The 105,891-nt window shown below is 58.2% G+C and carries 89 protein-coding genes and 1 pseudogene; 44 read left to right on the plus strand and 46 right to left on the minus strand.

What is annotated here, in order from left to right:
• From QQF40_RS14875 to QQF40_RS14910, 9 genes are all read right to left on the minus strand, one after another.
• On the minus strand, nucleotides 1-636 hold a 636-nt coding region (locus tag QQF40_RS14875), incomplete at its 3' end, for a dTDP-glucose 4,6-dehydratase (protein ID WP_285461761.1).
• 1 nt (nucleotide 637) lies between these two features.
• Entirely contained in the window at nucleotides 638-1,708 is a 1,071-nt protein-coding gene (locus QQF40_RS14880) for a DUF1972 domain-containing protein (RefSeq protein ID WP_285461762.1), read from the minus strand.
• 14 nt (nucleotides 1,709-1,722) lie between these two features.
• Nucleotides 1,723-2,841 (minus strand): glycosyltransferase family protein, encoded by a 1,119-nt coding sequence (locus QQF40_RS14885; protein ID WP_285461763.1) that lies wholly within the window; start codon nucleotides 2,839-2,841, stop codon nucleotides 1,723-1,725.
• Between the two features lie 16 nt (nucleotides 2,842-2,857).
• A complete protein-coding gene (locus tag QQF40_RS17110) occupies nucleotides 2,858-3,931 on the minus strand; it encodes an EpsG family protein (protein ID WP_352230742.1) in 1,074 nt (357 codons plus the stop codon).
• A 473-nt stretch (nucleotides 3,932-4,404) separates the two neighbouring features.
• Nucleotides 4,405-5,280 (minus strand): ATP-grasp fold amidoligase family protein, encoded by an 876-nt coding sequence (locus QQF40_RS14890; RefSeq protein WP_285461764.1) that lies wholly within the window; start codon nucleotides 5,278-5,280, stop codon nucleotides 4,405-4,407.
• 116 nt (nucleotides 5,281-5,396) lie between these two features.
• Entirely contained in the window at nucleotides 5,397-6,665 is a 1,269-nt protein-coding gene (locus QQF40_RS14895; RefSeq protein WP_285461765.1) for a lipopolysaccharide biosynthesis protein, read from the minus strand.
• 61 nt (nucleotides 6,666-6,726) lie between these two features.
• Nucleotides 6,727-8,022 carry a sugar transferase gene (locus QQF40_RS14900; RefSeq protein ID WP_285461766.1) on the minus strand — a complete coding sequence of 432 codons (1,296 nt, stop codon included), beginning with the start codon at nucleotides 8,020-8,022 and terminating at the stop codon, nucleotides 6,727-6,729.
• A gap of 49 nt (nucleotides 8,023-8,071) precedes the next feature.
• The gene (locus tag QQF40_RS14905; protein ID WP_285461767.1) at nucleotides 8,072-10,300 is read right to left on the minus strand and encodes a polysaccharide biosynthesis tyrosine autokinase; all 2,229 of its coding nucleotides are present in this window, start codon (nucleotides 10,298-10,300) and stop codon (nucleotides 8,072-8,074) included.
• Between the two features lie 81 nt (nucleotides 10,301-10,381).
• Nucleotides 10,382-11,485 (minus strand): polysaccharide export protein, encoded by a 1,104-nt coding sequence (locus tag QQF40_RS14910; RefSeq protein ID WP_502871438.1) that lies wholly within the window; start codon nucleotides 11,483-11,485, stop codon nucleotides 10,382-10,384.
• A gap of 1,690 nt (nucleotides 11,486-13,175) precedes the next feature.
• Between QQF40_RS14910 and QQF40_RS14915 the strand changes: the two genes are divergently transcribed.
• From QQF40_RS14915 to QQF40_RS14930, 4 genes are all read left to right on the plus strand, one after another.
• Nucleotides 13,176-13,958 carry a hypothetical protein gene (locus QQF40_RS14915; protein WP_285461769.1) on the plus strand — a complete coding sequence of 261 codons (783 nt, stop codon included), beginning with the start codon at nucleotides 13,176-13,178 and terminating at the stop codon, nucleotides 13,956-13,958.
• A 5-nt stretch (nucleotides 13,959-13,963) separates the two neighbouring features.
• Complete coding sequence (locus QQF40_RS14920; protein ID WP_285461770.1) at nucleotides 13,964-14,800, plus strand: hypothetical protein; 837 nt, start codon at nucleotides 13,964-13,966, stop codon at nucleotides 14,798-14,800.
• A 157-nt stretch (nucleotides 14,801-14,957) separates the two neighbouring features.
• On the plus strand, nucleotides 14,958-15,842 hold the full coding sequence (locus tag QQF40_RS14925; RefSeq protein ID WP_285461771.1) for a capsule biosynthesis GfcC family protein: 885 nt from the start codon (nucleotides 14,958-14,960) through the stop codon (nucleotides 15,840-15,842).
• A gap of 65 nt (nucleotides 15,843-15,907) precedes the next feature.
• Entirely contained in the window at nucleotides 15,908-18,136 is a 2,229-nt protein-coding gene (locus tag QQF40_RS14930; RefSeq protein WP_285461772.1) for a YjbH domain-containing protein, read from the plus strand.
• A 210-nt stretch (nucleotides 18,137-18,346) separates the two neighbouring features.
• On the opposite strand, the gene QQF40_RS14935 is transcribed toward QQF40_RS14930, so the two are convergent.
• Nucleotides 18,347-20,077: a thiamine pyrophosphate-dependent enzyme gene (locus QQF40_RS14935; protein ID WP_285461773.1), complete on the minus strand. Its 1,731-nt coding sequence runs from the start codon at nucleotides 20,075-20,077 to the stop codon at nucleotides 18,347-18,349.
• Between the two features lie 294 nt (nucleotides 20,078-20,371).
• Between QQF40_RS14935 and QQF40_RS14940 the strand changes: the two genes are divergently transcribed.
• The 5 genes from QQF40_RS14940 (at nucleotide 20,372) to QQF40_RS14960 (ending at nucleotide 26,642) form a co-directional block, all read left to right on the plus strand.
• The gene (locus QQF40_RS14940; RefSeq protein ID WP_285461774.1) at nucleotides 20,372-21,460 is read left to right on the plus strand and encodes an NAD(P)H-dependent flavin oxidoreductase; all 1,089 of its coding nucleotides are present in this window, start codon (nucleotides 20,372-20,374) and stop codon (nucleotides 21,458-21,460) included.
• A 475-nt stretch (nucleotides 21,461-21,935) separates the two neighbouring features.
• Entirely contained in the window at nucleotides 21,936-23,699 is a 1,764-nt protein-coding gene (locus QQF40_RS14945) for a BCCT family transporter (protein ID WP_285461775.1), read from the plus strand.
• A gap of 155 nt (nucleotides 23,700-23,854) precedes the next feature.
• Nucleotides 23,855-25,231, plus strand: a complete 1,377-nt coding sequence (locus tag QQF40_RS14950; protein WP_285461776.1) for an NAD(P)/FAD-dependent oxidoreductase — start codon at nucleotides 23,855-23,857, stop codon at nucleotides 25,229-25,231.
• A gap of 145 nt (nucleotides 25,232-25,376) precedes the next feature.
• Nucleotides 25,377-25,757: a nuclear transport factor 2 family protein gene (locus QQF40_RS14955; RefSeq protein ID WP_285461777.1), complete on the plus strand. Its 381-nt coding sequence runs from the start codon at nucleotides 25,377-25,379 to the stop codon at nucleotides 25,755-25,757.
• Between the two features lie 258 nt (nucleotides 25,758-26,015).
• The gene (locus QQF40_RS14960) at nucleotides 26,016-26,642 is read left to right on the plus strand and encodes a helix-turn-helix domain-containing protein (protein ID WP_285461778.1); all 627 of its coding nucleotides are present in this window, start codon (nucleotides 26,016-26,018) and stop codon (nucleotides 26,640-26,642) included.
• A 79-nt stretch (nucleotides 26,643-26,721) separates the two neighbouring features.
• Here QQF40_RS14960 and QQF40_RS14965 read toward each other — a convergent pair whose 3' ends face one another.
• Nucleotides 26,722-27,450, minus strand: coding sequence for a FadR/GntR family transcriptional regulator (locus tag QQF40_RS14965; RefSeq protein WP_285461779.1), 729 nt, complete (start codon nucleotides 27,448-27,450; stop codon nucleotides 26,722-26,724).
• 224 nt (nucleotides 27,451-27,674) lie between these two features.
• On the opposite strand from QQF40_RS14965, the gene QQF40_RS14970 reads away from it, so the two are divergent.
• The 12 genes from QQF40_RS14970 (at nucleotide 27,675) to QQF40_RS15025 (ending at nucleotide 41,348) form a co-directional block, all read left to right on the plus strand.
• A complete protein-coding gene (locus tag QQF40_RS14970) occupies nucleotides 27,675-28,703 on the plus strand; it encodes a 4-hydroxythreonine-4-phosphate dehydrogenase PdxA (protein ID WP_153636114.1) in 1,029 nt (342 codons plus the stop codon).
• Nucleotides 28,704-28,762: 59 nt separating this feature from the next.
• Nucleotides 28,763-29,935, plus strand: coding sequence for an L-rhamnonate dehydratase (locus QQF40_RS14975; protein ID WP_153636115.1), 1,173 nt, complete (start codon nucleotides 28,763-28,765; stop codon nucleotides 29,933-29,935).
• 10 nt (nucleotides 29,936-29,945) lie between these two features.
• Nucleotides 29,946-30,953, plus strand: a complete 1,008-nt coding sequence (gene araD1 / locus QQF40_RS14980) for an AraD1 family protein (RefSeq protein ID WP_285461780.1) — start codon at nucleotides 29,946-29,948, stop codon at nucleotides 30,951-30,953.
• Nucleotides 30,954-31,117: 164 nt separating this feature from the next.
• Nucleotides 31,118-32,116 (plus strand): TRAP transporter substrate-binding protein, encoded by a 999-nt coding sequence (locus QQF40_RS14985; protein ID WP_285461781.1) that lies wholly within the window; start codon nucleotides 31,118-31,120, stop codon nucleotides 32,114-32,116.
• A gap of 37 nt (nucleotides 32,117-32,153) precedes the next feature.
• Nucleotides 32,154-33,164: an amidohydrolase family protein gene (locus tag QQF40_RS14990; RefSeq protein ID WP_285461782.1), complete on the plus strand. Its 1,011-nt coding sequence runs from the start codon at nucleotides 32,154-32,156 to the stop codon at nucleotides 33,162-33,164.
• Nucleotides 33,165-33,276: 112 nt separating this feature from the next.
• A complete protein-coding gene (locus QQF40_RS14995) occupies nucleotides 33,277-34,320 on the plus strand; it encodes a TRAP transporter substrate-binding protein (RefSeq protein ID WP_285461783.1) in 1,044 nt (347 codons plus the stop codon).
• A 170-nt stretch (nucleotides 34,321-34,490) separates the two neighbouring features.
• Complete coding sequence (locus QQF40_RS15000) at nucleotides 34,491-35,171, plus strand: TRAP transporter small permease (RefSeq protein WP_285461784.1); 681 nt, start codon at nucleotides 34,491-34,493, stop codon at nucleotides 35,169-35,171.
• The gene (locus QQF40_RS15005) at nucleotides 35,168-36,448 is read left to right on the plus strand and encodes a TRAP transporter large permease subunit (RefSeq protein WP_285461785.1); all 1,281 of its coding nucleotides are present in this window, start codon (nucleotides 35,168-35,170) and stop codon (nucleotides 36,446-36,448) included. The genes QQF40_RS15000 and QQF40_RS15005 overlap by 4 nt, the downstream gene beginning before the upstream one ends.
• Nucleotides 36,449-36,610: 162 nt before the next feature.
• Nucleotides 36,611-37,657: a TRAP transporter substrate-binding protein gene (locus QQF40_RS15010; protein ID WP_285461787.1), complete on the plus strand. Its 1,047-nt coding sequence runs from the start codon at nucleotides 36,611-36,613 to the stop codon at nucleotides 37,655-37,657.
• A 100-nt stretch (nucleotides 37,658-37,757) separates the two neighbouring features.
• On the plus strand, nucleotides 37,758-38,693 hold the full coding sequence (locus QQF40_RS15015) for a YncE family protein (RefSeq protein WP_285461788.1): 936 nt from the start codon (nucleotides 37,758-37,760) through the stop codon (nucleotides 38,691-38,693).
• A 43-nt stretch (nucleotides 38,694-38,736) separates the two neighbouring features.
• Nucleotides 38,737-39,771 (plus strand): amidohydrolase family protein, encoded by a 1,035-nt coding sequence (locus QQF40_RS15020; RefSeq protein ID WP_285461789.1) that lies wholly within the window; start codon nucleotides 38,737-38,739, stop codon nucleotides 39,769-39,771.
• Nucleotides 39,768-41,348: an aldehyde dehydrogenase (NADP(+)) gene (locus QQF40_RS15025; protein ID WP_285461790.1), complete on the plus strand. Its 1,581-nt coding sequence runs from the start codon at nucleotides 39,768-39,770 to the stop codon at nucleotides 41,346-41,348. The genes QQF40_RS15020 and QQF40_RS15025 overlap by 4 nt, the downstream gene beginning before the upstream one ends.
• A gap of 412 nt (nucleotides 41,349-41,760) precedes the next feature.
• Here QQF40_RS15025 and QQF40_RS15030 read toward each other — a convergent pair whose 3' ends face one another.
• The gene (locus QQF40_RS15030; protein ID WP_285461791.1) at nucleotides 41,761-43,095 is read right to left on the minus strand and encodes an O-antigen ligase family protein; all 1,335 of its coding nucleotides are present in this window, start codon (nucleotides 43,093-43,095) and stop codon (nucleotides 41,761-41,763) included.
• Nucleotides 43,096-43,223: 128 nt separating this feature from the next.
• On the opposite strand from QQF40_RS15030, the gene QQF40_RS15035 reads away from it, so the two are divergent.
• Nucleotides 43,224-44,225, plus strand: a complete 1,002-nt coding sequence (locus QQF40_RS15035) for an IS30 family transposase (protein WP_285461792.1) — start codon at nucleotides 43,224-43,226, stop codon at nucleotides 44,223-44,225.
• Between the two features lie 247 nt (nucleotides 44,226-44,472).
• Here QQF40_RS15035 and QQF40_RS15040 read toward each other — a convergent pair whose 3' ends face one another.
• Nucleotides 44,473-45,393, minus strand: a complete 921-nt coding sequence (locus QQF40_RS15040; RefSeq protein ID WP_285461793.1) for a LysR substrate-binding domain-containing protein — start codon at nucleotides 45,391-45,393, stop codon at nucleotides 44,473-44,475.
• 163 nt (nucleotides 45,394-45,556) lie between these two features.
• On the opposite strand from QQF40_RS15040, the gene QQF40_RS15045 reads away from it, so the two are divergent.
• The gene (locus QQF40_RS15045) at nucleotides 45,557-46,525 is read left to right on the plus strand and encodes a DMT family transporter (protein ID WP_285461794.1); all 969 of its coding nucleotides are present in this window, start codon (nucleotides 45,557-45,559) and stop codon (nucleotides 46,523-46,525) included.
• Between the two features lie 174 nt (nucleotides 46,526-46,699).
• On the opposite strand, the gene QQF40_RS15050 is transcribed toward QQF40_RS15045, so the two are convergent.
• The 6 genes from QQF40_RS15050 to QQF40_RS15075 all read right to left on the minus strand — a co-directional run bounded on the left by QQF40_RS15050 (nucleotide 46,700) and on the right by QQF40_RS15075 (nucleotide 52,656).
• The gene (locus QQF40_RS15050) at nucleotides 46,700-47,983 is read right to left on the minus strand and encodes a TRAP transporter large permease (protein WP_024952532.1); all 1,284 of its coding nucleotides are present in this window, start codon (nucleotides 47,981-47,983) and stop codon (nucleotides 46,700-46,702) included.
• On the minus strand, nucleotides 47,980-48,609 hold the full coding sequence (locus QQF40_RS15055) for a TRAP transporter small permease (RefSeq protein ID WP_285461795.1): 630 nt from the start codon (nucleotides 48,607-48,609) through the stop codon (nucleotides 47,980-47,982). The genes QQF40_RS15050 and QQF40_RS15055 overlap by 4 nt, the downstream gene beginning before the upstream one ends.
• 3 nt (nucleotides 48,610-48,612) lie before the next feature.
• The gene (locus tag QQF40_RS15060) at nucleotides 48,613-49,575 is read right to left on the minus strand and encodes a TRAP transporter substrate-binding protein (RefSeq protein WP_285461796.1); all 963 of its coding nucleotides are present in this window, start codon (nucleotides 49,573-49,575) and stop codon (nucleotides 48,613-48,615) included.
• Between the two features lie 447 nt (nucleotides 49,576-50,022).
• Nucleotides 50,023-50,922 (minus strand): GTP cyclohydrolase FolE2, encoded by a 900-nt coding sequence (folE2, locus tag QQF40_RS15065; protein WP_285461797.1) that lies wholly within the window; start codon nucleotides 50,920-50,922, stop codon nucleotides 50,023-50,025.
• Nucleotides 50,923-51,061: 139 nt separating this feature from the next.
• Nucleotides 51,062-51,490, minus strand: a complete 429-nt coding sequence (locus QQF40_RS15070) for a DUF4440 domain-containing protein (protein WP_285461798.1) — start codon at nucleotides 51,488-51,490, stop codon at nucleotides 51,062-51,064.
• A gap of 92 nt (nucleotides 51,491-51,582) precedes the next feature.
• Nucleotides 51,583-52,656 (minus strand): zinc ABC transporter substrate-binding protein, encoded by a 1,074-nt coding sequence (locus QQF40_RS15075; protein ID WP_285461799.1) that lies wholly within the window; start codon nucleotides 52,654-52,656, stop codon nucleotides 51,583-51,585.
• 126 nt (nucleotides 52,657-52,782) lie between these two features.
• On the opposite strand from QQF40_RS15075, the gene QQF40_RS15080 reads away from it, so the two are divergent.
• Together QQF40_RS15080 and QQF40_RS15085 are read left to right on the plus strand one after the other, a co-directional pair.
• The gene (locus QQF40_RS15080) at nucleotides 52,783-53,571 is read left to right on the plus strand and encodes a metal ABC transporter ATP-binding protein (protein ID WP_285461800.1); all 789 of its coding nucleotides are present in this window, start codon (nucleotides 52,783-52,785) and stop codon (nucleotides 53,569-53,571) included.
• On the plus strand, nucleotides 53,571-54,413 hold the full coding sequence (locus QQF40_RS15085) for a metal ABC transporter permease (RefSeq protein WP_285461801.1): 843 nt from the start codon (nucleotides 53,571-53,573) through the stop codon (nucleotides 54,411-54,413). The genes QQF40_RS15080 and QQF40_RS15085 overlap by 1 nt, the downstream gene beginning before the upstream one ends.
• 154 nt (nucleotides 54,414-54,567) lie before the next feature.
• On the opposite strand, the gene zigA is transcribed toward QQF40_RS15085, so the two are convergent.
• The 14 genes from zigA to urtA all read right to left on the minus strand — a co-directional run bounded on the left by zigA (nucleotide 54,568) and on the right by urtA (nucleotide 68,159).
• Entirely contained in the window at nucleotides 54,568-55,812 is a 1,245-nt protein-coding gene (gene zigA / locus QQF40_RS15090) for a zinc metallochaperone GTPase ZigA (protein WP_285461802.1), read from the minus strand.
• Nucleotides 55,813-56,120: 308 nt separating this feature from the next.
• Nucleotides 56,121-56,705 (minus strand): HupE/UreJ family protein, encoded by a 585-nt coding sequence (locus tag QQF40_RS15095; RefSeq protein ID WP_285461803.1) that lies wholly within the window; start codon nucleotides 56,703-56,705, stop codon nucleotides 56,121-56,123.
• Nucleotides 56,706-56,809: 104 nt separating this feature from the next.
• The gene (gene ureG / locus QQF40_RS15100) at nucleotides 56,810-57,448 is read right to left on the minus strand and encodes an urease accessory protein UreG (RefSeq protein WP_285461804.1); all 639 of its coding nucleotides are present in this window, start codon (nucleotides 57,446-57,448) and stop codon (nucleotides 56,810-56,812) included.
• Nucleotides 57,449-57,529: 81 nt separating this feature from the next.
• A complete protein-coding gene (locus tag QQF40_RS15105; protein ID WP_285461805.1) occupies nucleotides 57,530-58,231 on the minus strand; it encodes an urease accessory protein UreF in 702 nt (233 codons plus the stop codon).
• On the minus strand, nucleotides 58,221-58,853 hold the full coding sequence (locus tag QQF40_RS15110) for an urease accessory protein UreE (protein ID WP_285461806.1): 633 nt from the start codon (nucleotides 58,851-58,853) through the stop codon (nucleotides 58,221-58,223). The genes QQF40_RS15105 and QQF40_RS15110 overlap by 11 nt, the downstream gene beginning before the upstream one ends.
• A gap of 61 nt (nucleotides 58,854-58,914) precedes the next feature.
• Complete coding sequence (ureC, locus tag QQF40_RS15115) at nucleotides 58,915-60,618, minus strand: urease subunit alpha (RefSeq protein ID WP_285461807.1); 1,704 nt, start codon at nucleotides 60,616-60,618, stop codon at nucleotides 58,915-58,917.
• 102 nt (nucleotides 60,619-60,720) lie between these two features.
• Complete coding sequence (locus tag QQF40_RS15120) at nucleotides 60,721-61,050, minus strand: urease subunit beta (RefSeq protein WP_285461839.1); 330 nt, start codon at nucleotides 61,048-61,050, stop codon at nucleotides 60,721-60,723.
• An 11-nt stretch (nucleotides 61,051-61,061) separates the two neighbouring features.
• Nucleotides 61,062-61,364, minus strand: coding sequence for an urease subunit gamma (gene ureA, locus QQF40_RS15125; protein WP_024952521.1), 303 nt, complete (start codon nucleotides 61,362-61,364; stop codon nucleotides 61,062-61,064).
• A gap of 42 nt (nucleotides 61,365-61,406) precedes the next feature.
• A complete protein-coding gene (locus QQF40_RS15130; protein ID WP_285461808.1) occupies nucleotides 61,407-62,303 on the minus strand; it encodes an urease accessory protein UreD in 897 nt (298 codons plus the stop codon).
• Between the two features lie 11 nt (nucleotides 62,304-62,314).
• Complete coding sequence (urtE, locus tag QQF40_RS15135) at nucleotides 62,315-63,052, minus strand: urea ABC transporter ATP-binding subunit UrtE (protein ID WP_285461840.1); 738 nt, start codon at nucleotides 63,050-63,052, stop codon at nucleotides 62,315-62,317.
• 47 nt (nucleotides 63,053-63,099) lie between these two features.
• The gene (gene urtD / locus QQF40_RS15140; RefSeq protein WP_285461809.1) at nucleotides 63,100-63,927 is read right to left on the minus strand and encodes an urea ABC transporter ATP-binding protein UrtD; all 828 of its coding nucleotides are present in this window, start codon (nucleotides 63,925-63,927) and stop codon (nucleotides 63,100-63,102) included.
• The gene (gene urtC / locus QQF40_RS15145) at nucleotides 63,924-65,093 is read right to left on the minus strand and encodes an urea ABC transporter permease subunit UrtC (RefSeq protein WP_285461810.1); all 1,170 of its coding nucleotides are present in this window, start codon (nucleotides 65,091-65,093) and stop codon (nucleotides 63,924-63,926) included. The genes urtD and urtC overlap by 4 nt, the downstream gene beginning before the upstream one ends.
• Nucleotides 65,094-65,096: 3 nt before the next feature.
• Nucleotides 65,097-66,749, minus strand: a complete 1,653-nt coding sequence (urtB, locus tag QQF40_RS15150) for an urea ABC transporter permease subunit UrtB (protein WP_285461811.1) — start codon at nucleotides 66,747-66,749, stop codon at nucleotides 65,097-65,099.
• A gap of 135 nt (nucleotides 66,750-66,884) precedes the next feature.
• The gene (gene urtA / locus QQF40_RS15155) at nucleotides 66,885-68,159 is read right to left on the minus strand and encodes an urea ABC transporter substrate-binding protein (RefSeq protein WP_285461841.1); all 1,275 of its coding nucleotides are present in this window, start codon (nucleotides 68,157-68,159) and stop codon (nucleotides 66,885-66,887) included.
• Between the two features lie 662 nt (nucleotides 68,160-68,821).
• On the opposite strand from urtA, the gene QQF40_RS15160 reads away from it, so the two are divergent.
• The 8 genes from QQF40_RS15160 (at nucleotide 68,822) to QQF40_RS15195 (ending at nucleotide 80,695) form a co-directional block, all read left to right on the plus strand.
• The gene (locus tag QQF40_RS15160) at nucleotides 68,822-69,814 is read left to right on the plus strand and encodes a site-specific integrase (RefSeq protein ID WP_285461812.1); all 993 of its coding nucleotides are present in this window, start codon (nucleotides 68,822-68,824) and stop codon (nucleotides 69,812-69,814) included.
• A gap of 115 nt (nucleotides 69,815-69,929) precedes the next feature.
• Entirely contained in the window at nucleotides 69,930-70,745 is an 816-nt protein-coding gene (locus tag QQF40_RS15165; RefSeq protein ID WP_285461813.1) for a hypothetical protein, read from the plus strand.
• A 179-nt stretch (nucleotides 70,746-70,924) separates the two neighbouring features.
• Complete coding sequence (locus tag QQF40_RS15170; protein ID WP_285461814.1) at nucleotides 70,925-73,189, plus strand: hypothetical protein; 2,265 nt, start codon at nucleotides 70,925-70,927, stop codon at nucleotides 73,187-73,189.
• Nucleotides 73,186-75,885, plus strand: coding sequence for a site-specific integrase (locus tag QQF40_RS15175; RefSeq protein WP_285461815.1), 2,700 nt, complete (start codon nucleotides 73,186-73,188; stop codon nucleotides 75,883-75,885). The genes QQF40_RS15170 and QQF40_RS15175 overlap by 4 nt, the downstream gene beginning before the upstream one ends.
• A gap of 184 nt (nucleotides 75,886-76,069) precedes the next feature.
• Nucleotides 76,070-77,491 (plus strand): aminotransferase-like domain-containing protein, encoded by a 1,422-nt coding sequence (locus tag QQF40_RS15180; RefSeq protein WP_285461816.1) that lies wholly within the window; start codon nucleotides 76,070-76,072, stop codon nucleotides 77,489-77,491.
• Nucleotides 77,492-78,030: 539 nt separating this feature from the next.
• Nucleotides 78,031-79,446, plus strand: coding sequence for a cytochrome ubiquinol oxidase subunit I (locus tag QQF40_RS15185; RefSeq protein WP_136938566.1), 1,416 nt, complete (start codon nucleotides 78,031-78,033; stop codon nucleotides 79,444-79,446).
• 17 nt (nucleotides 79,447-79,463) lie between these two features.
• Nucleotides 79,464-80,471, plus strand: a complete 1,008-nt coding sequence (cydB, locus tag QQF40_RS15190; RefSeq protein WP_285461842.1) for a cytochrome d ubiquinol oxidase subunit II — start codon at nucleotides 79,464-79,466, stop codon at nucleotides 80,469-80,471.
• An 11-nt stretch (nucleotides 80,472-80,482) separates the two neighbouring features.
• Nucleotides 80,483-80,695: a DUF2474 domain-containing protein gene (locus tag QQF40_RS15195; RefSeq protein WP_285461817.1), complete on the plus strand. Its 213-nt coding sequence runs from the start codon at nucleotides 80,483-80,485 to the stop codon at nucleotides 80,693-80,695.
• A 168-nt stretch (nucleotides 80,696-80,863) separates the two neighbouring features.
• Here QQF40_RS15195 and QQF40_RS15200 read toward each other — a convergent pair whose 3' ends face one another.
• From QQF40_RS15200 to QQF40_RS15225, 6 genes are all read right to left on the minus strand, one after another.
• Nucleotides 80,864-81,247 (minus strand): RidA family protein, encoded by a 384-nt coding sequence (locus QQF40_RS15200; protein WP_136938568.1) that lies wholly within the window; start codon nucleotides 81,245-81,247, stop codon nucleotides 80,864-80,866.
• Nucleotides 81,248-81,346: 99 nt separating this feature from the next.
• The gene (locus tag QQF40_RS15205) at nucleotides 81,347-82,135 is read right to left on the minus strand and encodes a DUF3726 domain-containing protein (RefSeq protein ID WP_077373930.1); all 789 of its coding nucleotides are present in this window, start codon (nucleotides 82,133-82,135) and stop codon (nucleotides 81,347-81,349) included.
• Nucleotides 82,132-83,931: a hypothetical protein gene (locus QQF40_RS15210; protein ID WP_285461818.1), complete on the minus strand. Its 1,800-nt coding sequence runs from the start codon at nucleotides 83,929-83,931 to the stop codon at nucleotides 82,132-82,134. The genes QQF40_RS15205 and QQF40_RS15210 overlap by 4 nt, the downstream gene beginning before the upstream one ends.
• 1 nt (nucleotide 83,932) lies before the next feature.
• The gene (locus QQF40_RS15215; protein WP_285461819.1) at nucleotides 83,933-85,549 is read right to left on the minus strand and encodes a BCCT family transporter; all 1,617 of its coding nucleotides are present in this window, start codon (nucleotides 85,547-85,549) and stop codon (nucleotides 83,933-83,935) included.
• A gap of 119 nt (nucleotides 85,550-85,668) precedes the next feature.
• Nucleotides 85,669-86,670, minus strand: coding sequence for a dipeptidase (locus QQF40_RS15220; protein WP_285461820.1), 1,002 nt, complete (start codon nucleotides 86,668-86,670; stop codon nucleotides 85,669-85,671).
• 9 nt (nucleotides 86,671-86,679) lie between these two features.
• The gene (locus QQF40_RS15225) at nucleotides 86,680-88,146 is read right to left on the minus strand and encodes an aldehyde dehydrogenase family protein (protein WP_285461821.1); all 1,467 of its coding nucleotides are present in this window, start codon (nucleotides 88,144-88,146) and stop codon (nucleotides 86,680-86,682) included.
• A 114-nt stretch (nucleotides 88,147-88,260) separates the two neighbouring features.
• Between QQF40_RS15225 and QQF40_RS15230 the strand changes: the two genes are divergently transcribed.
• The 3 genes from QQF40_RS15230 to QQF40_RS15240 all read left to right on the plus strand — a co-directional run bounded on the left by QQF40_RS15230 (nucleotide 88,261) and on the right by QQF40_RS15240 (nucleotide 90,729).
• The gene (locus tag QQF40_RS15230) at nucleotides 88,261-89,142 is read left to right on the plus strand and encodes a LysR family transcriptional regulator (RefSeq protein ID WP_285461822.1); all 882 of its coding nucleotides are present in this window, start codon (nucleotides 88,261-88,263) and stop codon (nucleotides 89,140-89,142) included.
• 154 nt (nucleotides 89,143-89,296) lie between these two features.
• Entirely contained in the window at nucleotides 89,297-89,761 is a 465-nt protein-coding gene (locus QQF40_RS15235) for a methylenetetrahydrofolate reductase C-terminal domain-containing protein (RefSeq protein ID WP_285461823.1), read from the plus strand.
• Nucleotides 89,758-90,729 carry a methylenetetrahydrofolate reductase gene (locus QQF40_RS15240; RefSeq protein ID WP_285461824.1) on the plus strand — a complete coding sequence of 324 codons (972 nt, stop codon included), beginning with the start codon at nucleotides 89,758-89,760 and terminating at the stop codon, nucleotides 90,727-90,729. Before QQF40_RS15235 ends, QQF40_RS15240 begins: the two co-directional genes overlap by 4 nt.
• 37 nt (nucleotides 90,730-90,766) lie before the next feature.
• Here the strand turns inward: QQF40_RS15240 and QQF40_RS15245 are convergent, their stop codons facing one another.
• From QQF40_RS15245 to dctP, 5 genes are all read right to left on the minus strand, one after another.
• Nucleotides 90,767-91,600 (minus strand): XRE family transcriptional regulator, encoded by an 834-nt coding sequence (locus QQF40_RS15245; protein WP_285461825.1) that lies wholly within the window; start codon nucleotides 91,598-91,600, stop codon nucleotides 90,767-90,769.
• A gap of 128 nt (nucleotides 91,601-91,728) precedes the next feature.
• Nucleotides 91,729-93,129 (minus strand): amidase, encoded by a 1,401-nt coding sequence (locus QQF40_RS15250; protein WP_285461826.1) that lies wholly within the window; start codon nucleotides 93,127-93,129, stop codon nucleotides 91,729-91,731.
• A 163-nt stretch (nucleotides 93,130-93,292) separates the two neighbouring features.
• The gene (locus QQF40_RS15255) at nucleotides 93,293-94,582 is read right to left on the minus strand and encodes a TRAP transporter large permease (protein ID WP_285461827.1); all 1,290 of its coding nucleotides are present in this window, start codon (nucleotides 94,580-94,582) and stop codon (nucleotides 93,293-93,295) included.
• 4 nt (nucleotides 94,583-94,586) lie between these two features.
• Complete coding sequence (locus QQF40_RS15260) at nucleotides 94,587-95,078, minus strand: TRAP transporter small permease (RefSeq protein WP_285461828.1); 492 nt, start codon at nucleotides 95,076-95,078, stop codon at nucleotides 94,587-94,589.
• Between the two features lie 152 nt (nucleotides 95,079-95,230).
• Nucleotides 95,231-96,259, minus strand: coding sequence for a TRAP transporter substrate-binding protein DctP (dctP, locus tag QQF40_RS15265; RefSeq protein ID WP_285461829.1), 1,029 nt, complete (start codon nucleotides 96,257-96,259; stop codon nucleotides 95,231-95,233).
• Nucleotides 96,260-96,646: 387 nt separating this feature from the next.
• Here dctP and QQF40_RS15270 point away from each other — a divergent pair, with 387 nt between their 5' ends.
• On the plus strand, nucleotides 96,647-97,054 hold the full coding sequence (locus QQF40_RS15270) for a hypothetical protein (RefSeq protein ID WP_285461830.1): 408 nt from the start codon (nucleotides 96,647-96,649) through the stop codon (nucleotides 97,052-97,054).
• Nucleotides 97,055-97,367: 313 nt separating this feature from the next.
• Here QQF40_RS15270 and QQF40_RS15275 read toward each other — a convergent pair.
• Nucleotides 97,368-97,823, minus strand: a pseudogene (locus tag QQF40_RS15275) (IS3 family transposase); the annotation flags it as partial.
• Between the two features lie 221 nt (nucleotides 97,824-98,044).
• Between QQF40_RS15275 and QQF40_RS15280 the strand changes: the two are divergent.
• The 6 genes from QQF40_RS15280 to QQF40_RS15305 all read left to right on the plus strand — a co-directional run bounded on the left by QQF40_RS15280 (nucleotide 98,045) and on the right by QQF40_RS15305 (nucleotide 104,265).
• A complete protein-coding gene (locus tag QQF40_RS15280) occupies nucleotides 98,045-98,869 on the plus strand; it encodes a heme/hemin ABC transporter substrate-binding protein (RefSeq protein WP_285461831.1) in 825 nt (274 codons plus the stop codon).
• Complete coding sequence (locus QQF40_RS15285; RefSeq protein ID WP_285461832.1) at nucleotides 98,866-99,918, plus strand: FecCD family ABC transporter permease; 1,053 nt, start codon at nucleotides 98,866-98,868, stop codon at nucleotides 99,916-99,918. The genes QQF40_RS15280 and QQF40_RS15285 overlap by 4 nt, the downstream gene beginning before the upstream one ends.
• 1 nt (nucleotide 99,919) lies before the next feature.
• Nucleotides 99,920-100,738 carry a heme ABC transporter ATP-binding protein gene (locus QQF40_RS15290; RefSeq protein WP_285461833.1) on the plus strand — a complete coding sequence of 273 codons (819 nt, stop codon included), beginning with the start codon at nucleotides 99,920-99,922 and terminating at the stop codon, nucleotides 100,736-100,738.
• Nucleotides 100,739-100,767: 29 nt separating this feature from the next.
• Entirely contained in the window at nucleotides 100,768-101,451 is a 684-nt protein-coding gene (locus tag QQF40_RS15295) for an O-methyltransferase (RefSeq protein WP_285461834.1), read from the plus strand.
• A 216-nt stretch (nucleotides 101,452-101,667) separates the two neighbouring features.
• Nucleotides 101,668-103,545 carry a TonB-dependent receptor domain-containing protein gene (locus tag QQF40_RS15300; RefSeq protein ID WP_285461835.1) on the plus strand — a complete coding sequence of 626 codons (1,878 nt, stop codon included), beginning with the start codon at nucleotides 101,668-101,670 and terminating at the stop codon, nucleotides 103,543-103,545.
• Between the two features lie 132 nt (nucleotides 103,546-103,677).
• Nucleotides 103,678-104,265: a PadR family transcriptional regulator gene (locus tag QQF40_RS15305; RefSeq protein WP_285461836.1), complete on the plus strand. Its 588-nt coding sequence runs from the start codon at nucleotides 103,678-103,680 to the stop codon at nucleotides 104,263-104,265.
• Here the strand turns inward: QQF40_RS15305 and QQF40_RS15310 are convergent.
• The gene (locus QQF40_RS15310; protein WP_285461837.1) at nucleotides 104,231-104,428 is read right to left on the minus strand and encodes a transposase; all 198 of its coding nucleotides are present in this window, start codon (nucleotides 104,426-104,428) and stop codon (nucleotides 104,231-104,233) included. The genes QQF40_RS15305 and QQF40_RS15310 overlap by 35 nt on opposite strands.
• Nucleotides 104,429-105,207: 779 nt before the next feature.
• On the opposite strand from QQF40_RS15310, the gene QQF40_RS15315 reads away from it, so the two are divergent.
• On the plus strand, nucleotides 105,208-105,891 hold a 684-nt coding region (locus QQF40_RS15315; RefSeq protein ID WP_285461838.1), incomplete at its 3' end, for an IS481 family transposase.

The raw sequence follows: 105,891 nt of genomic DNA on the forward strand, positions 1-105,891 counted from the left end.
CAGAGCATTCAGGATCATCAGCGGGATGAGCTTCTCAGGGAAATGGTACGGGCCGTAGTTGTTGGAGCAGTTGGTCACCAATGTCGGCAGGCCATAGGTACGCTGCCAGGCACGCACTAGGTGGTCCGAACTCGCCTTGCTGGCAGAGTAGGGTGAACTAGGCGCATAGGGTGTCGTCTCGGTGAAGAGATCTTCCGGTCCTTCCAGATCGCCATACACCTCATCGGTGGAGATGTGATGGAAGCGGAAGTCAGCGGCCTTCTCTGCATCAGATTCCTTCAAGTCCTTCCAATACTGACGTGCCGCTTCCAACAGCTGATAGGTACCGACAATATTGGTCTCGATGAAATCTGCAGGGCCATCGATGGAGCGATCCACGTGGCTCTCGGCCGCCAGATGCATCACGATGTCCGGCTGGAACTCCGCGAAGACCGCCTTCATCTTCTCGCCATCGCAGATGTCCGCCTGCACGAAGTGATAGCGATCCGAATCCGCCACCTCGGCCAATGACTCGAGGTTCCCCGCGTAGGTTAATGCATCCAGATTGATGACGGTATGTTGAGTTGAGCAAATCAGCTCACGGACGACCGCAGAACCAATGAAACCAGCTCCACCAGTAATTAAGTAGATAGACATTTTAATTCAACCCAAGAGCAGAAAAGTACTTCTTAGCAATAACTTCCCAAGTATAAAATCGATTAGCGATTGATTTTACTTCAAGAATAGACTTAGTGCATTTTTCTTGGTTCGAATTTATAATTTCTTTCAAAGAATCAGGATTTGAGAAAAATGTACCTTGCCCTTTTAGAGTTTCACGATTATAACAGCAATCAAAGGCTAAGATAGGGACAGAAAAGTGCATCATTTCAACTAAAGACGGATTCGTGCCACCAGCGGTGTGACCATGCACATATGCACTAGCGTTAGATCTATACGCATATAAAAGCCCTACATCGTAAATAGGGTCGAGCATATGAATATTGTTAAACCCTGAATACTTCTCTCTTAAATTTTGTCCGTACTCACTATTCTGCCAGTTACCTATAAAGATAATATTCTTATTTGATAGAGCGTAGGCTTCCAATATGAGCCCAACACTATTTTCTGGCTCTATGCGGCAAACTGAAAGTGCATACTCAAAATTCACTGGTGATTCAACACAATCAGGCATATCAAAAACAGCATGATCACCCCCATAAGCGATAGTAAGGGATGGTTTATCATACTCACTATTTACATAATCAGTAATCGCTTGATTATCAGTAATAATTACATGAGAAAATTTTACGGCTAGTCTTTCAGAAAACTTCAGGAAACATTTAGCTAATTTTGACCATTTAGCGCGCTTCCATTCGAGGCCATCGATATTAGTAACAATCCTGATTTTTGGCTTTATTATTCTAACAAAAGGTATAATCAGGGTGCCAGAAACACCAAGAATTAATATACAATCCGATTTTTTTTTAATTGCCGAAAGTATTGATGCAATATCATAAAATATACTAGATACCCCATTAGCATTCAAATTAATATATTCTAACTTGGCACTTTTATAGTAATCTTTTTTTAGTGCATATGATTTACCCGAACAGTAAACGGTAACTTGACTTTTTTCAGCCATGCCATTAGATAATAAGTTTTCTACTAGAGTTTCGAACCCTCCATAATTAGCAGGAACTCCTACGGTACCGACAATTGAAACTTTCATATTATAACACCAATTTATGTTTCTAGGATTTCGTTAACAATTTTTATCAAAGAGCTCTTTAAAAAATGTTCTTTATCTAAAGAAGAAAAAATTTCGGGACTGCCGCTTTTACTAAGAAGGCAATTAATTCTTGTATAATCGAAATTATTAGAGTTATAGTTAACCACGTATTTATTGTCACTAAACTCAAAATCTAAAGAACTTAAGCAAGGCTTATTGTTTTTTAAATATTCATATATTTTTAGAGGAGACTCATCGTGCGATTTTTGTAAAATATAAGGCACTAAACCTACACGAAATGTATTCATAATCTTTGGTAATTCAGTGTAAGCAAACTCACCCATAATCTTAATATTAGAAATGTTTTCTAAATCCCCTCTTATCTTATCATTAAAGAACTTGCCATATAAAACTATAGAATATTGAGCTGCTAATTTTTTTAAAAAAGGTACATCAAGCTTGTCAGTGATAAAACCTACAAAACCTAAGTCGTACACATTTTCATGTAGATCCAATCTAACAACGTTTTCTTTATCTGCCTCTGAAATAAAGATTTTATTTGTTAGGACACTAGAATTTTTAGGTTTATCCGCATAATAATTACTACAAGCATCTGATACAAATGTAATATAATTGTAGCAACTACGAACATTTACATACTTCTCAGCGACTGCTGCTTTTTCTTGAGGGGTAAACCTATTATGCTTAGTAAAATTATCTATAAAATCATACCAGAGTAACCATGGACCTACATTATCTCTCTCAGGAATAATACCAGTTGGCATAAAGTCAATAAACACATTGTTACATTGGTCGTCTACTAGTTGCCCGAGCAAATCCCGACAGTATTTTGAATGCACATTACCAGCCCATACCCTAGGACTAATTATTGGTCCAAATAGGTTGTAGGACGTTTTATCATATACTTTTATTTTTTTATTACCAGCTAGCTTATTGAAATTTTTTTTAGTCGTTACCCTTTCATAAACACTTACAGGCCTATTAATAACATGTATTTTTTTTACTATATCGAGACTCGCCAATGTATCTATTATTTGTAAATCACGAACCGCAGGACCGTATTTCTCATAAAAATAGGCATCTCTATACGGCGCTACTACAATATTTAGCATACAACCCTCTTCTAATTTATAACAAATATAGCAGTTTATAGGATTCAAACGTACTGGTAGTGAATGTTATTAAAGTGAGTAAGAGTGTAAAGGAATAAAAGACAATGTGGCTTAAAGTGCTTTTGAAATATTTTTCGTAACAATAAACAGAAGTTATTACTAATAAAGGGTAAGATAAATACATAAACCTATATGAGAATTCTGCAAGTGAAAAAGCCGCATAAAACAAAACAAGTAACATAGCGACGAACATAAGACGATGTATAAGTTCATCGTATCTAAAGTTACGGGATACAATAACACAATATACATATGGTAGTGCTAAAATTAAACTGATAGCTTTAAAATACATTTCGACAGATTTATCTAGTAAATCTTTATCTAAAATAATATAACGTACTAGTTTGGATAACAAATCACTACCAGTGTTATACTTAGTAGCAAAGGAGTAAATATCAATATTAATAAAGGAAAACGCTAGAAATAAGAGAGAACTCAAGAAAAATAAAAAAATATTAACCCTATGCAGTTTGTGCTTAACTGATAATGCGCTAATCAAGGCGGTTAAAACCGTAGAATTATGTATTATGGCTGGTAATAACGTCAATATTTTGAATTTCCTTATATGTAAGGATAGTATAATTATTAAAGCAGATATATTTAAAGCTAACCCATTCCGTATAGTGTTAGTGAGCATATCTAAACCTGGCAATAAACCAGAGTAAATCAATACTACTAAGCTAATATTTTTAATTTTAAAACTAAAGGCTGCGAGCGCTAAAAAAATAGTGCTTAATACAGCTATTACATATAAATATCCAGCTGCGTCGAGAAAATACGATAAAAACTTACTGAAGTAATAAAACCCGAATTCAAAATTAAAATTTTTGAAGCCATCAGTGAAGTATTTAACGTAGCCATGAGTATCTTTACCACTATCTAGACTCCTGAATCCTAAAAAGACTGACACTACTATCACGCTTGAGCATGCTAAATATATAGTAAAAAAATTTTTTATTCTATTGAAAAGAAATGAAAGCAATAATAAACAGTAAAATGCAAATATATATACAATATTACCTAAATACATAATGATCCCTAGAGCCAAGGTATAGCTTCAGTCAATTCATAGCAAAAAATTAAACAATTGAAATATACAGCGCGGAATAATAAGCATGGTAGAAACTTATCTTATGATTGTTAAATGGGGATTAGCGCCCCTATAGCACTCTCGATTATATTTCTTACTTAAGAGCTGCATTAATGCATAGCAACTATTACTAATGATCTAATCACTAATAATGCCTATACACGAACTTCTACGAAAACTTCTAGTTTTACAAAATGAGTACTAATGTGAAATAAACTAACATCGTAGAAGTTCATACAAGCTTAGAAGGTTAAACAGCAAGTAAACAATTTTCGTCCGATAATTTAGTTAAAAATTATTACTAGTAGCAAAAAATCTCTAAGCTATAGACGAGAATAAAACTGCAAGATTATTTAATTTCTTCTTACAGCATATTATATCCTAACAATGCAAGCATTACCTATACATTTATACTACCAACCGAATTTATGTCCTAATATAGTATCCCATTTTTTAGGCTTAAATACATAATTCCCAGATGATGGGGTAAAAGTTAGTTCTCCGAAGAAAGGAGAGTCTTCAAAAATATACAAATCAACTCGGCAATAGCCAAATGGTTTTGAAAGCTTATCAGCAATATCAATCATTTCCTCTAAGCATTTTGGCTTTATCAACAGATTAGAGTTTTTAATTGACTGAGAGCCTTTCCTTATAAACGGAGCTGGCGACCAATCTTCCATAAAGAAATTTTGTTGTAGTTCTTCAAATCGACCACCAATTACTTGAAAGAAAATAAATGGCTTAGCATTAGGCGTTTCTCGAAAGACATGAATTTTATAATCTGCAGGTGGAGTATCATTTATTAATAAAGCTTTTTCAACTATTATTTTAGGCTGAATATCTTTGTAGTGTAATTCATCTACTACTGTTGAAAAGTCCTTATTCAGCCACGAATTTACTTCACGAATTAGAGTACTATGACTTTCTTTATTTTTATCTTTGACAATTTTTACATAGCCTGCGCCGTGTGTTGCTTTAATAACAAATGAATCGGGAAGTCTGTTAATAACATCCTGATCAAGTTTATCTAGGCATTCATAAAGTGGTACAAGATATTTTTCTCCAATTTTACGGGTAACATAATCTCTTACTAAATATTTATCACTTAGGTCTGAGAATTCTTTTTTCGGAAACCTCATCCTATGATATATCTTTTCAGAGAATTTTACAGGATGATTAAAATCAACAATGCCTTTATGCACACGTAAATAGCGAAGATAATATCTCAAATGTAATGGGCATAAAGAGAGAATTTGATTTTCGATTTTTTTCAGATGACTAGTAAGCATAGTACCTCCTTCAAGGAACAAACAGGTTAATTTAATATAAACTTTTTAGGTCAGTGAGCACAATGAATATGATATAACCAGGTATGTATCAGCTTCATTAGTATTAGAACGCCTAACTATATAGCTTTAGTCTTGTTCATATTTACAAAAACCATAAGTATTAGTGAAATATTTAAAAAAGCACCGATAATGCTAAATAAGGCAATAGCTATAACGCCGCTATCAAATAAATAATAGCCGGCAAGCATAGAAGAAAGTCTCAATGTAACACTGATAATTTCGTAGTTAAGAAAGGTTCTTTGCATTGATAGAACAGGTATGGCTGCAACGCTAGGTCTATTCATAAAACTAAAATAGAGCCAAAAAGATAACCATTGAGCATACTGCCCAGCTATATCCCATTCAGCACCAAAAATATATGAGAATAAGCTATCCCCAAAGATAACTACTATACCAAAAGGTACTACTCCAATTACAGCGAGCATCAGCGTAGCTTTTGTGAATAATTTTACATAACCATTATTTTCTCTATAGGTCTCATTAAATTTAGGATAAAACACAGAAGAGACTGCTTCTCCTAATAGGGCAGAAGGGGCTCCTAAAGCCAATTTAGCAAGTGAATAATATCCTGCGGCGCTCACACTAAATAGACTGGTCAGCATTATAACTGGTAGACTTTGAGATAATGCATTTAAAAAAACTTGTGGGGTTCTATAAAGAAAAAAATCTTGGTATCTTTTTAAAATCCTTACGTAAGTTTGTTTACTAGTTTTGCTAATCTCTCGCTTTGTGTTATCTCTAGATAATTTAATCAGTAATAAGACTGAGTGAGTCATACTGTTGAGTGCAGTGATAAAAACGAGTAATCCTGCGACAGGGAAAGCTAGACCTAACCCAATTTTTGATAAATTTATCAAAATAGAGTTAAACACTGCAACCTTTGATTTAGTAAGAAAAAATTTATTACGAATAATCCATTGACTCACCACAGCTAATAATGCTGTAAAAAACATTGCAAAAGGAATCATATATATATAACTATATATTTCCTGTATATTAAAAATACTGACTAACCATTCACCAAACAAAATCAAGAATAAAAAAGCAATTATTGATGTAGCCAGAGCAATAATCAAAGATAATTTAGCTATATCTAGGGCTTCATTATCATCTTTAGGTAAAACAATAGCTATGGGGTAACTAAAGGCACTGAGAGGAGTTACTATTGATAGTACAGCGCTAAAAACACCTAATAACCCGAAGGCTTCTGGACCATATATACGTGTTACTGCAGGGGTAGCTACAATTGTTATAACTTGAGCTAAAGCAGTGCCAGCCGCAACTAAAGTTACATTTTTTAGGAACATAGATTGATTGCCAGCCATTAATTAAACTTGATTCTTGAATACAATGCTAATACTTATCTGTACTGATAATTCAATGCCATTAACGACTTCCCTTGCTGAATACAATAGTTTTTATAGTTCTAACCGCTATAAGCACATCTAACCAAAAAGAAAAATTCTTTATATAATAAAAATCATACTCAAGCTTCTCAATCATACCTTCCACTTCTGCTGCATAGCCCTGCTCTACCTGCGCCCAACCGGTAATGCCAGGACGTACCACATGGCGGTAGTGGAAGAACGGTACATCCTTCTCATACCACTCCGTCAGGCTCATGGATTCGGGACGCGGTCCGATCATGCTCATGTCGCCTTTCAAGACATTGAACAATTGGGGTAACTCATCCAGACGACATTTGCGAATGAAACGGCCCACACGCGTGATACGTGGGTCATGACCTTCTTGGGTAAAGCCAGTGCCCTTCATGTCGGTGTACATGCTACGGAACTTGTAGACCGTAAACGGGCGGCAGTGGAAGCCCATGCGTGGCTGACAGAAGAGCGCCTTGCCCGGGCTATCCAGGCGAATGGCGAGTGCCGTCACCAGCATGACGGGAGCCAACAACGGAATCAGGGTCAACGCGGTGAGAATGTCCATACCGCGCTTGATCACTTCATAGTCTTCACGTGGCGTCAGGGAGCCGAATTCGTTGGCATAGAGGTGATCCAGTAATACCTTGCCGGTAATCATTTCATGCGCCTGGGTGGCGTGATACACCGGAATACGATGGATCGTGCAGTCAGCGAGAAAACGCTGCCACTCTTCCGGGAGATCTGCCCGCAGATCCGCAACCACGGCATCGATACGCTTGAACCCGACCAGTGTCGGTTCCTTCATCGCGTACCAGTACACTGACTTGCTGTGGTGATCGCACAAGGAAGGGGCTTTCCCGAAGGGCACCACTGCCATGCGCTTGGTGGTCAGCTTGCTATCGACATAATAGAAAGCGCCCCCAAAAATGATCGCCAGCGCGAAGGAGATGCCTACCTGGAGGCGAGACACTTCTATTTCCAATACCCCGCAAATGATGATGAGCAAGGTATAGGAAGCCGCGACGGTCGGGATGACATAGGTGAAGGATCGTGTGCCCGGCAGCTGGCAAAGACGGTTGATCAGCGTCAGGGACAAGGTAAAGGCGGCAGCGGTGCCCAGAATCGCATTCCATTGTGCCAACGTGGAGGTATTCCAGAAGTCAACCCCCCAGCGGTACATGGCAGGCAATACGACAACCAGTAGCACGCCAAAGAATGTCTGCAGGCGCTTGCTGGCCAGCAAGCGCTCGTAGTGACGTGAATAGCGCCGTTGATGCTCCATGGTAGAGCTCACTTCTTTCATGTCTCGTTCCCTTCGAATTCAATATGACTGATGACGGAATACAGCGGGATCATTTATAGCTGTAGTTGTAATAGCCATAATTCTCGCCATAGGCACCGGCGGCCTTGCGCTCCATGGCGTTGAGAATTCCGCCTTTCACGGTAATACCAGAAGCTGCCAGGCGCTTGAGAGAGACTTCCACTTCCTTGGGGGCATTCACCTCGAAGCGAGTCACTAGAAGTGTCGTCCCCACATGCTTGCCGATGACGGCGGCATCGGTGACGGCAAGGATCGGCGGAGAATCGATGATGACCAGGTCAAAACGCTCGCTGACGGCGGCCAGGAAGTCCTGGAAACGTGCGCTCATCAGCAGTTCTGAGGGATTGGGTGGCGCAATGCCACGCGCGACGTAGGAGAGTGAGTCAAGTGCAGAGACAGAACGAATGATGTCTTCGAGCGACTTCTTGCCTGCCAGGTAATCACTCAAGCCACATTCGGAGCGCTCATCGAAGATGGAATGCATATGACCCTTGCGCATATCAGCGTCAATTACCAACACGCGTTGCCCAGACTGGGCACAGACAGCGGCCAGGTTGGCAGCAACGAAACTCTTGCCGATGCCAGGGCTAGGGCCGGTAATCATCAGCGTATTGGTAGAGGCTTCCATCATCGCGAAGTGCAGGCTGGTGCGCAGACCGCGAAGTGCTTCGATCGCGAGATCAGCCGGATTGCGCGCGGCTAGCAAACCATTGGGGATTTCACGTGAGTGCTTATCCGTCTTCCGCTTTACCTTGCGGCTCAGCTTGCCCTGCTCATCCGAGAGCGGGATGGTGGCATACATCGGCAGGCCCAGTGCTTCCAGCTGATCCGGCGATTCCACGCCACGACGGAAGGCTGCTCGCAGCAGAATGACACCGACGGAAAGCATGCCACCCAGCAGTGTCATGATGACTACGATCATGGCCTTCTTCGGCTTGACGGGCTGCGGCAAGATACCGGCATCGTCCAGAATACGCACATTGCCGACAGTACTGGCCTTGGCAATTTCCATCTCCTGTACTTTATTCAGCAACTGCACATAGATAGCCTGAGTCACTTCCACACTGCGCGTGAGGCGTAATACTTCCTGCTGTGTTTCGGGCAGGTTCTTCACCTGGGCATTCAGCTTGTCCATCTCACGCTTGAGCTGTGCCTTCTTCTCGAGCAATGCTTTGTAGGTCGGGTGGCTAGGCGTATAACGCTTGGCAATCTCGGCCTCGGTCAGTTCCAGCTGATTGACCTGGGCCTCCAGGTTCACGATGCGCTCCAGCACCGACTGGGTTTCCAAAGAGAGGTCGACACTGTCACGTGACGTCCTGAATTCATTCAGGCGCGATTCCGCTGCATCCAGTTGCGCACGTACCTTGGGCACCTGATTATCGAGGAATTCGAGGCTATTGCGTGCTTCTTCACTCTGACGTTGAACATTCTGTGAATAGTAGATATCCGCGATGGTGTTCAGCGTGCGCTGTAGCTCACGCGGCTGCTCGCCCGTCATCGACCAGGAGAGAATGCCGGTCTCCTTGCCCTGCTCCGAGACGGAGAATGATTTACGCAGATCTTCGATCGCCTGCATGCGGCTGATGTGTGTCAGCTCGAATTCCGCGCCTGCGGAGGCATTCAAGGCAGTGACACGCAGATTCAGCTGACCATCGGCAAAGCTGTCCAGCTGATTGATGCGCCCCTTGCCCAGCAATTCACCGTCCTGGATCAGCTCGTAATGACTTTCATCCAATACACGCAACGTAATTGTGTTGCCGAGCATGGCGTCATCGACGGGCATCTCACTGACGCTGATGCTTTCCCCTGCCCAGGTGCTTGCCCACCCCTGAGCGAAATCCGGACGTTCCACGCCGCGACGTACCAGGAAATCGCCCAGCAGCGGCAGTCGCTTCGGCGTGACGGTGATATCCAGATTGAGCAGGTCCACCGCGCGACCAAGTACCATCCGCGAGCGGATAATCTCGATCTCCGACTGGGACGGCGGCTCCTTGCCCAGAATCGAATTCACGTCAGCCAGTGGATTGGTCGAAGGGGCATCATCAATCTGGATCAGGGCATCCACCTTGTAGATGGGCGTCGCCAACAGCGCGTAGACCACCCCGATGACGGCAAACAGACCAGTGATCGCGATGATCCATTGCTTGTGATCAACCAGGATGCCGAACAGGCGCCCCAGATCAATCGCGTCGTCATCGTTGTCGCGAGTGGCAGCCGACGACATCGCCCCAGTGGCTGTATTTTGCGGGGTCTGATTCATGAAACACCCTTCGAGTGCTGCGGCTCTCGTGAGAACCAGTGGTAGTAGGTAGAGAGGGGGAAGACAGGAAGCTGGCGCGGATCAATCATCACTGCGCAGGTCATCAAAATCACTGGCGGAACGCGTCACCTGGTAGACCGCGGTCAGGGTCGGCATCAGCTGGTTGACGACACGATTCCAGCGACTGAGCGGCGCGGCCGTGACGTAGACCACATCAGAAGGCTTAAGCATGAATTCCGCACCGATCACGAAGGCCGCCGAATCACGCGCATCCAGCTGGTAGACGGTTGCCAGCTTGCCGGTGCTGGTGTCCGCGCGCCGTACGACGAAGATGCCCTTGGCATCTGCCTGGCCTTCATCGATACCCCCGGACTGGGCAATGGCGTCCGTCAGCGAGATACGCGAATTGCCCATCGCCAGGCTGCCCGGCAGTTGCACCTCGCCCATCACGTAGACCTTCTGGTTGCCCACATCCGGGATGTGCAGCACATCACCGTCGCGCAGCAAGCGGTTGTTGCTCAGTGCACCGTTCTGCAGCAAGTCGTACAGCGAGAAGTGTTCATCACTGTCATCACGCGTCAGCACCACATCGTGCCAGTTGGCCAGCGGCGACAGGCCGCCTGCCTGATTGACGGCATCGAGGATTGTCAGCGGCACATTGGTGATCGGCAGGATTCCCGGCGTTTGCACCTGGCCGGTGACGTAGACCTTCTGGGACTTGAATGCCGCTACCTGCACATCGATCTGCGGTGAAGCGATATAACCAGACAGGCGACGCTCGATGACGGCACGCAGTTCCTTGACCGTCAGCCCCGCTGCTTTGACGCGCCCTATGTAGGGATAAAAGATGGTGCCATCGCTGTGTACGCTGTTGCCGGATTCGATGGCGCTGCGTTCAGAGCCGGCCGGGATGGTCAGTTCGGGGTGATCGTAGACGATGATATTGAGCACATCACCGCGACCGATGCGGTAATCGTAATCGGCCAGCTGCTGCTCAAGCAGCGGATTGTCACGCTGGCCCTGGCCACGACTGTCATTCAGGGCATCTACCATGCCGAAGGTGATCGGCTTGACCTCAAGCGCATCATCCAGCGGGGCCGTTTCTGCCTGATAGTCCATATCGCCACCGGGGGCGAAGGCACAGCCCGTGGTAGACAACACGGCAATCAACAGCGCGGTGGTCATTGCCAGGCGGGGGCGCGGCGACAGCGCACAGCCCTTGCCAAACATGGTGACCTTGATCATGTAAAACCCCCGAAAACTGCAAGATGGATTGGGCAGCCTCATGCTGCCCTGGAAGAGAAGGCGTCGTGGCCAGGCCGCGACGTAGTCAATCGAAAGCCGTCAAACGAAAATAGGCTCAGCAGCCCAAAGCCAACGTGTCAGTCAGGTGAAGAGACAGGATGTAGAGAAAGGATGCGCTGAGTGAATCTTCAGGACAGCCAGGTAGCTGTCTGCTGCTGGGCTGCATTGCGCAAGCCCTGTGCGGTAAGTCTCTCCTACCCCATCGAACTTTCATGAGCGTGAGCTGGTTTTAGGCACGCTACCGCCCCAGGGTGGTTGACGGCGCATCCCTGAGGCCCTGACATGAAGATCTTGATGTCTTCCCGCTTGTGTCGTACTTGGCCACCTGTTTCTCAGACAGAAACAATTCTTCACTGACGCAAGAAAGCCTTGCTACGAGTGGCAACCCGAATTCAAGGCAAGATCATTCCCCTCGGGAAAAGTCTTGCGCTCTGAACTCATGGGCAGACAACAAGTACAAAATTTAATTAGCTAATACTTAACAACTAGAAAGGCAATCCCGAAATTCAAGACGCAACAAACCCTAGCAGAGCAATCGTCTTGTAGATCGCCAGTGCTATCAGGTGAAGACTTGCTATTGTTAAAATAAGTACAGGATTCAGGTTTCGGACAATCAAGACTTGTATAACTATCTTGTTCTGCTCTGCCTGGATGCGCTCAGTCGTCGCAAGACCGATGGCTATCAAGCCAAGACAATCTGTTACCGACACTGCTGAGGAGAGAATCTATCGGGCATTGGTGGAGAGACCAACACCGCCAGCGCAAGATCCTTCCTGCGTATCGTCAACAAGGTATGACGTTTTCCGGGTCACCTATCCTTTCTGTGTCGCAAAAAAGAAACACAGCCCTTTCAATAAGGGACGCATGATACTGCATACAGGGTCACTCATTCCACCCTTTATTCATACTCTTCCGCCACCCGCCATGGCGAGAAAACGAGAAAACACCACCCAAGTTACTGATAACACGCGCATTATAGGGGCGGTTGCGCGCTTGGAGCCGCATTCCACACTTGCAGATCATGAATCAGCGCGTAGCCAAAAGACGACACAGGCCATGTTCAAGGACAGCCGGATTACAATTCACACTAAAAATTGAACAATATGGTTACACAAAGCATTAGCCACACAGTAAGCAGTTGACTAGACAAACCATAAAAAACTAATTTATCAGTACGAAAAGAACTTGCAGGTCATGACAATGAGTTTCACGTGGCTGGATTCAAACACAAGCGCTCACATACCCGACCGCCTGAATTTTCACCAGCTGTCACATTTTGCAATTAGTGTCGTTAACCCGCTGCCATTCCCGTCAAGCGTAGTGACGCGATCATCATATTCGATGGTTGTTTACGGTTAGATGTCAGTCGACCAACAACGTGAACTCTGTTAATTTTCACAATATTCGCGTATTGAAATCTGCCTCACGAGGCGATAGAACGTTGTGCACGACAATTCTCCAACACCTTCTATTGTTTCTCGCAAAGAATCAATCGACCAACAAACCATCAGCGCCTGTGCCAACACAGAGAGCGTGAGAATTTCCTACAAGGGAAGACAAGGGAACGCACATGAAACGTACTGCTACAACATTGGTCATCGCGGGACTGACCTTATCCCCTTTGGTTGCCGGGATAGCCCGTGCCGAAAGTGAAGCACCTGCTCAGACAGGTTCGGCACCTTCCAGCACAGGCGCTTCCAGCACAGGAAGCAGCAGTACTGGTGGTGCAGCAGCAGGTGCCGGCGCCGCTGGTGGCATGGCCGCGGGCACCATTGCAGCTGTCGCCGCTGGCCTGGCGGCGGCGGTTGGTGTCGCTGCCACTGTCGCCTCCGGGGGTGACGGCAGCAGTGGTGGTAGCACTGGTGGCGACGGCGGTACTGATCCGGGAGACGGTGGCGACGGCGGTACTGATCCGGGCGACGGTGGCGACGGCGGCACTGATCCGGGTGACGGCGGCGACGGCGGCACTGATCCGGGCGATGGTGGCGACGGCGGTACTGATCCGGGTGATGGTGGCGATGGCGGCACTGATCCGGGTGACGGTGGCGACGGCGGTACTGATCCGGGTGACGGTGGCGACGGCGGTACTGATCCGGACGATGGCACGGACCCGGGTGACGGCGACGGCACGACTGGGACTACCGGCACCACCGGTACCACAGGCTCTACCGGCACGACCGATCCCGATGACGGCAGTGACCCCGATGAAGGCGGCGAACCGGGTGATGGCGACGGTACAACGGGCACGACAGGCACCACCGGTACCACTGGCACAACGGGTACGACCGGAACGACTGGCACCACAGGGTCTACCGGTACGACTGGCACCACCGGCACCACAGGTACCTTCTGATCACCATGAAGCCGACATCCATCACGATGGGGGGCCGCCTGGCGGCCCCTTGGCTTGTGTCCGGCGCATTGATGCTTGGGGGCTGCTCCGCTCTTGAGCAGGGGCAGCTGGGGCAGACGGCCAGCGCAATACTCGGCAGCGATCAATTCGATGCCGAGCGTGCGCGCGCCCTGCCCTATGCCACGCTGCGCTTCAGCTATGACGGCAACACCGGGATGGTGGTGCTGGCGTCTCTGGAGACGGCGACCCGCAACGACATGGACGCAACGGACGCGACCTATCAGCAAGAACACTCAGGGTTGACGCCTATGGCAGCCCTGCCCTCTTCCGCCACGCCGGTTGAGCCGAAGGCAAGCCAGCCTTCGAGCACGACAGAGCTGGCACGTTTCGAAACTGCAGATCATGCCTTCGTGCGTCTGGAGAACGGCTGGCTGAGCGGTACCGCCGGCTTCAATACCGACCTGCTGGACATGCGACGCGACGTATCACTGGCCACGCTGATGTCAGCGCTGGACAAGGGTAAAACCACGCGCACCTACGCGATTCACTCACGCTGGCAGCGCGCCGATGGCATAGAGGGCTATGCGCAGGGCCAGGCAAGCTGGCAATGCGCGCCTCCCTCCGTGCAGGCCTTCCCGTTGGGCGATCAGACAGTGGCCCAGTGTGAAGAACGCATCTTCTGGCAAGATGGCTCGCGGAGCGTCAACCGATATGCGGTTGCTGCTGTGATTGATTCCCTCGCGACTGATGCCAATGCGGCACCAAGAATCTGGGCGGCGGATGTTCAACCCTGGCCGGATTCTCATCATTGGAGTTGGGAGGTCGCACGTGGCTGGTGGTAAGTGCCAAGAAATTTTCTCTCAGCGCCATGAACATGTCGCCCCGCCTGCACGAGCCGGCGGTGTATCGCGTGTCCATCGAGGTGTCGCTTCTCTTGTCCGCCGAGGTGTCGTGAAACGCTATCTGCATGAACGTCTGAAGGCTGCCCTGGCCGTAGCAATGCTCGCGTCTGCGTGCAGTGTGCTTCTGTGGCCTGGCGCTACGCTGGCCAGCGAGACTCCGGCAGCATCGTCAGGCTCATTCGAAGACCAGAAGGCCAGCGCCCAGACACTGACCATCAGTGAGGCACTATCGCGCCAGCTCGGCGTGCTGACAAATGCCAATGGCATCGAGTGGCCGCATGCGTTCGTGGCCACCCAGCAGACGCGTGGCAGGACACGTCAGCTTGGGCGCCGCCTGTTCTTCGAGCTGCGTCAATTGAGCTCGCAAGCCGTCTTTGATGATCGGCTGCCGGCTGAAGGCCTCAAGCACTGGATGCGCATCATCGGCCGCACGCCGGTCGAGGGACGTCAGGTCGGGCGGATCGACCCCATCGCGCTGTGGCGTTTTCCGCGTCTGGATATCCCGCTCACGACGGGTGACTGGATAGGCCAATGCCAGACCGAGACACGCATTCAGCTCTGGAGTGCCGTTGGCGTGCGCCAGCTGGACTGGCGCCCCGGCCTGACGCTGCACGATGCCATCGCCGGCCTGCCGGGCGCGCAGGCGGACTCGGAATATGCCAGCGTCATCACGCTGGGCGGCAGAATCACCGAACGCGGCATCAGCGCCTGGAACGACCAGCCCTACACGCTGGCACCGGGCGACCGTGTCGTGGTCAACATGCCGCGTATCTCGGCAGCCGCCGCCTGGGTCAATCGCAGCCTGCCCGAGTGGTTGAGTCTGCAATGGCCGGGCAAGGAGTGCCGCAGCGTGGATGCCATCACGGGAGAGCCGCAGCGGCGTGACTATCTGCAGGTAGCACGGCAATACGCTGAGAGTGACGGCAGTGACGACGGTGATGACACGAACAGTGGCTCGCACCCTCAGGGCGAGACTCCATGAGCGACGCGACAATGACTCAGCAGGACGCCTCGTGCTCAGGCAGGCAAAGGATGGCAGCAGACAGCATGGATCATTCGCACTTCACTTCCATGGCGCCGGCGCGGGCCCGGCTCACTCCCCTGACGCGCGCCATCCGGCAACTGGCCATGCTCAGTGCGGGCGTGCTGCTGGCCCCGATGAGCTACGCCGGCCTGCTGGATGGTCCGCAGCCGATCGAGACGCGTCTCAGCGGCCTTGGACATGGGCAATCGGACTTCGGTGGCGTCGGCCTGATGCAGACCCCGACTGCGCGCATGCAGAAGCCGGGCAGCATTCACTTCTCCTATAGCCAGGTAGAACCGTATCAGCGCTATAACGTCAGCCTGCAGCCGCTCGATTGGCTGGAGGTCGGCTTCCGCTACACGGAAGTCACCAACCGCCTGTATGGCGAAGCCATCGCCGGTGACCGCGATTATCTGGACAAGGGTGTCGACGCCAAGATCCGCCTGTGGGAAGAGAGTCGCTATCTGCCCGAAGTCGCAGTCGGTCTGCGCGACATGGGCGGTACCAGCCTGTTCGGCAGTGAATATCTGGTGGCCAGCAAGCGCTGGTATGACCTCGACTTCACACTGGGCCTTGGCTGGGGCTATCTCGGCTCACGCGGTGATTTCAGCAATCCGCTCGGCTGGGTGCGTGACAGCTACAACGACCGCCCCGGCCGCGGCGAGACCGGCGGCGATCAGGGCGGTGAGTTCTCCCTCAACCGCCTGTTCAAGGGCGATGTCGGTATCTTTGGCGGCGTGGAATGGCAGACACCGTGGGACCCGCTGGTGTTGATGGCAGAGCTTGACGGCAATGACTATCAGAGCGAGCCGCAGGACAACGATCAAGCGCAGGACAGCCCGATCAATCTGGGCGCCCGCCTGAGCGTGACCGACAACCTGACCGTCAAGGCCGGCTGGGAGCGTGGCAATACCGCGATGCTCGGCGTCAACTTCGGGGTGGATCTCGCCGGGCTTTCGCAGGCCAAGCTGGATAGCCCGCCGGAGCGCCTGAATGCCGAGGCCCCAACGCGCAACCAGGTCAGCTGGCCTGAGCTCTCCCGCGAGATCCAGGCGCAATCCGGCATTCGTGTCGATAGCCTCTCGCGCGAAGGCACGGCGCTGATCGTGAGCGGTGAGAGTACGCGTTTCCGCTCCACCGCTCAGGCCGAAGGCCGTGCCAACCGCGTGCTGCACAACCGGCTGGATGACTATTTCGAGAGCTTCCATTACCGCCTGCGTTCTGGCGGCCTGGACACGCGCGAAGATGTCCACCAGCGCGCCGATATCGTCAACGCCGGTCACGATGCGCGTCAGCAGCTGCGCTATACCCACAGCGTCTATGCATTGGCGGCCACCGAGCCGAACTCGGACGAGGCGCAAGGTGCGGCCCGCTACCGCGGTGAAAAGGTGCTGCTCGAGAATCCTGATGATCGCTGGAGCGCCGGCTTCTCGCCTGGCCTCAACCAGAACATCGGCGGGCCGGATGGCTACCTGTATCAGGCCTACCTGCGCGGCTCCGCCGCGTGGCGAACCGACCGTCACGGCTGGCTCTCCGGCTCGGCACAGCTGACCCTGTTCGACAACTTCGACAAGTTCGATTACATCTCGGACTCCAAGCTGCCCAGGGTTCGCTCCTATATCGGTCGCTATATCGAAGAGACCGACGTCGGTATCGACAACCTGCAGTACACCCGCACTCACCAGTTCGGGCGCGATTGGTACGGCATGGCCTATGGCGGCATCCTGGAGATGATGTATGCCGGTGTCGGCGCCGAGGTGCTCTATCGCCCGCTGGGCTCGCCACTGGCCTACGGGGTCGATGTGAACTGGGTCAAGCAGCGCGAGTTCGATCAGCAGTTCGGCCTGCGCGATTACTCGACCACCACTGGCCATGCCAGCATCTACTGGGATACCGGCTATGAAGACGTACTGGCCAAGGCCAGCTTCGGCCGCTATCTGGCAGAAGATGTCGGCATGACGCTGGACGTCTCACGCGGCTTCGCCAACGGCGCACGCATGGGCGCCTGGGCCACCTTCACCGATGCCGGCGACGACTTCGGCGAGGGTAGCTTCGACAAGGGCCTCTATATCGTGTTGCCGCTGGATGCATTCTTCATGCACTCCAGCCGCGACACTGTCGGCCTGGCCTGGAACCCGCTGACCCGCGATGGTGGCGCTCGCCTCAATCGCAAGTTCAGTCTGTATGACATGACCAGCTATCGCGACATGGATGACTACTGGCGCGGCTTCGCTTCCCAGGTCTGGAAGTGATCGACGCCATGAGATGGTCCTTGCCGCGAGGCGGTCTACGTGATGAGCTGATCCATGTAATGAACTGATCTACGTAGTGAACTGACCTACGCAATAGAGCAATAGCCGCACCAACGAGAAGGCCCCGATCCACAGGATCGGGGCCTTCTTTCATGTCCGCTGCGCACAGACAACGGAGCAGCTTGCAAGCTACAGGCTCAAGTCATGCGCTCAGCGCTTGGTGAAGTTGTTGCGCACCAGGTCGACCACGTCATCCATGCGGCCATTGAGCACCGCCTTGGCGGAATAGAGCGCAGTAGAGGCGACTTGACCTGCCTCTACATGTGGCGGCATCACCAGCTCCATGCGGTTGACCTTGACCTCGAGCACCCCGGGGCCGTCCTGGGCCAGCAGGCTCTGCACCGCCTCATCCAGCTCGTGTTTCTCCTCGACACGACGCCCCCATAGCCCCATCGACTGCGCTAGCAGCGAGAAGTCGGGATTCTCGAGCTCAGTGTAGGTATCCAGAATGCCCTCGACCTTCTGCTCCAGCTCCACGAAGCCCAGCGTGCTGTTGTTGAAGATGACGATCTTGAGCGGGATCTTTTCCTGCTTGAGGGTCAGCAGGTCCCCCATCAGCATGGCAAGGCCACCATCACCACACATGGCGATCACCTGACGCTGCGGGTAGGCCTTCTGGATACCGATGGCCTGAGGATAGGCATTGGCCATGGTGCCATGCATCAGACTCGGCAACGTACGACGCTTGCCGTTGGCGCGAATGTGGCGCAGGCACCATACCATCGGGCTGCCGCCATCGGCGGTGAAGACCGCGTCCTCGCTGGCGTGGCGATCCAGCGCCAGTGTCAGCTCCTGCGGGTGGATCAGACGCTCGTCATCGGAGGTGACGGCGGCCTCGTCACGCGCCTCGAGATACTTCTTGCGGCAGCTGTCGAGCCAGGCGCTGTCATCACGCGGGTCGACACGGGTCAGCAGCGCCGCACAGGTGTCCTTGACGCTACCGACGACACCGAGATCCACCGGGTGACGGATACCGATCTTGCCGGGGTCCAGATCGACCTGAATCACCGTCGCCTTGTCCGGATAGAACTGGGTCCAGGCAAAGCTGCAGCCCAGCAGCAGCAAGGTGTCACACTCCGCGACGGCTTCGTAGCCGCCCTGCAGCCCGAACACGCCGGTCATGCCGACCTCGAGTTCATTGTCGGGCTCGATGAAATCCTTGGCACGCGACGTCCAGGCGATCGGCGCCTTGAGCCGTCGTGCCAGCGCCAGCACTTCTTCCTGCGCGTCCTGGCAGCCGATACCGGCATAGATCGAGACCTTGCCCGGCGCATTCAGCGCCTCGGCGACGTCAGCCAGCTCCTGCTCGCCGGGACGAATCACCGGCGCGAAGCGATGGGCTCGCCACGGCAGCGAGCCCTTGGGCTTCTGGGTGAACAGATCCCCCGGGACGATCAGCACCGCGACCCCACCTTCCGCCAACGCCTTCTGCGCCGCGATGGCCACCATGCGGCGAGCATTCTCGGGATTGGTCAGGTACTCACAGAACACGCTGTACTGGGAGTAAAGCGCCTTCTGATCCACATCCTGCGGGAAGCCGACGCCCATCTCGGCGGTATCGATCTGCGAGGCTATGAACACCACCGGCGCGCCGTTGCGGTGTGATTCGATCAGACCATTCAGGAAGTGCGTGCTGCCCGGCCCGCAGGTACCGGCACAGCAAGCAAGCTCGCCACTGATGAAGGACTCGCCCCCTGCCGCGAAACCGGCCACCTCCTCGTGCCGCACATGCACCCACTCCATCTCGGAGCGCCGAATGGCGTCGGTGAAGTGGTTGATGGTGTCACCCACGATGCCGTAACAACGCTTTGCGCCGGCCTCAAGCAGTGAATCGACGATGACCTCGGAGACGGACGCTGAGGAAGATGGGGTTAGTGCCATGGAGGTGCTTTCCTTTTCCGGTGAACTTTCGGGTCAGGATGAGCAATGCATTCACTCATTCGAATAAACAGTGAACATGACCTTGGGTCCAAGCCACGAAAAACAATGGTCAGCCGCCAAACTCACGTTGGCACACGGCGTTGCGTGGGGCGTAGCATGAGCCTGAGCCCACCGAACCACGACAGCCTGATCACGTCAGGCAGAATGTGTAGACAGAGTGAATGGACAGAATGCATAGACAGAATGCATAGGCAGGATATGCATGCAAACCAGAGAGCAACACTGGAGAAAGCGATGCAGGAGCAAGCAGGAATACTGGAGAGGCTGGGATTGCAGTGGCCAATCATTCAGGCCCCGATGGCAGGCGTCTCGACGCCTCATCTGGCAGCCGAGGTATCGAAGGCTGGTGGGCTGGGCTCCATCGGGGTGGGTGCTACGAACGCCGATGGCGCCCGCCGCATGATCACTGAACTGCGAGCGCTGACCGACAGACCCTTCAACGTCAATGTCTTCGTGCACTCGGCCCCGACACATGGCAGTGCTCGCGAGAGTGCCTGGCGAAAGTGGCTGGCGCCGCGCTTCCAGGACTTCGAGGCAACGCCGCCTGACAGACTCGATACTCTCTATACCAGCTTTGCCGATGATCCCGACATGCAGGCAATGTTGCTGGAGACTCGCCCGCCGGTGATCAGCTTTCACTTCGGCCTGCCCTCACGCGACATCATCCGCGCCCTCAAGGAATCAGGCATCTGGCTGATGGCGACAGCCACCAACCTGGAGGAAGCCCACGCCATCGAGCAAGCCGGCCTGGACGCCATCGTAGCGCAAGGGTTCGAAGCGGGAGGTCATCGCGGCATGTTTGATCCAAAAGCCGCGGATAACCAGCTGAGCACTGCCGCCCTGACACGACAACTGGTAGACGCCACGCACCTGCCGATCATTGCTGCAGGCGGCATCATGACTGGTGAGGCCATTGCCGCCACCCTCGCGAATGGCGCCGTGGCAGCCCAACTCGGGACCGCCTTCATCGCCTGTCCGGAATCCAGCGCCGATGCCGCCTATCGAGACGCACTCGCAGGGCCGGCAGCGCATGACACCCGCATGACCTCGATCGTGTCAGGCCGCCCCGCGCGCATCCTCGCCAATCGATTCATCAGCCTGATGGAAGACCCATCATGCCCCATACCACCGGACTACGCTCTTGCCTACGCCGCCGGCAAGGCACTCAATGCCGCCGCCAGATCGCAGGGCGTGACCGGTTTCGGGGCCCAGTGGGCGGGCCAGGGCGCCCCGCTTTCCAGAGCGATGCCAGCGGGAGAGCTGATGGCAATATTGGGACAGGAATACCGCATGGCATGCCAGGCAATATCGTTGCAAGGGTAACTGGTCAGCGTAAGGCGCTGTGCCATCAACACAGCGCCATTCCCTCAGACTACCTGTCTCCTCACCTCCTCCCTGACTCCTCACCTCCTCCCTGACTTCACCCCCTGCCTTTGTTTACCCAGATTCGACCATCGGATCAGACCTCGTATCGAGATGATTTTCACTGCATTTCAATGAGTTGAAGACGACAGCCAATCGATCTACATGCAAATGAAAAAATAACTAAAAATTTCACTTGTGTGATTTGTTCCACCGTCTATTTTCATTTGTGACGCGAGAAGATTCATCGAGTGCTGTATCAGCTACAGCGCATTCACTGACGATGGATGGGGACCTTGCCGGCGCGACGAAAGGCGACGTTCCTGCCCCGCTCCCATGACAACAATAAAATCTGCTCTCGATATTCCTGTCGGCTTGTCAGGTGTCTGACGAGATCTGGCGTGGAGCATCAGGGCCCCTTCCTGGAGGTACCCCGGTGACAGCAATACGCAATCCCGCAGCGGCTGAGCGCGCTGGTAGCAACGGCGTTCCGCGCTCGTCCGGTCTGCTAGGCAACTACGACAAGGGGCTGTTCTGGCCCGTCCTCAGCATCTACACCCTGATCATGATCTATGCCCTGGCGGCACCGGAGCAGACCGGCGCAGCGCTTTCCGGCATACGCGACTTCCTGATCTTCAATTTCGGCTGGAGCTTCGTGCTCGGTGTCGCCGCGACGCTGATCTTCAGCTTCTATCTGCTGCTCAGCCCCTTCGGCGGTATCCGTCTCGGGCCGGATGATTCGCGCCCCGAATTCAGCTACGTGGCGTGGATCTCGATGATCTTCAGTTGCGGGCTGGGCATCGGTTTCGTGTTCTTCAGCGTCGCCGAGCCCCTGACGCACCTCTACACCTCCTCACATGTGCAGGACCTCAATGAAGTCGGCCAGCAGGCAGGGGTAAGCACCGCCATCCTGGACACTCTCATGGACTGGGGCATGCATGGCTGGGCACTGTTTGCCGTGGCCGCCTGGGCCATTGCCTTTCCGGCCTATCGTCTGGGGCAGCCGTTGACCGTCGCCACCGGCCTCTACGGACTTCTGGGGGAGCGCTGCAACAGCAGCCTATGGGGCAAGCTTGCCAACGGACTTGGCGTCATCGGCACCATCGGTGGCAATGCCACCATGATCGGCCTGGGCGTCACCTCCATCAGCTATGCCCTAGAGGTGCTGTTCGGACTCGAGTTCGGAGCCTTCGGTCAGGCCATGGTGATGCTGGTGATCATCATCGCCTATGTCGCGTCGGCGGCGACCGGCATCGAGCGCGGCATCAAGTACCTCAGCCTGCTCAACATGATCATGGCCGGCGCCATATTGGTGGCGCTGCTGGCCTTCGGCCACGCCCCGGCGCAGTACCTCTTGAACATGATCACCCAGCAGTTCGGTGACTACTTCGGCTCGGTGTTCATCAATCAGTTCTGGACCGACGCGGGCAGTTTCGAACAACGTGAATGGGTGGGCTGGTGGATGATCTTCTACTGGCTCTGGTACATCTCCTACATCCCCTTCTGCGGCGGTTTCATCGCGCGCATCTCCCGTGGCCGCACCCTGCGTGAATTCGTGTTCGGCGTGGTGGTGGTGCCGATGCTGCTGTCGATCGTGTGGTTCAGCATCTGGGGTGGTTCGGCCGGCTATGTCGAGGTCAATCAGATCGTGCCGTTGTGGGATAGCGTGCAGAGCAATCCGGAGTCAGGCATCTACCTGTTGCTGCAGAGCATGCCGGGCGGTTGGTGGCTGAGTCTTGCCGTGTTGTTCAACATCGTCGTCTTCGCCGTCACGACCTCGGATTCCGCCTCGTTCTTCTCGGCCATGCAGGTCTCCAATGGCAACGAGAATCCGAAGATCCTGATGCGCCTGCTGTGGGGCGTGATCATCGGTGTCACCGGCATCGTCTTCCAGCTCGCCGGTGGCTTCAACGCCATCAAGAGCCTGGCGATCGTGGTCGGCGCCCCCTTCTTCCTCGTCAGCATCGCTTACATGTTCTCGGTATATCGCATGCTCAAGGCGACCCATGAACAGCCTGCGACGGCCATGCAGCCGGCCCTTGAAGCCAGCCCGATACCTGCCGATGCCGCTGAGTCTCCAGTCTCGAGTGCTGTCACACCCGCCACGCCAGCTACCACGCCCAGCACTACGACAAGTACCACGCCAACACCGCCCACCCTCCCGGGGTCGGGAAGCCAACCCGTCCCGGGCGCGACCTGAGCGGCATGACGGGCTCACGCCGTCTCGAGCAGGCAAGCCACCAGAGCGCAACACGCAGCAACCAACACCGCCATTGATCGCCAATCACATTGATCACCGACTACCACGATCACCAACAACAATGATCGCCAACAACAAGCGGATGGTGACCCACGATGACTGTCAAGCAGCCTTACAACCCTCACTACGACCCTCTCAAGGACAGCTCCCCGGGCGAAGGGGTGGATTATGCGCCGAGCTACTGGCGCTATCATGCCGGGCCGCCCCCGGAGGATGATGGCCCGGTCACTGACGACATGGAGGCCGACGTGGTGCTGATCGGCGCCGGCTTCACCGGCCTTGCCACGGCGATGTTCCTGGCGCGTGAGCATGGCATCAAGGCGGTGGTGCTGGAGGCCAACCAGATCGGCTGGGGTTGCACCAGCCGCAATGGTGGTCAGGGCCATCTGGCCTGGGGACGTCTGAGCCGCAGCCAGTGGGTCAAGAAATGGGGCGTCGACATGGCGCGCCAGCTGCACGCCAACAGCCTGGAGGGGTTCGAGGTCTTCAAGTCTCTGACCCAGGACCCGGAAGTGGACTGCGAGCCTCAGCCGCTAGGCAATCTGCTGATCGCCCACAGCGCACAGGCCATGCAGCATCTCGAGGCCGAATCACGCCTGTGCAACAACATCCTCGGCTACCGGACGCGAACCCTGGACCGCGCGACGGTGCACCGTGACTTCATGGGTGATCAGGAAAGCCACGGCGCAATGCTGGAGCCCGAGGGCATCGCAGTACAACCGCTCAAGCTGGCCTACAGCTATGCGCGTATCGCACGACGCCATGGCGCCCGCATCCACACCAGCAGCCCGGTGCAGCACTGGACGACAGAGAACGGCATCCACTATCTGCAGACGCCGGGCGGCACGGTAAAGGCACGCGCGGTGGGAATCGCCACAGCAGGCTATACCAGCCCCAACCTTCACTCGCTGACGGCCTACCGCAATATGCCGATCATGGCCAATTCGGTGTGGACCCGCACACTGACCGACGATGAGATCGAGGCTTGCGGCCTGCATTCGACCATCCTGACCACGGATACACGCAAGCTGCGCTATTACTATCGCCTGCTCCCCGAGAAACGCCTGCAGATCGGCACGCGCAGCGCCATCAGCGGTGCTGATGCACAGAATGCGCGCCATCTGGAGGTGGTACATGAGGCCATCGCGCGCAAATTCCCGGCGCTGGCAGGCATTGAAACGCCGTGGTTCTCGCATGGCTGGATGGATATCTCCCACGACATGATGCCGCGCATCGTGCAACCGGACCCGAAGCAGCAGATCTTCTATGCCCAGGGTTACAGCGGCAATGGCGTGTCGTTCTCGGCCTATGCCTCCAGGCAGCTTGCCGCGCTGATCGCCGGACAGTCCTTGCGCGAGAGCCACCTGCCGATCTTCAACTCACCGTTGCCCGCCCATCCGCTGAGGCCTATCCGGCGCATGGGTCAGCACCTGCTCTACAAGTATTTCCAGGTGCTGGACAAGGTGAGCTGAGCCACGACTCGTGCAAGTTCAGCCACCGATCGCCTCCATCACTTCCCGCTATCACTTCCCGACACGCCGCGGCGCTCTTGAATGACGACGCGGCACCTCCCACTGACATGCCTCTTGCGGCATGCATGCAACAGAGAGACGCACCATGAACCGTGAACAGATGACCGCCATGTTCGATGCCTTCAATCGCCACGCCATCGATGAGGTCATGGAGTACTTCGCCGACGATGTGGTCTTCGACACCGTCGCCGGCAACGAGGCACACGGCACGCGCATCGTCGGCAAGGCCGCGGTGCGCGATGCCTTCGTGAATACCTGGACGACCATGCCCGACGTGCAGTGGGCCAAGGGCGAGTTCTTCTTCGCCGATCAGCGTGTCGTCTCCGAATGCACCTTCATGGCGACCCAGCCGGACGGTATGCGTGTCGAAGCCGACAGCGTAGACCTCTTCACCATCGAGAAGGGCAAGATCACCCGCAAGCAGGCCTTCCGCAAACAGCGCCCGGCCTTTACACCCGCCATGTGATCATCACGTACAGCGCGACAGCGCGCATGTAAAAAGGCCAGTCATGACGACTGGCCTTTTTGCGTATCACCTTCCCTCACAGATGCCACTCTCAGGATGTGAACCCGCTCTTGTCCGACAAGACGATTTGATAACGACGCTGACTTATCTCGACACGCCGTAAGCTGATAATCTTGCTGATGAAATCCACTTCATGCTTTTCATCCATATGAAATGTGGCTCATTGACTGATAGCTCCGAATGCCAAGAGGAAACCGGATGACCACGGACACAGACTCCTCACAGGCCTCAGCCGGCAGCACCGCACTCAGCAATGCAGAACAGGAAGATCGTCGTATCGGCAGACAGCTGCGCGACCTGCGCAAGTCCCGTCAGATGACACTCAGCCAATTGGCGAAGCGCGTCGGAAAATCCGTCGGCTATCTGAGCCAGGTAGAGCGCGGGGTCTCTTCCCTCCCCATCGGCGTGTTGCAGACGCTGAGTGATGCGCTCGGTGTGCGCGTCAGCTGGTTCTTCCAGCCTGGCGGCAGTGAATCAGCCATGGAGCAGGAAACCATCGTGCGTGCGGATCAGCGCCGTGCCATGAATCTCAGCGCCATCGGTGCTCGGGAAGAACTGCTCTCCCCCCGCCTGAGCGGTCAGCTCATCCTGATCATGACCCGTCTGCAGCCCGGTGGCAGCGGCGGCGAGACACCGCGTGAGCGGCGCGGCGAGGAAGCGGGCTATGTGGAAAGTGGCCAGCTGGAACTGACCATCGGCGAGCAGGTCTTCCTGCTCAACCCGGGTGACAGCTTCTCGCTGACCGGGGACAAACCGCACTGGATTCGCAACCCCGGCGAGACCGAGACCCGCATCGTCTGGGTAATGACGGGCGTGGAGTATTGATCCCTGGTTGTCAGGGCTCTCTGATACCTGCCCTGTCATTCAGCCTGGCTCTATTCAGTCCGGTTCTATTCAGTCCGGTTCAGTGGGGCATCTTGTCACGCGTCGTGTAATAGACGCTGTCGATATGGGAGAGCATGGCGCGTTCGGCGGCGTCGGGGTCGCCAGCACGCAGCGCCTCGACGATACGTACGTGCTCTTCATAGCTGCGCTTGATCGAGCCGTGTTCGGCCATAACCTGGCGGCGGATGTTGAGCGCGTAGGTATAAAGCTCATCGGCATAGCGGATCAGGATCTCGTTGCGCGAATATTCAGCGATGACGTGATGGAAGTTCTGGTCCGAGAGCTGAAAGTTCACCGGCGAGTCGAAGTGCTGTGACTGGGCTTCCAGCAGGGCGCCCAGCTTCTTGAGCCCTGCTTCATCGATATGCCGCGCGGCACGGCGGGCGATGGCCGATTCCACCACGATTCGGCTCTCGAAGACACTCTCGATATCCAGGTTGTTGAGCTCATCGCCCTGCTGACGCGCGGGATGATTGCGGAAACTGTCGATCACGGCCTCACTGGCGCAGACGCGTGACTTGCTGCCGTGCGAGACATTCAGGAGGCCATAGCCCGTCAACAGCGCCAGGCCACCACGCACGGTCTCACGACTCACTTCAAACAACTGTGCCAGCTCTCGCTCGCTGGGCAGCTCATCTCCATCGCGCAGCAGGCCCGTCAGAATCATCTCGATGAGCTTGTCAGCGAGAATTTCCTTCTTGGTCTGATTCTTCAGCGCTTTCTCGAAGGCGAAAGGCGTCTGCTTCATGCAGCCTCCACTGGTATATATTTCATACCAGCATAACCGACAACCGCTAATCACGCATCCAGAAACCGACCATGGTCGCAATTTTCGAGAAAACCTTGACCAATCAGCGTGGGCTCGGCTAATTTTCATCTCAACTGGTCTGGTAAACCAACCAGCAGACCATAAAATGCGAATTGATTGAAGAAACCTACAACAACGCCAACTCTCACAAGGCTGGAATTCACATGTCAGCAACACGTCCTGTCATTGCCCTCACCCTTGGTGACCCCGCCGGTATCGGCCCGGAGCTGATCGCTCGCCTGGTCGCGGAACGCGAGCAATTCGCCGAGACGCACAGCGTGCTGGTCGGCGATCAGTGGCTTTGGGAGCAGGGGCAGCGCCAGGCCGGACTCTTCACGGAGCTGCCACGCGTCGAAAGCTTTGCAAAAGCCCGTGAACATGAAGGCCTGTCGTTGATGCTGGTGGAAAGCGTGGCACAGGAAGAGGTAACGCTGGCCGAGGAAAGTGCCGCCTGTGGCGCCTCGACCCTCGCGGTGCTGTCGCGCTGTCTGGAAGCGGCTCAGAACGAGGAAGTCGACGCCATCTGCTTCGCGCCGCTCAACAAGCTGTCGATGAAGAAAGGCGGGCTGGGGCATGAAGATGAATTGCATTTCTTCGCCGAGAAGCTTGGGGTCAAGGGCTACTTCTGCGAGTTCAACACCCTGGGGACGCTTTGGACCTCGCGCATCTCCTCGCACATTCCGCTCAAGGACGCCGCCGAGTACGTCACCCAGGAGCGCATCATAGCCGCCAGTCAGCTGATTCATGACTCGCTGAAACTGGCCGGTTTCGAGCGCCCGCGCATCGCCGTCGCGGCCTTCAACCCCCACGGTGGCGAAGGTGGCACCTGTGGCCGCGAGGAAATCGACGTCATCGCGCCGGCCGTCGCACGCTGTAATGAGCAGGGTTACCCCGTCGAAGGCCCCTTCCCGGCTGACACCATTTTCCTCAAGGCTCGCGATGGCGAGTACGACGCCATCGTGACCATGTACCACGACCAGGGACAGATCGCGATCAAGCTGCTGGGCTTCAAGTCCGGCGTCACCGTCCAGGGCGGCCTGCCCATCCCCATCACCACGCCAGCCCACGGCACCGCCTTCGATATCGCCGGCCAAGGCAAGGCGGATGTGAACCCGACCCGCAATGCCTTCGCGATCGCCAAGCGCATGGGCACCAATCTGCGCGCGCTGCGCCTCGAGACCGCGTCTGCCTGACGCCTTGTCACTCTTGCTCACATACCCGCGCCAACGTCATCCACAACAAGGATAATCCGATGAAAATCACCAAGGTCAGAACTCGCGTCTTCGAATGGAAAGGCCATACCGTCCCCCCGACCGCCCACTTCTGCTCCAACGCCATGGACGAGCTGTGGGACAAGGGCGACTCGATGGGCACCTTCCGCTTCCACGGCTGGACAGTGGTGGAAATCGAGACCGACAACGGGCTGGTAGGGCTTGGCAACGTGGCACTGGCGCCGCGCATCGCCAAGGCGATCATCGATCAGTACCTCGCGCCGCTGGTCATCGGCCAGGACCCCTTCGACTACGAATACCTGTGGCAACGCATGTACCGCTCCACCCACGCCTGGGGCCGCAAGGGTATCGGCATGGCCGCCATCTCCGGCGTGGATATCGCCATCTGGGACATCATGGGCAAGGCCGTCGGCAAGCCGGTCTTCAAGCTGCTGGGTGGGCGTACCAAGGAGAAGATCCCCTGCTACGCCTCCAAGCTCTATCGCACCGACCTCAAGGGCATGCAGGAAGAGGCCCAGTCCTATCTGGATCAAGGCTTCACCGCCATGAAGATGCGCTTCGGCTACGGTCCGCGTGATGGGGTCGAGGGCGTGCGTGCCAACCTCGATAGCGTGGCCGCCGTGCGCGAAGTCATCGGTGAGGATGTCGATCTGATGCTCGAATGCTATATGGGCTGGAATCTGGAATACGCCAAGCGCATGTTGCCGAAACTGGAACGGTTCCAGCCACGCTGGCTGGAAGAACCGGTGATCGCCGATGACATCGATGGCTACGCCGAACTCAATCAGCTGACCAGCATTCCCATCTCCGGTGGTGAGCACGAATTCACCCATTACGGGTTCCGCCAGCTGCTCGAGAAGCGCGCCGTCTCGGTCATCCAGTACGACACCAACCGAGTCGGCGGCATCACCGCCGCGCGCAAGATCAACGCCCTCGCCGAGTCCTTCAGCGTGCCGGTCATTCCGCACGCCGGCCAGATGCACAACTACCACCTGACCATGGCCTCACTGGCCTCACCGATGAGCGAGTACTTCCCGGTACATGATGTCGAGATCGGTAACGAGCTCTTCTACTACATCTTCAAGGGCGACCCGGAGCCGGTGAACGGCTTCATCGACCTCGACGAAGAGACCCCGGGGCTGGGCCTTGAGCTGAACAGCGACTACTTCGATCAGTTCAACATCATCGAGTGAGGAAGCCATCATGAGACTCGTCCAACTTCGCACCGCCAATGGCCCAAGGGTCGCCGTGGTCGAAAGCCGCGACCAGCTGCGCCTGCTCGATTTCCCGGGCGGCACCTATGAGCTGGCATCCCGCGCCATCGAGTTGGGTATCGGACTCAGTGCACTGATCGAGCAGCACTACTCCCACACCCTGGTCGATTACAAGCAGGCCATCGATCGTCAGGAACTGCTGCCGCCGGTCACCCATCCTGACCGCGCACGCTGCACCGTCACCGGCACCGGTCTGACTCACCTGGGCAGTGCCGATACCCGCGATGCCATGCATGCTGCCGCTCAGGCACAGGATGACGCCAATGTTACCGACTCGATGCGCATGTTCCGCATGGGCCTGGAGGGTGGCAAGCCCGCCGAGGGTCAGGTCGGCGCGCAGCCGGAATGGTTCTACAAGGGTGACGGCAGCATCGTGGTGGCACCGGAAACCGCGATCAGCGTGCCGGCTTTCGCCGAGGATGCCGGTGAAGAGCCGGAGCTGGTCGGCCTGTACTTGAACGATGCCAACGGTCAGCCGCACCGTATCGGCTACGCCGTGGGCAACGAGTTCTCCGACCACATCACCGAGCGCGCCAACTACCTGTGGCTGGCCCACTCCAAACTGCGCGCCTGCAGCTACGGGCCTGAACTGCTGATCGGTGAACTGCCGCAACACCTGGAAGGCACCAGCCGCATCACCCGTGACGGCCAGACTCTGTGGGAGAAACCCTTCCTGACCGGGGAGGCCAACATGGCCCACAGCCTGGCCAACCTGGAACACCACCACTTCAAGTACGCCCAGTTCCGCGCGCCCGGCGATCTGCATGTGCACTTCTTCGGTACCGCCACCCTGAGCTTCGCCGATCAGGTCAAGGTGCAGGACGGGGACCGCTTCGAGATCGAATTGCCGGCCTTCGGGCGTGCACTGCGCAACCCGGTCGCGTTCAAGACCCACGACAACGGCGCCGAGCAGCCCTCCAGCATGGCGGTGCTGTGAACACTCGCGATCAACACAGGAAGTAGAAAAAGGATCAGGGCCTGGCGCATCCCGCCAGCACACGGCCCTGATCCCAGCAGCACAAGTAGCACCCGCAACCACTGCGTCAATAGCGTCTGTACGCACAAGAAGCATCACGACAATAACGAGAAAAGGGCTTCGCCATGACAATCTCGACCCGCCACACCGCCGCCTCACTCATCACCGCCGCCCTTGCCAGTCTGCTGCTGGCAGGACCCGCACATGCCGCCACCTCGCTGACCTTCGCCCATGCGCATCCGGTCACCGACTCGCAGCACCTGGCCGCCGAACGCTTTGCCGAACGTCTGGCTGAACGCAGTAACGGTGAACTGACCGTCAAGATCTTCCCCAACGGTCAGCTGGGCAATGACCAGGCCATGATCTCCGGGGTCCGCAGCGGCACCATCGACCTGGAGCTGTCCGGCAATCCCTATTTCAGCGGCCTGGTCAGCGAGCTGAACGTACTCGACCTGCCCTTCCTGTTCGACACCCGTGAGCAGGCCTATCAGGTACTGGATGGCGATATCGGCCAGGACCTGCTGACCGCCATGCAGCCGCAGCAGATCGAAGGACTGGCCTTCTGGGAAATCGGCTTTCGCAATCTCACCAACTCACGGCGTGCTGTCGAGACAGCCGATGACGTCAGCGGCCTGACCCTGCGCACCACCCCGAATCCGGCGCATATCGCCGCCTTCCAGGCACTCGGGGCCAATCCGACTCCGATGCCCTTCGCGGAGCTCTATACCGCGCTGGAGACCCGCACCGTAGATGGCCAGGAGAACCCGGTCAGCCTGATTCGCTCCGCCAACCTGTATTCGGTACAGGACCATCTGTCTTTGACCGCACATGCCTATACCGCCGCTCCCTTGATCATGAACAAGCAGAAGTTCGACAGCCTTGCGCCCGAACTGCAGACACTGATCAAGGAAGAAGCTCACGAAGCGGCCCGCTATCAGCGCCAGCTCAATCATGACAATGAGCAAGGCGATCTGACCTTCCTCGAGGAGCAAGGCATGCAGGTCGTCCGCGAGCCCGATACCGCCAGCATGCGTGACAAGGTCGCCGAGCCGGTGCGCGCCGAGTTCACCGAAAAGCACGGCAGTGAGCTGTTGGATCGCATCGACACCGCACTCGCGCGCTGATCACGCTCGCCTGACTCGCCACCAGAGGAAGCCCGCCATGCTCTCTGACTCACTCGAATCCCCGGTGGTGCCCGTGTCGCTTGCCGAACTGAGCGAGCAACGCGAGCGCTATCTGGCCACGCAGCAAGAGAATGACCTGCCGATCATCGATGCCCACATGCATGTCTGGGATCCGACGCGTAATTACCAGCCTTGGCTGTGTGACGAGCCGATGATCCCCTTCCGCTACGGCGACTATGCCGCGATTCGTCGCCCCTACCGCCCCGCCGAGCATTTTCAGTCGGCGGGCAAGGCGCACCGGTTGATGGGCTGCGTCTACATGGAAGCGGAATGGGCGCGGGGCGATGCGCTCAAGGAAGTGCACTGGATCGAGGAGACTGCCCGCGAGAGCGGCTGGCCCGATGCCATGATCGCCCAGGCCTGGCTGGATCAGAGCGACATCGGCGATCAGCTGGAAGGACTTTGCGCATCAGGAATGGTCAAGGGGGTTCGCCACAAGCCAGCTGCACTGGAGCGCTACGACCCGAGACTGGCCACCCACGCCATGCCCGGCTCGCTTCGCTGCCCGCGCTATCAGCATGGCGTCGATGAAGTCGCGCGTCGTGGCCTGATCTTCGAGCTGCAGGTGCCCTGGTGGCACCTCGAGGAACTGCTGCCCTTGCTGCAACGCCATCCCGAGATGCCAGTGGTGATCAATCATGCCGGCGTACCCGGCGATCGTCATCCCGACACCCTGCGTCAGTGGTCACGAGCCCTCGACAAGGTCGCCGCCTGGCCACAGGTGATGATCAAGTTCTCGGGGCTCGGCATCGCGGGCCAGCCCTGGCGGCTGGAAGACAACCGTGAGGTCTTCGAGATCGTGCTGCGCCATTTCGGGGTCCACCGCGTGATGTTCGCCAGCAACTTCCCGGTCGATGGGCTGGTGACCTCGCTCGATACACTGTGGCAGGCCTTCAAGGAACTCAGCCGCTCATTGAGTCCCGAAAACCGCCTCAAGCTGTTCTGCGACAACGCCGTTCGCTGCTACTCGCTGGACACCAGCACCTAGCGCTCGTTAGACACTCCAACGACCGCCATGACATCCGTCCCACGACAACAGGCTCTGTATAACAGTCCCGATAAAAACAGTCCCTATAACAACAACCTGCAAGGAATTCGCCATGCTTGTTCCCCACGCCCTGTCTGACAAGACTCTGCTCAACAAGACTCTGCTCAACAACGTGCTGCTCAAGACAGTCACTACGCTGGGACTGATGTTGACCTTCGCGACCACCGCTCACGCCGAGATCACCGCGCGCATGGGCACCAGCCTGCCAGATGCCCACCCGCAGACGCTGGGCGCCAAGAAATTTGCACAACTGGTCGAGGAAAAATCAGACGGTGAGATCACCATCAAGGTCTTCTCCAACGGCATCCTGGGCAACGACGTCAACATGACCTCGATGCTGCAATCCGGGACCCTGGATTTCACCGCTCCCTCCACTGCGACGCTCAGCAGCCTCAATCCTGACTTCAACATCGTCAGCCTGCCCTTCCAGTTCGATGACAGTGAACATGCCGATGCGGTACTGGATGGCGAGGCTGGCCGTGCCCTGCTCGCAAGCCTCGATGACAAGCAGCTGGTGGCACTCGAGTACTGGGAGAACGGCTTCCGTCACATGACCAACAGCCGCCGTCCTATCGAGACGCTCGAGGACATCGAGGGCCTCAAGATTCGCACCATGCAGAACGCTCTCTACATCGACCTCTTCAATGGACTGAATGCCAATGCCGTGCCCATGTCGGTCAATGAACTGTTCACCGCCATGGAAACCCGCACGGTGGATGGTCAGGAAAACCCCTACACCGTGATCGACGCCAAGCGCTTCTTCGAGGTCCAGAAGTACCTGTCGCGCACCGCGCATGCCTATGACGCCCAGGTGCTGGTCGCCTCGGCGGGCTTCATGCAGTCACTCGATGAGGCGCAGCGCCAGCTGGTCCGCGAGGCCGCCCGTGAAGCCACGCTCTATCAGCGTGAACAGAGCCGGGCCATGAACGAGGAACTGCTGAGCGAGCTGCAGGACAAGATGACCGTCAACGTGGTGGCGAACAGTGAACGTCAACGCATGCGCGAGGCTCTGGCACCGGTGATCCAGCAACACACTCAGGCGCTGGACCCGGCGGTGGTGACGCAATTCCAGACTGCCTTGGCCGACGCGCGCTGAATATTTCATCAGCTCCTGTCATCAGCGCCTGTGTCATCAGTCCCTGACATCAGTCCCTGACATCAGGCCCGGCCACCGACACGCGGCAGCGCCCTTTTCGCTGCAACCAGAGGGGCGCAATGACAGCGCTGCCGCACCGTCATCGAGATGCCTCCTTCGGGGATGACACCATGAACAAACTGACCCAAGAGATGCCGTTATCCATGTCGATCAAACCGCACTCTGTGGCACAACCTGCCACACACACCGAGTCCCGCAAGGTCGATGGCGCCGCGCAGGAAAAGACAGCTCCTCAGGACACGACTGCTCCCTCGAGCCTTGCCATCGGCATCACGTCACTGTTCAAGGGACTGGAGAAGACCCTGACTCTGCTGATGGTGTTGGCGCTGGTGGCGATGATCGTACTGGTGTTCGTCAATGTGGTGCTGCGCTACGGCTTCAACAGCGGCATCTCGATCAGTGTCGAGCTGTCCCGCTTCCTGTTCGTGTGGGTCACCTTCATGGGCGCGGTCACGGCGCTGATCCGTCAGGAGCATCTGAGCGTCAATACCTTCGCCGACAAGCTGCCAGCGGCCCTGCGCGCCGGGCTTGATCGGCTGGTGACCCTGGCGATGCTCGGCTGCTGCCTGATGCTGCTCAAGGGCAGCTATGCCCAGACGGTGCTCAACTGGAGCAACCTCTCTCCCATCAGCGGCATTCCGGTCGGCGTCTTCTATCTCGCCGGCCTGATGGCAGGCGTGCTGATGTCACTGATTCTGCTCTGGCGTCTGCTGACGCCGCTGGCACTGCATGGTGTCACGCCGCGCGTCGCACCAAGCCATGCCTCTGATTCGCAAGGAGACACGCCATGACCATCGGGCTCTTTCTCGGCTCCCTGCTGGCCGCCATCGGCCTGAGCCTCCCTATCGCCTTCGCCCTGCTGGTCAGTGCCATCGTGCTGATGCTGCACCTGGATCTGTTCAACTCGCAGATCCTGGCCCAGAACCTCGTCAATGGCGCCGACAGCTACACCCTGCTGGCCATTCCCTTCTTCCTCACCGCCGGCGAAGTGATGTCGCGCGGCGGGCTCTCCCAACGCATCGTCACCCTTGCGATGTCACTGGTGGGTCATCGCAAGGGTGGACTGGGTTTCGTCGCCATCTTCGCCGCCATCGTCATGGCCAGCCTGTCCGGTTCCGCCGTCGCCGATACCGCTGCGCTGGCCAGCATGCTGCTGCCGATGATGCGCAAGGCGGGCTATCCGCTGGGCCGCTCCTCCGGCCTGATGGCCGCCGGGGGCATCATCGCGCCGATCATCCCGCCTTCGATTCCGCTGATCATCATCGGGGTCGCCGGTGGCATCTCCATCGGCAAGCTGTTCCTCGCCGGCATCGTGCCGGGCCTGATCATGGGCGTGACCCTGGTGGTGATGTGGCTGTTCATGACCCGCAAGGAGGATCTGGTGGTCACGAAGAAGGCCAGCGGGCGTGAACGCCTCAAGGCACTCAAGGACAGCTTCTGGGCCATCATGCTGCCGGTCATCATCATCGGCGGGATCAAGAGCGGCATCTTCACCCCGACCGAAGCCGGTGTGGTCGCGGCGGTCTACGCCATCTTCGTTGCGACCGTGGTCTATCGCGAACTCGACCTCAGCCAGCTCTACGCCGTACTTGCCCAGGCCGCCCGCAGCACCGCCATCGTGATGTTCCTGGTCGCCGCGGCGATGGTCGCCTCCTGGCTGATCAGCATCGCCCAGCTGCCGCTGATGGTGGCCGGTCTGCTGCAGCCGCTCGCCGATGACCCGCGCCTCCTGATGCTCGCCATCATGGGCATCGTGCTGGTGGTCGGCATGGTGATGGACCTGACGCCGACCATTCTGGTGCTCACCCCGATCCTGATGCCCATCGTCAAGCTGGCCGGCATCGACCCGGTCTACTTCGGGATCATGTTCGTCCTCAACTGCGCCATCGGGCTGATCACCCCTCCGGTCGGCAACGTGCTCAACGTGATCACCAGCGTCGGCAACCTCAAGTTCGAGAAGGCGGTCAGTGGCGTCGCGCCCTTCGCCCTTGCCTATGTGGTGATTCTACTGCTGTTCGTCGCCTTCCCGCAGATCATCACCGCGCCGCTTTACTGGATGACCGACTGACCCCGTGACAACCCAGACAACCAAGCCGGAAAAGAAGACAGGAAGAAGGCAAGACGCCAACGACACGCCACTTGCTTAGACAGTCGCGAACAAAGACAGCCGCCCACAAAAACAGCCGCCCACAAAAACAGCCGCCCACAAAAACAACATGAGAGCCATTCCATGACACCCATGATCAAGACGACCCTCGCAAGCCTGCTGTTGATCGCCCCTCTGAGTGCTGCCCATGCCCAGATGACGCTCAAGCTGGCCCACGCCGCTCCGACCACCGATACCCAGCAGCAGGCGGCCGAGCGCTTCGCCGAGCTGGTCAAGGAAGGCACGGATGGCGAGATCACCGTCAACATCTTCGGCAATGGTGTGCTCGGGGGCGACCAGCAGATGATCGCCGGCGTGCGCAGCGGCACCATCGATATCGAGATGTCCGGCAACCCCAACTTCGCGGGCCTCCAGCCGGCGCTGGGTGCCTTCGATCTGCCCTATATCTTCCCGGACCGCAAGACGGCCTATCAGGTGCTGGACGGTAAGGTCGGCGATGATGCCCTGGCGCTGCTCAAGGAAGACAACCTCAAGGGGCTGGCCTTCTGGGAGGTCGGCTTCCGCGCGATGACCAACTCCAAGCACCCGATCAAGACGCCCGCGGATGTCGACGGCCTGGTGATGCGCACCAACTCCAACAAGTCGCTGATCGAGGCCTTCTCGTTGCTGGGCGCGAACCCGGTGCCGATGCCACTAGGTGAGCTCTACACTGCGATGGAAACCGGCACGGTCGATGCCCAGGACCACCCGATCAGCATCGTCTGGTCGGCGGGCTTCTATGAGGTCCAGGACTACCTGTCACTGACCAACCAGGCCTACACCTCGCTGCTGATGGTGATGAACGACGACAAGTTCGAAAGCCTGTCACCAGAATATCAGCAGGTACTGGTAAACGCGGCGCGCGAGGCCGGTGATTATCAGCGTGAACTGAACGCGAAGAACGAACAGAAGATTCTCGCTGAACTGGCCGACAAGGGCATGAAGATCGAGACCGACGTCGATACCGCCGCCTTCCAGAAGGCCGTGCTGCCGACCTGGGACAGCTATATCGCCGCCAATGGTCGCGACTGGATCGATGCCATCCAGGGCGCCAGCCAGGCCAGCGCCGATGTAAATGCAAAAGGCGAGCCGCAAGTCACGCAAATCACCACGGCCGCCGTGACGCAGTAACGCCCATCCGTTCTATCGCCTTGCTTACCTGTCACCCAGCGAGGGCGCAAGTCCTTGATAACCGGGTCCCGACGGCACCCTCGCTGATTGGAGAAATGTCATGTCCCGAGATGTTCTGCTGCTCAACCAGAAATGCGCGCACACCCTGAGTCTGTTCGACGCCACCAGCGGTGAGGAGCTCAACCATCTGCGCCTGCCGGACTACCCACATGAATTCGTGGTGGATTCCACTGGCCGCTACGCCTTCGTGGGCCACTACGGCATCCTCGGTGCCGACTGCATCGGCGACCAGGGCGGCTGCTCGGTATTCGTGGTCGATCTCGAGACCTTCACGCTGATCAATACGCTCAGTACCTGGCCCTACTATCGCATCCACGGCTTGGGCATTGATGACCAGGACCGCCTCTACGCCATGAGCGAAGGCCATAACACTCTGCTGTTGTTCAATACGCCCCTGGCCCAGACCACGCCAGATCTGGCCGTGTCCTCCGGTGGTTACAAGACCCACCTGTTCGCGCTCACCAAGGCTGGCGACTGGGCCTACGGCATCAATCTGCTCAGCAACACCATCACCAAGTTCAAACCTCACGATGCCACTTTTGCGCCCATCGCGATGATTCCGGGCCGCAAGCCGGAGGGCAACAGCCTGTCCGCCGATGGCCGTACCCTGTTCATCAGCAACCGCGATGACGACAGCATCGTGGCGGTAGATACCGAATCGATGACCGTACGCGCCTCGGCGACCACCGGTCGAGATCCCAACCGCATCTACCGTGACCCCAAGGGGCGCCTGATCACCACCAATTACGGAGAAAGCTCGCTGTCATTGTTCGATGAGGCGCTGGTGCCGCTGGGCACCATCCAGCTTGAAGCGATTCCCATCGCGATGAGCTTCCACCCGGATGGCGAGCAGGCCTTCGTCTCACTCAAGGGAGATCGCATCGCGGTGCTGGATCTGGAGAGCGGCCAGGTTCGCAGAAGCTTCGCGACACGCGCCGAGCCGGACGTGTCCTGCTTGCTGGTGCGTGACCACTGAGTCAATCGGCACTTGATGCTTCTAACCAGGACATGAGCCAGTCATGACGGATACCACATTCAGGCACGAGCCTTCACACAGTCAGCCGCTGATCGATGCGCACCATCACTTCTGGGCACTGGATGGCCAGGTAGCGTACCCCTGGCTGGAAGAGTCACCGGTGGAGGACTTCTTTCTCGGCGATTACGCCGCGATCCGTCGGCCCTTTGTGGCCGCGGACTTGAAGCGCCTGGTACCTGAGGGCTTCCGGCTGGTGGGCAGCGTGCACTGCGAAGCCGAAGCCGCACGCTCGCAGGCACTGGAGGAGACGCGCTGGATCACCCAACAGCAGGCCACTCATGCGCTACCCAGCGCGCATGTCGGCTGGGCCGCCTTCGGCACTGACGAGTGCGCCGCTCAGCTGGACGACCAGCGTGACTCGCCGCTGTTTCGCGGCGTGCGCGCCAAGCCGGTCACCGCCGCCACGCCCCGGACCCGCCAGTCAGTGGCGGGCACCAGCGGCAGTCTGCAGGATCCGCGCTGGTGCGAGGGACTGGCGCTGCTCACGGATCGTGATCTGAGCTGGGACCTGCGCGTGCCCGCCTGGCACCTCGAAGAGGCGGCCACGGCCCTTCAGGACTACCCCGACTTGCGCGTCATTCTCAATCACTGCGGCCTGCCATGGGATCGCACGCCGGAAGGCCTTGCCGAGTGGCGCGATGGCATGCAGGCGCTTGCCGCCAATCCCAATGTCGCCGTCAAGCTCTCGGAATTGGGCTCGCCCTGGCACGACTGGGAGGCCAGTGCCAATGGCGAACTGCTGTGTGAAGTGCTGGATATCTTCGGTGCCCAGCGCTGCCTGTTCGCCAGCAACTTCCCGGTCTCCGGCCTCAAGGTCAGCTATGACGGCTGGCTATCGCTGGTGATTAGCGCCATTGAACAAATGACGAGCGCCGACCTGCGCCAGAGCACCCTCGACAAGGTTCTGCACGACAATGCCATTCACTGGTATCGGCTACCGATTGCCGGTATCACCCACGATGCCGCTATCACCCACGATGCCAACCCCACCCGACATGCCAGACAGGAGGCACCATGACACTCAACGGCCATCAGCTTATTGGACAGCGCAGCTTTGCCGCCAAGGGCGAGGCGATCCACGCCATCAACCCGGCCACCGGAGAGCGCCTGGCGCCCGGCTACCCGGGGGCCAATGCAGGAGATGTAGATGACGCCTGCCGACTGGCCGGCCAGGCCTTTGATGCCTATCGCGCCACGACTCCTGAAGAAAGAGCCGTCTTCCTCGAGACCATCGCCGAGGAAATCGATGCGCTCGGCGACACTCTGACCCAGCGCGCCATGCAGGAGACCGGCTTGCCCGAGGCACGCCTGAACGGTGAGCGCGGCCGCACCTGTGGGCAGCTCAAGCTGTTCGCCAAGGTACTGCGTCGCGGTGAATGGCAGGATGTGCGCGTCGATCCTGCGCTGCCGGAACGTGCCCCCCTGCCGCGTGCCGACCTGCGCCAGCGCCAGATCCCGCTGGGCCCGGTGGCCGTCTTCGGGGCCAGCAACTTCCCGCTGGCCTTCTCTGTGGCCGGTGGCGATACCGCTTCTGCGCTGGCAGCAGGCTGCCCGGTGGTGGTCAAGGGGCACTCGGCTCACCCAGGCACCTCGGAACTGGTCGGTCAGGCCGTGGCACGCGCCGCAAAGCGGTGCGGCATGCCGGAAGGTGTCTTCTCGCTGCTGTTCGGCCCCGGCAATGAGGTCGGTCAGGCGCTGGTCAAGCATCCCGAGATCCAGGCGGTCGGCTTTACCGGTTCGCGCAGTGGCGGCACCGCCCTGCTGGCTCTCGCTCAGGCGCGCCCGCAACCGATTCCGGTCTATGCCGAGATGAGCAGCATCAATCCGGTCATCCTGATGCCGGCCGCACTGGAAGCCCGCGCCGAAGCGCTGGGCAGCGCATTCGTCGGCTCGCTCAATATGGGCGCAGGGCAGTTCTGCACCAACCCAGGCCTGGTGTTGGCAGTGAAAGGCGCGGCACTGGAGCGCTTCAAGCAAGCCGCCATCCCCGCCATCAAGGCAAGTCCGGTGCAGACCATGCTGACACCGGGCATCCACAAGGCCTATGCCGAAGGCGTGGCAAGCCTGTCCTCACAGGCCGGCATTACCTGCCTGGCCAGTGGAGAAAGCGACTCTCCCATCGCCAGCCCATGCCAGACTCAGCTGTTCAGTACCCAGGCGAGTGACTTCCTGGACAATGAGGCCATGCAGGCGGAAGTGTTCGGTTCCAGCTCGTTGATCATCGAATGCGATGATCTCGCTCAGCTCAAGCAGGTCTGCAGCGCGCTGGAAGGCCAGCTGACCGCCACTCTGCACCTGGATGACGCCGATCACGATGCCGCACGTCAGCTGCTGCCGGTGCTGGAGCGCCGCGCCGGTCGCATCCTCGTCAATGGCTGGCCTACTGGCGTCGAAGTCTGTGACGCCATGGTCCACGGCGGCCCCTGGCCCGCCACCTCCGACAGCCGCACCACCTCGGTGGGCACCGCTGCGATTCACCGTTTCCTGCGCCCGGTCTGCTATCAGGACCTGCCGGATGCCCTGCTGCCACCGGAACTCAAGCACGACGCGCCCTACGACATAAGCCGACTGGTGGATGGAGAGCGGGAGGGGTGAGAAGCTCAATGAAGCACATCGACTGAACTTGGAGTACTTGCAGTAGCTTTCCTACCCAATGACCATCGGATAGGTAAATGGAATGTGAGCGGCTGGAGGTGATATGCCAGCCGCTCTTTCCGACCGGCAACGCATAAGGGTAACTTGCAAGAATAACTGTTTTCTATCCGTTACATGGACTCCAAGCCAACTCGTACCAGCCGTAGCTCTGCCAGCCTGAGGCTCTATCAGAGCCTATCGTATTTCCCATTACGACGAGACAATAGTATCTGGAGTAGTGAGCCTCTTTCGCTCCAGAGGCCTTCCATAAAGAAAAAGCCCCACGCAGTGAAATCTGCATGGGGCTTGAGTATTCATTGCTGTAGCGTTGCGTAATATTATCAATATCCTGATATTTCAGGAACGCAGCAGGTTAGCATTCAATCTGCTTCTGCTGCTCATGGCGCCAACGCCAGTAATGAGTTACTAGGCCTCCAACAACAATGTTGTGAATATACAACCCAGTCCACATAGACTCATAGGATTCAAACTGGTTGATGATCATCCAGAAAATAAAGAATATCATCCCAAAGAAAGCCATATCACTTGGCATGACCCCTGCTCGCCAAGCCAACCAGGTCGCACGACCGATCCATATCATTAATGCACCTATGGCTAATAACCCCAAGAGGCCATAGGCTACCCAGATTTCCATGAAGTAATTATGTAAATGGCCAACTTTCTCCGATAGCCAACTAGGAATCCAAGACGTCTCGCGCATTACAAGACTTTTGCCTTTTGCACCCCAACCTATCAGTGGGCGCTCGACGATCCATTCGCTTGCCGCGATCCAGCTATTGACTCTGATACCAACGCTGGTATACGGGATTTGGGTCAACTCGCCCTTCAATACTTGGGTTATCACATCACTTTCTTTATTGACACGCTTTTCAAGAGAATCCCCCAAGCCTAGTCCAAACACTACCATCAACAAGGCTAATGCAGCCAAAAACATTGATAGGTATTTCAAGAATTGGCGGATACCACGACGCATTACGACAAAGCCACCCCAGACCGACAACCCTAAGCCAAGTGATACTATAGTACCAATCCAAACTGCCCGTGTTTGACCAACGACAATACCTGCCAGCGCGATAATCAGTGCCATCCCCCATAAGGTAATGCGCACCCCTTGGCGACTCCCCGGCTGACAGATACGTTTAGAAAATGCTACCAAGCCCAATAACAGGGTACCAAAGAACATTGAGGAATGTTGCGCGTTGCGTATCCCGAAATCAGCTCTCTCACCGGAAAGTCCTGTTATCCAGTTTTCATCATTCGGCGGCGCCAGAAAAAAGGTAGTCAATAAAAAGCCAGTCGCTGCAACACCCCAGAGAAGTAGCGTATTTCGCGTACTGCCACGTAACCACCAGGCTACGCTGATGAATATGAACAGCTTGGCAAGCAGCGCCAATCTTGGCGAGGAGTCCATCCATTGTGGATGATGAGACAATCCCGCCCACCAGGAGATCAACTGCACCGCTACGACTGCCCCAAGCAATAGCAGCACTGGGCGTCGAAATCCTTTGCCCCATATACAAAATGCGATCAAACCAGAAAATGCCAATAATGTTTCTGCCGGTTTGGCGATATCGCCAGCGGGAATATTGAAAAACGTATACACCATCAATGACGCCACTCCGATGAGCAGCAACCATCCAGGACTTTTCCAACCTGCCCCTTCGTCCCACTTATTTGTAACCATCATGCTCGTTTGCCATCTCCAGACAGGATGAAAAACGATATATTACAACAAAAATATTGTTTTATCGCCTATATTCCAGGGCGGTCTCAATGACCAAGTGCAACACGTGACCCATCAGGTACGGTGTTGCCATGAACCACTGCTATCGCCATCTTTCTGCTGAAGACCGAGCCGCCATCATGATGATGAGAGCGACTCACTCGATCCGAGCTATCGCCCATCATCTGGGCCGTGCACCGAGTACCGTGTCGCGAGAAATCGCTCGCCACTCCATCAATGGCCACGATGCCAGCCTCGCAGGCTACCGGGCTCGCCTGACACGCCATCGGCCCCGTCGGCGTCCCAAGCTGCATCCCGACGGAGAGTTGTTTGAAGTCGTGGTCCATCTGCTGCGCAAGTACTGGTCACCGCAACAGTTAGCCCGCACACTGAATCGCATGTCTCCCAACGATTCACGTCGACAGGTCTCGCATGAGGCCATCTACAACGCGCTCTATGGGATGCCCCGCGGCAGCCTCAAGAAGGAACTCATCGCCTGCCTGCGACAAGGCAACGGCAAACGCCGGCCACGAAGTCGTGGCACGGATCGGCGCAACCAGATTCCCGGTCTGGTTAGCATCCACGCGCGACCGCCTGAGGTCGAAGATCGTTTGATGCCTGGCCACTGGGAAGGCGATCTCATCATCGGTGCCAACAATCGCTCTGCCGTCGGTACGCTGGTGGAACGCACCACGCGATTGGTGATTTTGGCGAAAGTGGATGGCACCACTGCCACCGCAGCGGCCGTTGGCTTCAGCGACAAGCTAAACGAGGTGCCGCGATCGCTGCGCTTGTCCATGACCTACGATCAAGGCAGAGAGATGGTGAAACATGCCGAGATCACCCAGAAGACCGGCACGGCGATCTATGACCCGCGTAGCCCTTGGCAGCGAGGTTCGAACGAGAACACCAACGGGCTGTTGCGGCAGTATTTGCCAAAGGGCACGGATCTCTCCGTCTACAACCAAGAAGAGCTCGACGAGATCGCCGACTCACTGAACACACGGCCTCGCCAGACACTGGACTGGCGAACCCCACTAGAAGTCTACGCCGAGGTGCTCAAGAAATCCGTCGGCGGTCCGAGCACCCTTTAATAGCGTTGCGCTTGGAACTTGAGACCGCCAAACCTATCTCGATGAATGGGCTATCAAGCATGGGCTAGACATCAACCTCGGACCAATGCCTCTACCCTTAAAATATATACTTTAGTAAAACCTGAATATCACTTTGATCAGTGCTTCAGTAGTCACTCCCGGCATATATCCCTCCCTGCGCTCGGCTTACTTGAAAGCCTGATGAAGCCCCGGGGCCCTCTGTACCCATCACGCTCAGCCCTACTGCTCAGACATTCTGCCCTGTCACACCGCCCTCTCCAGCCTTCGCGATCAGCCAATCTCGGAACAATCGCGCGGAGGCCGATAACGGTTGGTGAAGATCGTGGACAAGATGCTCAGCCAGACCTGTGATCGCGCGATGGTCCGTGACACGAACCAAATCGCCCTTGGCAATGGCCTCCGCCGCCATGAAGTCCCACGCCAGCCCGATGCCGGCGCCTCGCTGGATGGCGGCGTAGGTCAGCGTCAGCTGATTGAAGGTGATGTCAGACTTGGGCGGACGGTAGTGGATACCGAAGTGGGCAAACCAGTGAGACCAGTCCATGCAGTTCCAGGAGGAGTCCAGCTGAATCAGCGGCCGCTGAGTCAACTCTTCCAGCGAAAGCTCCTGCTCCTTGATGACATCCGGGCGCGCCACCGGATAGATATCTTCGTGAATCAGCGGCGTGGCACCCAGTGCTGGCCATTCGCCGTCACCATAGAGAATCGCGAGATCATGGTCCGGCACCATACTGGCATCCATCTCGTTGCTGGCGTGGATGTGCACGGTGATCTCGGGGTGCTCGGCGCTGAAGGTCAACAGGCAGGGGAACAGCCAATACTGGGAGACGGCATGCGTTGCCAGCACGCTGACGGTATCAGGGTGCTGGAGCGCACGCAGACGCTGCCCAGCCATCTCGAGCCCTTGCAGCGCCGGGAGAATGTGCTGCTGGTAGAGTATTCCCGCATTGGAGAGCGTGGCACCGCGCGCCTTGCGCACGAACAGTGGCGTGCCAAGTGACGCCTCCAGCGCACGAATCTGCTTGCTGACGGCGCTCTGGGTCAGACACAGCTCATCGGCGGCGCTGGTAAAGCTTCCCAAACGACTCACGGACTCGAAGGCCGCGAGACCCTCTAGTGAGGGAAGATGGCGAAAGCGTCCTGCCATGGGGGCTCCCCGGGTCTATCAGTGTTTGCGTTCGAGAAGATGATGTATGGCAGCTCTCTCGCCATACATTCCTTGGTGGAATGGCTTGATGCAGTAAAGTCGCTGCTTGATCACGAAGTAACGCATTAGAGTGGCCCCTTGATCAAGACAAGGGCGACTCATCATGAAGAAAGCAATAGTCCATGCTGGCATGGCAGGTGCCCTCTGGGGAGGCGTCATCGTGTTGCCATCACTACTTGGCGACATCCATCCAGTGGTCATCAGATGCGCGCGTTTCGGGCTCTACGGACTCTTTGCCGCGGCGATCGCGTTACCCCATGCTCGCCGACTGGCCTCTCGCCTCACTACGCGCGATACCCGCTTGCTGCTGGAGTTGGCGCTGACGGGCAATGTGGCGTATTTCATCCTGCTGACGGCGGCCGTCCAATATGCCGGCGTGGCCATTGCAGCATTGATCAACGGACTGGTGCCGGTGGCGGTGATGTTGATCGGGAGACGCCATATTCAGGCGAGCCGCCTGTCCGTGAGCCTGTCCCTGACGCTGATCGGGGTGGGAATCGTCTGCATGAACGTGCCTGTTCTGCTTCGCTTCCTGCAGGGCGCGGGAAATTGGCAAGACCTGCTCGGCATGCTGTGTGGCTCGATCGGCGTAATGTCCTGGGCATGGTTCGCGCTGCGCAATGCCCAGCAGCTCAAGGCCGGACGTTTTTCCGCGCGAGAGTGGTCCACCCTGCAAGGCATCGCGACCGGGGTCGTGGCAGTGATGATTCTTGTGCTGGTCGCCGTCTTGCAACCGCGGATACTGCCGCTGGAGCTCTCGTTCGAACGCTGGCTGGCCTTCGCTGCTGCAGCCCTGTTCATGTCGGTCGGGGGTTCCTGGATCGCCAATGCCCTGTGGAATTCCTCGGCCCAGCGCCTGCCGGTATCAGTAGGCGGTCAGATGATCGTCTTCGAGACCTGCTGCGCGTTGCTCTACGGGTATCTGCTGGCATGGCAATGGCCGCAGACCAATGAAGTGCTGGGCATGCTGTTGATACTCGGCGGTGTCATGTGGACGCTGCGCGCCGAGCAGCGTGTGTCCAGCCCTCGGCAGATACCACCAGGCAAAACCATTGCTGGGTCGGAGCAGTGAAATCCCCCGCCTGATGAAACCTGGCCTGGCTAATGGTCATACCCCGCGGACTTCACGCGCCTATTTCACTCACCTGTTTCAGACATGCCAAGGCCGCCTCAAAGGGCGGCCCTGGCATGTCTGGCGGGCAGCCTCCCTCACTGCCCTCTCAACCATTGCTCTCAGCCAAAGCGCTTAACCATAGAAGTGCTCGACAAGACTCATGGGAATCGCCGGCACGTAGGTAACCAGCATCAGCACCAGGAAGAGCACGAAGATCATCGGCAGATTGACCTTGGTGGTCTCCCACATGTCCGTCTTGGCGATGGAGCATGAGGTGGCCAGCACCGAGGCCACGGGGGGTGTCTGCTGACCGATGGCCAGATTGAGGGTCAGGATCAGGCCGAAGTGGATGGGATCGATGCCGATCTGCTGGATCAATGGCATCACGATCGGCACTACCAGAATGATGGCTGCGGCACCATGCAGGAACATCCCCAACAGCAGCAGCAGGATATTGAGCAACGCCAGTACAGCTACCGGGTCCGTAGTGATCGCGGTGATCTCCTGGGCCAACTGTTGCGGCAGCTGCATCTCGGTCAGGAACAGCCCCAGGACCGCGGATGTGGCGACCAGCAGCATCACGACCGAGGTCTGAATCACGCCATCGATCACCGCGCGATACAGCACCTGCAGGTTCAGCTCACGATACACCAGCCCACCGATGACCAGCGCTGCCAGCACGGCGATGCCCGCGCCTTCGGTAGCGGTCACGAAGCCGCCAAAGATGCCACCCAGGATGATGACCGGCAGCGTCAGGGCCCAGAAGGCCTCGCGGAATGCCTTGCCGAGTGTCGACAGCGAGAAGGCAGCCTCACGCGGCATATCGTACTTGCGGGCGTAGTAATAGCAGAGCATCGCCAGCCCCAGACCGCCCAGAATCCCCGGGATAATGCCGGCGACGAACAGCTTGACGATGGACGTGTCCGCGATGGCGCCATAGAGAATCATCGACAGCGACGGCGGGATGATGATGGCAAGCGACGCCGAAGACGACGTGATCGCCGCCGAGAACTGCGGCGTGTATTTGCGCTTCTTCATCTCGGGTATCAGCACCGAACCCGTCGCGGCCACATCGGCCACCGCGGAGCCGGAAATCTCGGCGAAGAACAGCGATACCCCCACATTGACCATGGCCAGACCACCGCGCACGAACCCAACCATGGCCGTGACGAGATTGATCAGTCGCATGGAAATGCCCGAGGTATTCATCAGCGCGCCGGCCAGAATGAACAGCGGAATCGCGATCAGCGGGAACTTGGTGGCGCCATTGAAGAGTGTCAGCGGTACGTTCACCAGCGCGTCCACGCCCATGAAGATCACCACTCCGACGACCCCGACGGTGCCGATGGCGACCGCAATGGGCACGTTGATCAACACCAGTGCGAACAGCGCCGCGATAATGATCAGTAGCGTCATGAACGGTGCTCCTTGAGGTCTTGCTCGGCGAGACGGATGGCTTCCGCGATCTCTTCCTCTTCGCTGTTGACGCCTGCACACATCTTTCGCCAGGCATGAGGCAGACTCAGCAGTTCACACAGGATGAAGAGCGCCGCACTGATCGGAATCACCGACTGGGTAATATCCAGACCGATGGTCGGCAAGGCGATGAGGGAATCCCAGGCCAGCACGTCCAGCACCTGGTAACCGAACCAGCCCACCACGGTAAAGAATCCGATCACGATTAGCTCAGAGATAATGAAGAGTGTACTGCGCAGCGCAATGGGCGCCTTGGTGATAAGGCCAGGGAACCCCATATGGGAACGTTTCAAGGCCGCCAGTCCAGCGCCATAGAAGCTTAGCCAGGCCAGATTGATCGAGGCGACCTCGTCATACCAGGGCAAGGAGCCGCCGAAGGTACGCAAGGCCACCGCCGCCAGCACGATCACCGTCAATGAGAGCAGTAGCCCGACGGTAAATACCTCCAGACAGCGTTCTACCACTCGATTCACTCTGTCCAGCAGTGTGACGTCAGCCTTGGCCGTCAGTCCTTCCCCACTCTCGGTGGGGAAGGTTGCCTTGGCCGCATGGGAATGCGAGCTCATGACTTACTCCTTGGCCAGTGCCATGGCCCGGTCGACCAGCGCCTGGCCACCGTCAACCTTGTCGGAGAACGCTTGATAGACAGGCGCACTCGCGGTGACAAAGGCATCCCGGTCCACTTCATTGACGGCCATGCCGCCTGCCTTGAGGCTCGCCAGCAGCTTGTCATCCAGTTCTGCACCCTTGGCGAAGGCCCAGCTCTGGGTCTCGGCGGACACCTCGGCAATCGCGGTCTTCACCTCCTCGGGCATCTTGTTCCAGCCAGCCTGACTGCTGGTCAGCCAGATGGGCGAATAGACATGATTGGAGAGTGACAGGTACTTCTGGACCTCCTGGAACTTGGCGCCATCGATGTTGGACAGCGGGTTCTCCTGGCCATCGACAACCCCGGTCTGGAGTGCCACGAAGACTTCCGAGAAGGCCATCGGGGTCGGATTGGCACCCCACGCCGTGAACATGCCGGTACGCCATTCACTCTGCGGGGTACGCAGCTTCAGTCCGTCCAGATCTTCCGGCTCCACCACGGGGTGTTCATTGTTGGTGATCTGCCGGAAGCCGTTCTCCCAGGTGGAGACCAGCTTGAGGCCCTTGGCCTTGGCATCCTCGGCCAGGTCCGTCATCACGATCTCATCATCGATGCGCTTGAGATGCTCGCGGTCCTTGACCATGAACGGCATGTCAAACAGCGCAAAGCTTGGCGAGACGGACGACATCACCGAGGAAATCGCGGCCAGGTCAACCGTTCCGAGACGCAGCTTCTGGATCAGCTGTCGCTCATCGCCCAGCTGGCCACTGTGGTAGTACTCGACTTGATGCTCATCCCCAAGTCGAGCTTGCAGACTATCGGCGAAATGTTGCGCAGTCTGGCCCTGCAGACTGTTGGGGCTCCCCCCGATGGCAAATACGATCTTCTCTGCATGCGCGGTTGTGGTACCCAAGGCGGCGGCTAACAGTGTGGCGGCAAGCATGGCTCGCTTCATTGTCGAATCCCTTTGATTGTTATGATTCTGGAGATGGGCGTATCGGGTCTGGCTTGCTGCTTGAACGGTCCGGACCTGAGCATGTGACGAGGAAGGCTCAGGGTTTCACGAACACATTCCACCTCCCAAAGTGGACTGCAAACCATACCAGATGAAGCAAAACTTAGTCGTCCACCGCCGCGAAGGTCAATCACTCCGCCGTAGAAATAGACCTTTGTCTAGAAAAATACGCAACAATTCGCCATTTCTGACTCCATCTGGACTGGATGGCAAACCACACCAACAGCAACTGGCATGTGCGACATCAGAGGCTTTCGTCAATCTGGAGTCCCTGGAAAGCCAAAAGCCCCGCCGATATTCTCGGCAGGGCTTGCAGGCGCATCAGAGATGCCAGGGCCTCAACGGAATGGGGAGAAGAGTGCGGCTGGCCGTCACTCAGCCACGGCGCCCCCAGGCGACGGCGTCGTGGGGGTGAAGGCTCTCGATATGGCGCACATGGACATGCGCTTCGCCGTCGGTGATCGACAGACCATTGATCAAGCGGCGTGCGGCGTCTTCGACGAACATCAGATTCTGACCATTGAGCGCCGCAAACGCCTGCTCATCGGCGCGTTTCACGGCCGTCTGGACTGGCGTCGCCACGGCCTGCTCGATGGCATCGATCAACCCGATCAGCCCCAGATCCTTGGCTTCAGGCTTGAGCGTGACCTGAACCAGCGCTTCACTGCGCTGGCTGTGGGGCGTGGCCAGGGTGGCATGCTGGGTGAGCCACTCGGCGACCTGCTCCGGGGTCAGCGTGGCGTCGTTGCGGTGAGCCTCCAGGAACGCCTGCTCTATCAGCTGGCGCGACAGGGCCGCCGAGCAGGGACAGGTGGAGGAATAGCCCACCGTGACACTGGCCTGCAACGTGAATCTGCCCTCTTGCAGATTGGCCTCCAGCATGACGGGATACGACTTCCAGCCAGAGAGCTCCGGTGTGACTAGCGCCGGACGCTTCAGCAGCAGCGCGAATTCCAGCCTGACACGTGCATTGCGCGAGGCGCAGTCATGATGGCTTGCCACCATCGCGGCAAGTACCCCCTGCAGATTGCCCGGGGTCAGCGCCTCGCCCTCCGCCAGCCCATCCAGCAGGCGGTAGAGGCGCGACATGTGAATGCCCTTGGTGTGCGGCATCGGCAGATCGACCTGCGCATCTACACGGGCATGCAATTCACGACGATAATCGCCCTCCTCGATGAGTACGGGCAGATCGATTCCCTGCATGCCCACCCATTCCAGGGGGCTCAGGGAGCGGGAGCGCTCGGTCAGGGAAATGTCGGGGAGTATTGCGGTCATTCGTCAGATATCCAGAGCGGCTCTCATCACTGCCGCCTCCCTCACGCCGGGGGGAGGCAGGCACTGAGTTCAACCGAAGTGTGGGGAGTGTCAGGAGAGGTGAAGCACACAGCGCGGACGATTCGACGTCAGCGCAGGATCATTCCGCCTGTCGCGAGGAGTGATGGCCGGTGATCTTCCACTCGCCGAGAATCTCCTCGAAGGTGAACAGAAAGCGGGCCGGTATCGTGACCGTCTCGTCAGCGGCGCGATACTCGAAGGTGTAGTGCCCGCCGATCACGACGGTCCCCAGCTTGCGGCTGACACGAGGTGAGTACTCCCCCAGCTCGCAGGCCAGTGCCTCATTGGCGAGAAAGCCATCGAAGTAGGCCTGACGCTGCTGGCGATTCTCACGCACGTCATCCGCAACCGTCGGCACCAGGATCGCATCCTCGGCGTACAGCGAGAGAAGCGTCTCCTTTTCCCCGCGAGTGACGGCGATCGCCCAGCGCTCAAGCGTGCGCGTGGCGGCATTGATGCAGAATTCAGCGTCACGTTCCGTCAATGGAGGGGACGTCGGATGAGGCATGCTGTGGCTCTCCCTTGAGGATGAGGCTCTTGAGGATTTGGAAGGAAAGACGGGGGCCTGCCGGCCTCTCCGCCCATATGTCACGTGATCGCTCAGGCGTCAGCACACTGCAGGATGCCCTGCCCCAGGCGCTCGATCAGCTGCGGATAGAGTGTCTCGCCCAGTTCCAGCCCGACACCCAGCGGCTCGAAGACGATGGAGGTCTTGACGCCGGTGCCTTCGAAGACACTCTCGATCAACGCCGGGTTGTACTGTGGCTCACGGAAGACGCACTGGATGTTGTCCCGCGCCACGCGCGCCTGGATCTCCTTGATGCGAGCCGGGCTGGGCGTGGAGGCATCTCCCAGCGAGATGGCACCGGAGGCCGGAGCATCGAAGCGGTGCTCGAAGTACTGGTAGGCATCATGGAAGACGATGTAACGAGTGCCCTGCACCTGCGCCAGACGTGCTGACAATGCGTCCGTCATCGCCTCGAGCTCCTGCTGCCCGGCCTGGGCATTGCTGCGATAGGTGGCCGCGTGCTCCGGGTCCTGCGCTGCCAGCGATTCAGCAATCGCCGCCAACCAGAGATGCGCATTCATCGGGTCCAGCCAGCCATGCGGGTTCATTCCATCGTAGGCATGCTCATGGTGCTCGTCATGGCCGCCGTGATGCTCGTCGTGCTCCGCATGGACTTCGTGACCGCCATCATGATGCTCGTCATGGTCACCGTGTTCATGATGATCACCACCGTGATGCTCATCGTGATCGCCATGCGCTTCATCATGTTCGGGAGATGCCTCGTCATCATGATGATGCGCTTCGAAGGTGGCGCCCTCGCGATAGTTCAGATGAAGGGTACCGGGCACTTCCATCAGCTCGACGGCATCGGCATCCGCCGCCAGCGACGTACGTGCCTTGGCAAGCCAGGGCGTCAAATCATCACTGACGAAGAACACGATATCCGCGTCAGCCAGTGATCTGGCTTCGGAGGTCCGCATGGAATAGCCGTGCGGAGACGCACCCGGCTGAATGACCAGATCGGGGCTGCCCAGCTCTCCCATGACGCGCGAGACCAATGAATGCACGGGAGGGATGTCCACCGCGACCGAGGGCACCTCGGCCACTGCTACGGCAGGTGCCAACATCAGGGGCAGAGAGAGACAAGGCAAAAACCGATGACGCATGACGGTTCTCCAATAGAGGCGATATCGCGGAAGGAAGATCGAAGGCTGCAATGACCAACCATAATATGTTATAACATAACATTAATAGTCACTTCCCCGTCAACTCTTCAGCGCCAAGAGGTCTCCATGTCGCTGTTATCGATCAAGAATCTCTGTGTCACGCTTGGCAGGCATCGCATCCTCGAAGCGGTCGACCTGCAGGTGGAGCGCGGCGAAATCGTCACCCTGGTAGGACCGAATGGATCGGGAAAATCCACGCTGCTTCGCAGCATCATCGGGGCCATCACCCCTTCGCGTGGCCAGATAACGCGACAGCCCGGACTCAAGATCGGCTATGTTCCCCAACGCCTGAGCCTTGATCCGACACTGCCGATGACGGTGGAGCGCTTTCTCAACCTGCCACATCGGCATTCGCTGGATGCCGTGGCCCACGCTCTCCTTCAGGCCGGGATCCCCGGCGCCGAGGTGCAGCAGATCGCCAGCCTCTCCGGCGGCCAGTTCCAGCGCGTTCTGCTGGCGCGCGCACTGCTGGACTCCCCTGATCTCCTGCTGCTGGATGAGGCGACTCAGGGACTGGATCACCGAGGCATCGCGGACTTCTACCGTCAGATCGACCGTGTCCGTCACACCCTCGGTTGCGGAGTCCTGATGGTCAGTCACGAGCTGCATGTGGTGATGCGCGCCTCGGACCGCGTCGTCTGTCTGCATGGGCACGTCTGCTGCCAGGGCACGCCCGAGCGTGTCATGGCCTCATCGGCCTACCAGGATCTGTTCGGACTCGACACCGCCGATGCCCTCGCCTTCTACCGCCATGACCATCGACACAGCCATCACCACAGCCACTCGGCACCGCCGATGGATGACAGCATCCCGCCACGTACTTCCACGACTCCCATTTCAGAGAGACTGCACTAATGCTCGACGCTTTCATGGACGACTTCATGGTCCGCGCCGCACTGGCGGGTATTGCCGTCGCGCTTGCAGCAGCACCCTTGGGCTGTTTCGTCGTCTGGCGACGCATGGCCTATTTCGGCGATGCCACGGCCCATGCCGCGATTCTCGGCGTAGCCCTGTCACTATTGATGTCCACCTCGATTCTGGTCGGCGTGCTCGCCGTCTCGCTGATCATGGCGACACTGGTGACCCTGCTCAGTGGACGTGGCTATGCCATGGACACCCTGCTTGGCGTCATGGCGCACTCCGCTCTCGCCTTCGGCCTGGTGGCCGTCTCCTTCCTGCCAGGCGTACGCATCGACCTGATGGCCTATCTGTTCGGTGACATTCTGGCAGTGAACAAGATGGATCTTGTCATCATCACCTCAGGTGGCCTGCTGGTCATCGGCCTCATACGCTGGCGCTGGTCAGCATTGCTCACCGCCACGCTCAACGAGGACCTGGCGCGAGCCAGCGGCATCAACCCACGACGCGAGCAGCTGGTGCTGACACTGTCGCTGGCCGTGGTAGTCGCGGTCGCCCTCAAGGTGGTCGGTGCGCTTCTGATCACCGCACTGCTGATCATTCCGGCGGCCACCGCGCGTCGCTTCTGCCATACCCCCGAACTCATGGCGATCACCGCAGCCATCATCGGCGGGATTTCCACCACCGGCGGCCTGCAGGCAGCCTACTGGCTGGATACCCCCACCGGCCCGACCATTGTGTGCCTCGCCACCCTGCTGTTTGCCCTGAGCACTGTCGCGACACGCATCTCACGCCTCGTTTCTCAGGCCAGCAGCGAAGCGCCTGCTCGTGGAAAGTAACAGCCTCCTCCCATCTTGATCAGCACGACGGTCGATCAGTACGAAGCCGATCAGGAGCGTAATAGACGCGCCACCAATGAAGACACCCCACTGATCGCGGATCAGCGGGGTGTCTTGGCGAATATCAGCAGATCAGGGTCTCAGGCGCCGCCACTCACTCCCAGGCGGGGAACGGGTCAGGCAGAGTACGCCAGGCTTCCTTGCCCGCCAGTAACGTGGCGTCATCGAGCAGACATTCATCCAGCGCCTTGCAGATGCGCACTTCATCCAGATTCTGACCGATGAAGACGAGCTCCTGACGCATGTCGCCGAACGGCTCCTGCCACTTTTCCCGGATCGACTCCAGGTACTCGGGGTCTTCTGGCCATTCGACCTCCGGCACTGCCCTCCAGAACATGCCGCCGAACCCATAGTGCGCGATGCCACCGGCCTGATTCCACTGCCCCGCGAACTGTGGACGCGTGGCCAGCCAGAAGAAGCCCTTGGAGCGCAGCAGCTTGCCACCGAACCAGTCACCGTGGAGCAGCTGATGGAATTTCTCGGGATGGAACGGCACACGGGCATGGTAAGAGAAGCTCGAGATGCCGTACTCCTCGGTCTCCGGCACGTGCTCGCCGCGCATCTCCTTCAACCAGCCCGGCGCCTGCTGCGCGCGATCGAAGCTAAAGCGGGCGGTATCCAGCACCTTTTCGAGTGGCACGGCGCCCTGCGTCATGGGCAGAATCTCGGCCTCCGGGTTGAGTGAACGCAGTACTGCGCTCAGCTCGTCCAGCTGCGAGGCATCGAGCAGGTCCGTCTTGCTGATCAACAGCACATCACTGAACTCGATCTGATCGACGAGCAGGTCGGCGACATTGCGTTCATCGTCTTCACCAAGGCTTTCCCCCGCTTCCGCCAGAGACTGCGCCTCGCGATACTGGGTGAGGAAGTTGGCGCCATCCACGACCGTAACCATGGTATCGAGACGCGCGACATCCGAGAGGCACTGACCATCCTCACCTTCAAAGGTAAAGGTCTCCGCCACCGGCAGTGGCTCGGAAATGCCGGTGGATTCGATTACCAGACAGTCGAAGCGGCCTTCCTCGGCCAGCCGGCGCACCTCGATGAGCAGGTCCTCGCGCAACGTGCAGCAGATGCAGCCATTGCTCATCTCCACCAGCTGTTCCTCGGCGCGATTGAGCGCCACCTCGCCGCCTGTGCCAGGTGCGCCACGCACCATGGCGGCGTCGATGTTGACCTCGCTCATGTCATTGACGATCACCGCGACTCGCCGCCCTTCACGGTTGGCCAGAATATGATTCAACAGTGTCGTCTTGCCGGCGCCCAGAAAACCGGACAGCACGGTCACTGGCAGGGGCTGCGGCAGGGAGTTCGATGGAGATATTCGGGGGGAAGTCATCAGGCTCTACCTCAATGGATTGGGTCATTGCCACGTCGTGCGCGCATGACGGCATCCTTGCCGGCCCAGGGTCAGGCTCAGGGTCAGGTGAGTGCCTGGACGTGGGTGACCTCTGGCTTCTCGATCATCAGATGCGACAAATGATACGTTATAACATAATTATTCGTCAGCCTTTTTCTGATGAACCGCCCTATCCCCTTGTCTCATCAGCATCAGAGAAAAAGAAGACGCCCCGCTGGCAAGCCGGCGGGGCGTAGAGTGTTGCAATCAGCAGTGCGTTTCTCGTCGCAAGGAATGTCAGGTGACGATCAGACCGCCATCATCACGGCAGAGGCCATCACTGCCCCGCCCACCAGACGAGACGCGATAGTGGGCACGCTCATCAGGCGCTGCCCCACTACACGGCCCAGCAACGCCAGGACCAGTGTCGCGGCCACGAAGCCCGCCATGTAAGCCATGGCACTGCCAGCTGCCGGCATTTCCAGCGCGTGGGCGAAGCCGTGGAAGGCCATGAAGCCGGCCACCATGACGGCACCTGCCAGGGTCGGCAGACGCAGCAGCAATGCCACCAGCGCACCGGACACCAGCACCGAGAGCAGGATGCCCTGCTCAGCGATCAGCGCATGCAGCGCCTGTCCACCGCTGAGAAGCGCAATACCGGCCCCCGCCAGCATGCCGATGGCCATCAGCAGCGGCGTGCAATGCGTCAAGATCCGCGACTGACGCGCGCTCCAGATGCCGATGGCCAGCATGGCCAGCAGGTGATCCAGCCCGGTGAAGGGATGCGTCAAACCGGCCATCAGTCCCTGGGCATCATGGCCCGGATGTGCAGAGGCCGATGTCGCCACCAGCAGCAGAGAAGTGGCCAGCAGTGCGGAGTGAGAACGTTTCATGTGTCATTCCTGAACAAGATGATGATGATTTCACCCGATCCCCGTCGTGCGTCGACTACCGGGTGACAATGGATCCTGAGCAAGCGGCAGAAAACGCTGCGCCGTCAGGCCTGTGCCGCCAGTTTTTGTGGGCGACGCTCCGGCAGCATGCCGCGATCCAGAATGAAGGTGATGATCTCTTCCAGGCCGACGCCGTCGTACAGGTTGGCGAACACGAAGGGCCGCTCGCCGCGCATCTTGCGCGAGTCACGGTCCATCACCTCAAGCGAGGCATGCACCTGCTCGGCGATGTCGATCTTGTTGATGATCAGAAGATCCGACTTGGTGATGCCCGGCCCACCCTTGCGTGGAATCTTGTCGCCTGCCGAGACGTCGATCACATAGAGGGTGAGGTCGGAAAGTTCGGGACTGAAGGTCGCGGACAGGTTGTCGCCCCCGGATTCCACCAGCACCAGCTCCATGTCCGGATGGCGCGCCTGGAGATCATCGATGGCCGCCAGATTCATCGAGGCGTCCTCGCGGATCGCGGTATGCGGACAGCCGCCGGTCTCGACGCCGAGAATGCGGTCCGCCTCCAGCGCTTCATGGCGCAGCAGGAAATCGGCATCTTCGCGGGTGTAGATGTCATTGGTGACCACCCCGATGTCGTAATGATCACGCAGGGCCAGACACAGCTGGCGCAACAGCGCCGTCTTGCCGGAGCCCACCGGCCCACCCACTCCTACGCGTAGACAATGCTTCATGACAGCTTCCTTTCTCGTGAGATATCAGACGTTCATGTCGGTCGGTTCAGGCACCGCCGCCCAGGGACTGGCAGCCTTGGCTCAGCTCCTGAACAGACGGGAATATTGTGTTTCGTGCTGTGCGGAAGCGAGGGCCAGCCCCGGCAATATCGGGCCAAGCTCAGCATCCGGGCGTTCAAGCGCCTGCGCGACCACCTCCACCACGCGGGGCCGCAGCTGCTCAGTCAGGCGCTGCGCGGCGGTATGCCCAAGCGGCATGGCCTTGCAGGCCACCGCCAGCTGGTTTTCCAGCCAGGCCCAGGCGAAGCCGATCAAGGTCTGACGCGGTGGTACGCCACGCTGATGCGCTACCCAGGCGAACACCGTGACGTAGCCCGGCGACTCGGGCATCAGCGCCGCTGGCGGTTCAAGTTCGAGGCTTCTGAGCAGACGCAGCAACGCCGCCCCGAGACGCGCATCCTCATCGCTGAGTTCGGCGGTTTCGCGCGTCGCCTTGAGCCAGCCATCCCACTCGTCGAGCGCCGCTGCATCCCCCTCGGCCCATGCCTGCTGCAGACGCACCAACAGTGGCAGCTCACAACGGCCGAGCCCGTCTTCCAGCACGCCGTCGATCCACTCGCCAAGCTCCTGCTCGTGAGTGACCCAGCCAAGCTCGAAGGCACTTTCCAGCCCCTGGGACCAGGCAAAGGCGCCAATGGGCAAGGCCGGACTCACCAGCTGCAACAGCCCCAGCAGTGCAAGGTCCTCCTGAGCCGGCAGGCCCACCATGGCATCAGTGCTCATGCGTGTGTTCATGGGCGTGGCTATGAGAATGACCGTGGCTGTGCTCATGGTCATGATCATGACCGTGTGAGTGGCCGTGGCCATGACCGTGTGAATGACCGTGAGAATGAGCATGCCCCTGCCCCACCTGGGCATAGGCACCTGGCTCAGGGTCAAAGGGCGCCTCGTGATGGGTGAGAGTCGCGCCCAGACGCTCGGCCAGTTCTTCCAGCACGTGATCCGGCGGGAAGCGCACCCAGCCGGTCTGGATCGCGGCTCCGGTCTGGGCTTCAGCGTCCTGCATGCCGATCGCGAGCTGCACATGACGATTGCCCAAGTGATAGCAGAGCGCGGCCATCGGACGCCCGGCGGCGATGTGGGCAGTCACTACCGGCTCATCTGCGGCGCGGATGCGGATCACCTCACCATCGCGTGAAGCCAGGCGGTCACCGTCACGCAGCACCGGTCCGCGATCCAGAAACAGACCGACCTCGCGCCCGCCGTCGGTGGTGGCACGCAGCCGCCCACGGATTCGCAGCTCCAGCGGCAGAGTCAAGGTATCCAGAGGCTCCGCCTCGGTGTGAGCGCTCGCTGGGTCGCCTGAGCCACTGGCGTCTGGCAGGCGATGTATCAGTTCCATCATGGCGTCAATCTCGAATAGGGAATCAGAACAGGCTCTAGAAACAGGCCCTCAGAACCGGTCTTCAGAACAGGTGATAGCGCTGGGCCAGGGGCAACTCGGTGGCAGGCTCACAGGTCAGAAGCTCACCGTCGGCGAAGACTTCGTAGGTTTCGGGGTCGACCTTGAGCTCCGGGCAGGCATCGTTGAGCTTCATGTCACACTTGCGCACCTGGCGTACGTCGCGGCAGGCAGACAATGGGCTGTCGAGTCCGAGTGCCTCGCCGACACCGGCCTTGAGTGCCGCCTGGGAGACGAAGGTCAGGCGCGTGGCGCTGGCTGCCTTGCCGAAGGCGCCGAACATCGGGCGGTAATGCACTGGCTGCGGCGTGGGAATCGAGGCATTCGGGTCGCCCATCGGCGCGGCGGCGATCATGCCGCCCTTGAGAATGCAGGCCGGTTTGACGCCGAAGAACGCCGGTGACCACAGCACCAGATCCGCCAGCTTGCCGACCTCGATGGAGCCGACCTCATGGGCGATACCGTGGGTAATGGCCGAGTTGATGGTGTACTTGGCGATATAGCGGCGGGCGCGGAAGTTGTCGGTGCCGCGCTCGGCATCCTCCGCCAGCAGGCCGCGTTGCTCGCGCATCTTGTGTGCGGTCTGCCAGGTGCGGCAGATCACCTCGCCCACACGGCCCATCGCCTGGGAATCCGAGGACATCATCGAGATGACACCCAGGTCATGCAGGATATCCTCGGCGGCGATGGTCTCGCGGCGAATGCGCGAATCGGCGAAGGCCACATCCTCGGGGATGCTCGGGTCCAGGTGGTGGCAGACCATCAGCATGTCGAGATGCTCATCCACCGTATTGATGGTGTAGGGGCGCGTCGGGTTGGTGGAGGACGGCAACACATTGGGCCGCGAACAGGCAGTGATGATGTCCGGCGCATGGCCGCCACCGGCACCTTCGGTGTGGAAGGTGTGGATGCAACGGTCCTTGAAGGCCGCCAGCGTATCCTCGACGAAGCCTGATTCATTCAGGGTGTCGGTATGGATCGCCACCTGCACGTCGTAGGCGTCTGCCACCGTGAGACAGTTGTCGATGGAGGCTGGCGACGTGCCCCAGTCCTCATGCAGCTTGAGGCCGATCACGCCAGCCTCGATCTGCTGCTCCAGCCCCTCGGGCAACGAGGCATTGCCCTTGCCGAGAAAGCCGATGTTCATCGGCAGGCTGTCCACCGCCTGCAGCATCTTGCCGATGTGCCAGGGCCCCGGCGTACAGGTGGTGGCATTGGTACCGGTGGCCGGCCCCGTCCCACCGCCGAGCATGGTGGTGATGCCGCTCATCAGCGCCTCTTCCACCTGCTGAGGGCAGATGAAGTGGATGTGCGGGTCGACGCCACCGGCGGTGAGAACCTTGCCCTCGCCGGCGATGATCTCGGTGCCCGGGCCAATCACGATATCCACGTCAGGCTGGGTGTCGGGATTGCCGGCCTTGCCAATGGCTGCAATGCGCCCGGCCTTGAGACCGACATCCGCCTTGACGATACCCCACCAGTCCAGAATCAGCGCATTGGTGATCACGGTATCCATCACGCTCTCATCAGCGCGCTGGCTCTGGCCCATGCCATCGCGGATCACCTTGCCACCGCCGAACTTCACCTCTTCGCCATAGTGGGTGAAGTCCTTTTCCACCTCGATCCACAGTGCCGTGTCGCCCAGACGTACGCGGTCCCCGGTGGTCGGGCCGTACATGTCGGCATAGGCCTGTCGCGTTATCTTCATGGGTTGCCTCTTGCTCCCTGAGCCGCAGTCTTTGAATGAGCTCCAAGGTAAATGCCTGTCGGTGCCATTGCCTGACGCCTTGGCGGAAAGGTTGTCACTCGCTCAGCGCTCGACACTGCCGTCATCCTTGAGCTGTCCCATCACCTCGCCACGGAAGCCATGGATGTGGCGACTGCCGGCGAAGGGAATCAGCGTGACGTCACGCGTCTGCCCGGGCTCGAAGCGAATCGCCGTTCCGGCGGCGATGTCCAGGCGCTGTCCGAGGGCGGCCTCGCGATCGAACACCAGCGCCGGATTGGCCTCGGCAAAGTGATAGTGCGAGCCGATCTGGATCGGTCGGTCGCCGGTATTGCCGACCGAGAGCGTGGTGCGCAGGCGGTCCTCGCAGAGAGAGATCTCGCCGTCCGCCACCTGATATTCACCGGGAATCATCATTGCTCACCTCACACGATGGGGTTGTGAACGGTCACCAGCTTGGTGCCATCCGGGAAGGTCGCCTCTACCTGCACTTCGGGAATCATCTCGGCGATGCCTTCCATCACGTCATCACGGGTCAGCACCTCTGCCCCGCGTCCCATCAGCTCAGCCACACTCAATCCTTCGCGTGCGCCTTCCAGGATCTCGGCGCTGATCAAGGCGATGGATTCCGGATAGTTGAGCTTGAGGCCCTTGGCCTTGCGGCGCTCGGCCAGCAGTGCTGCGGTAAACAGCAACAGCTTGTCCTTGTCTCTTGGCGTCAGTTCCATGTCGTGGCTCTTGTGGTTGTCATTGCGTGGGGGTCTTCAAGATCAGGTCAGCCAGATACGTGGCACCTGTGCCTCAAGCCCCGTCATCAGTGGGCGCAGGATCCGCCATGCCTGCTGGCACAGTGCCCAGGCCTCGTTGCGTTCATGCCCCAGATAGCGCAGCAGCAGCACGCCTTCGCGACGCGTCACCGCCCAGCGTGGGGAGGCAGGCATCGCCTCACGCAGCGCCTCGATGGCCGCCGCCTCATCTGCAAGCCCGACCGCCCACAGCGTGGCCTGGACACTGCATCCGCCCTGCCCCCAGCGTCCCGTGAAGCGCGGATGCAGCGGGTCCAGTGACTGGCGCTCGATCCACATTGGCTTGCCGTCACGCGTCAGGCGAAAGCGTTGTTCCAGATGGCCGCTGACGAAGGGCAGCTCACCGATCGGGCGGCCGAGTGCCAGCACCTCCCAACCCAGACAACGGGCATTGCCCACAAGCTCGAGGGTGGTGGTCTGCTCGCCGCGCGAGCCATTGAAGGCCAGCGTTTCCTGAGGCAGCCATTCCAGAGTGGCGCCGTCGGCGACCTTGAGATGGGTGTGCTGGCCCCAGGCCACGCCGTTGCGATCCGCCTTGTAGAGCTTGGCGGCCGCCGGCGTGGTCAACAGCACCTGCGCGCCTTCCTCGACCTCTGCCGTGATATGCAGCGCATCACCACTGACCAGCCCGCCGGGGGGATGCAGCAGATAGACATGGCAGCAGCCGTGGCGGCCTTCCGGATAGAACGGCCGCTGCACGCGCAGAGGGCCGTAATGACGACGACGCGTCAGTCGCGTGATGGGGCCTGCGCCATCGCGGGTGTCGGTCTCGAAGCGCAGCGCCAGCGACGCCTGCCACTGACGCTGATCATCGAAGCGATGGCCGGAGGCGACATCCGTCGCGCCGTCTGCGGAAATCATGCGCTGGATCGTCATACGGTCAGGTGCTGCTTGATCAATTCATCGGACAGCGCCGCGATCTCGCCTTCGGCCATCTGCCGGCCGCGATCCATGATCACGAAGCGATCGGCGTACTTGCGCGCAAAGGGCAGCTTCTGCTCGACCAGCAATACCGTCAGACCGTCTTCCTTGATCAGGCGGCGGATGACCTCGCCTATCTGGGCGACGATATTGGGCTGGATGCCTTCGCCGGGCTCATCGAGAATCAGCAGGCGTGGTTCGATCACCAGCGCGCGGCCGATGGCGAGCTGTTGCTGCTGGCCGCCGGACAGGTCGCCCCCGCGCCGGTGACGCATTTCCTTGAGCACGGGAAACAGCTCATAGATGCGCTCGGGAATCTGACGCAGGCCATCACGGCGCACGGCAAGCCCGGTGCGCAGATTCTCTTCCACCGTCATCATCGGGAAGATCTGCCGTCCCTGGGGGACATAGCCGACTCCCAGGCGGGCGCGCTCCTCGAGCTTGCGCCGCGTCAGGTCCAGCGGCTCATTGCGACTGGAGCCGCTACCACTGGCATCGCCATCGGCGCGGTACAGGAGCTTGCCGTCACGGACGCTCTCCTCGCCCATGATGCATTTCATCAGCGTGGTCTTGCCGACGCCGTTGCGGCCCATCACGCAGGTGCATTGCCCAACGGGAATCTCCAGCGTCAGATCCCACAGCGTGTGGCTTTCCCCGTAGAACTGGTTGAGCGTGTCGATGGTCAGCAGCGGCGGCTCGCCGCCTGACATCAGGGCATTGGTGTTCAGCGCTTGCGTCATCCGTCACTCTCTCCCAGGTAGACCTCGACGACTTTCGGGTCGCTCGATACCGCATCCATACTGCCTTCCGCCAATACAGCGCCCTGATGCAACACCGTGACCTTGCGCGCGATGGAGCGCACGAAGCCCATGTCGTGCTCGACCACCACCACCGACTGGCGTCCCGCCAGGCTGGTCAGCAGCTCCGCGGTGCGCTCCATCTCCTGCTCGGTCATGCCGGCCACCGGCTCATCGACCAGTAGCAGCCGAGGTTTCTGCATCAACAGCATGCCGATCTCCAGCCACTGCTTCTGGCCGTGGGACAGGATGCCGGCCTCGCGCGCATGCCATTCCTTGAGATGAATCGTCTGCAGCACTTCCTCGATCCGAGCCCGAGTCTCGCCGGTCATGCGTGCGGTCAGGGTCGGGAAGATGCGCTTGTCAGTGGCCATCGCGAGTTCGAGATTCTCGAACACGCTGAGCGCCTCGAAGACGGTGGGCTTCTGGAACTTGCGCCCGATGCCCAGGGTGGCGATCTCGGGCTCACTCATGTGCAGCAGATCGTGGCGGCTGCCGAACCATACCGAGCCACTGTCGGGGCGCGTCTTGCCGGTGATGATGTCCATCATCGTGGTCTTGCCCGCGCCGTTGGGGCCGATGATGCAGCGCAGCTCACCATCGTCGATGGTCAGGTTGAGATCATTGATCGCCTTGAAGCCATCGAAGCTGACACTGACATCCTCCAGATAGAGGATCGGCCCGTGGGTCACATCCACCGGCGAGATGCGCGGGGTCAGGAAGTCGAACACGCGGTCACGCGTGGCCATTTCTTTCAACAGGCTCATGCGGTGGCCTCCTCGATGGAACGGGAACCGGATGCCGATTCGGTCTTGTCCGCGGACGCCTGCGAGCGCCTGCCCCAGCCACCCTGGGCGAAGAGTCCGGCGATGCCCTTGGGCAACAGCACGGTGACCAGCACGAACAGTCCGCCGAGAGCGAACAGCCAGGCGTCCGGCATGATGCCGGTGAACACCGTCTTGGCGTAATTGACGATCAGCGCGCCCAGCACGGCGCCGTAGAGCGTCGCGCGGCCACCGAGCGCCACCCACACCACCACCTCGATGGAGAACAGTGGCGAGAACTCGCCGGGGTTGATGATGCCGACCTGCGGCACATACAGCGCTCCCGCCACTCCGGCCAGCATCGCCGAGACCACGAAGATGAACAGCTGGACACGTTCGACGCGGTAACCCAGAAAGCGCGTGCGCGCCTCGGCATCGCGACAGGCGATACTCAGACGCCCCAGCTTGGAGCCGACGATGCCACGACACAGTAGATAGCCGAGCCCCAGCGCCACGCCACTGGCGATGAACAGCGCGATGCGCACCGCATCCGTACGCAGGTCGAAGCCGAGAATGTCCTTGAAGTCGGTCAGCCCGTTGTTGCCACCGAAGCCCATCTCGTTGCGGAAGAACGCCAGCATCAAGGCGAAGGTCAGCGCCTGGGTGATGATCGAGAGGTAGACACCGGTGACGCGGGAGCGGAAGGCCAAAAAGCCGAACACCAGCGCCAGCAGCCCCGGGGCCAACAGCACCATCAGGAAGGCGAAGCCGGGCATGTCGAAGCCCTGCCAGAACCACGGCAGCTCCTGCCAGTTGAGGAAGACCATGAAGTCTGGCAGTTCCGGATTGCCATAGACGCCGCGGTCACCGATCTCACGCATCAGGTACATGCCCATGGCGTAACCGCCCAGCGCGAAGAAGGCACCGTGGCCCAGGCTGAGAATGCCCAGATAGCCCCAGACGAGGTCCACCGCCACCGCCAGCAGCGCATAGCACAGGTACTTGCCCAGCAGGGTGACGGTGAAGGTGCTGACATGCAGCGGATGCCCCTCGGGCAGCAGCACATGCAGCAATGTGATCGCGAGCACCGACAGCGTCAGCACCGCGAGAAAGATCTGGGTGGAGCGCTCCGTGAAGGGGCGCGCCAGCCAGGAACGTGAATCAGGCATGGATCAACCCTCCGCGGCGCGGCCCTTCTGCGGGAAGAGTCCCCGCGGGCGCTTTTGAATGAACAGGATGATGAAGACCAGCACCACGATCTTGGCGAGAACCGCTCCCGCCCAGGGCTCGAGAAACTGATTGAGCAGCCCCAGCGACATGCCGGCCACCAGCGTGCCCCACAGATTGCCGACCCCGCCGAACACCACGACCATGAAGGAATCGATGATGTAGTTCTGGCCTAGGTTCGGCCCGACGTTGGTGATCTGGGAGAGCGCGACACCGGCAAGGCCAGCCACGCCGGAGCCGAGCGCGAAGGTCATGATGTCGACGCGGGTCGCCTTGATGCCCATCGAGCGCGCCATGGCACGGTTCTGGGTCACCGCACGGACTTCAAGACCGAGCCGGGTGCGGCGCATGATCAGCATCAGAGCAGCGAACACGAACAGCGCGAAGCCGATGATGTAGAGGCGATTGAGCGTCAGTGACAGCGCCTCGTTGATCATCAGTGAGCCACTCATCCACTCCGGCGTGACCACGATGCGATTCAGGGGCGAGATGGTGGTACGCACCAGCTGCTGCAGGATCAGGCTGATGCCGAAGGTGGCCAGCAAGGTCTCAAGCGGACGCCCCTTGAGGTGCTGGATGACGCTGCGCTCGATGATCACCCCCACCGCCGCCGCGACCAGAAAGCCCGCCGGAATCGACAGCAGCAGCGCCAGCCCCGGCTGCCCCGGCAATAGCTGCTGCATGCCCCAGGTGGTGTAGGCACCCAGCATGATCAGTTCACCATGCGCCATGTTGATCACGCCCATGACACCGAAGGTGATGGCAAGGCCGATGGCGGCCAGTACCAGTACCGAACCCAGCGAGAGGCCGAAGTAGAGCGTCTCGAGCCCGCTATTGAGCTGAAGCTTCTGCTCGATACCGGCCAGCGCCACCTTGGCGGCCTGAGCCAGCTTCGGATCATCACTCACCGCGGCGCCATTGATGGCGGCGATCGCGGCGGCGTTCAGGCTGCCGGACAGAGTCTCCAGCGCCGCGGGGTCGCCAGTGGCTTCCAGCTGCTGGATGGCGAGGGCTTCCTTGAGCGTGGCGCGGATAGCGTCATCACCCTCCTGCTCGATCAGGCTCGGCAACCGCTCGGCCATGGCCTCATCGACACTGCCGCGCAAACCGCGCGCCGCCGCGAGTCTGATCTCGGCATCCGGGGAAGACAGGTCGATCATCGAGAGCACGCCATCGATATGCCCACGCAGCGAGTTGTTGCTGCGCAGGGTCTTGAGTTCGCGGCGCGAGACCTTGCCCGCCGATTCTCCCGACAGGGCGTCGGAAACGGCCCACTCACGGCCGCGATTGTTGTCGATGATCAAGAAGCGCTCGGCGTCCTTGAGGCGAGCCAGCTTGCTGGCGGAAAAGGCTTCCAGCCAGCCACGTGCACGCGCATCGCCGCTCATGGCGATCTCATCGATCACGGCCGGCTTGGCCGGGTTGCGTGCCTCGGCAAGCTGGGTCAACAGGGATTGGGCAGCGCCGTCAGACAGGCGCGCAGACTGCCCAGTCGCGGACTCGGACTGGGCAGCGACAAACAGGGGGAATGAAAGAAGACAGACCAGCAGCATCCACTGCCAGTACCAGCGGAACATCGTTGCAACGGAGATAGACATCAAGAAGGCCATCCATGGTGAACGCACAAAGGCGTCATCAGTCTCCAAAGGCATCGTGGCTTTGGAGACTGACACTCAACGAGGCGGCAAGCAGGTGAGCCAGCACACCGCCTCGCTCTCAGAACGTGCTACGCATCATTGCGCCGCAACGCTCTGTTGAGCCCCACAGGAATGGGTCACGACATTGTAGTTGCCGCATTCCATCGGCTTGCGCCAGTCACTGATCAGGTCCCTGGAACCTTCCAGATAGTCCGACCAGGCATCGCCTGCCACGGTGGACGGGGTCTGCCAGACGACGGAGAACTGGCCGTTGTCCTGGATCTCTCCGATCAGCACCGGCTTGGTGATGTGATGGTTGGGCATCATGGTGGCGTAGCCGTCGGTCAGGTTGGGAACGGATACGCCGATGATGGCGTCCTTGACCGCGTCGACCTCGACACTGCCCGCCTTGCGAGCGGCTTCCATCCACATGTTGAAGCCGATGTAGTGGGCTTCCATCGGGTCGTTGGTGACCGCATCTTCCTTGCCGGTGTAATCGATCCACTCATCGATGAAGTCGTAGTTGGTGTCGCTGTCCACGCTCATGAAGTAGTTCCAGGCGGCCAGGTGGCCGACCAGCGGCGCAGTATCGATGCCCGAGAGTTCCTGCTCGCCCACCGAGAAGGCCACCACCGGGATGTCCTCGGCATTGATGCCCTGGTTGGCCAGCTCACGATAGAACGGCACGTTGGCATCGCCATTGATGGTGGACACCACGGCCGTCTTCTTGCCGGCACTGCCGAAGGACTTGATGTCCGAGACGATGGACTGCCAGTTGGAATGGCCGAAGGGGGTGTAATTGACCATTACATCCTCGTCCGCCACGCCCTTCGACTTGAGGTAGGCCGCCAGGATCTTGTTGGTGGTTCGCGGATAGACATAATCCGTGCCCGCCAGCACCCAGCGCTCCACGCCCACGTCGTTCATCAGATAATCCACTGCCGGAATTGCCTGCTGATTGGGCGCCGCTCCTGTGTAGAAGACGTTCTCCGAGGACTCCTCGCCCTCATACTGCACCGGATAGAACAGCAGGCCGTTGAGCTCCTCGACCACCGGCAGCACCGACTTGCGCGAGACAGACGTCCAGTTGCCGAAGATTACGTCGACCTTGTCCTGCGCCAACAGCTCACGCGCCTTCTCGGCGAACAGCGGCCAGTTGGAAGCCGGATCGACCACGACAGGCTCCAGCTTGCGTCCCAGCAGCCCGCCGTTCTCGTTCTGCTTCTCGATCAGCATCAACATGGTGTCTTTCAGTGTCGATTCACTGATCGCCATGGTGCCGGACAGTGAATGCAGGATGCCGACCTTGATCGGCCCTTCTTCCGCCTGGGCGACATTGGCCAGCGAGAAACCGACACAGGCGGATAGCATTGCGGCAGCGATTTTCTTGTTCACGACATTCCCTCGTGTCTTGTTGTACTTGTTATCCCTCTTCATGTAGTGCAATCGATATGCCAATCAATGCCATAGCACCGACCTGCTTAGTACATTCCACTGCTGTCACTACTTTTCGTTAGATAACCAAACACTCCGTGCGCACCAAGAAAGCGCATGACAAAACAGCTTCTTTTAAGCGCGCACCAATTTGGTGAGCTTTCACGATTTTCGTAGTCTTTGCTCTGCTACATAGCGAGTTGAAAGACTTTTTTCTTTTTCTTTTGTCGCTTACTGGTGCATTCCTAGCTAGCGACATATTGATCACAGGCGATAAGTCATGCTGAGGATACTCCCCGCATCTGCATGTCTCGCTCTCCTCTGAGAATAGCGGCACCGGTTATATAGACTGGAGAATTGCGGCCATCGGGGCGCTGAAGATCGCCTTCCCAGATTCAAGAAGCTCGATAGCGTACGAGTTGACTGCGAGCGACTCCGCAGGGCAAGAGGCGTCAGCGAACTGGCGTCAGATACTGTCTGCTAATCGAGGTACTTCATGATTTCTCCACTGCCATGCATCCATTCACTCTTCGGAGTAAAGCAAACACTCTCTACGTTTCTTCCTCCCTTCGACTCAGTTACATCACAAGGAGGAAGTCATGTCGCATAAGGAAAAGGCCAGAGGCCTGCCAACGGATATGTCGTCATGGTCCGGCACGGAAGAGAGCCATGCGCTGACGGGGGACATGGAATTGTCACGCGCTGCCAGGCGCTTGCTGTCCGACAGCATGGCCAAGAACACGATTCTGGCATTCCGTTCAGATATTCGAGGCTTCCTGAAAGCCGGCTACTCACTCCCCGCCACTGCCCAGCAAATTGCCAATTATCTGGCTGAGCAGCATATCAAAGGCCGCAAGCCTGCCACGATTTCCCGCCATGCCAGCTCGCTGGGCACCTGGCATGTTTATATGCAGCTGCCCTCTCCTACTCTGAGCCTGGAAGTGAAAGGCGTTTTGAAGGGAATTCATCGCAAGAGTGATGGGCGGCAACGCCAGGCGCCCGCATTGCGACTGAATCATTTACAACAGCTGCTGAATGCTCTGGACCTCAAGTCACCGCGGGATTTACGTAATGCCAGCATGTTCTGTCTGTGTTTCTACGGAGCTTTTCGCTCCAGCGAGGTGGTCGCACTCTACAGGGAGGATATCGAGTGGCGTGATGGCGGAATCGTGATCACGTTGCGCCACAGTAAAACCAATCAAAGCGGACGGATCGAGCAGAAGACGCTTCCCCGTAACCCTGCGGGCGGTCGTTGCTGTCCGGTCAGTCTGCTGGAAGCCTGGTTGGAGTGGAGCGGTATTCAGCGAGGTGCCTTATATCGATCCATTGATCAGGGAGGCAGGCTGGGAGCCGGCAGAATGCATCCCGTGACCTTCAGCAACCTTCTCAAACAGGCGCTCATACGGGCGGGACTAGTAGAGGAAGGCTTCACGACCCACAGCTTCCGTGCTGGCTTCATTACCGAAGCACATCTCCGCGGGAAGAGCGACCAGCAGATAAAGCGCATCAGCGGACACCGGGACCAGAAAACCTTCGAGCGCTACATTCGCATGGCCGATGACATGCATGACCCGGGAAATGACATCTTCTGATAGCTCAATCTCTGAAGAACGCTGCCAAGGATGGCAGCACTTCCATGGATACCAATGAGATGATATTTGTCCTACTATAAGGATTAGATAATCAACAAGACGCCAGGGAGGGATCATGACCGATACCTACGCCCCACTACCTGAGGCAGAGTTTGTCATCTCAGGCAAGTTGCGGAATCGTCCACGACGCTCTATTGGCGATCTTATCTACCTTCCGCCCCCACGCAAAGGCATGACCACATCTGACAAGCGTGTGCTGCTCCGGCACCTCCCCATCGTGCTAGTCAGTGCTCAGGGCCATGCCGAGCTGCTTAACAATGGGATGCTCTTGCGTCAACTCAGTGGGCTGTCTCTCGAGAACTTCCATTCTCTCCAGGTGTTCGAGGTAGACCGTCAAAATCTCACGCATGAGGAGTTGGAAGTGTTGCGCTACCTGTCAGAGATACTGCCCCAGGAGCTCTTCAATACCTCACACGTGATGGATGCCCGAGCTTTCATCAAGCAGCTCAATGAAAAGCCTGGTCTGGAAGAAAAACTGGCTCGCATCGTATTCGGGTTATCGAAACCCACCTTGGATATCAAGAGTCTCATGATCTTGACACAAGGACGCTGGGCCAAGAGCACGCTGCAACGCGCTCATAGTCCGAAAGGACAGCTGAGCCCCGACGATGACAAACCTATAGTGTCTGAGCCGCCCTCTAGCACTATGAAAGGAGAGATCGAGGCACAGAAGGTGATACCAACCTCAGCGCCCGTCACTCTCTCAGCGTCCAAGCCGACGACACCGCCCCGATGGCAAAAAGCGCTGGGCACACCCCCAGACACAGCGATACCCGCCCCCTCTCCGACTCGCAAGTCTCATGTGACCAGCCAAAGTAATGGCGACCTGTTTGACGACCTGCAGGACGACACCGGGAACCCCTCCTCATGATGGATGAGGCACCCGAGAGCAAGACGTGTCTCCCCGAGACAATACTTCGCCAATGGGCTGATCATCTGGGCGACCGAGTATTGTCAGCCCCTGAGGAACAGCGCTTGTGGCCGTTTCTTCAGTGTAACCTCCCCCCCTGTAGCCAAGCGGATCTCTGGATATCCGCCAATGTTCAGGCTATGGATGACAATGATCCTTCATTGCTAGACCTCATCAGCAAACTTCTGAGACTGCTCCCACTTGCACCGGGCCCTTTACAGGCGATTCGTCAGAGCCACCCCCTGCATAGTCTCTTGACCTTTCCCGACAAATTCGCTCCCTCCATGGTACGAGCAGACATCGCAAACCAGGCGATACAGATAGCACGCCACAGCACGGCTTCAACACCCCACCCAAAATTCTTGCCAAGCAATGGCGAGCAGCCCCCCATTGAGCACAATCGCCGATTAATTCGTCTCGCTTTGCGCGACATGGCGGGTTACCACTCAGGCCCTCTTGTCGATCCCAGTATCTATTACCAACATCTGTCGACGTTACGCACCGCATTGAGGCACATGTTGCCACGTTGGCAGCACCCGATCGTATGGCATCATTCTGCCTGTCTCTCGTTGCTCAGTGCCTGGAAAAGCATGCCTTGGCTGGCGAATGATAAGCCGAAGCTTTATCACCGCTTTAATCAAGCCTATGAACTGCTCTCCGGCAATCCAGCCCTTGGCACTCGACGCGCGCGCTACACGAAACGAAGCCCGCAACGCTCCGTATTTTTTCAAGACACTTTCAAGCACAACTTCTCGCCTGTTGCCTTCAGTCCTGAACTATCTGAGACACTCGATGCACCACTGCGCCCGGACGGGGATGAGGAGGAGGACGCCAGCCTCGAACGAGACAGCGTCTCACACCAACAAGAAGAGGAGACGCCCTTCCATCACAAGGGAGACAGCCTGCTGACACCGGAAGATTGCAGAGTAATCGCTCGCAAGCGTCAGCAAACCTCTATCGCGCAGAGCCTGGGGAGTCTGTCGAATTTCGCCACGACTCAGGGGCAGCTCCGCAGGATACTGGCTTTACCTCTGCCGCCTGATGCCAAACTGCTAGTGCAGCTTGTACTTGCAACAGGTATTGCCCCAGTTCGTCTCAGCCAGATGCGTGTGGCGGATGTAGCGCAGGAGGCGCTGCTCCGCACTACGGGAGTATCGCGTGGCCAACCGCTGCAGTGGGTTGCTGAAAGCAGCACACTCTACGTCCCCGTCATTCATGCACCCTCAGGAAGTCCACCACTCTCTCTACGACTACCGGACACACTCGCGGCATCACTGAATCAATTGAGTGAAGCGACAACTCAGCCTCTGATAAAGACTTTGACACTGCTCAACCGTCGGCTGGTGCAACACATGGAATTGGACACTGGCACCACCCCCACGGCTCAGCGCATTGTCAGAGCCGCGCGGCATCATATTCTCAACATGGCGAAGACGGATACCGAAGCGGAGTGGCTTTACGGGGAACTCAGCTTGAAAACAGCAGCGCCTGCCGCTTACCGAAAGATGCCCATGCGTGAGCTACAGCGCCTCATGGACGCATCGCTTGAATGGTGGAGAATCGCAACACCGAAGAAAGCGATTGCGCTTCCCAAGGAGGCGAAAGCCACCACGGCCTTGGGCTCGAGCGTGGCACTGACGCTCAATACGGCCAGAGAGGCACTGAAAGGCTTGTATGACCTGGTGCAAGCTAGCCTTTCTGACTTCTCCAAAGCCGCCCGTACGCAAAGTCATTCGCAAGATGTCTGCTCGGCCTTGATCGAGCTCAATAGCGCCCTTTGCTGCTACACGCTCCTGGGCGTTCAGCTGACAGCAGGACTACGCCCTATCGGCCCCACTACGCGAATGTCTCGGCGAGGGCGCCTACTTTGGGTCGCTGACAAGGATTCGGGCCACTACAGAGAAAGCCGGGTAATCCCGCTACCTCTCCCGGTTTGCCAGAACCTCGATACCCTAAAGACGTGGCAGACCGCCTGGCGTGAACACTGGCCACGAAAAGGAAAGACTTGGCTGTCATGGCCTGAAGACGAAGAGACACTGGCCATGTGGTGGTCAAGACGCCGGGCAAGCTTCAATCTGACCGCAAAACCTTTTCAGCAGATCTACATGCGAGATTGGATCAGCGCACGCCATCAGGCACCACAGCTGGCCACATCATCACGCAGGGCACTCGATACCCTGCTGGCACTGCCCGATAATGCGCCACGTCATTTCGTCGCCCAGACACTTGACGGTCGAATGGAAGCGAACACGCTGGACATGCTGCTGGGCCATGTCAAACGCGGCCAACAACGCCACGCCCCCTATGCCAGCAACCTCTGCCTACCGCCCGAGATGCAACGCCTCTTGGGGGGCTTGTCCAATGAGTTGAGGATAAGGGTGCTACCCCTCAAGGATTTGCCATGAGCGGAGACTGGGTATTTTTCATTGCGCCTCACAAAGAGGCTCCAGTAACCCGATTACTGACCAGACCCAATCCTGACCTGCACCTCAAGTTCATGAAAACCCACCACATGCAGGAGCTCTGGCGGCGATGGGAGGAGCGCCGACTTGATCGAGTCAAAGGCAGGCAACGCCAGCAAAGCCTGCACCTTGTGTATTGGCTCGAGCGCCACGCCAAGCGCCAACCCGCCAACGATGTACCACCAGAGGCCGGAAGCATTACTCTCGCACTCAATCACACTCACGCCGAGGCCATGGTCAAGGAACTGATACGGTGGAGAAGCGAGCATCATCGTCGTCCGATAGGGCGTCGCGAAGCCTACGTCGTCATCGGCCGCTTTCTGGAGGAGGTCAATCAGAGCCCGGGAGTCTTGGCAATGCTGCCGCAGTGGCCCACGCTAGCCCGTCGCAAAAGCGTGCTGCCTATGGATGCAAAGGCATTGGCCAACACCACCAGGGTCTTGCCGATCATCCGCGAGCTACGTCATTCAGGCACTGCCTTTCCCCTGCTGCACGCTGCCGTAGAGCTCGGTGTCCGTGCAGGGCTAGGACAACAGGTCATTCTGGTCACATTGGGCTGCCTCACGCGCCGTCACTTCGAGAGAGATCGAAATATCCCCAATGAGTGGGTCTGGATCCCTGCTCACTCGACCCCACCACGGATCATGTCGTCTCACCTAACGGCCTACCGTCTGCCATTGGAGTCGACATTGGCGACAGCACTCAAGACATTGAGAGCCAAGAAACCTGCCTCCTCCAAGGACGAATGGTTGCTGGCCGAGAAGCAGGAAGACGAACATCTCTCGATTACCGAGCGGATTCGCATCATCAAGGAGCGCATGAGGCAGGAGCTGGCGTCCCTGGTCAAAATACTGCCCCTGACGATCGAGGAACGCCGGACAATAAAATTGACTACCTTGTTGAGCGCATTGCCTCATGCCGCAGTCCTGGGGGGATTGCCCGGCTGCTGGGTCAGTCAGTTCAGTCGCTATCCGATTCCCTACAGCAGCGCCCATGGGCTTTATGAGCCCCACTCCTACTTCGCTCGGCTCGAGGCTCCACCGGCCAGTACGGTCATGGAGGCTTATTCCGACAACCACCAGCATGGGCCTGTCGCGAATGACGACACGATGAGCGCCATGGATCTTTTCGCAACCAGGGCGTCAGAAACGAACGCTTTATCCCATTCAACCGTGCTGACACAACCTCCGGGGCAGCGCCTGATTACCCAAGCTACCTGGCCGATCGACTGGCTTCCGTCGGCAAGACGCATCATCAAGCAATGGATCGGTGTCATTTCCTCTGACCATCTTCGCAAGACAAGTGACGAGAGGGTCAAGAAGCGCCTGGAGTCTCTGCTGCTCGAGACAAGCAGACGTCTCACCAGACTCATGGGCATCCGCCACAGCTACCCGGCCATGGTGCTCTATTGGCTCCATGACCTGCGCGTGACTCGCATGCTACGCGTCAGTTCACTGCACACCTACCTGTCTCGCAGCCTGCCGATGGCGATGGCGGACTACGCCTTGTCAATCGATATCAACGAATGGGACAACGACAGTGCTCAGGAAATGTGCTGGTGTGTGCCCCACGATATGGGCTGGTCTGTCAGTACGACACAGAGCTTTCTTGGCAATATGGGGCAGCTCATCCGCTTCATGCACAGTATGGGAGTACTACTGGACGTCGAGCCGCCGGTATCAGGTAACAGTAAAACCCCCAGCGCCAAGCGAATTCATTTTGCCACCCTGAGACAAATGGAAAAGGTACGGGATCATCTTCTCGCCAAGCCCGATGAAACGCCTGACGCCACCATGCAATGGCTCAGCATCGCATTGGGCTTCCACGGGGGTATGCGCGCCAGCGAGGTCTGTGCTCTGACGCTACGAGACATTCGCATCGAATGTCCTCAGGGGACATTCTCGCTCGAGCACTGGTTGGAGGATCAATTCCCGGCCGGCCACTCACCGGCGCTATCTGATACAGAGTTCTCGCCCCCTCCCTTGCATGAGACGGATATCATTCACGAGGCGTTGAGTGAGCAGCTGAGATCACTGCCAGAGGTTGAGTGCCGCGTCTATATTCGCGGTGGAAAGACGCCTGCAGCCCGACGCGTACTTCCGCTGCACCTTTTGACATTCTTCGGAGATATTCAGTTATTGGCAGCGTGGTGGGTATATCGGCGGCGAGGCTTCCCCACGACGGCCCTCTCTGACATCGCCCTGTTCGGCCCGAGCGACAGCTGTCTAGCCTTCAATCACGCCGGTCTGATCGCCCCGGCGATCGACGCCATGAGAGATGCGCTGGGAAACGCTATCGACTTTCACTCGTTGCGTCACGCTGCCGTCAGTTGGTGGCTGATCCGCCTTGAGGCGGCACAAAGCCGTGACATTCTCGATGACTTGCAGGAGCACGGCTCATGGGGCTTACAAAAAGCGCCCCTGAAACGCTTCCTGGAGGGAGTTCAAGGCTATGCCGGAGAAGATAGTCAGGATCGTGGCATGTTGCTGTATCAACTCGCCATCTGGATCGGCCACCGCACGCCGGAGCAGACATTGACGCACTATGCCCATAGCCTGGAGTACCTGCATCGTCAGGCCATGCGGCGCGCCAGTGAATACACCCAGGCGATTACGCCTTGGGTAGCCCCCACGCAATGAAGACTGCACAACTTTTCGTCAGAAGTTTCCTGCACTGCAACACTTGAACAAGATGAATCATGACATGGCACTCCACTCAAGGAATGCACCCAATGTAGTGGCGCTGACAGAATTTAGGTAGCCTGCTCTCCTCCGGCTCGTCGTGTGAGCATCATGTGTCGTCTAACCTCATCAGGGCTTTATCATGAAGCGTTATGAACGCTTTGCCGCCGAGATCTCCAACCTGATTCGTACCGGCATTCTCACACCTGGTGAACGCGTGCCGTCAGTGCGTCAGGCCAGCAAGGCGCATGGCATCAGCCCCTCTACCGTCTTTCAGGCGTATTACTTGCTAGAGAATCAGGGCCTGATCAGTGCGCGGCCGCGCTCGGGGTATTTCGTGCGTGACAATGCTTCGCGGATACTTGATGAGCCGCATGTCGCCCAGCAGCAGCAAGCCCCTTCCGATGTCGCCGTCAGTGAACTTGTGTTCTCGGTACTGGGCTCACTGCGCGACAACGATACCGTCCCCTTCGGCTCTGCCTTCCCGAGCCCGGAACTCTTCCCGCTCGCGCGGCTTGCGACCAGCATGACGCGCGGGCTGCGCCAGCTGTCTTCGCATGCCGTGATCTCCGACATGACCACTGGCCATCCTGACCTGTGCCGACAGATCGCTCAGCGCTATATGGTCAACGGCATGCAGCTGCCGACGGAGGAGCTGGTGATCACCAATGGCGCCATGGAGGCGCTCAACCTTGGCCTGCAATGTGTCACCCAGCCGGGGGACATGGTCGCCATCGAGGCGCCGGCCTTCTATGCCACGCTTCAAGTGCTTGAGCGGCTCAAGCTGCGCGCGGTGGAAATTCCGGTGCACTCGCGTGACGGGATTGACCTCGAGGTGCTCGAAAATCGTCTGGAGACACTGCCCATCAAGGCCTGCTGGTTCATGAGCCATCTGCAGAATCCGCTGGGGGCCAGCCTGAGCGATTCGCGCAAGGCCAAACTGTATGCGCTGCTCTGCCGTCATCAGCTTCCGATGCTGGAGGATGATGTCTATGCGGAACTGTATTTCGATCAACGTGCCGAGGTGTCGCCCCCACAGCCCGTCAAGGCGCTGGATGTCGAGGGTCTGGTGATGCACTGCGGGTCATTCTCCAAGTGCCTGGCGCCGGGCTATCGGGTGGGCTGGATATCCGCGGGGCGTCATACCCGGGAGATTTCTCGCCTCAAGCTGATGACGACCATCTCGCCATCGCTACCTGCCCAGGTAGCACTTGCCGACTACCTCCAGCATGGGGGCTACGACCGCCACCTGCGCAAGCTACGCCTGGCGCTCGAGACCCAGCAGACGGCCATGCTGTCAGCCATTGATCGCTACTTCCCTGAAGACACCCGCGTGACCCACCCCCACGGGGGCTACTTCCTGTGGTGCGAGCTTCCCGAGCACATCGACTCGCTGGCCCTTTTTCAGCAGGCGCTGGCCCACGGCATCAGTCTGGCGCCGGGCCCCATCTTCTCGGCCACCCAGGGCTTCAAGCATTGCATTCGCTTGAGCTACGGCCACCCGTGGGACGCGGCGTCAGAGCGCGCCATGCAGACATTGGGGGAATTGCTCAAGGCAGCCTGAAACGCGGACCGCTCAGACGAGATGCGAGAAGTACCTTGAGTATGTGCGCGCAAATGCCGCAGCCCTTGCGGCCGCCTTGCCACACAGTCTTCATGCGTTATCCGCTGGGGCGACGATATCCTTGCGCGGCGCCTATCACTTGCTCGAGAGCCGCTTGCCACGCCTGGATATCGCACCTTGCTGCGTACCTTGATTGCATCCCTGATGCCACACGCGTGCCCCTGCAGGAAGCGCCAGAGCCCGCCATGGCGGGGCCTGGCGCCAAGGGCGATACGACAAGCACCTGATCCCATCATGGTGCTGGCATCAATCAGAGTGCGCCCTCCTGCCCGGCTCGCCTTGTTGGCTGCTCGCCATACCACCTGGCTGGCCGGCTGACTGGCTCACGCGCCTTTAACGACTGATCAGAGTTCGGCACGCAACTGATATGGTTTTTTCTCGCACAACTGAGCCTGTTATGGCTTCCGGTGGCTCCCTAGAGTAGCGGCGAAGATTCAGGCAGGGCCGTCCCCCTTGCCGCCTACTCAGGAGACATTGCCATGTTCGGCACCGAGGCCATCGACCTGGCCAGGATACAGTTCGCCTTCACCATCTCGTTTCACATCATCTTTCCGGCCATCACCATTGGCCTCGCCAGCTATCTGGCGGTGCTGGAAGGCATGTGGTTGAAGACTGGCACACAGGTCTACCGCAACCTCTATCATTTCTGGTCGAAGATATTCGCGGTCAACTTCGCGATGGGCGTGGTGTCAGGACTGGTCATGGCCTACCAGTTCGGCACGCATTGGAGCGGTTTCTCGGCCTTTGCCGGCAGCGTGACCGGGCCGCTGCTGACCTATGAAGTGCTGACCGCCTTCTTCCTCGAAGCCGGCTTCCTCGGCGTGATGCTATTTGGCTGGAATCGCGTCGGCCGCGGCCTGCACTTCTTCTCGACCTGCATGGTCGCGCTCGGCACCCTGGTCTCGATGTTCTGGATCCTGTCATCCAACAGCTGGATGCAGACCCCTCAGGGGCATGAGGTCATCGATGGTATCGTCGTGCCGGTCGACTGGTTCGCGATCGTTTTCAACCCTTCCTTCCCCTATCGCCTGGCCCACATGGCACTGGCCGCCTTCCTGAGCACCTCGCTGTTCGTCGCAGCCTCCGCCGCCTGGTTGCTGCTCAAGAAACGCGACACCCCGGAAGTGCGCAAGATGCTGGTCATGGCGGTACTGATGTTGATGGTGACCGCCCCGCTGCAGGCCTTCGTCGGCGACATGCATGGCCTGAATACGCTCAAGCACCAACCGGCCAAGATCGCGGCCATCGAAGGGCATTGGGACAACAGCCATGGGGAACCGACGCCGTTGATCCTGTTCGGTGTGCCCGACATGCAGCGCGAAGAGACGCGCTTCGCGCTCGAGATTCCGGCCCTCGGCAGCCTGCTGTTGATGCATGACATCGACAAGCAGGTACCGGCGCTCAAGGACTTCCCCGCCGCGGACCGCCCCAATTCGACCGTCGTGTTCTGGAGCTTCCGCCTGATGGTCGGCCTGGGCCTTGCGATGATTCTGCTCGGCCTCTCGGGTGTCTACCTGGCCCGCAAGGGCAGGCTCTTCACCTCGCGGCGCTGGCTGAGGCTGGCCGTCGCCATGGGGCCGGCTGGGCTGATCGCGATACTCGCGGGCTGGTTCACCACCGAGGTCGGCCGCCAGCCGTGGGTGATCTACGGCTTGATGAGAACGGAAGATGCCGTCTCTGCCCACAGCGCCGTTCACCTCAGCATCAGCCTGACAGCCTTTGTCACGGTCTACTTCATCGTCTTCGGCACGGGGATCAACTACCTCTTCAAGCTGATCAAGAAAGGGCCGGCGGGTGATGACAGCCACGCCCCCAGCGGCGGCCCCGGCAAGCCACGCACACCTTCCCGCCCACTGTCGGCCATCGAGGAATCTCTCGACGGCACCACTCACTGACCGGAGCGATGAACACTATGGGTATCGACCTTTCTGTCATCTGGGCGGTCATCATCCTGTTCGGCCTGATGATGTACGTGATCATGGACGGCTTTGATCTGGGCATCGGCATCCTCTTCCCGTGGGTGGAGGAAAAGGTGGACCGCGATGTGATGATGAATACCGTGGCGCCCGTGTGGGATGGCAACGAGACATGGCTGGTACTTGGCGGCGCTGGGCTATTTGCGGCCTTCCCGCTGGCCTATGCCATCTTGCTGGAAGCCCTTAGCATTCCCCTTGTCGCCATGTTGATCGGCCTCATCTTCCGCGGCGTCGCCTTCGAATTTCGCTTCAAGGCCTCGGACGCAAGCCGCCACTGGTGGGACAAGGCCTTCGTGGGCGGCTCGGTGCTGGCTACCTTCAGTCAAGGCGTCGCGCTGGGAGGCTACATCCAAGGCATCGCCTTCGATGGGGTTCACTTCAGCGGCGGTTCGTTGGACTGGCTTGCGCCCTTCCCGCTGTTCTGCGGTGTGGCGCTGCTGTTCACCTATGCATTGCTCGGTAGCACCTGGCTGATCATGAAGACCGAAGGCATTCTTCAGGAGCGGATGTATGCCTTGACGCGTCCGTTGACGCTATGGGTATTGATCATGATCGCGGCCGTCAGCCTGTGGACTCCGCTGGCGCACCCGGCTATCGCCGAGCGCTGGTTCACACTGCCACAGCTATTCTGGTTCCTTCCGGTACCGCTGCTGGTATTGCTGTCGGGGTATGCGCTGATCCGCGCCATTTCCTTCCAATATCACGCCCAGCCCTTCCTGCTGATCTTGGCCTTGATCTTCTTGGGCTACAGCGGTTTCGGCATCAGCATGTGGCCTGACATCATTCCAGGTCATGTGACGATCTGGGAAGCGGCCTCTCCACCACAAAGCCAGGGTTTTGCCCTCGTCGGTACGCTCTTCATCCTGCCGATCATCCTGGTGTACACGGCGTGGAGCTACTTCGTGTTCAAGGGCAAGGTCCGTCACACCGATGGCTACCATTGAGAGGTGCTGACATGACATCCCCGACACGTGAGACTCACTCAGCGCCATTGAATGCTCCCTCAGCCAGACTCGGCGGCGAGCCATCCGACACGCCCACGCGCCCGGCAAGCTGGCTCAGCAAGATCGGCTGGCTGGTGGTGATCTGGGGAAGCAGCGTCAGCGCGCTGGGCCTCGTCTCTCTGGCACTGCGTCGCTTCATGCAGGCCGCGGGCCTTACGCCCTGAAAGCACAGCGAAAGAAGACATCACGTAGAGACCAAAAGACGCCGAAGCGGGGAATGCTTCGGCGTCTTTCTTGTTGGTCTGAGGGCTTGGTAAACCGATGGGCCTGAATGACGAGTCAATGCAGGGCTTCAAGTAGCAGATCACTCTCTCGCCCGCATTACGGTCGCGTTATGCCTCAACTTCCAGTGCGGCATAGGCGACCATCTCCACCAGCATCTCTTCGCGTGCAAACCCGGAGACGATGATGGCAGCCCGATTGGGATACGGCTCACGCACGTACTCAGCATAGATGCCATTGACCGTCGCCAGGTGCTCGCGATCAGTCACATAGATCAGTACCTGGGTCAGCGAGGAGGCGTCACCACCGGCGCATTCCAGGGTATGAATCAGATTATCCAGCGTCTGGCGGGTCTGAGCCGCAATTCCCCCCTCCACGACATTGCCTGCGGCGTCGATTGGAATCTGCGCAGTGAACAGGATGCCATTGCCGACACTCGCCCATGACAGGGGCGCACGAGAGGCAAACAGATCAGTCTTGACGGGATGAACCATGGGTTATTCCTCAAATATCTTTCGATAGGTGCACTCCATGACTGGCCGGCGCAAGAGCGGCGAATCATGGAGTGTTGGGGCGTATTGAGAAGCGAGAGGTCAGTCGTTGTCGGTGATACCGGCGCCGGCACCACTGCGAGAATCTTCCGTTGCCTCGACCAGCAGGCGTGTCGAGAGCGCTTTCAGGCGTGACCAGAGTTCGTCATCCACCTCGATCCCTTCCTGCATGGCTCGTTGGCGACAGGCAAGCAGCTTCGACTCTTCATGACAGGCCAGCAGGTCAACGTCATAGTCGGAGCGAAGGGATGGCAGCAGATCGACATGGTTGGCCATCACCAGGGTGATGCCGTCATTGGGCTCATTCTCTTCTGGCACTTCACGCACGGCATAGACCCGTATCTCGGGGACCGAGCTGTTGGCCCTGAAACCCACGACCTGCTCGATCATGGGGCAGCCGATCGCCTCATCCACATCCTGGGCGTTGCGCCAGAAGGCGGTAACATTCATGCCACGCCCCGCAAGACGCGCCAGATAGCCCATGATCAGCTGCCGATTGTGGCAATGCTGGATCTTGATGACAGCGAGGCCACGCGCACGGGCCTTGGCGAAACCGAGTTCCAACGCCAGCGATGAGCTCTTCAATACGCTGTGGCCGTGACTATCGAGTACTGCGAGGTCTCCATCGGCATAGACAATTTCCGGCGGACGCTCCTCGGTATCCTCCAGCAAGAAACGCAGTCCGCGATTGAGCGCCGCCAGCCCTTCCAGCTCATAGAGCTGCATCCAGGCAACCATGTCGGCGGCATCACCGGCGTCACCGTCTTCGAACCCCATCGCCTGAAAGGCCTTGCGACACAGTCCGTGAAGCTCGTTGTAGGAGACCTTCATGACATTCCTCCCACTGTCGTGGTGTTGCCCTGCCGAGGATCGGCAGTCATCTCTGGCCGCGTCGTGCTTGCAAGCTGAGGTGCCAGCGGGAAGCTCCAATCATCAAACGCGACAGGATCCTCTGGCTCGGCGTTGAGTTCCTCCACCAACGGAGCCCCCTGGAAAAGCGTGATACGCACCCAACGATCAGACTTCGGGTCGAAACGGCTGGCACCGAAGAATGAGAGCTTGGTCCGCAACAGGTGCATGGGCTTCATGTCCCGCGCCCACAGGTTGGCGCGTATCTCGCCAAAGCTGGTGTTGGCCATGCTCTGGATGCGGCGCACGATATCCTTGTGACGTGGGCAATGGATGAGAAATTCCACCACCAAGGCACGAGGGTGGTCTTCCAGGTACTGACTGATCGCCGCATGGGTATCCGCGACGCGCGGGGCGATCGCCAGTTTCATTTCCTTGTCGGCGCCCGCCTCCCTGTCGCGGACTCCCAGACGAGGCTCCTCCTTCTCGACCGAGCGATACCAGAACCAGTGGCGATTCTCGGGAAGTGAAAAATCGAAGCGCAACGTCCAGTCGTAGTGCGTTTCGATCACCTGCTTGAGGTGAACCAGTGGCATGTCCGGGGTCAGCTCCAGACTTTCCTCCACCGCCATCAGGTCCTCATAGCGGTCGACGATGCTCGGGTACAGTTCCAGCAAGAGGGTATTCACCAGCTCCTGGGCTTCGAGCCCATGCTGCTGGTGGCTCCAGTCGATCAACTCCTGCCAGAGCTCCGGCGACAGCGGCACAAGCTCGAGCCAGGTCATCAGCTCAGGCAAGGACGCCACCGTGGCCTGGTTGCGCAAGGTCTGCTCGTGATCATCCGTGACCGTCTGGCGAAGATGGGTCTCGGCGCGCTTGAGGAGAGCCAGCAGACGCGAACGCTCCTGCTCTCCCGGCACCTGTGCCGTCACTTCGGCAAGCGCCAGTTCTCGGCTTTCCACCCAGCGCTGTACCAGCTGGGGATGATTGATCAGGAACGGCGCCATTCCGAGGCCAGTGGAGTTGCCAATGCCCAGATAACGCTTCAATGAGGTTGCCAGAGGTGCGGCGGTCTCGGGGGCCTGGGCATGGGCCATGTGCTCTATCTGCTGGATCGAGAAATGACGCAGCAGGTAGACGCCCAGCATCTGGGCAGAAAAGGGGCGATGGAAATCCGCGTTGTCCTTGAGGCGATCATAATCCGCGATGCCGAACTTGCCATTGCCGTAGACGGCCGTGGTCCGATACAGATAGCCGACCCGGGTCAGCCACTCAGGATCAGGTTGCTGGCCTGCACTCAGAGCCTTCAGGAAGCTTGCGAAGTTACGCAAGCTGCGATTGGCACGCGACAGGACCAGCAGTCTGGGATGCTGGCGTCCGGCCTCCTGCAACGGCACATTGGCCGCCATCTGATCGAGAAGCGCATCATCCACATCACCCTCCACGACACCGAAGGTGACATCCCATGCCTCGGCGATGACGCGGTCAGAGCGTGCGGAATCCTCAAGCGCTTGGGAAAATATGACGCCGTGATAGCGCTTGCTGGGCGTCTGCAGGCAGTAGATCGCCACACCGTGACCGAGAGCATCCAGTTCGAAGCGGGTCGTGGTGATCTTCCATTTTTCATGTGCCATCTGGCGCACCAGACTTCTCACGAAACTCAGACGACTGGCATGCAGGCTGCCGAGGCGCTCCAGCTGCATCACATCGTCCGGTGCCCGCAGCCGAAGCCGCTGCTCGGTGGATGAGAGGCGTGCGCCCTGGTGATTGCGCGACATATCAACGCTCTCCTTCGTGTTCCGGGGCCGGCATGGCTGACCGCTGGCTGGTGATTCCCTGCGCACGTGCCATCGCGAAGGCTGATTGGGGTCCTGTCCACAATGAGGGCAGAAGTACCAGCGAGACAGGGATGGCCGTGATGACGATGAACTGCTGAAGTGCACTGATCTGGCCGGCGCCCATATAGAGGAGTATCGCAGCCATCAACGCCATGCTGATGCCCCAGAAGGCACGCACCAGCGGGCTTGGATCATCGTGTCCGGCACTGACGACGGCGATCGCGTAGCTCATCGAGTCACCAGTGGTGGCGACGAAGATGGTGGTCAGCGTCAGGATGGCAGCTGCCATTGCGGTTCCGCCCGGCAATGCCTGCGCCACGGTGAGGGTCGCGACATCGAACTGGAAGTTGTTGAGCGCTTCGGTGAGGTCGATCACGCCGGTGAACTGATAGAAGATGCCCGCCCCGCCCAGTAGCGTGAACCAGACAGCGGTCGCCAGGGGCGCCAGTACGGCAACGGTCAGGATCATCTGGCGGATGGTTCTGCCCTTGGAAATGCGCGCCACGAAGATCGCCATCAGCGGGCCATAGCCGAGGAACCAGGCAAAGAAGAACACGGTCCACCACTGCATCCACCAGTCTGGAGCGCTCTGTGCCGTCATGGTCGACATGGTGAAGAACGAGCTCAGATACTCGCCAAAGCCCTGAGTGAAGGCATTGACCATGAACAGGGTCGGCCCGAAGACAAAGATCACCACCGCCACACCCAGCGCCAGGAAGACGTTGAAGCGCGACATGATCTGGATGCCCTTGTCGATGCCGGTCACGGCCGAGGTGACATAGATCACCCCGAGCACTACCAGCACGCTCAGCTGCGTCGAATAGTCATTGGTCACGCCAAAAAGTTCATGCAGGCCGAAGCTGACCTGGGTGGCCAGAAAACCGATCGGGCCCACCGTTCCCGCCACCACGGCGATGACGCACATGGCATCCACCACGCCCCCCAGCTTGCCCTTCATGATCTTCTCGCCGAAGACGGGATACAGCAGCGTTCTCGGCTGCAGGGGCTGGCCCTTGTCGTAATGGGCATGCGCCAGCACGATGGCGGTCAGGCTGCCCAGGATGGCCCAGGCAAGAAAGCCCCAGTGCATGAAGGATTGCGCCAGTGCAGGCGCAATGGCGCTCGCAATGCCCGGCTCGGTATCAAAGGCAGGCGGCGTCACCAGGAAGTGGTACACCGGTTCGCCGGCAGCGAAGAAGACTCCGCCTCCCGCCAGCAAGGTGCACATGATGATCGACACCCACTTGAAGGTGGATAGCTCAGGCGTTCGCGTGCCACCGATACGGGCACTGGCCGCGGGCGTCGCGGTCAGCCCCAAGGCAATGAAGAAGGTGAGCAGCAACAGAATCTGGAAGTAGCTGCCCAGTGTTCTGGCAGTCCAGGCAAAGCCGGCACTGATGGCTTGCGCGACCCCCTCAAGATCAAACAGGGACAGGCCGACGAACAGCAGAATGAAGCCGATGCTGCAGGTCAGTACGACAGGGTCGCCAAAGCGGTACTGACCTTCCGGTAACGCATCCGACGTGGCAGCCGTCGTGGTCTTGCGAGATGAAGTCATGTGGCATTCCTCTGACGAGCTCTCGTCATTGGCAGGCATTTATTATGGTTGTTGGTTGCCGAGCGATACCCTGAGGATTCCTGGCTCGGCACAGGTGCCATGGCATAGCGTTACGGCGATCAGGCAGGCGTGGTCTCCTGACGGGTCGCGGCGCGCTCGAGGAGTGCGACCCAGTTCTTGCCCATGATGCCGGCCACTTCGTCCTCGGACATGCCGACCTTGCGCAAACCGGCAATCAGGTTGGGGAAGTCACGACTGTCTCGCAGCCAGGACAATGGACGCGGCCAGTCAGCGTTGCTGGCACTGCCTTCGCCGTAGTCCATGTCCTTGGACCAGCGACCATTGCGCATCCACTCAAGAATGGACACCGGCTGGTTCTGACACAGGTCGGTGCCGATTCCCAGGTGCTCGATGCCCATCAGGTCTGCGGTTCTGGCGATCATTTCGCAGTACTCAGTCAGAGTACAGTCGGAGCCATTGCGCAGATGGAAGGGATACGCCGAGAACCCCAGCAGCCCATCACTCTCCGCGATGGCCTTGAGCACCTTATCGGACTTGTTGCGCTTTGCCGGATGGAAGCTTTCCGGGTTGGCGTGGGAAATGATCACGGGGCGCTCGGATATCTCGATCGCCTCGAGCGTGGAGCGCTCTGCGCTGTGCGACATGTCGATGACCATGCCGACGCGATTCATCTCACGGATCACCTGACGTCCGAAGCGAGTGATCCCGCTGTCTTGTACCTCATAACACCCGCAGGCCAGCAGACTCTGGTTGTTGTAGGTCAGCTGCATGATCATCAACCCGAGGTCACGCATCACCTCGACCATGTCGATATCGTCCTCGATGGGCGAGCAGTTCTGCGCCCCCAGAATGATGCCGACACGCCCGCTGGCTTGCGCAACCGCGATGTCCTGCGGCACATGCACGGGCATGATCAGATCAGGCCAGGCCTCGAAACGTCGATTCCACTCGCCAAGACGCGACAAGGTCTCTCGCGTCGTCTCGTGGTACACGAGAGTGGCGTGTACGGCGTCCAGCCCCCCTTCTCGCATCTGCTCGAATATCTCGCGTGACCAGTTGGAATACTGCAGGCCATCGATCGTCAGCATTGTCTTTGACATGGGGCCTCCTCACGCCTTGATGTAGCAGGTCTTCACGACGGTGTAGAACTCGCGCGCGTATCGCCCCTGCTCACGAGGCCCAAAGCTTGAAGCCTTGCGACCACCGAAGGGCACGTGGTAATCCGTCCCCGCTGTCGGCAGATTGACCATCACGCAGCCGGTCTCGGCACGCGCCTTGAAGCTGCTGGCCAGTTTCAGGGAGTTGGTGATGATGCCCGCCGTGAGCCCGAAGTGCGTGTCATTGAGCACATCGATGGCCTCTTCTGCGTCGCTCACCTTGATGACGCAGGCGATAGGACCGAAGATCTCCTCACGATTGATGGCCATGTCGTTGGTGGTATTGACCAGCAGCGCCGGGCTCATGAAGTAGCCTTCGGTGGCGCACTCCACACGCTCGCCGCCACAGACCAGCGTTGCCCCCTCTTGTTGGGCGCGCTGCACCCAGGACAGGTTGGACTCAAGCTGATTGGCATCGACGGCCGGCCCCATGTGCACGCCCTCTTCCAATGCGTGACCGACACGGACCTGAGACAGGCGCTGAGTCAGCTTTTCCACGAACTCGTCATGAACCGATTCCATCACGATCAGCCGCGAAGATGCCGTGCATTTCTGGCCGGTGCCTGAGTAGGCACCATTGAAGGCGGCCTCGACGGCCAACTCCATGTCGGCATCATCGGCGATGATCAGGGCGTTCTTGGAGCCCATTTCCAACTGGCACTTGACCAGATTGGCGGCAGTGGCCGCCGCCACTCGGCGACCCACTTCCAGAGAGCCGGTGAAGGACAGGGCATGGATGTCAGGACTGGAGATCAGTTCATCCCCGATGCTGCTGCCCGGGCCCATCACCAGATTGAAAGTGCCTGCCGGGAGTGACTGACGATGGATGATGTCGGTCAGCGCCCATGCGCTCGCAGGGACCAGATTGGCCGGCTTGAAGACGACCGCGTTGCCGAAGGCCAGCGCAGGCGCAATCTTCCAGACCGCTGTCGCCATCGGGAAATTCCAGGGGCTGATCACACCGACGACACCGACGGGCTCCCGACGGACCTCGACCTCAACACCAGGACGCACCGAGTCTGCGCGCTCATCAATCTGGCGTAGCACTTCAGCGCCGTAGTAATGGAAGAACTGTCCGGAGCGGTGAACCTCACCCACTCCCTCCGCCAGGGTCTTGCCCTCTTCACGCGCCAGCAACTCACCCAGCTCCGCCTTGCGGGCGATCAGCTCATCGCCGATGGCCATCAACACGGAATAACGTTGCTCGAGACCTGACTGGGCCCATTGCGCCTGGCCACGCTTGGCCGCCTGGATGGCATCGGCGACCTGATCGACACTGGCCTGCGCATAATGACCGATGACATCACGGGTATCGGACGGGTTGAGATTGGCGATGCTGCCCTGCCCTGCGACCCACTGGCCATCGATATAAAGATCGTGAACAGCGGCGTGAGTGGCGGTAGTGGTGTGGTGTGACATGTGAACCTCCTTGAACGCGGTGACAACAGACTAGGAGGACCAGAGGGATAAAGATAATCAATAATAAATACTCTATGATAAGTTTCCCTTACCACTCTGAAGAGGATCGATGCGATGGTCGCAGAGCTGAAGATCACGCCGCTGCGCTATGTCCTGGCAGTGGTGGATCACGGCGGTTTTCACGCTGCCTCTCGTTATCTGCATCGCACACAGCCGGCCCTGTCGATGGCCATCCGCGAGCTGGAAAACCGCCTGGGAGAGGCGTTGTTCGAGAAGGGTGCCAAGGCGACTTTGACGCCCTATGGTAGCTACTGCGTGCCGCGCTTTCGGGAGCTGATCAACCAGCATGATCGTCTCAGCCGGGAGCTACAGGCGCGCGCCGCCAGGGAGGCAGGCCAACTGGACATGGCAGTGGTGCCGTCAGTGGCCAGCCGACTGATGCCGAAACTGCTCTCTGAGTTCGTCAGCCGCTATCCGGGAATCAAGGTCGGCCTCCACGATGGCAACGCCGATTTTGTCCGCGAGCAGGTCATCAGCGGCCAGGTCGACATCGGCATCACCAGCCTGTGGGGGGTGGAGGAAGAACTGCTCTTTCATCCGTTGTTTCATGACGAAGTCGGCGTGGTCTGCCGTGACGATCACCCCTTTGCCGAGCGCCAGACCCTGACATGGCAAGCACTGGAGACAGAGTCCCTGATCGGCAATGGCACCTCGCGGCTGTTGCAGGGCACGGCGGCTGAGTCACTGCTCGAAATGCATGCCTTGTATATTTCCAACATGATTTCGCTGACAGCCACGCTGGTCGCCGGGATGGGGATCACGACGCTGCCCCGCCTGGCGTTTCCGCAGGAATATGAGCGCCTGCGATTCATAGAACTCGCCGAACCGCGGGTCAGTCGCGAAGTGGGCCTGATTCGCCGCAAGGGCGCCAGCTTGTCGCCGGCGGCGCAGGCCATGGAGAGCTTCATCATTGAAAGCCTCGGCGCCAAACAATGAGTCATTCATGGCCCGTCGCCTGCGCCTTGGCCTGCGCCATTCGATGGTGACCCTGTCGCCCACGGGATGTCGGCCCGGGTGGCGGACGTGCGAAGATAGCGCTTTGAAACGCCCAAGGCGCGTTACCCCCGCCAGGTTTTGACAGGAGGCATGCGTGTATTCGATTCGTCTGTGGGCCGCACGTCACGCGCGACTGCTGGAGCTCACATATCAGGCCGTCGAGCCGGTGATCATCAAGCTGCAGCCGCTGTGGAAGTCCGTCGGTTACGCACGCGCCGAGAAGCCCGTCGCCAGGCTGGAGCAAGCCTGCAAGGGCTTGCTGTTTGATTGCCAGATGTGTGGCCAATGCATCCTGAGTTCGACCGGCATGTCCTGCTCCATGAACTGCCCCAAGCACCTGCGCAACGGCCCCTGCGGCGGTGTCATGCAGAATGGCAACTGTGAAGTCGAACCGGACATGCGCTGCGTCTGGGTGGAAGCCTGGGAAGGCAGCCAGCGGATGAAGGACAGCGACGCGATCCAGATCGTGCAGTTGCCGGTGGACCACCGCCTGCAGGGCACCTCATCCTGGCTGCGCGTGGCTCGGCAAGCCGCTGAGCGTCGAGAGAGCCTGAAATGACTTCCAGACTCACTATCCCGAACAGTTCCCAGCTGCCGCCTGCCGAGGACGCTAGCAACGTCGGTCACCTGGAGCGAGTGCTTAGAAGCGGTCAGTTTGCCGTCACCGCCGAGCTGGCGCCGCCCGACTCGGCCGATCCACAGGAGGTGCATGCGCGCGCGCAACTGTTTGCCGGCCATGTGGATGCCATGAACGCCACCGATGGCTCGGGCGCCAACTGTCATATGTCGAGCGTAGCGATGTGTGCCCTGCTGGCCCGTGAAGGCCATGAGACGGTGATGCAGATCTCGTGTCGCGACAGAAACCGCATCGCCATCCAGGGCGATGTACTGGGGGCCGCGGCGCTGGGCATCCGCAACCTGCTGTGTCTGACCGGAGATGGTGTACAGGTCGGGGATCACCCCGAGGCCAAGCCGGTGTTCGATCTCGACTCCCTGTCGCTGCTCGAGATCGTCGCCGGATTGCGTGACAAGCACGCCTTTGCCAGCGGCCGAACACTGACCTCAGCGCCCCAGGTATTTCTGGGCGCAGCCGCCAACCCCTTCGCACCGCCCTTCGCGTTTCGCCCTCACCGCCTGGCCAAGAAGATTGCCGCCGGCGCCCAGTTCATCCAGACACAGTACTGCTTCGACCTGCCGCGCTTTCAGGACTTCATGCATCGTGCCCGTGATCTGGGGCTTTTGGAGAAATGCTTCATCCTGCCCGGCGTCGGCCCACTGGCCTCGGCACGTACCGCCGAGTGGATGCGCCGCCTTGTTCCCGGCGTGCATATCCCGGATGACGTACTCAAGCGCTTGAAAGGGGCCAGGGATCAGAAGGCGGAGGGCCGGGACATCTGCATCGAGATGATCCAGCGATTGCGTGAGATCGAGGGCGTCAGCGGCGTGCATATCATGGCGCACCGCCAGGAGGCCTCCGTGCCCGAGATAGTGGTGCGTGCGGGCATTCTGAGAAATAGAAGAACATGAGTCACGTCAGCCGCGACTGTCTCACGCCAAGCCAGTACTACAAGGTAGCACCGCGCAAAGGCGCATCGATGGTCCCGCCCAACGTCAGGTGATCCCGGATCAGATCCGGTATTTCAGGCGAATCCAGCGGATAGATACCGCACGCCTGAATGACACGGCGCAGGTGGGTGGTTTGCCCAATGAACTCCATCACGACGCGCGAAGCGGATGGCTCATGCGCGTCGCCACCAGAGACTCCCAAAGACAACCCCGTAAGCATGGAAACGCGGTTGCGATAGTTCATGAACAGAATCTTCTGTGTCAGCTCTGAGCCCGTGATCGATTCGTGGTCGAACATGTGAAGCCGCCCGCCACTGACTGTCATCACTCCTGCGTACTTGTAGACGTCGGGCTGACCTTCCTGCCCTGGGTGCTTCAGCCATTCCTTGCGCTTGTAGAGGGTGTAGTCCTTCCAAGGATAAATATAGGTCAGGGAGCGAATGATGTGATGCGGCGTCGAGTACGAGAGAAAGTACTCGTAGTAATACCCATGCATCTTCGTCAACATGCTCCGGCCCCGCTGTGCTTCCTTGAGCAGTTCAGTCAGGCCCGGCAAGCTCTCGAGCTCGTTGGGGGTCTTGCTCGGCCGCAGCTCGAGAATCTTTGCAAACTGATCAGGCGGCATGAGGAATTCATATTCATCGAAGCCGAAGAAATCACAGATGCGTCGCAGGTTGTATCGAGAAGGAAACGACGCCCCCGACAGATACTTCATGAATTGCTGGCGATTGAGGGAAAGCTTGCGGCATACCTCAGAGATCGAGGGGTAATAACTTGTGGCAAGCTTGAGATTGACCTTGAAACTGTCATTCGTGAAATCATCTGCCTGCATGCTGGCCCCCTGTGCGTCATATCGCGCCATAATCACACCTTGATTGCGAGTCAGACAAGTGAAGCTCGTGTCTCGCAATATTCCCCACGATAGCGACACAGGGGTCGCCGGCCCTGGTAGCGACTCCCTCAGACGTCCGGAAGCTCGCCCAGCAACGCGAAGCGATCACCTAGATGGGCTTCCACAGCCCGTCCGATGGCCAGCAAACGCGCATCCTGGCCTGGCCCGGCCAACATCTGCATCCCCACCGGCATACCGATGGCGTCCAGGCCAACCGGCAAGGTCAGACCGCAGGTACCGAGGAAGTTACCGATGGCGGTATTGCGTAGTGCCAGCATATTGGCCTTTTGGTACGCCCCCTCGCTTTCCAGACTCTGCAAGGTTGGCGGAGTCGATATCACGGTAGGCATCAACATGGCATCCACCTTGGCCAGTCGTGTCTTGCCCTCGTCATACAAACTGGCGATCTGCTCGCGACGACGGACATACTCCCATGCCGGCATGGATTCCGTGGCCATGATACGTGCCGCCACACTGGGATCCAGGCTGGCGATTCTCTCCGGGAAACGGGTATTGAGGAAGGCAGCAAGTTCGACAGAGGCCACGCCACCGGCTTGAAAGAGCTCGAAGGCTTCCTGGGCACGCGGAAGCTCCAGACGGATGATGCGCGCACCGCCCTGTGCCAATCGCTCGATGGCAGCGTTGACAGCCTCGGCTACACCGGGGCTGCACCCATCCCAGAAGTAACTATCAGGAACTCCGAATACCAGCTCGGACAAAGGGGGAGGCGTGATTTCACTGCAGCGACTGCCTCTGAGAGATGAGTCCAGCGCCGAAAAGGCAAACGCGAGATCATCCACCCGGTTGGCAAATAATCCCGGGCTGTCGAGGGTGGAAGAAAGTGGCACGATCTGATCGGTAGGCCAACGCCCGACCGTCGTCTTGAATCCCGCCACACCATTCATCGATGCCGGCACACGCACCGACCCAGCGGTATCCGTTCCCAGAGCCAGGCTGGCAGTCCCCGACACCACCGACACCCCTGCCCCGGCACTGGAACCTCCGGGCGTTCGATGCTGCATGGAATCCCAGGGGTTGCGAGGCGTCCCCCAATGCGGATTCGTTCCCAGGCCGCCAAAGGCGAATTCGACGGTATGCGTCTTGCCCATCAGGCTGGGCAACTGCCTCATCAATGCAGTGATGATGGGCCCTGACTGCTCCCACTGGGCCGGGAGGCGGCGCGCGCCCCCGGCATAGGTCGCATAACCAGATACTGCGTAAAGGTCCTTGACCGAGACAGGGATCCCCATGAGCGGGCCGGCATCCGCCCCATGCTGCAGCAGAGTATCGGTGACGCGAGCAGACTCAAGCGCTCGGTCGCCACGCCAATCAATATACGCATGATCATGAAGTCCCCGACGTGCGTACTGTTGCGTGGCGACCTCGGTGAGTTCGAGGGCCCGCAAGGTACCGCTGCGCAAGCGCTCATGCTGCTCGCGAAGAGGAAGGAAGATCGCCGAATCGTGCATTGAGAGTTTTCCTGAAATGGCAATTGGTTGGCGTTGCTCTTGAATTGAAGATGAGCAAGGCACCAGCACCGCCGAGGTACATTCGCGACGGTGCGATGGGATGACGTAGGAAACAAGACAAGCGTTGGCAGGCGAGACCAGGTGCGGTCCCCGACATGCTGTCTTACCCGAGAAGGAGTTCCGGAAGGAACAATGACAACTGCGGCACGAAGGTGGTCAGCATCAAGGTGGGCAACCATGCGAACAGTATGAAGATTAGGGTCGGCCCGAGCATCTTGACAACCGGGGTATTGGTCACGCGTGCCCCAAGGTACAGATTGGGAGCGGTGGGCGGCGTGACATTGGCCATGCCGAGGTTTACCCCGAGGACGGCGGCAAAATGGATCGGATCCATGCCGACACTCTGCGCAATGGGCAGTAGCAAAGGTGTCGCCAGCAGCAATCCACTGATGTCATCCATCATCATGCCAATGATGATCAGCACCAGGTTGATCATCAGCAGAATCATGATGGGATTATCCGAAAGGGAGTACACGAAGTCGTGCGCGATTCCCGGGATGTCCTCGAAGATCAGGAAGCGACTGACGATCAGCACCATGAAGATCATGCTCATGACGACGCCGACGGTAATCCCCGCCTGCAGCATGGTCGAACGGAATGTCTTCCAGGTCATGCCACGATAGAGATAGATGGCAACGGGGATCGAGTAGACCACCGCCACCCCCGCCGCTTCCGTCGGAGTCATGATGCCACCGTAGATTCCCCCCAGGATGATCAAGGGCATCAGGAGCGCCGGCAAGGCAGTCCTGGAGCGAGCCTTGAACTGGAAAGTGAAGTCCTTGGGACGCTCGCTCAGGCGCAATGTCTTGCACTTTCGCAACTGAAATTGATTGACGATACATAGCAAGGCAATCAGTACGAGCCCCGGAATCAAGGTGGACAGAAAGCACTTGAGAACGGACTGCTGAGAGACCCAGGCATACAGAATGTGCGATGAGCTGGGTGGGATCAGCATGCCAAGCGGACTGGCATTGGCGATCAAGGCCGCACTTAGTCCCTCAGGATACCGAGCGCGGCGCAGATGCGGCATCATCACGCCACCAATACAGGTCAAGGTTGCACTGCCGCTGCCTGAGATGGAGCCAAAGATACCGCTGGCGATGACAGTAGCCACGGACAGTCCACCGCGTATATGGCCCACCAGCAGCTCCGCCAGTCGCACCAGTGGTTCCGCGATCCTGCCGCGCTCCATGATCGCACCAGCGATGATGAACAGGGGGATAGCCAGGAGGACGATTGAATTCATTTTCCAATGTCCAGACGGCAGATATCCCGAGACATCGAAGTCGCCAAAGCTGGCAAGAAAGATCATCACGCCACCGAAAGCAAGCGGGACCGTGACACCGATCAACAGCAGCATGACCAAGGCTATCAGACTACCAAAAATTACCATGACATCACCTTTCAACCGGGATATGAGGAGAGTGGGAAAGGTTGCCGGGACCATTTCTCAATAATGAATAGAGGTATAGCGCAGTAAAGATCGCCATCATCAGGAAGCCGATCGCAATACCCAGTCGTGGCACCATGAAGGGAATCTTGAGTGCAATGGATGTCTGCCAGTTGGGATAAGCCTGCACTTCTTCCGCTACCATCGAGTAGCCCAGATAGGTCAGGTAGGCAAGAATGACCAACTCGATAGCCTTGACGACCAGAAGGCGTATCCACGCCAACCGTGCAGAGGTGATGAAGATGCCCAGGATGTCGGCATTGATATGTGCATGATGACGAGTGGCTACAGCACTTCCCATGAAGAACATCCAGAAAGCGATGGTCATCAACCACTCTTCATAGGCAAAAAGATCGGCATTGAAGCCATAACGCAGAATGACCACAAAACAGAATGTCAATGCCATGATCACACCGGATACTACGATGATGGTATCCATGATGGCATGGACCATAGAGGGGAGCCGTACCTCGTTATCAGGCGCGCTATCAATTGAGTTATCCATCGTAAACCTGCTATGACATGACGCTCAAAGACGTGGTGGGAGGAAAACATGAAAGAGGGATGGGTCGTGAGGCCCATCCCGTCATGTCACTTCAGATCTTTCTGAAGTCGGTCCAATACCTCTTGCCCAACGACTTCGGCCATGCCCGGCCAGATGGCCTCCCGCACGTGATCTCGCAACTTGTCTCTCTGCTCAGGTGTAGGAGTCAGAATCTCATAACCGGCATCGACAAGTTTCTTGGCATAGGCCTCGTCATTGGCCTTGTTCCAGGCGAAGTATTCATCGGCGCCCTTGTCGAAGGCTGCTTGCACCACCTCTCGTTGCGCGTCGTTCATCTTGTCCCAGGTCTTCTGTGAACCATAGAACGTGGAAAGCTCCATGAAGGCGTTATAGTCCACGAAGTACTTGCCGACCCCTGACTTGGCAAAGATGGCATGGGCAGATTGCTTGGTACAGCAGATGGCGCCATCCACGACACCAGACTGCACCGCTGCGAAGATTTCCGCATAAGCCATGGTCGTGGTGTTGAAGCCCAACGCTTGCATCGTGTCCTTGACAGCATTGGATGACCAGACACGAATATTCATGTCCTTTGAATCCGTACTGGCAAAGTTCTCTGGCCGCTTCTGCGCTACCAGATTCGAGAACCCTTCCGGGTTATTGGCGATCATCCTCAAGCCAAGCTTGGCAAGATGCTCACCGATTATCTGATTGAAGGCGGAATCCGGGTTACGGACTGTCTTCTCCATCTCATCCCACGAACTCACGAGATAAGGCATGGAGTTGATTTCGAATGCAGGATCCTTGTGCGAGTAGATGAACCCCATCACAAAATCGATATTTCCTCGGATGGCACTTTCCAGAAGCTGCTCACCAGACCCCAACTGATTGGCAGGAAATACGGATACCTTCAGGCCCACATCTGCCGCCTCAATCTCCTCGGCGATCTGCTTCATTATCGTAGTGCCTTGATGCTCCACTGGCAGCGTACCCGCCAGCTTGAGGCGCAGCGTATCGGCCATCGCCGGAGATGCCACCCCCAGAGACACCATGCTGGCCAGTCCAAGACACATCGGTCCAAGTGCATGTAGCGTTGTTTTTATTTTCGACATCATATGACCCTCGGTCGTGATTCAATCAAGAAGACACCAAAATATATCCGGGTAGGCGTCTGTCATCAGAACGTTTGACACCTTCAAAGTATGCGAGCACCACTACGATATCAATGGACCTGGTGACGCATAAAGTCGCCCTAAAAGCGACAACTAGCGACACCCTGTAGACACGACACATCTATGCTTTTTTTATAATTTACAGATACTTGTGTGGTAGGGGGCTATTGATAAACTGTGTTGAAAGACATGGAGCGCTCTTGATAGCTACAAAGAGAAAGTAAGACCGAGCTGTTAGAAAATGAATTGCGGCAAGAGAGTGTCGAAAACCCATATCAATCAGGAAGGTCAGGCCACAGATACCGTCAGGCTCCCTTTAACAACATTGACATGCGCCCAGACACTCTTGCGGGCATCCTGCATCTCGATGCCCCAATTCCCGAATTCACCACCCAGCCCTTCCGTCAATGCCTCGCCAGCAGGCTGATAGAGAACGAGTGGAAGGAGGGCGAGCTGAGGGAGGAGAAATCGGGAAATGTCGCGGCGGGGTCACCCAGCCTGTCTCTAGTGGCCTATCGAACTGGTCATTTTCCCAGTGAGTCAGTTTTTCGCAGGGAGGATGTTCAGCAATTTTCGAGTGTCAAGGATTTACTACTCCATCAGCTCTCGCTTCCTTGTGCCCGCGATCTGGGCCTGGTGGAGAAATGCTTCATCCTGCCCGGCGTCGGCCCGCTAGCCTCGGCACGTACCGCCGAATGGATGCGCCGCCATGTCCCCGGCATGCATATCCCGGACTAGGTAGACGAACGCCTCAAGGGTGCCAAGGATCAAAAGGCGGAAGGCCGTGACCTCAGAATCGAGATAATCCAGCGATTGCGTGAGATCGAGGGTAAGAGTGGCGTGCATATCATGGCGCACCGCCAGGAGGCCTTCGTGCCCTAGAAGCGCGCGGGCATTCTGGGGGCGCGTATGCCATGGACACCCGAACCTCGCCCAACCCTTCGCCGTAAACCCGCTGGCCTGTGATTGATAGCGTCAAACTTCAGGAAGCAACGACAGAGTGATGACCCACAACGATATTGATCTTACTCAGTAACCATGGCCCCCCCCCCTAAGCGATCATTCGGGCTTCGAAGGCCTCTGGGCTGATCATTCCGATGGCACTGTGCCGGCGATGCCGGTTGTAGTTCAATTCAATATATTCGAACACCTGTCGTTTCATCGCTTTCCGGGGGTGAAATCGCTCGCCGTGAATCGCCTCGACCTTGAGACTGTGGAAGAAGCTCTCGGCACAGGAATTGTCATAGCAGTTTCCCTTGGCGCTCATGCTGCAGTGGAGGTCGTATCGGGACAGCAACGACTGATAGAGAGTCGAGCAATACTGGCTGGCGCGATCTGAGTGCACAATTTCATCTCTTGGCATCTTTCGATACCAAAGAGACATCTTCAGGGCATCAGCGGCCAAGTCGGCGATCATCCGTTCATTCATCGCCCAGCCGATGACTTTCCGCGAGTACAGATCGATCAATACTGCCAAGTAAAGCCAACCCTCGTTAGTCGCCAAGAACACTCACCCTTCTACTGGCAGGGCGTCGGAAGGTGCACGGAGCATGTCGGTAAGCAGCAAGCATTTTGTAGTTTCAGCGGTGCGGCACTAGACCAGCAAATACTAATGATATAGATTATCATTCAAATTATCGTAAGATATTTCACTATCTGCGTCGCTACTTGAGGGATACCGTCACTATGCGCAACATCTTGAATGCGGCACCAATTCACCGATGGTGCATGGCATTGTCTCTAGCATCGGCACTGGCCATTCCTCAACTCTCACAGGCGGCTTCTCGCATCGCCGTGCTGGACCCTGGCCATGCAGAGATAATCGTCGCGCTCGGCGCAGAGGAACAACTGGTTCTGGTACCGCAGGACCCCACTCTCGCCCGGGGATTGCAGGGAGCTGAGCGCTTCCATCGCCAGCCTTCCATCGAGGGACTGCTCGCGCATGAGCCCGACCTGTTGATTGGCGGCAATCCCCAACGGGACGCCAATGTCATGGAGCAGGCAGAACGACTGAGCATCCCTCACGTGATGCTGGAACGCACCCTGCCCGCCATCGAACGAGTGACAAGACTCGCAACGCTGATCGGGCAGCCAGAGCGTGGCCAGGCCTTGATCAGGCGTATCCAATCCGGCTATGCCAGCGCCGAGGCCATAAGCGAGACAGGTGCTACGCCGCGCCTGCTGCACATCTCCAGCGCCGGAGCCGGTACCAACGGCACCGTCACGGGAGCAGGCGCCGCTACCTCTGCCGATGCCCTGATCCGACGCGCTGGCGCCATCAATGTCGGTGCCGAAGCAGGACTCGACCGCTATCAGACCCTCAGTGCCGAAGGGGTAATGGCCATGGCGCCCGACGCCGTACTGGTGTCAGAGCTCGAGCTAGCGGCGCTCGGCGGTAAGCAAGGCATCTGGAGCAAGGTACCGGGTCTTGCACACACACCGGCGGCCCGTGAGCAACGCCTGATAGTGCTGGATCATGCCGCCATCAAGTTCGATGGGGCCAGCAGCGGCCTTGCCACCCACTCTCTCGCCGAGGCGCTGTACGCCCCATGACGCATCTCATCTCAGGGCTGGCCTTGCGACGGCCTGCTCTCACCCAACGCCTCTATCCGGGTCTGGCGCTTGCGGCACTGGCGGGGCTGGGCATCAGCCTCACGACAGGTGTGGTATCCCTACCGTTTCATGAGGTGCTGTCTGCACTGGCCGCCCCCTGGGCTGACGACACCGACCACGCGCTTGCTCATGCTGTGCTGTGGGAGCTTCGTCTACCGCGCGCCCTGATGGCCTTGCTGATCGGTGCAGCTCTGGCCGTGGCCGGCGCCGCCATGCAGGGGCTCTTTGGCAATCCACTGGCCGACCCGGGCATCGTCGGCGTCAGCAGCGGCGCCTCTCTCGGGGCCGTGATGATCATCGTGTTGCGCATCGATACTCTGGGCGCCTGGACGCTACCCATCGGCGCCTTCTGCAGTGGATTCGTCACTACCTGGTTGATCTACTTGCTGGCCAGGCCCACCAGCAACGGTGGTGACAATTCTCGCCTGCTGTTGATCGGGATCGCCATCAATGCCGTCGCCGGCGCATTGACCGGTTACCTCACCTATCTGGCCAGTGTCGAGCAACTGGAAAGCCTGATGTTCTGGTCGATGGGATCATTGGCGCGTGTGTCCTGGCTGTCGGTCATGATCATCGCGCCACTCACGCTGCTGGGTCTTGTGCTGTTGCGACGTCAGGCCGTGCCACTGGACCTGCTCGCCCTCGGCGAACGCCAGGCCCGCCATGCCGGTGTCGATGTCAAACGCCTGCGACTCAAGCTCATTACCCTGACCGCGTTGCTGACAGCCGCCGCCGTCGCCTTCACCGGCACCATCGGCTTCATCGGGTTGGTCGTTCCGCACCTCATGCGTACCCTGATTGGCCCCGGCCATCGCCATCTCTTGCCCTTGAGCGCCCTGGGAGGCGGAATCCTCTTGATGCTGGCCGACCTGGGAGCGCGCAGCCTGGACCCGCCCAACGAGATCCCCATCGGAATTCTGACTGCCACGCTCGGCGGCCCCTTCTTCCTGTGGCTGGTCGCCAGACGACGCGGTCCGGAGGCGAGCTGACATGGTGAATCTGCATCAGGTATCACTGACGCTCAACGGCCTCCAGCTGTTGGAAGACATCACGCTGGCATGCCCAGCTGGCAGCCTGACGGCACTGATCGGCCCCAATGGCGCAGGGAAATCGACCCTGCTGGGGCTGATGGCCGGTGATCGTCTCCCAAGCCAGGGCGAACTGAGGCTGGAAGGCCGCCCCATCGCGGAGTACAGCGTTCGCGATCTTGCCGCCAGGCGCGCCGTGATGCCACAGGACAACGTGCTGCGCTTCGCCTATCGAGTCGATGAAGTCGTCGCCATGGGACGCGCCCTGCGCGATCTCCCGCCGAACGAGGATGACGCCTGCATCGCGAAGGCCATGGCCGATGTGGAAATCCAGCATCTTGCCAGCCGCGATGCCATGACCCTCTCCGGCGGCGAACAGGCACGCACCACCTTTGCCCGAGTGCGCGTCCAGGAGGCCTCGCTGCTGTTGCTCGATGAGCCGACCGCAGCGCTTGATCTGCGCCACCAGGAACGCCTCCTGCAACTGGCCGCCCAGTGGGCCTCACGCGGGCACTGCGTGGTCGCCGTGATGCATGACCTGAATCTCGCAGCCGCTCATGCCGATCGACTGGTCCTGCTCGATCAAGGCCGGCTGGTCGCGCAGGGCTCACCCTGGCAGGTACTGGAGCAGCAGCGACTGTCTCGCGTCTACCGCCAGCCTGTCTGCGTGATGACTCACCCTCACCGTCATTGCCCGGTGGTCGTCACGACCCACCATGCTCACGCCCCGCATGACGCTCTTGACCCCCAAGAGCCTCTTGAGTCGCAAGACTTTCTTTAACCCCTGGCATCTCCTGAAAAGGCCTCCTCATGACCGACACTCTGAATCGTGCCAACGTAATGCACACCCTCGAACGAGAACATACCCTGGCGCGCCACCAGGCAGAGACACGCCGCCAGGAACGCGAGGCCCATGCAACCAGCGGTGACAGTGGCGCCGCGCTGCGCCGCTCCGGAAAAGGCTTCCGCGACGCCAGTCATTTTCAACATGCCTACCTGTCCATCGACCCGGCCCAGGGCGCATTGCTGTACATGCTGGCGCGCGCCGCAAAGGCGCGTCACTTCGTCGAGTTCGGCAGCTCCTTCGGTATCTCCACCCTCTATCTGGCCGCGGCCGCCGAAGACAATGACGGCCAGGTGATCGGCAGCGAGTACTACGCCAACAAGCGAGAGCACGCTCTGAACAACCTGCGTGATGCCGGCCTTGAGCACCGCGTCGACATCCGCCTCGGGGATGCAATGGAAACCCTCGCGAATGTTGACGACAGCATCGACTTCCTGTTTCTCGATGGCGAAAAGTCGCTCTACCTCCCTGTACTGGCCCTGCTGAAACCCCACTTGGCGCCCGGCGCCTTTGTGGTCGCCGACAATCTGGATCACTTCGAGGGCGTGCCGGGTGATTTTCGCCACGAGATCCAGCACGCAGAGGACTTCACATCGCGTCTGATCCCCTTCGGCAAAGGCATGCTCAGCGTTTCTCGCTATCGGGATTGATTTCTGCGCAGCATCGAGCCGGCCCACAAGAAGGCCGGCCTTCCAATGCCCCCCGTGACTCCTTGAAACCAATAACGATCAAGGGACCCCACACACCTAATGAACCAGCCCCATACGCTCACCGTCTGCTCTCGTCGAGTTGCCGCCAGTTGCGCCTCACTGTGCTGTCTCGCTGGTAGTGTCCAGGCACAGGAAACCCTCGAATCGCTAGAGACCATGACCGTCACCTCCGCCTCCGCGTCCGGCTACGCCATGGACCCCATGAATGCCCCCGCCAGCATCACGGTCGTCACTCGCGATCAGCTGGAGGGCAAGTCATATCGGGACATCAGCGAAGCGCTGCAGGATGTGCCTGGCGTCTACGTAGACGATGGCCCGTCCAGCAAGGGAGGCACGGGCGAGATCTCGATTCGCGGCCTGGATGCCAAGTACACCCTCATCCTGGTCGATGGCATCCCCCAGGGCTCCCAGCAGGCGTATTACAATGGCTATGGCTCGGGCGCCGAGTTCGGCTGGCTGCCTCCCATCTCGGCCATCGAGCGCATCGAGGTAATTCGCGGCCCGATGTCGACCCTGTACGGCTCCGATGCACTGGGCGGGGTCATCAATGTCATTACCCGCCCCACCGGCCGGGACTGGAGCGGCTCACTGAATCTCGACACTCTGGTCCAGGAAGACTCCGATTCCGGCAACCGTCACAAGGCCCAGTTCCGCGTCAGCGGCCCTCTGATAGAGAACCGGTTGTCCGCGACAATCATCGGCTCCACCCTGCAGCGTGATGAAGACCATCGCGAAGGTGGCTACAGCGACTTTGAGCGCCACGACCTCAATGCCAAGCTGGACTGGACCCCCGACACCGACAACCGGCTCTCGCTGGAAATCGGCCGAGGGACCCAGGACACCCTGGCCGATGTCGAACGCACGGGCAGCGACCACGATCTGGAAACTGAGCGCCAACACCAGACTCTGCGACATACCCACGAATGGGAAAACGGGCTGACCACTCGCAGCTATCTGCAACGTGAAACGCTTGAGCAGGATGACAACAGCTATCACTCCACCTACGAACGCGTGACGGCCAACAGTGCCACCGTGATGTCCTTCGGCGCTCACCTGCTGACGCTAGGTGCCCAGTACCGGGAGCAGAGCACGGAAAATCCGGGACGTGGCTTCGGCGAGGAGAATCTCGAGCGCTGGGACATGGCATTGTTCGCCGAGGATGAGTGGTTCCTGACCGAGCGTTTCGCCCTGACGACCGGTGTGCGCTGGGTCGATGACGAGAATTACGGCGACGAGATCGTGCCGCGACTGTATGGCGTCTATACCGCGACACCGCAGCTGACCTTCAAGGGTGGGGTGAGTGCGGGTTACCGAACCCCGGACCTGAAGGAAGGCGATTCCAATTGGATAGAGGGTGGCGGCGGGCCTGGGTGCGCAGACTGTCGCAATGTCGGCAACTCCGATCTTGAGCCGGAAAAGAGCACCACCTATGAAATCGCTGCCCTATGGCAAGGCGATGACGGGCTGAGTGCAGGCGCGACGCTCTACCACACCGATTATCGGGACAAGATCGACTCCCCCGTGGTCTGCGACACGCGCGAGGGCGATGCCAGCTGCCTGTATCAGGGGGATGACTACACCGCGATCTATCAGTACATCAATGTCGACAAGGCCACCGTCAATGGGGTCGAACTGAATCTGGGGATGCCGTTGGGCGAACGCGTCGACCTGCGAGCCACCTACAGCTTCACTGACAGCGAACAGCGCAGCGGGAACAACCAAGGATTGCCGCTAAATGACCAGCCTCGCCACCGCGCGACCCTGGGGCTGGACTGGCAGGCCTCTCCCCGCACGCGGGTATGGTCCCAGGCTCGCTTCAAGGGAGAGGCAGAGCAGGTCGCCACCAAAAGCGGGCTTAGCGATGCCTACCCCAGCTATACCCTGGTGGATATCGGTGTCCGTCATCGACTGAATTCGACCGTCACACTCTACGGAGGCATCTACAACCTCTTCGACAAGACCATCGATCAGGACACCTACGGCACAGTGCTGGATGGCCGCCGCTTCAATACCGGACTACAGGTACAATTCTGACGTTCGGGCACCAATACGACCCAAAAGCGTCTGACACCCAGTAACACCGAGCAGCGGATGGGCCCTGACTGCCATCCGCTGCTTCTCGTGACAGCGCGCCGCGCACTCTTTTCTTCATCCAAAGGCGTCTCGATGTTTCCTCCGACTGACTCTGATCACAATTCCTCCCTGCCGCCCTCTGAGGTATCCAATGCTCTGCCACTGGGCATGCCAGCGACACGCAAGCTGTCTGCCCATGACCTGAGCCTGGTAACCCTTGCCCTGCTCGACGAGGAGAAAAGCTTCGGCAGTCAGCTAGGGGATCGCATCGACGCGCTCTCCAATGGCTTCTATCGCCCGAGTCCCGGCATGCTCTATCCGGTTCTCAAGAGTCTCGCCGAGCAGGGACTCATCACACAGCGACGTGAAGGACGCCGCAAGTATTACAGCCTGACTGAGGAAGGCAGCATCTACCTGACGACACAACGCACCAGTGCCCAACGGGTCACATCCCGACTGGACTCCGCAGGACGCAAACTCAATGCCTTGTTCGCCGACCTGGCCCATAGCCTGGGAGACGAGACGCAAGCCATGCCGCTGGCACAGGAGCTGCTGACCGCGCGGATGGACATGAAAGCTGCCTTGCATGAAAGCCGCGGCGCCTCGCCTGAAGCACAGCGACGCATCCTGACACTGCTGCAAGAGACTACTGCGCGAATTCGTCAGGAAAGTCGCCAATAGCCTCGGGAGACACAAGAGTATCAGGCAGCTTGGCGTCGAGAGCCCAATTGTAGAGGGTTGTTGCGGTGACGCCTTCCTGTTCGGCCAATTCCGGGATTGTCATGCTCATAGGCGGCGCCATCTTCTTGAGGATGGCTTCCTTACGCTCTGTGGAATAACGCACGTTGAACACCTCTCAACCCGTTTAGGTGACAACTACGCTGGCAGATAGGGCGTCTGATACGAAAAAAACAAACCTTCTCAGGAAACAATTCTTTACAAATCGGACTTCGTCGCTGAACGCTTCTTTCTGATGCCCGGTTTAGTGACGCTTGAGGGACTATATACCAAAGTATTAAAAAAGACACGACATCATAAAAATATCATATAATAAAAATAACCTAAAGATCTTGGACTAAAGCGAGAAACATAAAATTACCTGGCCAAAAAACAGCAAAAGGGAAAATAAGAAAATATTTAAATTAGAAGGGTATGAAAAAACACATTAGAAAACTCTGCTTTTTTGAAAAATAAAAAATATTGTAAATTCAGATAGATAGAAACATTTGGCGAAAAAAATATTACTTTTTTAAACAATAAGAAGACAAAAAACACAGCTATTTCCTCGTAGCTCTAAAGAAAATTAAAGAAAATATAGAAGAAAACATTTCTATCAACACAAGCTATCTCATGGCAAAAAGTATACTCAAAGAAAATAAAAAATCAGCTAATTCTCAAAAAATACATTGATTTTGTGCACTTTATTCGAAGCTGAAAATAACTTTACAAAGCTCTCTAAACACTATTTTTTCCCTGATCACACCTCTAAAAGCAATTTGTTTGTTCAAAAAGACTGTGCTAAAAGTTTTCTATCTGCAGAGGTCGGATGATCGGGTTTCGCAACGAGGACATCCTTTCTGGCCTTACGTGAGCTCATCAAGCAATTTATTCAGGAAAGGCTTTATGGACATCAAGCTGCATAAGCAAGCGACGACGACACCGGAAATTCTTGCCGACACCCAAATAGCTCCTGCCGGTATGTCCAAAAAATATCATGCTCGTCAGTTTGGGGTCAGCGTCTCATCTACCCAGCGCTGGCGTCATCGTGATGATGTCCTTAATCGTCCCAAAACACGTCATAACCTACTGCCGACTCTGACCTCTGAACAAGAAGAGATAGTCATCGCCGCTCGGGCACTACTACGGCTGGGACTCGATGATCTACTTGTTGTTGCTCGTGAATCCCTGAATCTCAATCTGTCACGTTCCGCGCTCCAGCGTATGCTCAAACGACGTGATGTACCGACTCTTGCCCAGCTGGCGCGTCAAGACGCGGAACAGAACGAGAAGCCCAAGCACCGGCCTTTAATGGATTATGAACCCGGATATGTGCACATTGATATCAAGCACTTGCCCCAAAGGCTTGATGGAGATCAGAAGCGTTATCTCTACATCGCGATTGATCGTGCCACTCGGTGGGTGTATCTGGAGGTCAGATCTAGTCAATCTACAAAAGAGGCTCGTGTATTCATGAGATGCGTGGAAGAGAGGGCTCCCTTCACTATTTGTAGGGTGCCGGATGATCGGATTTCACAACGAAGCTATCCTTTGTTAGCCTCTCGTGAGCTCATCAAGCAATTGATTCAG

This window comes from Cobetia sp. LC6, from assembly GCF_030264805.1.
Taxonomy (GTDB): domain Bacteria; phylum Pseudomonadota; class Gammaproteobacteria; order Pseudomonadales; family Halomonadaceae; genus Cobetia.

Bases quoted from the DNA above. Each gene is read 5' to 3' on its own strand.
- QQF40_RS14880 (WP_285461762.1), bottom strand. From the start codon at position 1,708: ATGAAAGTTTCAATTGTCGGTACCGTAGGAGTTCCTGCTAATTATGGA.
- QQF40_RS14885 (WP_285461763.1), bottom strand. From the start codon at position 2,841: ATGCTAAATATTGTAGTAGCGCCGTATAGAGATGCCTATTTTTATGAG.
- QQF40_RS17110 (WP_352230742.1), bottom strand. From the start codon at position 3,931: ATGTATTTAGGTAATATTGTATATATATTTGCATTTTACTGTTTATTA.
- QQF40_RS14890 (WP_285461764.1), bottom strand. From the start codon at position 5,280: ATGCTTACTAGTCATCTGAAAAAAATCGAAAATCAAATTCTCTCTTTA.
- QQF40_RS14895 (WP_285461765.1), bottom strand. From the start codon at position 6,665: ATGGCTGGCAATCAATCTATGTTCCTAAAAAATGTAACTTTAGTTGCG.
- QQF40_RS14900 (WP_285461766.1), bottom strand. From the start codon at position 8,022: ATGAAAGAAGTGAGCTCTACCATGGAGCATCAACGGCGCTATTCACGT.
- QQF40_RS14905 (WP_285461767.1), bottom strand. From the start codon at position 10,300: ATGAATCAGACCCCGCAAAATACAGCCACTGGGGCGATGTCGTCGGCT.
- QQF40_RS14910 (WP_502871438.1), bottom strand. From the start codon at position 11,485: ATGACCACCGCGCTGTTGATTGCCGTGTTGTCTACCACGGGCTGTGCC.
- QQF40_RS14915 (WP_285461769.1), top strand. From the start codon at position 13,176: ATGAAACGTACTGCTACAACATTGGTCATCGCGGGACTGACCTTATCC.
- QQF40_RS14920 (WP_285461770.1), top strand. From the start codon at position 13,964: ATGAAGCCGACATCCATCACGATGGGGGGCCGCCTGGCGGCCCCTTGG.
- QQF40_RS14925 (WP_285461771.1), top strand. From the start codon at position 14,958: ATGCTCGCGTCTGCGTGCAGTGTGCTTCTGTGGCCTGGCGCTACGCTG.
- QQF40_RS14930 (WP_285461772.1), top strand. From the start codon at position 15,908: ATGGATCATTCGCACTTCACTTCCATGGCGCCGGCGCGGGCCCGGCTC.
- QQF40_RS14935 (WP_285461773.1), bottom strand. From the start codon at position 20,077: ATGGCACTAACCCCATCTTCCTCAGCGTCCGTCTCCGAGGTCATCGTC.
- QQF40_RS14940 (WP_285461774.1), top strand. From the start codon at position 20,372: ATGCAGGAGCAAGCAGGAATACTGGAGAGGCTGGGATTGCAGTGGCCA.
- QQF40_RS14950 (WP_285461776.1), top strand. From the start codon at position 23,855: ATGACTGTCAAGCAGCCTTACAACCCTCACTACGACCCTCTCAAGGAC.
- QQF40_RS14955 (WP_285461777.1), top strand. From the start codon at position 25,377: ATGAACCGTGAACAGATGACCGCCATGTTCGATGCCTTCAATCGCCAC.
- QQF40_RS14960 (WP_285461778.1), top strand. From the start codon at position 26,016: ATGACCACGGACACAGACTCCTCACAGGCCTCAGCCGGCAGCACCGCA.
- QQF40_RS14965 (WP_285461779.1), bottom strand. From the start codon at position 27,450: ATGAAGCAGACGCCTTTCGCCTTCGAGAAAGCGCTGAAGAATCAGACC.
- QQF40_RS14970 (WP_153636114.1), top strand. From the start codon at position 27,675: ATGTCAGCAACACGTCCTGTCATTGCCCTCACCCTTGGTGACCCCGCC.
- QQF40_RS14975 (WP_153636115.1), top strand. From the start codon at position 28,763: ATGAAAATCACCAAGGTCAGAACTCGCGTCTTCGAATGGAAAGGCCAT.
- araD1 (WP_285461780.1), top strand. From the start codon at position 29,946: ATGAGACTCGTCCAACTTCGCACCGCCAATGGCCCAAGGGTCGCCGTG.
- QQF40_RS14985 (WP_285461781.1), top strand. From the start codon at position 31,118: ATGACAATCTCGACCCGCCACACCGCCGCCTCACTCATCACCGCCGCC.
- QQF40_RS14990 (WP_285461782.1), top strand. From the start codon at position 32,154: ATGCTCTCTGACTCACTCGAATCCCCGGTGGTGCCCGTGTCGCTTGCC.
- QQF40_RS14995 (WP_285461783.1), top strand. From the start codon at position 33,277: ATGCTTGTTCCCCACGCCCTGTCTGACAAGACTCTGCTCAACAAGACT.
- QQF40_RS15000 (WP_285461784.1), top strand. From the start codon at position 34,491: ATGAACAAACTGACCCAAGAGATGCCGTTATCCATGTCGATCAAACCG.
- QQF40_RS15005 (WP_285461785.1), top strand. From the start codon at position 35,168: ATGACCATCGGGCTCTTTCTCGGCTCCCTGCTGGCCGCCATCGGCCTG.
- QQF40_RS15010 (WP_285461787.1), top strand. From the start codon at position 36,611: ATGACACCCATGATCAAGACGACCCTCGCAAGCCTGCTGTTGATCGCC.
- QQF40_RS15015 (WP_285461788.1), top strand. From the start codon at position 37,758: ATGTCCCGAGATGTTCTGCTGCTCAACCAGAAATGCGCGCACACCCTG.
- QQF40_RS15020 (WP_285461789.1), top strand. From the start codon at position 38,737: ATGACGGATACCACATTCAGGCACGAGCCTTCACACAGTCAGCCGCTG.
- QQF40_RS15025 (WP_285461790.1), top strand. From the start codon at position 39,768: ATGACACTCAACGGCCATCAGCTTATTGGACAGCGCAGCTTTGCCGCC.
- QQF40_RS15030 (WP_285461791.1), bottom strand. From the start codon at position 43,095: ATGATGGTTACAAATAAGTGGGACGAAGGGGCAGGTTGGAAAAGTCCT.
- QQF40_RS15035 (WP_285461792.1), top strand. From the start codon at position 43,224: ATGAACCACTGCTATCGCCATCTTTCTGCTGAAGACCGAGCCGCCATC.
- QQF40_RS15040 (WP_285461793.1), bottom strand. From the start codon at position 45,393: ATGGCAGGACGCTTTCGCCATCTTCCCTCACTAGAGGGTCTCGCGGCC.
- QQF40_RS15045 (WP_285461794.1), top strand. From the start codon at position 45,557: ATGAAGAAAGCAATAGTCCATGCTGGCATGGCAGGTGCCCTCTGGGGA.
- QQF40_RS15050 (WP_024952532.1), bottom strand. From the start codon at position 47,983: ATGACGCTACTGATCATTATCGCGGCGCTGTTCGCACTGGTGTTGATC.
- QQF40_RS15055 (WP_285461795.1), bottom strand. From the start codon at position 48,609: ATGAGCTCGCATTCCCATGCGGCCAAGGCAACCTTCCCCACCGAGAGT.
- QQF40_RS15060 (WP_285461796.1), bottom strand. From the start codon at position 49,575: ATGCTTGCCGCCACACTGTTAGCCGCCGCCTTGGGTACCACAACCGCG.
- folE2 (WP_285461797.1), bottom strand. From the start codon at position 50,922: ATGACCGCAATACTCCCCGACATTTCCCTGACCGAGCGCTCCCGCTCC.
- QQF40_RS15070 (WP_285461798.1), bottom strand. From the start codon at position 51,490: ATGCCTCATCCGACGTCCCCTCCATTGACGGAACGTGACGCTGAATTC.
- QQF40_RS15075 (WP_285461799.1), bottom strand. From the start codon at position 52,656: ATGCGTCATCGGTTTTTGCCTTGTCTCTCTCTGCCCCTGATGTTGGCA.
- QQF40_RS15080 (WP_285461800.1), top strand. From the start codon at position 52,783: ATGTCGCTGTTATCGATCAAGAATCTCTGTGTCACGCTTGGCAGGCAT.
- QQF40_RS15085 (WP_285461801.1), top strand. From the start codon at position 53,571: ATGCTCGACGCTTTCATGGACGACTTCATGGTCCGCGCCGCACTGGCG.
- zigA (WP_285461802.1), bottom strand. From the start codon at position 55,812: ATGACTTCCCCCCGAATATCTCCATCGAACTCCCTGCCGCAGCCCCTG.
- QQF40_RS15095 (WP_285461803.1), bottom strand. From the start codon at position 56,705: ATGAAACGTTCTCACTCCGCACTGCTGGCCACTTCTCTGCTGCTGGTG.
- ureG (WP_285461804.1), bottom strand. From the start codon at position 57,448: ATGAAGCATTGTCTACGCGTAGGAGTGGGTGGGCCGGTGGGCTCCGGC.
- QQF40_RS15105 (WP_285461805.1), bottom strand. From the start codon at position 58,231: ATGAGCACTGATGCCATGGTGGGCCTGCCGGCTCAGGAGGACCTTGCA.
- QQF40_RS15110 (WP_285461806.1), bottom strand. From the start codon at position 58,853: ATGATGGAACTGATACATCGCCTGCCAGACGCCAGTGGCTCAGGCGAC.
- ureC (WP_285461807.1), bottom strand. From the start codon at position 60,618: ATGAAGATAACGCGACAGGCCTATGCCGACATGTACGGCCCGACCACC.
- QQF40_RS15120 (WP_285461839.1), bottom strand. From the start codon at position 61,050: ATGATTCCCGGTGAATATCAGGTGGCGGACGGCGAGATCTCTCTCTGC.
- ureA (WP_024952521.1), bottom strand. From the start codon at position 61,364: ATGGAACTGACGCCAAGAGACAAGGACAAGCTGTTGCTGTTTACCGCA.
- QQF40_RS15130 (WP_285461808.1), bottom strand. From the start codon at position 62,303: ATGATTTCCGCAGACGGCGCGACGGATGTCGCCTCCGGCCATCGCTTC.
- urtD (WP_285461809.1), bottom strand. From the start codon at position 63,927: ATGAGCCTGTTGAAAGAAATGGCCACGCGTGACCGCGTGTTCGACTTC.
- urtC (WP_285461810.1), bottom strand. From the start codon at position 65,093: ATGCCTGATTCACGTTCCTGGCTGGCGCGCCCCTTCACGGAGCGCTCC.
- urtB (WP_285461811.1), bottom strand. From the start codon at position 66,749: ATGTCTATCTCCGTTGCAACGATGTTCCGCTGGTACTGGCAGTGGATG.
- urtA (WP_285461841.1), bottom strand. From the start codon at position 68,159: ATGCTATCCGCCTGTGTCGGTTTCTCGCTGGCCAATGTCGCCCAGGCG.
- QQF40_RS15160 (WP_285461812.1), top strand. From the start codon at position 68,822: ATGTCGCATAAGGAAAAGGCCAGAGGCCTGCCAACGGATATGTCGTCA.
- QQF40_RS15165 (WP_285461813.1), top strand. From the start codon at position 69,930: ATGACCGATACCTACGCCCCACTACCTGAGGCAGAGTTTGTCATCTCA.
- QQF40_RS15170 (WP_285461814.1), top strand. From the start codon at position 70,925: ATGGATGACAATGATCCTTCATTGCTAGACCTCATCAGCAAACTTCTG.
- QQF40_RS15175 (WP_285461815.1), top strand. From the start codon at position 73,186: ATGAGCGGAGACTGGGTATTTTTCATTGCGCCTCACAAAGAGGCTCCA.
- QQF40_RS15180 (WP_285461816.1), top strand. From the start codon at position 76,070: ATGAAGCGTTATGAACGCTTTGCCGCCGAGATCTCCAACCTGATTCGT.
- QQF40_RS15185 (WP_136938566.1), top strand. From the start codon at position 78,031: ATGTTCGGCACCGAGGCCATCGACCTGGCCAGGATACAGTTCGCCTTC.
- cydB (WP_285461842.1), top strand. From the start codon at position 79,464: ATGGGTATCGACCTTTCTGTCATCTGGGCGGTCATCATCCTGTTCGGC.
- QQF40_RS15195 (WP_285461817.1), top strand. From the start codon at position 80,483: ATGACATCCCCGACACGTGAGACTCACTCAGCGCCATTGAATGCTCCC.
- QQF40_RS15200 (WP_136938568.1), bottom strand. From the start codon at position 81,247: ATGGTTCATCCCGTCAAGACTGATCTGTTTGCCTCTCGTGCGCCCCTG.
- QQF40_RS15205 (WP_077373930.1), bottom strand. From the start codon at position 82,135: ATGAAGGTCTCCTACAACGAGCTTCACGGACTGTGTCGCAAGGCCTTT.
- QQF40_RS15210 (WP_285461818.1), bottom strand. From the start codon at position 83,931: ATGTCGCGCAATCACCAGGGCGCACGCCTCTCATCCACCGAGCAGCGG.
- QQF40_RS15215 (WP_285461819.1), bottom strand. From the start codon at position 85,549: ATGACTTCATCTCGCAAGACCACGACGGCTGCCACGTCGGATGCGTTA.
- QQF40_RS15220 (WP_285461820.1), bottom strand. From the start codon at position 86,670: ATGTCAAAGACAATGCTGACGATCGATGGCCTGCAGTATTCCAACTGG.
- QQF40_RS15225 (WP_285461821.1), bottom strand. From the start codon at position 88,146: ATGTCACACCACACCACTACCGCCACTCACGCCGCTGTTCACGATCTT.
- QQF40_RS15230 (WP_285461822.1), top strand. From the start codon at position 88,261: ATGGTCGCAGAGCTGAAGATCACGCCGCTGCGCTATGTCCTGGCAGTG.
- QQF40_RS15240 (WP_285461824.1), top strand. From the start codon at position 89,758: ATGACTTCCAGACTCACTATCCCGAACAGTTCCCAGCTGCCGCCTGCC.
- QQF40_RS15245 (WP_285461825.1), bottom strand. From the start codon at position 91,600: ATGCAGGCAGATGATTTCACGAATGACAGTTTCAAGGTCAATCTCAAG.
- QQF40_RS15250 (WP_285461826.1), bottom strand. From the start codon at position 93,129: ATGCACGATTCGGCGATCTTCCTTCCTCTTCGCGAGCAGCATGAGCGC.
- QQF40_RS15255 (WP_285461827.1), bottom strand. From the start codon at position 94,582: ATGGTAATTTTTGGTAGTCTGATAGCCTTGGTCATGCTGCTGTTGATC.
- QQF40_RS15260 (WP_285461828.1), bottom strand. From the start codon at position 95,078: ATGGATACCATCATCGTAGTATCCGGTGTGATCATGGCATTGACATTC.
- dctP (WP_285461829.1), bottom strand. From the start codon at position 96,259: ATGATGTCGAAAATAAAAACAACGCTACATGCACTTGGACCGATGTGT.
- QQF40_RS15270 (WP_285461830.1), top strand. From the start codon at position 96,647: ATGCGCCCAGACACTCTTGCGGGCATCCTGCATCTCGATGCCCCAATT.
- QQF40_RS15280 (WP_285461831.1), top strand. From the start codon at position 98,045: ATGGCATTGTCTCTAGCATCGGCACTGGCCATTCCTCAACTCTCACAG.
- QQF40_RS15285 (WP_285461832.1), top strand. From the start codon at position 98,866: ATGACGCATCTCATCTCAGGGCTGGCCTTGCGACGGCCTGCTCTCACC.
- QQF40_RS15290 (WP_285461833.1), top strand. From the start codon at position 99,920: ATGGTGAATCTGCATCAGGTATCACTGACGCTCAACGGCCTCCAGCTG.
- QQF40_RS15295 (WP_285461834.1), top strand. From the start codon at position 100,768: ATGACCGACACTCTGAATCGTGCCAACGTAATGCACACCCTCGAACGA.
- QQF40_RS15300 (WP_285461835.1), top strand. From the start codon at position 101,668: ATGACCGTCACCTCCGCCTCCGCGTCCGGCTACGCCATGGACCCCATG.
- QQF40_RS15305 (WP_285461836.1), top strand. From the start codon at position 103,678: ATGTTTCCTCCGACTGACTCTGATCACAATTCCTCCCTGCCGCCCTCT.